Source organism: Enterobacter sp. A103, assembly GCF_034427535.1.
GTDB classification, from domain to species: domain Bacteria; phylum Pseudomonadota; class Gammaproteobacteria; order Enterobacterales; family Enterobacteriaceae; genus Enterobacter; species Enterobacter asburiae_B.
Genome location: NZ_JAXQPQ010000013.1, coordinates 1 through 81,757 on the forward strand (window position 1 = coordinate 1; position 81,757 = coordinate 81,757).

Annotated in this window: 74 protein-coding genes, 6 tRNA genes and 1 pseudogene; 60 read left to right on the forward strand and 21 right to left on the reverse strand. The window is 56.5% G+C overall.

Annotated elements, in window-relative coordinates; translation table 11 throughout:
* Positions 1-38 precede the first annotated feature (38 nt).
* A tRNA-Asp gene (locus SPH27_RS21005) sits at positions 39-115 on the forward strand.
* A gap of 53 nt (positions 116-168) precedes the next feature.
* Positions 169-244 (forward strand) — tRNA-Trp (locus SPH27_RS21010).
* A 97-nt stretch (positions 245-341) separates the two neighbouring features.
* Here the strand turns inward: SPH27_RS21010 and hdfR are convergent.
* Positions 342-1,163: an HTH-type transcriptional regulator HdfR gene (gene hdfR, locus SPH27_RS21015; protein WP_023309659.1), complete on the reverse strand. Its 822-nt coding sequence runs from the start codon at positions 1,161-1,163 to the stop codon at positions 342-344.
* A gap of 118 nt (positions 1,164-1,281) precedes the next feature.
* Between hdfR and SPH27_RS21020 the strand changes: the two genes are divergently transcribed.
* Positions 1,282-1,620: a DUF413 domain-containing protein gene (locus tag SPH27_RS21020; protein WP_023309658.1), complete on the forward strand. Its 339-nt coding sequence runs from the start codon at positions 1,282-1,284 to the stop codon at positions 1,618-1,620.
* Positions 1,621-1,650: 30 nt separating this feature from the next.
* Here the strand turns inward: SPH27_RS21020 and SPH27_RS21025 are convergent, their stop codons facing one another.
* Entirely contained in the window at positions 1,651-3,171 is a 1,521-nt protein-coding gene (locus SPH27_RS21025; protein WP_039264268.1) for a YifB family Mg chelatase-like AAA ATPase, read from the reverse strand.
* 341 nt (positions 3,172-3,512) lie between these two features.
* On the opposite strand from SPH27_RS21025, the gene ilvL reads away from it, so the two are divergent.
* From ilvL to ilvA, 7 genes are all read left to right on the forward strand, one after another.
* Positions 3,513-3,611, forward strand: coding sequence for an ilv operon leader peptide (ilvL, locus tag SPH27_RS21030; RefSeq protein ID WP_001311244.1), 99 nt, complete (start codon positions 3,513-3,515; stop codon positions 3,609-3,611).
* An 86-nt stretch (positions 3,612-3,697) separates the two neighbouring features.
* The gene (gene ilvX, locus SPH27_RS21035; RefSeq protein ID WP_166792073.1) at positions 3,698-3,748 is read left to right on the forward strand and encodes a peptide IlvX; all 51 of its coding nucleotides are present in this window, start codon (positions 3,698-3,700) and stop codon (positions 3,746-3,748) included.
* 2 nt (positions 3,749-3,750) lie between these two features.
* On the forward strand, positions 3,751-5,397 hold the full coding sequence (gene ilvG / locus SPH27_RS21040) for an acetolactate synthase 2 catalytic subunit (protein WP_182072633.1): 1,647 nt from the start codon (positions 3,751-3,753) through the stop codon (positions 5,395-5,397).
* The gene (gene ilvM, locus SPH27_RS21045) at positions 5,394-5,657 is read left to right on the forward strand and encodes an acetolactate synthase 2 small subunit (protein ID WP_024907956.1); all 264 of its coding nucleotides are present in this window, start codon (positions 5,394-5,396) and stop codon (positions 5,655-5,657) included. Before ilvG ends, ilvM begins: the two co-directional genes overlap by 4 nt.
* A gap of 18 nt (positions 5,658-5,675) precedes the next feature.
* Entirely contained in the window at positions 5,676-6,605 is a 930-nt protein-coding gene (gene ilvE, locus SPH27_RS21050; RefSeq protein WP_023326297.1) for a branched-chain-amino-acid transaminase, read from the forward strand.
* Positions 6,606-6,665: 60 nt separating this feature from the next.
* Positions 6,666-8,516: a dihydroxy-acid dehydratase gene (ilvD, locus tag SPH27_RS21055; RefSeq protein ID WP_033146918.1), complete on the forward strand. Its 1,851-nt coding sequence runs from the start codon at positions 6,666-6,668 to the stop codon at positions 8,514-8,516.
* Between the two features lie 2 nt (positions 8,517-8,518).
* Entirely contained in the window at positions 8,519-10,063 is a 1,545-nt protein-coding gene (ilvA, locus tag SPH27_RS21060) for a threonine ammonia-lyase, biosynthetic (protein ID WP_096150382.1), read from the forward strand.
* Between the two features lie 45 nt (positions 10,064-10,108).
* On the opposite strand, the gene ilvY is transcribed toward ilvA, so the two are convergent.
* A complete protein-coding gene (gene ilvY, locus SPH27_RS21065; RefSeq protein ID WP_182072631.1) occupies positions 10,109-10,999 on the reverse strand; it encodes an HTH-type transcriptional activator IlvY in 891 nt (296 codons plus the stop codon).
* A 152-nt stretch (positions 11,000-11,151) separates the two neighbouring features.
* On the opposite strand from ilvY, the gene ilvC reads away from it, so the two are divergent.
* Positions 11,152-12,627, forward strand: a complete 1,476-nt coding sequence (gene ilvC / locus SPH27_RS21070; RefSeq protein WP_023333828.1) for a ketol-acid reductoisomerase — start codon at positions 11,152-11,154, stop codon at positions 12,625-12,627.
* A gap of 93 nt (positions 12,628-12,720) precedes the next feature.
* On the opposite strand, the gene ppiC (SPH27_RS21075) is transcribed toward ilvC, so the two are convergent.
* Together ppiC (SPH27_RS21075) and ppiC (SPH27_RS21080) are read right to left on the reverse strand one after the other, a co-directional pair.
* The gene (gene ppiC, locus SPH27_RS21075; protein WP_023309650.1) at positions 12,721-13,002 is read right to left on the reverse strand and encodes a peptidylprolyl isomerase PpiC; all 282 of its coding nucleotides are present in this window, start codon (positions 13,000-13,002) and stop codon (positions 12,721-12,723) included.
* 50 nt (positions 13,003-13,052) lie between these two features.
* Entirely contained in the window at positions 13,053-13,334 is a 282-nt protein-coding gene (gene ppiC / locus SPH27_RS21080) for a peptidylprolyl isomerase PpiC (protein WP_004886860.1), read from the reverse strand.
* 112 nt (positions 13,335-13,446) lie between these two features.
* Between ppiC (SPH27_RS21080) and rep the strand changes: the two genes are divergently transcribed.
* A complete protein-coding gene (gene rep, locus SPH27_RS21085; RefSeq protein WP_023333826.1) occupies positions 13,447-15,471 on the forward strand; it encodes a DNA helicase Rep in 2,025 nt (674 codons plus the stop codon).
* Between the two features lie 58 nt (positions 15,472-15,529).
* Here the strand turns inward: rep and gppA are convergent, their stop codons facing one another.
* Positions 15,530-17,014 (reverse strand): guanosine-5'-triphosphate,3'-diphosphate diphosphatase, encoded by a 1,485-nt coding sequence (gene gppA, locus SPH27_RS21090; RefSeq protein ID WP_048975637.1) that lies wholly within the window; start codon positions 17,012-17,014, stop codon positions 15,530-15,532.
* 6 nt (positions 17,015-17,020) lie between these two features.
* Positions 17,021-18,289 carry an ATP-dependent RNA helicase RhlB gene (gene rhlB / locus SPH27_RS21095; RefSeq protein ID WP_023309646.1) on the reverse strand — a complete coding sequence of 423 codons (1,269 nt, stop codon included), beginning with the start codon at positions 18,287-18,289 and terminating at the stop codon, positions 17,021-17,023.
* Positions 18,290-18,433: 144 nt separating this feature from the next.
* Between rhlB and trxA the strand changes: the two genes are divergently transcribed.
* From trxA to SPH27_RS21180, 17 genes are all read left to right on the forward strand, one after another.
* Positions 18,434-18,763 (forward strand): thioredoxin TrxA, encoded by a 330-nt coding sequence (trxA, locus tag SPH27_RS21100; protein WP_006179218.1) that lies wholly within the window; start codon positions 18,434-18,436, stop codon positions 18,761-18,763.
* A gap of 345 nt (positions 18,764-19,108) precedes the next feature.
* Positions 19,109-20,368: a transcription termination factor Rho gene (gene rho / locus SPH27_RS21105; protein ID WP_008501566.1), complete on the forward strand. Its 1,260-nt coding sequence runs from the start codon at positions 19,109-19,111 to the stop codon at positions 20,366-20,368.
* Positions 20,369-20,610: 242 nt separating this feature from the next.
* Positions 20,611-21,714 carry a UDP-N-acetylglucosamine--undecaprenyl-phosphate N-acetylglucosaminephosphotransferase gene (gene wecA, locus SPH27_RS21110; RefSeq protein WP_182072629.1) on the forward strand — a complete coding sequence of 368 codons (1,104 nt, stop codon included), beginning with the start codon at positions 20,611-20,613 and terminating at the stop codon, positions 21,712-21,714.
* Positions 21,715-21,727: 13 nt separating this feature from the next.
* Positions 21,728-22,774 (forward strand): ECA polysaccharide chain length modulation protein, encoded by a 1,047-nt coding sequence (gene wzzE / locus SPH27_RS21115; RefSeq protein WP_182072627.1) that lies wholly within the window; start codon positions 21,728-21,730, stop codon positions 22,772-22,774.
* Positions 22,775-22,830: 56 nt separating this feature from the next.
* On the forward strand, positions 22,831-23,961 hold the full coding sequence (wecB, locus tag SPH27_RS21120) for a non-hydrolyzing UDP-N-acetylglucosamine 2-epimerase (RefSeq protein ID WP_065419804.1): 1,131 nt from the start codon (positions 22,831-22,833) through the stop codon (positions 23,959-23,961).
* Positions 23,958-25,220, forward strand: coding sequence for a UDP-N-acetyl-D-mannosamine dehydrogenase (gene wecC / locus SPH27_RS21125; RefSeq protein WP_033146912.1), 1,263 nt, complete (start codon positions 23,958-23,960; stop codon positions 25,218-25,220). Before wecB ends, wecC begins: the two co-directional genes overlap by 4 nt.
* Positions 25,217-25,894 (forward strand): dTDP-4-amino-4,6-dideoxy-D-galactose acyltransferase, encoded by a 678-nt coding sequence (rffC, locus tag SPH27_RS21130; RefSeq protein WP_207167886.1) that lies wholly within the window; start codon positions 25,217-25,219, stop codon positions 25,892-25,894. Before wecC ends, rffC begins: the two co-directional genes overlap by 4 nt.
* A 4-nt stretch (positions 25,895-25,898) precedes the next feature.
* Complete coding sequence (rffA, locus tag SPH27_RS21135; RefSeq protein WP_182072623.1) at positions 25,899-27,029, forward strand: dTDP-4-amino-4,6-dideoxygalactose transaminase; 1,131 nt, start codon at positions 25,899-25,901, stop codon at positions 27,027-27,029.
* Position 27,030: 1 nt separating this feature from the next.
* On the forward strand, positions 27,031-28,281 hold the full coding sequence (gene wzxE / locus SPH27_RS21140) for a lipid III flippase WzxE (RefSeq protein ID WP_045888450.1): 1,251 nt from the start codon (positions 27,031-27,033) through the stop codon (positions 28,279-28,281).
* On the forward strand, positions 28,278-29,357 hold the full coding sequence (locus tag SPH27_RS21145; RefSeq protein ID WP_182072621.1) for a TDP-N-acetylfucosamine:lipid II N-acetylfucosaminyltransferase: 1,080 nt from the start codon (positions 28,278-28,280) through the stop codon (positions 29,355-29,357). The genes wzxE and SPH27_RS21145 overlap by 4 nt, the downstream gene beginning before the upstream one ends.
* Entirely contained in the window at positions 29,354-30,706 is a 1,353-nt protein-coding gene (wzyE, locus tag SPH27_RS21150) for an ECA oligosaccharide polymerase (protein WP_182072619.1), read from the forward strand. Before SPH27_RS21145 ends, wzyE begins: the two co-directional genes overlap by 4 nt.
* A gap of 12 nt (positions 30,707-30,718) precedes the next feature.
* Entirely contained in the window at positions 30,719-31,459 is a 741-nt protein-coding gene (gene wecG, locus SPH27_RS21155) for a lipopolysaccharide N-acetylmannosaminouronosyltransferase (RefSeq protein WP_207167884.1), read from the forward strand.
* 197 nt (positions 31,460-31,656) lie between these two features.
* On the forward strand, positions 31,657-33,042 hold the full coding sequence (gene thrP, locus SPH27_RS21160) for a bifunctional threonine/serine APC transporter ThrP (RefSeq protein ID WP_023309635.1): 1,386 nt from the start codon (positions 31,657-31,659) through the stop codon (positions 33,040-33,042).
* A 102-nt stretch (positions 33,043-33,144) separates the two neighbouring features.
* Positions 33,145-33,221: transfer RNA gene (locus SPH27_RS21165), tRNA-Arg, on the forward strand.
* A gap of 67 nt (positions 33,222-33,288) precedes the next feature.
* Positions 33,289-33,364: transfer RNA gene (locus SPH27_RS21170), tRNA-His, on the forward strand.
* Positions 33,365-33,386: 22 nt separating this feature from the next.
* Positions 33,387-33,472, forward strand: a tRNA-Leu gene (locus tag SPH27_RS21175).
* A gap of 45 nt (positions 33,473-33,517) precedes the next feature.
* A tRNA-Pro gene (locus tag SPH27_RS21180) sits at positions 33,518-33,594 on the forward strand.
* 507 nt (positions 33,595-34,101) lie between these two features.
* Here SPH27_RS21180 and SPH27_RS21185 read toward each other — a convergent pair.
* From SPH27_RS21185 to hemC, 5 genes are all read right to left on the reverse strand, one after another.
* Complete coding sequence (locus SPH27_RS21185; protein ID WP_182072615.1) at positions 34,102-35,313, reverse strand: MFS transporter; 1,212 nt, start codon at positions 35,311-35,313, stop codon at positions 34,102-34,104.
* Positions 35,314-35,485: 172 nt separating this feature from the next.
* Complete coding sequence (gene hemY / locus SPH27_RS21190; protein WP_039264255.1) at positions 35,486-36,685, reverse strand: protoheme IX biogenesis protein HemY; 1,200 nt, start codon at positions 36,683-36,685, stop codon at positions 35,486-35,488.
* Between the two features lie 2 nt (positions 36,686-36,687).
* A complete protein-coding gene (gene hemX / locus SPH27_RS21195) occupies positions 36,688-37,890 on the reverse strand; it encodes a uroporphyrinogen-III C-methyltransferase (protein ID WP_182072613.1) in 1,203 nt (400 codons plus the stop codon).
* A 20-nt stretch (positions 37,891-37,910) separates the two neighbouring features.
* On the reverse strand, positions 37,911-38,651 hold the full coding sequence (hemD, locus tag SPH27_RS21200; protein WP_047059115.1) for a uroporphyrinogen-III synthase: 741 nt from the start codon (positions 38,649-38,651) through the stop codon (positions 37,911-37,913).
* Entirely contained in the window at positions 38,648-39,589 is a 942-nt protein-coding gene (gene hemC, locus SPH27_RS21205) for a hydroxymethylbilane synthase (protein WP_182072611.1), read from the reverse strand. The genes hemD and hemC overlap by 4 nt, the downstream gene beginning before the upstream one ends.
* 350 nt (positions 39,590-39,939) lie before the next feature.
* On the opposite strand from hemC, the gene cyaA reads away from it, so the two are divergent.
* On the forward strand, positions 39,940-42,483 hold the full coding sequence (gene cyaA / locus SPH27_RS21210; protein ID WP_023309629.1) for a class I adenylate cyclase: 2,544 nt from the start codon (positions 39,940-39,942) through the stop codon (positions 42,481-42,483).
* A gap of 95 nt (positions 42,484-42,578) precedes the next feature.
* Here the strand turns inward: cyaA and cyaY are convergent, their stop codons facing one another.
* A complete protein-coding gene (cyaY, locus tag SPH27_RS21215) occupies positions 42,579-42,899 on the reverse strand; it encodes an iron donor protein CyaY (protein ID WP_023333807.1) in 321 nt (106 codons plus the stop codon).
* A gap of 135 nt (positions 42,900-43,034) precedes the next feature.
* Here cyaY and lptM point away from each other — a divergent pair, with 135 nt between their 5' ends.
* The 8 genes from lptM to corA all read left to right on the forward strand — a co-directional run bounded on the left by lptM (position 43,035) and on the right by corA (position 49,995).
* Positions 43,035-43,238 carry an LPS translocon maturation chaperone LptM gene (gene lptM, locus SPH27_RS21220; RefSeq protein WP_014885650.1) on the forward strand — a complete coding sequence of 68 codons (204 nt, stop codon included), beginning with the start codon at positions 43,035-43,037 and terminating at the stop codon, positions 43,236-43,238.
* A 35-nt stretch (positions 43,239-43,273) separates the two neighbouring features.
* The gene (gene dapF, locus SPH27_RS21225) at positions 43,274-44,098 is read left to right on the forward strand and encodes a diaminopimelate epimerase (protein ID WP_008501545.1); all 825 of its coding nucleotides are present in this window, start codon (positions 43,274-43,276) and stop codon (positions 44,096-44,098) included.
* Complete coding sequence (locus SPH27_RS21230; protein WP_023309626.1) at positions 44,095-44,802, forward strand: DUF484 domain-containing protein; 708 nt, start codon at positions 44,095-44,097, stop codon at positions 44,800-44,802. The genes dapF and SPH27_RS21230 overlap by 4 nt, the downstream gene beginning before the upstream one ends.
* Complete coding sequence (xerC, locus tag SPH27_RS21235; RefSeq protein ID WP_182072609.1) at positions 44,799-45,701, forward strand: tyrosine recombinase XerC; 903 nt, start codon at positions 44,799-44,801, stop codon at positions 45,699-45,701. The genes SPH27_RS21230 and xerC overlap by 4 nt, the downstream gene beginning before the upstream one ends.
* Positions 45,701-46,417: a 5-amino-6-(5-phospho-D-ribitylamino)uracil phosphatase YigB gene (gene yigB / locus SPH27_RS21240; protein ID WP_033146900.1), complete on the forward strand. Its 717-nt coding sequence runs from the start codon at positions 45,701-45,703 to the stop codon at positions 46,415-46,417. The genes xerC and yigB overlap by 1 nt, the downstream gene beginning before the upstream one ends.
* Before the next feature lie 107 nt (positions 46,418-46,524).
* Positions 46,525-48,687, forward strand: a complete 2,163-nt coding sequence (gene uvrD / locus SPH27_RS21245; protein WP_033146899.1) for a DNA helicase II — start codon at positions 46,525-46,527, stop codon at positions 48,685-48,687.
* 149 nt (positions 48,688-48,836) lie between these two features.
* Positions 48,837-48,893 (forward strand): YsgD/CorL family protein, encoded by a 57-nt coding sequence (gene ysgD, locus SPH27_RS21250; protein WP_212743980.1) that lies wholly within the window; start codon positions 48,837-48,839, stop codon positions 48,891-48,893.
* 151 nt (positions 48,894-49,044) lie between these two features.
* On the forward strand, positions 49,045-49,995 hold the full coding sequence (gene corA / locus SPH27_RS21255; RefSeq protein WP_008501540.1) for a magnesium/cobalt transporter CorA: 951 nt from the start codon (positions 49,045-49,047) through the stop codon (positions 49,993-49,995).
* An 83-nt stretch (positions 49,996-50,078) separates the two neighbouring features.
* On the opposite strand, the gene rarD is transcribed toward corA, so the two are convergent.
* A complete protein-coding gene (rarD, locus tag SPH27_RS21260; protein WP_182072607.1) occupies positions 50,079-50,975 on the reverse strand; it encodes an EamA family transporter RarD in 897 nt (298 codons plus the stop codon).
* 51 nt (positions 50,976-51,026) lie between these two features.
* The gene (gene yigI, locus SPH27_RS21265) at positions 51,027-51,494 is read right to left on the reverse strand and encodes an acyl-CoA thioesterase YigI (protein ID WP_048980561.1); all 468 of its coding nucleotides are present in this window, start codon (positions 51,492-51,494) and stop codon (positions 51,027-51,029) included.
* Between the two features lie 163 nt (positions 51,495-51,657).
* On the opposite strand from yigI, the gene pldA reads away from it, so the two are divergent.
* The 3 genes from pldA (at position 51,658) to rhtC (ending at position 55,129) form a co-directional block, all read left to right on the forward strand.
* Positions 51,658-52,527, forward strand: coding sequence for a phospholipase A (gene pldA / locus SPH27_RS21270; RefSeq protein WP_087822933.1), 870 nt, complete (start codon positions 51,658-51,660; stop codon positions 52,525-52,527).
* 90 nt (positions 52,528-52,617) lie between these two features.
* Entirely contained in the window at positions 52,618-54,447 is a 1,830-nt protein-coding gene (gene recQ / locus SPH27_RS21275) for an ATP-dependent DNA helicase RecQ (protein WP_029741834.1), read from the forward strand.
* A 61-nt stretch (positions 54,448-54,508) separates the two neighbouring features.
* The gene (gene rhtC, locus SPH27_RS21280) at positions 54,509-55,129 is read left to right on the forward strand and encodes a threonine export protein RhtC (RefSeq protein WP_182072605.1); all 621 of its coding nucleotides are present in this window, start codon (positions 54,509-54,511) and stop codon (positions 55,127-55,129) included.
* On the opposite strand, the gene rhtB is transcribed toward rhtC, so the two are convergent.
* Positions 55,126-55,746 carry a homoserine/homoserine lactone efflux protein gene (gene rhtB, locus SPH27_RS21285; RefSeq protein WP_008501533.1) on the reverse strand — a complete coding sequence of 207 codons (621 nt, stop codon included), beginning with the start codon at positions 55,744-55,746 and terminating at the stop codon, positions 55,126-55,128. The genes rhtC and rhtB overlap by 4 nt on opposite strands.
* A gap of 110 nt (positions 55,747-55,856) precedes the next feature.
* On the opposite strand from rhtB, the gene pldB reads away from it, so the two are divergent.
* The 3 genes from pldB to SPH27_RS21300 all read left to right on the forward strand — a co-directional run bounded on the left by pldB (position 55,857) and on the right by SPH27_RS21300 (position 58,663).
* On the forward strand, positions 55,857-56,849 hold the full coding sequence (gene pldB / locus SPH27_RS21290) for a lysophospholipase L2 (protein ID WP_033146896.1): 993 nt from the start codon (positions 55,857-55,859) through the stop codon (positions 56,847-56,849).
* A 31-nt stretch (positions 56,850-56,880) separates the two neighbouring features.
* Positions 56,881-57,681, forward strand: a complete 801-nt coding sequence (yigL, locus tag SPH27_RS21295; protein ID WP_029741831.1) for a sugar/pyridoxal phosphate phosphatase YigL — start codon at positions 56,881-56,883, stop codon at positions 57,679-57,681.
* Positions 57,682-57,763: 82 nt separating this feature from the next.
* Positions 57,764-58,663 (forward strand): carboxylate/amino acid/amine transporter, encoded by a 900-nt coding sequence (locus SPH27_RS21300; protein WP_182072603.1) that lies wholly within the window; start codon positions 57,764-57,766, stop codon positions 58,661-58,663.
* Here the strand turns inward: SPH27_RS21300 and metR are convergent.
* Positions 58,551-59,504: an HTH-type transcriptional regulator MetR gene (metR, locus tag SPH27_RS21305; RefSeq protein ID WP_023309616.1), complete on the reverse strand. Its 954-nt coding sequence runs from the start codon at positions 59,502-59,504 to the stop codon at positions 58,551-58,553. The genes SPH27_RS21300 and metR overlap by 113 nt on opposite strands.
* A gap of 115 nt (positions 59,505-59,619) precedes the next feature.
* Between metR and metE the strand changes: the two genes are divergently transcribed.
* Positions 59,620-61,881 carry a 5-methyltetrahydropteroyltriglutamate--homocysteine S-methyltransferase gene (metE, locus tag SPH27_RS21310; protein ID WP_182072601.1) on the forward strand — a complete coding sequence of 754 codons (2,262 nt, stop codon included), beginning with the start codon at positions 59,620-59,622 and terminating at the stop codon, positions 61,879-61,881.
* A gap of 46 nt (positions 61,882-61,927) precedes the next feature.
* On the opposite strand, the gene SPH27_RS21315 is transcribed toward metE, so the two are convergent.
* Entirely contained in the window at positions 61,928-62,734 is an 807-nt protein-coding gene (locus SPH27_RS21315) for a dienelactone hydrolase family protein (protein WP_048976905.1), read from the reverse strand.
* A 255-nt stretch (positions 62,735-62,989) separates the two neighbouring features.
* On the opposite strand from SPH27_RS21315, the gene udp reads away from it, so the two are divergent.
* From udp to tatD, 9 genes are all read left to right on the forward strand, one after another.
* The gene (udp, locus tag SPH27_RS21320) at positions 62,990-63,751 is read left to right on the forward strand and encodes a uridine phosphorylase (RefSeq protein ID WP_003860792.1); all 762 of its coding nucleotides are present in this window, start codon (positions 62,990-62,992) and stop codon (positions 63,749-63,751) included.
* A 139-nt stretch (positions 63,752-63,890) separates the two neighbouring features.
* On the forward strand, positions 63,891-65,348 hold the full coding sequence (rmuC, locus tag SPH27_RS21325) for a DNA recombination protein RmuC (RefSeq protein ID WP_182072599.1): 1,458 nt from the start codon (positions 63,891-63,893) through the stop codon (positions 65,346-65,348).
* 66 nt (positions 65,349-65,414) lie between these two features.
* A complete protein-coding gene (gene ubiE, locus SPH27_RS21330; protein WP_023309612.1) occupies positions 65,415-66,170 on the forward strand; it encodes a bifunctional demethylmenaquinone methyltransferase/2-methoxy-6-polyprenyl-1,4-benzoquinol methylase UbiE in 756 nt (251 codons plus the stop codon).
* A gap of 13 nt (positions 66,171-66,183) precedes the next feature.
* Positions 66,184-66,789 (forward strand): ubiquinone biosynthesis protein UbiJ, encoded by a 606-nt coding sequence (gene ubiJ / locus SPH27_RS21335; protein ID WP_033146889.1) that lies wholly within the window; start codon positions 66,184-66,186, stop codon positions 66,787-66,789.
* A complete protein-coding gene (gene ubiB / locus SPH27_RS21340; protein ID WP_029741825.1) occupies positions 66,786-68,426 on the forward strand; it encodes a ubiquinone biosynthesis regulatory protein kinase UbiB in 1,641 nt (546 codons plus the stop codon). Before ubiJ ends, ubiB begins: the two co-directional genes overlap by 4 nt.
* 76 nt (positions 68,427-68,502) lie before the next feature.
* Positions 68,503-68,757, forward strand: coding sequence for a Sec-independent protein translocase subunit TatA (tatA, locus tag SPH27_RS21345; protein ID WP_024908000.1), 255 nt, complete (start codon positions 68,503-68,505; stop codon positions 68,755-68,757).
* A gap of 3 nt (positions 68,758-68,760) precedes the next feature.
* A complete protein-coding gene (tatB, locus tag SPH27_RS21350) occupies positions 68,761-69,303 on the forward strand; it encodes a Sec-independent protein translocase protein TatB (protein WP_182072597.1) in 543 nt (180 codons plus the stop codon).
* A gap of 2 nt (positions 69,304-69,305) precedes the next feature.
* Positions 69,306-70,076: a Sec-independent protein translocase subunit TatC gene (tatC, locus tag SPH27_RS21355; RefSeq protein ID WP_023309607.1), complete on the forward strand. Its 771-nt coding sequence runs from the start codon at positions 69,306-69,308 to the stop codon at positions 70,074-70,076.
* Positions 70,077-70,117: 41 nt separating this feature from the next.
* Positions 70,118-70,900, forward strand: a complete 783-nt coding sequence (gene tatD / locus SPH27_RS21360) for a 3'-5' ssDNA/RNA exonuclease TatD (RefSeq protein ID WP_182072595.1) — start codon at positions 70,118-70,120, stop codon at positions 70,898-70,900.
* Here the strand turns inward: tatD and rfaH are convergent.
* On the reverse strand, positions 70,897-71,388 hold the full coding sequence (gene rfaH, locus SPH27_RS21365) for a transcription/translation regulatory transformer protein RfaH (protein ID WP_182072593.1): 492 nt from the start codon (positions 71,386-71,388) through the stop codon (positions 70,897-70,899). The genes tatD and rfaH overlap by 4 nt on opposite strands.
* A 173-nt stretch (positions 71,389-71,561) precedes the next feature.
* Between rfaH and ubiD the strand changes: the two genes are divergently transcribed.
* Both ubiD and fre read left to right on the forward strand, forming a co-directional pair.
* Positions 71,562-73,052, forward strand: a complete 1,491-nt coding sequence (gene ubiD, locus SPH27_RS21370) for a 4-hydroxy-3-polyprenylbenzoate decarboxylase (protein WP_161496003.1) — start codon at positions 71,562-71,564, stop codon at positions 73,050-73,052.
* A 42-nt stretch (positions 73,053-73,094) separates the two neighbouring features.
* Positions 73,095-73,796 carry an NAD(P)H-flavin reductase gene (gene fre, locus SPH27_RS21375; protein ID WP_008501516.1) on the forward strand — a complete coding sequence of 234 codons (702 nt, stop codon included), beginning with the start codon at positions 73,095-73,097 and terminating at the stop codon, positions 73,794-73,796.
* 182 nt (positions 73,797-73,978) lie between these two features.
* Here the strand turns inward: fre and fadA are convergent, their stop codons facing one another.
* Positions 73,979-75,142: an acetyl-CoA C-acyltransferase FadA gene (fadA, locus tag SPH27_RS21380; RefSeq protein WP_008501515.1), complete on the reverse strand. Its 1,164-nt coding sequence runs from the start codon at positions 75,140-75,142 to the stop codon at positions 73,979-73,981.
* Positions 75,143-75,151: 9 nt separating this feature from the next.
* Positions 75,152-77,341 (reverse strand): fatty acid oxidation complex subunit alpha FadB, encoded by a 2,190-nt coding sequence (gene fadB, locus SPH27_RS21385; RefSeq protein WP_182072591.1) that lies wholly within the window; start codon positions 77,339-77,341, stop codon positions 75,152-75,154.
* Positions 77,342-77,531: 190 nt separating this feature from the next.
* Between fadB and pepQ the strand changes: the two are divergent.
* The 4 genes and pseudogenes from pepQ (at position 77,532) to hemG (ending at position 81,586) form a co-directional block, all read left to right on the forward strand.
* Positions 77,532-78,924: pseudogene (gene pepQ / locus SPH27_RS21390) on the forward strand (Xaa-Pro dipeptidase).
* A complete protein-coding gene (locus tag SPH27_RS21395; RefSeq protein WP_029739673.1) occupies positions 78,924-79,538 on the forward strand; it encodes an IMPACT family protein in 615 nt (204 codons plus the stop codon). Before pepQ ends, SPH27_RS21395 begins: the two are co-directional and overlap by 1 nt.
* A 40-nt stretch (positions 79,539-79,578) precedes the next feature.
* A complete protein-coding gene (gene trkH, locus SPH27_RS21400; RefSeq protein ID WP_023309600.1) occupies positions 79,579-81,030 on the forward strand; it encodes a Trk system potassium transporter TrkH in 1,452 nt (483 codons plus the stop codon).
* A gap of 10 nt (positions 81,031-81,040) precedes the next feature.
* Positions 81,041-81,586: a menaquinone-dependent protoporphyrinogen IX dehydrogenase gene (gene hemG / locus SPH27_RS21405; RefSeq protein ID WP_048980580.1), complete on the forward strand. Its 546-nt coding sequence runs from the start codon at positions 81,041-81,043 to the stop codon at positions 81,584-81,586.
* Positions 81,587-81,757 lie beyond the last annotated feature (171 nt).

An 81,757-nucleotide genomic window follows, 5' to 3' on the forward strand; every position in this document is an offset into this window, starting at 1 on the left:
GCCGGTGCATAAATCCGGTGGTTACAGCAGTCTTCGGTGGAGCGGTAGTTCAGTCGGTTAGAATACCTGCCTGTCACGCAGGGGGTCGCGGGTTCGAGTCCCGTCCGTTCCGCCACTTATTAAGACATTAAGCCTGCCTTGTTGGCAGGCTTAATGGCAAAAAACTTTAGGGGCGTAGCTCAGTTGGTAGAGCACCGGTCTCCAAAACCGGGTGTCGCGAGTTCGAGTCTCTCCGCCCCTGCCATATAGAATCCTTTGCTTCGGCAAAGGATTTTTTTTGCCTGAAACACGGCAGATAATTCTCTTCTCAATTTCAGCCAGCATCCCTGCTGGCTGATGCATCAATCCATTACATTGATTTTTAAAAGATCTTTTATCTGAGATTGCTTATCACTGTTTTGCAGCCAAATTGCATACAGCGGCCTGGTAAGCGTGGTGGAATCCATCACGGTGTGCAGCCCTGCTTTAGTGTCTGCCCAGCGAACAGGTAACCAGGTACAACCTTTTAGCAGAGGCAGCTGCTGACAGGCGATCTCTGCCGAGCTGGTCGTTAACTGCGGAACATCATCAGGTGCAATCAGTCCCGTCTCGTGCTGCTGAAAATCCGGTCCCCATTCCAGGCGTAAATAGGTCAGGTCTGCCTTCATCATCGAAGGTTCGGACGCATAAAGTGCCAGGCCAAACTGGCCCACAATCTGGCTGCTAAATTCGTCCATCTTGGGGGCTTCGGTTGTGATCAGAAGATCAAGCTGGCGTTCATGAAGTTGCTTAACCAGCGACTGCCGTTGCGCAATCCTGGCTTCAAATTGCAGGTGGCCGTGTGAATGATACAGCCTGGTAAGCCACTGACTTAGCATGCATTCCCACAGAGAAGCGCTTGCCCCTATCGAGAATTCATTATGCCTCGAAGTATGTGCCACCTCTTTACGTGCTGCCTGCCAGGTATTCATGAGCGTTTCTGCATACGGCAGCAGTTTCTCACCGGCAGGCGTTAAGCGAATATTGTTGCGATGGCGGGTAAAAAGATTCACACCCAGTTGATTTTCCAGCTGTCGAATACGAAAACTGACTGCTGACTGCGTCAGGTAAAGGGCTTCAGCTGCTCGCCCAAAGTGGCGTGTTCTGCTCACTTCAAGGAAAGTTTTAAGCAATTCCGTATCCACATCTTTCTCCGCAAAATTATTTGTCGTTATGATTTAAATGTTTTGTTTTACACTCTGTCAAGCGTAACTAATACTCCGCGCCATAAATAGCTCGGCCAAAGAATTAGGAGCGTGTAGGATGGCGGAAAGCTTTACGACGACTAATCGTTTTTTCGACAATAAACATTATCCGCGCGGGTTCTCTCGTCACGGCGATTTCACCATCAAAGAAGCTCAACTGCTTGAGCGCCATGGTTATGCCTTTAACGAGCTGGATCTGGGGAAGCGTGAACCTGCTACCGAAGACGAGAAACAGTTTGTTTCTGTTTGCCGTGGTGAGCGTGAGCCGGAGTCTGAAGCGGAACGCGTATGGATTAAGTACATGGCGCGCATTAAGCGTCCAAAGCGCTTCCATACGCTGTCTGGCGGCAAGCCGCAGATGGAAGGTGCAGAAGACTACACCGAGTCTGATGACTAAAATGAAGAGAAGGGGCTACGGCCCCTTTTTTTATGCCAGCAATTTCTGCAAATGCAGCAGCAAACGATCGATAGCGCGGTAGCTCAGCGCCTCCTGCAAATGTTTCCTCTCAATGTCATTGCACCCCTCTACGTCAGCAATAGTTCTGGCCACCTTCAGCAAACGCTGCCACGCACGTATGGACAGCCCGAACCGCGTTAACGTCTCCTCCAGCCATCCCGCATCCTCAACGTTAAGTGAACAAAACTGCCGGATCCCGGCATTATCCAGCCGCGCATTCAGCCTGTTCTGACGAGCGTACTGCCGCGTCTGAGCAGCAATCACCCGTTCGCGTACCTCCGCTGAGCTTTCACCCGTTATGCCCGTTTGCCTGAGCAGACCCGGCGGGGGAAGGGGAATTTCGAGGGATAAATCGAAACGGTCGAGGAACGGGCCGGATAACTTACCCAGATAGCGCAACGTTTGCTCTGGTGTACAGCGGTTATGGTTGCCCTGGTAGTGACCCGTCGGGCTGGGATTCATCGCCGCGACCAGCTGAAACTGTGCGGGATAGCTTATTTTGGCTCTCGTGCGTGAGATATGTATCTCACCGGATTCAATGGGCTCCCTCAGTGCATCCAGCACACGGCGCTCAAATTCAGGCAGTTCATCAAGAAACAGAATGCCATTGTGTGCCAGCGAGATCTCTCCCGGCCCCGGAATCGCCCCGCCGCCGACCATTGCCGTCAGTGAAGCGCTATGATGCGGGGAACGAAAAGGACGACGGCGCCACTGTTTTTGCAACGACGTCGAACTGATAAGGCTATATATGGCGGCGCTTTCCAGCGCTTCATGATTATTGAGCGGTGGAAGTAACCCACTCAACCTGCTTGCCAGCATGGTTTTACCCGTACCTGGCGGCCCAATTAACAGAAGATTGTGTCCACCTGCAGCCGTAATCTCCAGCGCCCGTTTCCCTTGCTCCTGTCCCATAATCTCGCTGAGATCCTCTGGAGCATCCGCTATAACATCATCACACTCCTCCGGCTCGGACAGTTCATGTCGTCCTTCCAGCCAGGCACAAACTTCCTGTAAATGCCCCGCGACGAGACACCCCTTCTCGGCGATAAGACTCACTTCTGATGCGTTTTCATTGGCGACAATGATTTGCCGCCCTGCTCGTATGGCTTCAAGGGCTCCCGATATCGCACCGGGAACGCCTCTTAACGCGCCTGTGAGCGCGAGTTCGCCAACGAACTCATACGAGCCTAGCCGTGTCGTATTAAGCTGCTCAGAAGCCGCGAGAAGGGCAATTGCGATAGGTAAATCGTATCGTCCCCCCTCTTTAGGCAGATCGGCGGGGGCAAGGTTGATAGTGATCTTCTTCGCGGGGAAGGTATAACCGCTATTTATTATTGCGCTGCGAACGCGATCCCTGGCCTCTTTAACCGTCGTTTCAGGTAACCCGACAAGCGTGAGTCCGGGTAGCCCATTGCTCAAATGAACCTCGACGGAAATAAGCGGTGCCTTTACCCCGAGAGCCGCACGCGTATAAACAACTGACAGTGACATTTGCACTACCTCCTGGTGTGACTATGCCAGCGCCTGTTTTGTCTGTTTAGCGTCATTTTGCGAATTTACGCCGCCTGTTCAGAGATTTTAAACACACAATGAAACCCTTGCATAACCGTGGAAGCCTTCTCGTAGAATGTAAAAAGCCCCGTTTTGACGCTAAGACCGACAGTAAAAAAATGAAAAATATTCATTTTCTAATTTCCGTATATAAAACAACGGTTTTAAGAAATATGATTCGCAGCCTAATCAAATCCGTCATAAATAAATCTTGTGTTTGATTTAAAAACTGTGATAACTCTTTAGGTATTCCTTCGAACAAGATGCAAAAAGAACTGAAAATGACAGCCCTTCTACGAGTGATTAGCCTGGTCGTGATTAGCGTGGTGGTGATTATTATCCCACCGTGCGGGGCTGCACTTGGACGAGGAAAGGCTTAGAAATCAAGCCTTAACGAACTAAGACCCCCGCACCGAAAGGTCCGGGGGTTTTTTTATGACTAAAAAACGTAAATGAGGAGCAGAGAATGACGACTAGCACAAAATTCTGTTTCTCCCGATTTATGACGGGGAACTAACTATGAATGGGGCACAGTGGGTAGTACATGCGTTGCGCGCGCAGGGAGTCGAAACCGTATTCGGTTATCCGGGTGGCGCAATTATGCCGATTTACGATGCACTGTATGACGGCGGCGTGGAACATCTCTTGTGCCGACACGAGCAGGGCGCAGCGATGGCAGCCATCGGTTATGCCCGCGCGACCGGTAAAACCGGCGTGTGTATGGCGACTTCAGGCCCGGGCGCAACGAACCTGATCACCGGCCTGGCTGACGCGCTGCTGGATTCCGTTCCCGTTGTCGCCATCACCGGGCAGGTGGCGTCGCCGTTCATCGGTACCGATGCTTTCCAGGAAGTTGACGTCCTCGGTTTATCGCTGGCCTGCACCAAACACAGCTTCCTCGTCCAGTCTCTGGAAGAGCTGCCGCGCGTAATGGCAGAAGCGTTCGACGTGGCAAACTCCGGTCGTCCCGGTCCGGTTCTGGTTGATATCCCGAAAGATATCCAGATGGCTCTCGGCGATCTGGAACCGCACTTCTCTACCGTTGAAAGCGACGATGCCTTTCCGGAAGCGGAAGTTGAAGAGGCCCGTCAGATGCTGGCCCAGGCGAAACAGCCGATGCTGTACGTCGGCGGTGGCGTAGGCATGGCGCAGGCCGTTCCTGCCCTGCGCGAATTTATCGCAACAACGCAGATGCCAGCGACCTGCACGCTGAAAGGTCTCGGTGCAGTCGACGCGGATTACCCCTACTATCTGGGCATGCTGGGGATGCACGGCACCAAAGCGGCAAATCTGGCGGTGCAGGAGTGCGATCTGCTCATCGCCGTAGGTGCCCGTTTTGACGACCGCGTCACCGGCAAGCTGAATACCTTTGCGCCGAACGCCAAAGTCATCCATATGGATATCGACCCGGCGGAGATGAACAAGCTGCGTCAGGCGCATGTCGCCTTGCAGGGCGATCTCAACGCGCTGTTACCGGCATTGCAGCAGCCGCTGGATATCAGCGCATGGCGTCAGCACACCGCTGATATGCGCGCCGAGCACGCCTGGCGTTACGACCACCCCGGCGAGGCCATCTACGCGCCGCTGCTGTTGAAGCAGTTGTCCGACCGTAAACCGGCTGACAGCGTCGTCACCACCGACGTAGGCCAGCACCAGATGTGGTCCGCGCAGCACATGACCTACACCCGTCCGGAAAACTTCATCACCTCCAGCGGGTTAGGGACGATGGGCTTCGGTCTGCCGGCAGCCGTTGGCGCGCAGGTTGCCCGCCCGAACGATACCGTTATCTGTATCTCCGGTGACGGCTCCTTCATGATGAACGTTCAGGAGCTCGGCACCGTTAAGCGCAAGCAGTTGCCGCTCAAGATCGTGTTGCTCGACAACCAGCGTTTAGGGATGGTTCGCCAGTGGCAACAGCTGTTCTTCCAGGAGCGCTACAGCGAAACGACTCTCACCGATAACCCCGATTTCCTCACCCTGGCCAGCGCCTTCGGCATCCCTGGTCAGCACATCACCCGTAAAGATCAGGTTGAAGCGGCGCTCGACACCATGCTGAACAGCGATGGGCCTTACCTGCTTCATGTCTCAATCGACGAACTCGAGAACGTCTGGCCGTTGGTACCGCCTGGTGCCAGTAACTCACAAATGATGGAGAAATTATCATGATGCAGCATCAGGTCGCCGTACAGGCTCGCTTCAACCCGGAAACCTTAGAACGCGTTTTGCGTGTGGTGCGTCATCGTGGTTTTCAGATTTGCTCTATGAATATGGAGACGGCCACTGACGCCCGGAATATCAGTATCGAATTAACCGTTGCCAGCCCGCGGTCGGTCGACTTACTGTTTAGTCAGTTATCAAAGCTGGTAGACGTTGCCCATGTTGCCATCTGCCAGAGCACAACCACATCACAACAAATCCGCGCTTAAGCGTGACAGGACGAAAAAATGACGACAAAAAAAGCTGATTACATTTGGTTCAACGGTGAGATGGTTCGCTGGGAGGACGCGAAGGTCCACGTGATGTCCCACGCGCTGCACTACGGTACCTCCGTATTTGAAGGCATCCGCTGCTACGATTCTCACAAAGGGCCAGTGGTGTTCCGCCATCGTGAACATATGCAGCGTCTGCATGACTCAGCCAAAATTTATCGTTTCCCGGTTTCACAAAGCGTTGACGAGCTGATGGAAGCCTGCCGCGACGTGATCCGTAAAAACAACCTGACCAGCGCCTATATTCGTCCACTGGTGTTTGTGGGCGACGTCGGTATGGGCGTGAACCCGCCAGCCGGTTATAACACCGATGTGATCATTGCCGCGTTCCCATGGGGTGCCTACCTGGGTGCAGAAGCCCTGGAGCAGGGGATCGACGCAATGGTCTCTTCCTGGAACCGCGTGGCGCCAAACACCATCCCGACCGCCGCGAAAGCGGGCGGTAACTATCTCTCCTCATTGCTGGTCGGTAGCGAAGCGCGCCGCCACGGCTATCAGGAAGGTATCGCCCTGGATGTGAATGGCTACATCTCTGAAGGTGCGGGTGAAAACCTGTTTGAAGTGAAAGACGGCATTTTGTTCACGCCGCCGTTCACCTCGTCCGCGCTGCCGGGCATCACCCGCGACGCCATCATCAAGCTGGCGAAAGATCTGGGTATCGAAGTGCGCGAGCAGGTGCTGTCCCGCGAATCCCTGTATCTGGCGGATGAAGTGTTTATGTCCGGTACTGCGGCTGAAATCACGCCGGTACGCAGCGTAGACGGTATCCAGGTGGGCGAAGGCCGCTGTGGCCCGGTCACCAAACGTATTCAGCAAGCGTTCTTCGGCCTCTTCACCGGCGAGACAGAAGATAAATACGGCTGGTTGGATCAGGTTAATCACTAAGCATAAATTTGGGACGGCACGCACCGTCCCATTAAATAGTCAGACGGGAGTCAATAAAGCATGCCTAAGTATCGTTCAGCCACCACCACCCACGGCCGTAATATGGCGGGAGCCCGCGCCCTGTGGCGCGCCACCGGAATGACCGACGCCGATTTCGGCAAGCCGATTATCGCCGTGGTGAACTCCTTCACCCAGTTTGTACCGGGCCACGTGCACCTGCGCGATCTCGGTAAGCTGGTTGCCGAGCAAATCGAAGCCTCCGGCGGCGTGGCGAAAGAGTTCAACACCATTGCGGTGGATGACGGTATCGCGATGGGGCACGGGGGCATGCTCTATTCACTGCCGTCGCGCGAGCTGATCGCCGACTCCGTAGAATATATGGTTAACGCCCACTGCGCCGATGCGATGGTCTGCATCTCCAACTGCGACAAAATCACCCCGGGGATGCTGATGGCCTCCCTGCGCCTGAACATTCCGGTGATCTTCGTCTCCGGCGGCCCGATGGAAGCGGGGAAAACCAAGCTCTCCGACAAAATCATCAAGCTCGACCTGGTTGATGCGATGATCCAGGGCGCGGACCCGAAAGTTTCTGACGAGCAGAGTGACCAGGTGGAACGCTCCGCGTGTCCGACCTGCGGCTCCTGTTCCGGTATGTTCACCGCCAACTCCATGAACTGCCTGACCGAAGCGCTGGGCCTTTCTCAGCCGGGCAACGGCTCGCTGCTGGCGACCCATGCCGACCGTAAGCAGCTGTTCCTCAACGCCGGTAAGCGCATCGTTGAGCTGACCAAACGCTACTACGAGCAGGACGACGCCAGCGCGCTGCCGCGCAACATTGCCAGTAAAGCCGCGTTCGAAAACGCCATGACGCTGGATATCGCCATGGGCGGCTCCACCAACACCGTTCTGCACCTGCTGGCTGCCGCGCAGGAAGCCGAAATCGACTTCACCATGAGCGACATCGACAAGCTGTCCCGCAAAGTCCCGCAGCTGTGTAAAGTCGCGCCGAGTACCCAGAAGTACCATATGGAAGACGTACACCGCGCGGGCGGCGTGCTGGGCATTTTGGGCGAGCTGGATCGCGCCGGGCTGCTGAACCGTGACGTGAAAAACGTGCTCGGCCTGACGCTGCCGGAGTCGCTGGACCAGTACGACGTGATGCTGACCAAAGACGACGCGGTGAAAAAGATGTTCCGCGCCGGTCCTGCCGGTATCCGTACCACCCAGGCGTTCTCGCAGGACTGTCGCTGGGATACCCTGGACGATGACCGCGCCGAAGGCTGCATCCGCTCGCTGGAACATGCCTATAGCAAAGACGGCGGTCTGGCCGTGCTGTACGGTAACTTCGCGGAAAACGGCTGCATCGTGAAAACCGCAGGCGTGGACGACAGCATCCTGAAATTCACCGGTCCGGCGAAGGTATACGAAAGCCAGGATGAAGCGGTAGACGCCATCCTCGGTGGCAAAGTGGTGGAAGGCGACGTGGTTGTCATTCGCTACGAAGGGCCGAAAGGCGGCCCGGGCATGCAGGAGATGCTCTACCCAACCACCTTCCTGAAATCCATGGGACTCGGTAAAGCGTGTGCGCTGATCACCGACGGGCGTTTCTCCGGCGGCACCTCCGGCCTCTCTATCGGCCACGTTTCGCCGGAAGCGGCAAGCGGCGGCAACATCGCCATCATCGAAGATGGCGACCTGATCGAAATCGACATTCCGAATCGCGGCATTCAGCTGAAGCTGAGCGACCAGGAAATTGCGGCCCGTCGTGAAGCGCAGGAAGCCCGCGGCGACAAAGCCTGGACGCCGAAAGACCGCCAGCGTGAAGTCTCCTTCGCCCTGCGCGCCTACGCGAGTCTTGCCACCAGTGCAGATAAAGGCGCGGTGCGCGATAAATCTAAACTTGGGGGCTAATGATGGCCGAGTCACAACCCTTATCCGCCGCCCCTGAGGGGGCGGAATACCTGAGAGCGGTGCTACGCGCGCCGGTCTATGAAGCCGTGCAGGTTACGCCCCTGCAGAAAATGGAAAAACTCTCTTCGCGCCTCGACAACGTCATTCTGGTCAAGCGCGAAGACCGTCAGCCGGTGCACAGCTTTAAGCTGCGCGGCGCCTACGCGATGATGGCCGGGCTGACCGACGAGCAGAAAGCGCGTGGCGTGATTACCGCGTCTGCGGGCAACCACGCCCAGGGCGTGGCGTTCTCGTCTGCTCGTCTGGGGCTGAAGGCGCTGATCGTGATGCCGGTCGCTACCGCAGATATCAAAGTCGACGCGGTGCGCGGTTTCGGCGGCGAAGTGCTGCTCCACGGCGCCAACTTTGACGAAGCCAAAGCCAAAGCGATTGAACTGGCGCAGCAGCAGGGCTTTACCTGGGTGCCGCCGTTCGATCATCCGATGGTGATTGCCGGGCAGGGCACGCTGGCGCTGGAACTGCTGCAGCAGGATGCCCATCTCGACCGCGTCTTCGTCCCGGTAGGCGGCGGTGGCCTGGCCGCAGGCGTGGCGGTGCTGATCAAACAGCTGATGCCGCAGATCAAAGTCATTGCCGTTGAAGCGGAAGACTCTGCCTGCCTGAAAGCGGCGCTGGATGCCGGGCATCCGGTGGACCTGCCGCGCGTCGGGCTGTTTGCCGAGGGCGTGGCGGTGAAGCGCATTGGGGACGAAACCTTCCGCCTGTGCCAGGAGTATCTCGACGATATCGTCACGGTTGATAGCGATGCTATCTGCGCGGCGATGAAAGATCTGTTCGAGGATGTGCGCGCGGTGGCGGAACCGTCAGGCGCGCTGGCGCTGGCGGGGATGAAAAAATACATCGCGCAGCACAACATTCGCGGCGAGAGGCTGGCGCACGTGCTGTCTGGAGCGAACGTGAACTTCCACGGTCTGCGCTACGTTTCCGAGCGCTGCGAGCTGGGGGAACAGCGGGAAGCGCTGCTGGCGGTGACGATTCCTGAAGAGAAGGGCAGCTTCCTGAAGTTCTGCCAGCTGCTGGGCGGCCGTTCGGTGACGGAATTTAACTACCGTTTTGCCGATGCCAAAGACGCCTGCATTTTTGTCGGCGTGCGTCTGAGCCGCGGCGTGGAGGAGCGCAAAGAGATCCTCAACCTGCTGCATGAGGGCGGCTACAGCGTGGTCGATCTCTCTGACGATGAGATGGCGAAGCTGCACGTGCGCTACATGGTCGGCGGGCGTCCATCGAAGCCGCTTAAGGAACGTCTGTTCAGCTTCGAGTTTCCGGAATCGCCGGGCGCGTTGCTCAAGTTCCTGCACACGCTGGGCACGCACTGGAACATCTCTCTGTTCCACTACCGTAGCCACGGCACCGACTACGGCCGCGTGCTGGCGGCGTTTGAACTGGGCGAGCACGAGCCGGATTTCGAAACGCGGCTGAACGAGCTGGGCTATGAGTGTCACGACGAAACCCATAACCCGGCGTTCCGCTTCTTCCTCGCAGGCTAAGGGTTGAGCTGCGTGTAGGCCGGGTAAGTGCAGCGCCACCCGGCTTTAGTGGTTCGGCAATATCGTCCAGAACGCATCAATAAGCGGCTCATGCAGCCGCTTTTTTTGTGCGCACACGCCAAGCTCAAACGGCGTCTTCTCGTCGCTGCGCTCCAGAATCATCACGCGATTGCGCACCGGTTCGGGGCTGTTTTCCAGCACCACTTCCGGCAGCAGCGCCACGCCGCAGCCCAGCGCCACCATCGACACCATCGCCTCATGGCCGCTGACCGTGGCGTAAATCGACGGGTTGCTGATTTTCTGACGGCGGAACCACAGCTCGATGCGGCGGCGCACCGGCCCCTGATCGGCCATGATAAACGGCACCGTCGACCAGTCCGGTTTTTCCACCGACACCTGGTTGCGCACCGGGCAGGGCAGCGCCGGGGCAATCAGCACCACCGCCAGATTCTCCAGCATTGAGAATGCCACCGCGCCCGGCAGGGTTTCGGGTTTCCCGGCAATGGCGAGATCCGCTTCGCCCGTCACCACTTTTTCCATTGCGTCGGAGGCGTCGCCGGTGGTGAGCTTAATTTCAACCGACGGATGCGCCGCGCGGAAGCGGTCAAGGATGGGCGGCAGATGGCTATAGGCGGCGGTCACGGAGCAGAAAATATGCAGCTCGCCGGAAAGCGACGGCCCCTGCTGGTCAATTGAGTGTCGCAGCTGCTGGTACTGTAGCAGCGTCTGCTGGGCAAAAATGCGCAGCTCTTCACCCGCTTCCGTGAGGGTGACGGCGCGGTTATCGCGCACGAACAGCGGCTGGCCGAGGTCCTCCTCAAGGCGCTGGATCTGGCGTGAAAGCGTGGAGGGGCTAACGTGCATCGCCCGGGCGCTGCGGCCAAAATGGCGGCTTTCCGCCAGGTGCAGGAACATTTTCAGATCGCGTAAATCCACCGATTCCACTCCCTCTTTTTACATTGCAAAAATTGCAATATGACGTTGTGAATATATCAATTTCCGCAATAAATTTCCTGTTGTAATGTGGGTACATTCTCGCTGAAACGCGAACCGAACAATAAGACACACAACATCACGAGGTATCACCCATGGCTAACTACTTTAATACACTGAACTTGCGCCAGCAGCTGGCGCAGCTGGGCAAATGCCGCTTCATGGCGCGCGACGAATTTGCCGATGGCGCGAGCTACCTTCAGGGTAAAAAAGTGGTCATCGTCGGCTGTGGCGCACAGGGTCTGAACCAGGGCCTGAACATGCGTGACTCCGGTCTGGATATCTCCTACGCCCTGCGTAAAGAAGCGATTGCTGAGAAGCGTGCTTCCTGGCGCAAAGCGACCGAAAACGGCTTCAAAGTGGGTACCTACGAAGAGCTGATCCCGCAGGCGGATCTGGTAGTTAACCTGACCCCGGACAAGCAGCACTCTGACGTAGTGCGTTCCGTACAGCCGCTGATGAAAGACGGCGCCGCGCTGGGTTACTCCCACGGCTTCAACATCGTTGAAGTGGGCGAGCAGATCCGTAAAGACATCACCGTGGTGATGGTGGCACCGAAATGTCCGGGTACGGAAGTACGCGAAGAGTACAAACGTGGCTTCGGCGTGCCGACGCTTATCGCAGTTCACCCGGAAAACGATCCGAAAGGCGAAGGCATGGCGATTGCCAAAGCGTGGGCAGCGGCGACCGGCGGCCACCGTGCGGGCGTGCTGGAATCTTCCTTCGTTGCCGAAGTGAAATCTGACCTGATGGGTGAGCAGACCATTCTGTGCGGTATGCTGCAGGCCGGTTCTCTGCTGTGCTTCGACAAGCTGGTGGAAGAAGGCACCGACCCGGCCTACGCGGAAAAACTGATTCAGTTCGGCTGGGAAACCATCACCGAAGCGCTGAAGCAGGGCGGTATTACGCTGATGATGGACCGTCTGTCCAACCCGGCAAAACTGCGTGCTTACGCGCTGTCTGAACAGCTGAAAACCATCATGGCACCGCTGTTCCAGAAACATATGGACGACATCATCTCCGGTGAATTCTCTTCCGGCATGATGGCGGACTGGGCAAACGACGATAAAAACCTGCTGACCTGGCGTGAAGAGACCGGTAAAACCGCGTTCGAAACCGCGCCACAGTATGAAGGTAAAATCGGCGAGCAGGAGTACTTCGATAAAGGCGTACTGATGATCGCGATGGTGAAAGCAGGCGTTGAGCTGGCGTTCGAAACCATGGTGGATTCCGGCATCATCGAAGAGTCCGCGTACTACGAATCTCTGCACGAGCTGCCGCTGATCGCGAATACCATCGCCCGTAAGCGTCTGTACGAAATGAACGTGGTTATTTCTGATACCGCAGAATACGGTAACTACCTGTTCTCTTACGCCTGCGTACCTCTGCTGAAAGAGTTTATGACCACTCTGCAGACGGGCGATCTGGGTAAAGCGATTGCGGAAGGCGCAGTGGATAACGCGCAGCTGCGTGATGTGAACGAAGCGATTCGCAGCCACCAGATCGAGAAAGTGGGTCACAAACTGCGTGGCTACATGACCGATATGAAGCGTATCGCGGTAGCGGGTTAACACCTGGTGCGGGCTGATGCCCTCACCCCGGCCCTCTCCCACGGGGAGAGGGGGCAAACATTAAAGGCCTTCTCTTAGAGAAGGCCTTGCTGTTTATTTCCGATACAGTACTTTAATAATGTGGTAGCCGAACTGCGTGTGCAGCGGGCCGGTTGGCTCCAGTACCGGGCAGGAGAACACCACTTTATCGAACGCCGGAACCATCTGGCCCTGGCGGAACTCACCCAGATCGCCGCCGCGTTTGCCTGACGGGCAGATGGAGTGCTTCTTCGCCAGCTTGCCGAAGTCGGCACCGTTTTTAATCTGCTCCAGAAGATCTAAAGCCAGTTTCTCTTCTTTAACGAGGATGTGCACTGCTGCTGCTGTTTTTGCCATGATCGTGCCTTGAATAGGTTGAAATAAATCGGGGCGCAATATACCACGCGTCAGCGGCGATAAAGCACCTTAATGATATGGTAGCCAAATTTGGTTTTTACCGGGCCGTAGGGCTTCAAAAGCGGGCAGCTAAAGACCGCCTGATCGAACGGGCCGACCATCGCACCTTGTTGAAACTCGCCGAGATCCCCGCCATTGCGCCCGGAAGGGCATTTAGAGTAACGCTTCGCCAGATGATCAAAGCTGATGCCGCGCTCCAGCTTGGCCAGGATCTCCTGAGCCAGTTTCTCTTCTTTTACCAGAATATGCAGGGCTGCTGCGGTCTTTTTCATGGTTATGCTCTACGGGTTAAACGCGATTTCTCCACTTTATCATTAGCCGGTAAATCTGCGCCCGGCTTTCTGCTACAATCCACACCCCGTTCGAAGATTGAGCAACACTCCCATGCGTTTAAACCCTGGACAACAACAAGCGGTCGAATTCGTTACTGGACCATGCCTGGTGCTGGCAGGGGCCGGTTCGGGTAAAACCCGCGTGATCACCAACAAAATTGCCCATTTGATCCACAACTGCGGATATCAGGCGCGACACATTGCGGCGGTCACCTTTACCAATAAAGCGGCGCGCGAGATGAAAGAGCGCGTCGCTCAGACGCTGGGCCGTAAAGAAGCGCGCGGCCTGATGATCTCCACCTTCCACACGCTGGGGCTGGATATCATCAAACGCGAGTATGCGGCGCTGGGAATGAAGTCCAACTTCTCGCTTTTTGACGATACCGATCAGGTGGCGCTGCTCAAAGAGCTCACCGAGGGGCTGATCGAAGATGACAAGGTGCTGTTGCAGCAGCTGATCTCGACGATCTCGAACTGGAAAAACGATCTGATGACGCCGGCCCAGGCTGCGGCGATCGCCAAAGGCGAACGGGATCGGATTTTCGCCCACTGCTACGGTCTGTACGATGCGCATATGAAAGCGTGCAACGTGCTGGACTTTGACGATCTGATCCTGCTGCCCACGCTGCTGCTACAGCGCAATGAAGAGGTGCGCGAGCGCTGGCAGAATAAAATCCGCTACCTGCTGGTGGATGAATATCAGGACACCAACACCAGCCAGTACGAGCTGGTGAAGCTGCTGGTGGGGCAGCGCGCGCGTTTCACCGTGGTAGGCGACGACGACCAGTCGATTTACTCCTGGCGCGGCGCGCGCCCGCAAAACCTGGTGCTGCTGAGCAAAGATTTCCCGGCCCTGCAGGTGATTAAGCTGGAGCAGAACTACCGCTCCTCCGGGCGTATCCTGAAGGCGGCAAACATCCTGATTGCCAATAACCCGCACGTATTTGAGAAGCGTCTCTTCTCCGAACTGGGCTACGGCACGGAGCTGAAAGTGCTCAGCGCCAACAATGAGGACCATGAAGCGGAGCGTGTGACGGGCGAACTCATCGCTCACCACTTCGTCAACAAAACCGAATATAAGGATTACGCGATCCTCTATCGCGGCAATCACCAGTCGCGCGTCTTTGAAAAGATGCTGATGCAGAACCGCATTCCGTACAAAATCTCGGGCGGCACGTCGTTCTTCTCGCGACCAGAAATCAAAGATCTGCTGGCCTATCTGCGGGTGCTAACTAACCCGGATGACGACAGCGCGTTTCTGCGCATAGTGAATACGCCTAAACGCGAGATTGGCCCGGCGACGCTGCAAAAGCTCGGCGAGTGGGCGATGACCCGCAATAAAAGTATGTTTACCGCCAGCTTCGACATGGGGCTGAGCCAGACGTTAACCGGGCGCGGGTATGACTCGTTAACCCGCTTCACCCACTGGCTTGGCGAAGTGCAGCGTCTCGCGGAGCGGGAGCCGGTGGCGGCAGTGCGCGATCTCATTCACGGCATCGACTATGAGTCCTGGCTATATGAAACCTCGGCCAGCCCGAAGGCGGCTGAGATGCGCATGAAAAACGTTAACCAGCTCTTCAGCTGGATGACCGAAATGCTGGAGGGCTCTGAAATCGACGAGCCAATGACCCTGACGCAGGTGGTCACTCGCTTTACCCTGCGCGACATGATGGAGCGCGGCGAGAGCGAAGAAGAGGCCGATCAGGTTCAGCTGATGACGCTGCATGCGTCAAAAGGGCTGGAGTTTCCGTATGTGTATCTGGTCGGCATGGAAGAGGGATTGTTGCCGCACCAGAGCAGCATAGATGAAGACAACGTCGACGAGGAGCGCCGTCTGGCCTACGTGGGGATCACCCGCGCGCAGAAAGAGCTGACGTTTACGCTGTGTAAAGAGCGCCGCCAGTATGGTGAACTGGTACGCCCGGAGCCGAGTCGTTTCCTGCTGGAACTGCCGCAGGATGACCTGATCTGGGAACAGGAGCGCAAAGTGATTACCGCAGAAGAGCGGATGCACAAGGGACAGGCTAACGTGGCGAACATCCGCGCCATGCTGGCAAAAGCCAAAGAGAAAGGATGAGCTCGAAGGGGTTGTAGGCCGGGTAAGGCGAAGCCGCCACCCGGCAATGTTCGGCGTATTACTTTACCTCAAGCACCCAGTGCACGTAGCTCTGCCACTGGCACTCCTGCTCGATCATCTCTGCCCCTAATGGGTGACGATCAATCCAGTTCTCCGGCAGCGTCAGCGAAAGCTTCTCGTCATCGGCCACCAGATTAATGGCAGGCAGCAAATCATCGCGGCGGCGGCTGGCAAACAGGATCGCCAGACGCAGCAGGCGGCACAGATGCTCGGCCACGCGCGGCGGTACGGCGTTTTGCTGATGCAAAGAGGAGAGATCGACGGCGTTGGTCTGGTTCAGCAGCAGCGTGGCCAGCAATTTTTTCTGCGCAGGCGTATAGCCCGGTAAATCCAGGTTTCGTACCAGATACGCTGCATGAGCCGGTGCCTGCTTAAAATCAATGCTCAGTCCGACTTCATGGAGCGCGCAGGCGCTCAGCAGTAAATCCCGGCTCAGATGATCAAGATCCCAGACGTTAGCGACCTGATCGGCGAAGCGTGACGCCAGCTGCGATACGCGTCCTGCCTGATCGATATCAACCAGAAAACGACGCTGAACGTTGCGCAGGGTACGGCTGCGGATATCCTGATCGACCGACAGATGTAACATCCCGTAGACCAGACCTTCGCGCAGCGCGCCGCCGGCCAGGGTCATACACTGGATGTTCAGCTCGGTGAAAATGGCGATAAGAATAGCCAGCCCGCTCGGGAAGACCAGCGCGCGCTCCAGCGTCAGGCCTTCAATTTCCAGCTCTTCCAGTCGTCCGCACTGAATGGCGCGCTGTTTCAGCTGCTGAAGTTTGGCAAGCGTAATCCGCTCGTCCATTCCCTGCGCCATCATGATTTCCTGCAGAGCCTGCACGGTACCCGAGGCACCCACGCAGACTTTCCAGCCGTGATAGCGCAGCTCGTCCATCACCGGGCGTAATACCTCGCGCGCGGCGTTTTCTGCCTCGTCGAAGTTCTCTTTCGCCAGGTTCCGATCGGTAAAGTAGCGCTCAAGCCAGGTCACGCAGCCCATCGACAGGCTGAACAGCGACGTTGCCTGTGCGCCGGTGCCGGTCACAAGCTCGGTACTGGCACCGCCGATATCCACCACCAGACGGCGATCGTCACCTCCCGTGGTGTGCGCAACGCCCTGGTAAATCAGGCGAGCTTCTTCTTCACCGCTGATAACCTGTACCGGACAACCCAGAATTTCCTGCGCTCTGGCAATGAAATCCACGGCGTTAACCGCCAGACGGAGTGTCGCAGTGGCGACCACGGTGATTTGGGCGTGCGGGATATCCTGCAGACGTTCGGCAAAGAGTCGCAGACACTGCCAGCCACGTTCCATGGCTTCAGGGGAGAGGTGATTATCGCTGCTCAGGCCCGCCGCGAGGCGGACCTTGCGCTTGATGCGCGTCAGCGTTTGTATGCTTCCCGCCACCTCGCGCACAACCAGCATATGAAAACTATTCGAACCGAGATCAATTGCCGCATAAAGCGAGGTGGAGCTGAGCATATTTTCTTAACCTGAACGACGACGATTACGCGGCGCGCCACCTGAACGACGCGGACCATTGCCGGAGCGTGGGCGGGTTAGACGCTTAGGCGGCGGCAGTTCGCTTAACAGCGCTTCCGGATTGTATTTGCTCTGCGGAATAGAGTGACCGATATACGTCTCAATGGCCGGGAGATTCAGCGCATACTCTTCACACGCCAGGCTAATCGAGTGACCGCTTGCGCCCGCACGACCGGTACGACCGATACGGTGTACGTAGTCTTCGCAGTCGTCTGGCAGATCGTAGTTAAAGACGTGCGTCACGGCCGGAATGTGCAGACCACGAGCAGCAACGTCGGTTGCGACCAGAATATCGAGATCGCCACGGGTAAACTCTTCAAGAATACGCAGGCGTTTTTTCTGCGCCACGTCGCCGGTCAGCAGACCAACACGGTGACCGTCTGCAGCCAGATGGCCCCAGATGTCTTCACAACGGTGTTTGGTGTTCGCGAAGATAATGGCGCGATCTGGCCACTCTTCTTCGATCAGCGTTTGCAGCAGACGCATTTTCTCTTCATTTGAAGGGTAGAAGAGCTCTTCTTTAATGCGGTGACCCGTTTTCTGCTCCGGTTCCACTTCGACATATTCGGCGTTGTTCATCTGTTCGAACGCCAGCTCGCGTACGCGATAAGAAAGGGTAGCGGAGAACAGCATGTTCAGACGCTGATTGGCCGGCGGCATGCGGCGGAACAGCCAGCGAATGTCTTTAATGAAGCCCAGATCGTACATGCGGTCAGCTTCATCGAGCACCACAACCTGGATTGCGCCGAGGTTAATGTGGTTCTGTTTGGCGTAATCGATAAGACGGCCGGTGGTACCGATCAGGATATCCACACCGCTTTCCAGCACTTTCAGCTGTTTATCGTAGCCGTCGCCGCCATAGGCCAGGCCAAGCTTCAGTCCGGTAGACTGCGCCAGGGGTTCAGCGTCTGCGTGGATCTGTACCGCCAGTTCTCGCGTCGGTGCCATAATTAGCGCGCGCGGCTGGTTAACTTTGCGGTCTGCAATCGCTGGGTGAGAAAGTAAATAATGAAACGTTGACGTTAAAAACGCCATCGTTTTGCCGGTACCGGTTTGCGCCTGCCCGGCAACATCGCGACCGGCCAGCGTCAGCGGCAGCGCGAGGGCCTGAATGGGCGTGCAGTTATGAAACCCTTTATTTTCAAGGGCTTCAATCACCTTCGGGTGCAGCGCGAAGTCGGAAAACTTCTGTTCTGTTAAATGTGTTTTGCTCATAGTGTGGTAGAATATCAGCTTACTATTGCTTTACGAAAGCGTATCCGGTGAAATAAAGTCAACCTTTAGTTGGTTAATGCGACATCAACACGTCGTTGGTGGAGACAAAACCAACGTACCAGGCTTATTCCTGTGGAGTTATATATGAGCGATAAAATTATTCACCTGACTGACGACAGTTTTGACACGGACGTACTTAAGGCTGACGGGCTGATCCTCGTCGATTTCTGGGCTGAATGGTGTGGTCCTTGCAAAATGATCGCCCCGATTCTGGATGAGATCGCTGACGAATATCAGGGCAAACTGACCGTTGCCAAGCTGAACATCGACCAGAACCCGGGCACCGCACCAAAATACGGTATCCGTGGCATCCCAACCCTTCTGCTGTTCAAAAACGGCGAAGTGGCAGCGACCAAAGTGGGCGCACTGTCCAAAGGTCAACTGAAAGAGTTCCTGGACGCTAACCTGGCGTAAGGTTTCTCCGCTGTGCGTTCAGGGCTCCCGGCTAAATGATGTGGAACTCTGGACGCCCGGCTGAAGTCGTGCTAAGTTAGCTATGACTTCGTTTTAAACATATCTTGTTGTTTGAATCTTGTTTTACCCGATACTTCCCGTTGTTAGCATGAACAGTGCGTGAAGTGGCTAAATTCCGGGCTTGTCACTCAATCCGTCTTGTCGTTTCAGTTCTGCGTTCTTTCCCTGTGACCAGACAGCGAACAGACATGAGTTGATGGCCGCTAAACAGGCATGGATGACCCTGCCATACCATTCACAACATTAAGTTCGAGAATCACCCCGAGTTTAAGAACCCACACCATTATGAATCTTACCGAATTAAAGAATACGCCGGTTTCTGAGCTGATCACTCTCGGCGAAAATATGGGACTGGAAAACCAGGCCCGTATGCGCAAGCAGGACATCATTTTCGCCATCCTGAAGCAGCACGCTAAGAGTGGCGAAGATATCTTTGGCGACGGTGTGCTGGAGATATTGCAAGACGGATTTGGTTTCCTCCGCTCTGCAGACAGCTCCTACCTCGCCGGCCCTGACGACATCTATGTATCCCCCAGCCAAATCCGCCGTTTCAACCTCCGCACTGGTGACACCATTTCAGGTAAGATTCGTCCTCCTAAAGAGGGTGAACGCTACTTTGCGCTGTTGAAAGTCAATGAAGTTAACTTCGACAAACCGGAAAACTCGCGTAATAAGATCCTCTTTGAGAACTTAACGCCGCTGCACGCGAACTCTCGCCTGCGCATGGAGCGTGGTAACGGTTCAACTGAAGACTTAACCGCGCGTGTTCTGGATCTGGCATCACCAATTGGTCGCGGCCAGCGTGGTCTGATTGTGGCACCGCCGAAGGCGGGTAAAACCATGCTGCTGCAGAACATCGCGCAGAGCATCGCTTATAACCACCCAGACTGCGTGCTGATGGTGCTGCTGATCGACGAACGTCCGGAAGAAGTGACCGAGATGCAGCGTCTGGTTAAAGGTGAAGTGGTTGCTTCTACCTTCGACGAACCGGCATCTCGGCACGTTCAGGTTGCGGAAATGGTTATCGAGAAGGCGAAACGCCTGGTTGAGCACAAGAAAGACGTGATCATCCTGCTTGACTCCATCACCCGTCTGGCGCGTGCCTACAACACCGTCGTTCCTGCGTCAGGTAAAGTGCTGACCGGTGGTGTGGATGCTAACGCCCTGCATCGCCCGAAACGCTTCTTCGGTGCCGCACGTAACGTGGAAGAGGGCGGCAGCCTGACCATCATCGCGACGGCGCTGATCGATACCGGTTCTAAAATGGACGAAGTAATTTACGAAGAATTTAAAGGTACAGGTAACATGGAACTGCACCTTTCTCGTAAAATCGCTGAGAAACGCGTCTTCCCGGCTATCGACTACAACCGTTCCGGTACCCGTAAAGAAGAGCTGCTCACCACGCAGGAAGAGCTGCAGAAAATGTGGATCCTGCGCAAAATCATCCATCCAATGGGTGAAATTGACGCGATGGAGTTCCTCATTAACAAACTGGCGATGACCAAAACCAACGACGATTTCTTCGACATGATGAAACGCTCGTAACGCAAATAAAGCCAGCGAACGCCACGTTTTTACGTGGCGTTTTCCTTTTATGGACTATACGCTAGTACCATCTACTCCCAATTTTGACCGGTCGGTGCGACAATAGGGTCGTTTGTGCAGCTAAAGAAATAATTGATTGAAAAATATACAAAGGGAGTAGTCAGAAGCCATCTTTATTACTTCTGAGGCTGTGGCTTCATGGTTATACTTCCGGGACTAACATTTGTTGAGAGCAATCCATTGTGAATCTATTCACCGCCGTTACTGAACTGATCAGTATTTTTTTATTCACAACCTGTTTTTTGTTCATTGCGCGCAAGGTGGCAAAACGAATAGGGTTGGTGGATAAGCCAAATTTTCGTAAACGCCATCAGGGACTTATTCCTTTAGTCGGCGGGATTTCTGTTTACGCAGGGATTTGCTTCACGTTTGGTATTGCCGATTATTATATCCCGCATGCTGCCCTCTACATTGCCTGCGCCGGTGTTCTGGTGTTAGTCGGGGCCCTTGATGACCGGTTCGATATTGCGGTGAAAATACGCGCCACCGTTCAGGCGGCCATTGGCGTGGTGATGATGTTAGTGGGCGGACTGTATCTGCGAAGCCTTGGCTATGTATTTGGCCCCTGGGAGTTAGTCCTGGGTCCATTTGGCTTCTTCCTGACACTCTTTGCCGTCTGGGCGGCAATTAATGCTTTCAACATGGTGGATGGCATTGACGGCCTGCTCGGTGGGTTGTCATCCGTCTCGTTCGCCGCTATCGGCATTATTTTATGGTTTGATGGTCAGTACAGTCTGGCAATGTGGTGTTTTGCCATGATTGCCGCCATTCTGCCTTATATTCTCTTAAATCTCGGTGTGCTGGGCCGTCGCTATAAAGTCTTTATGGGGGACGCGGGCAGTACGTTGATTGGTTTTACGGTTATCTGGATCCTGCTTGAAACCACACAGGGTCAAACCCATCCGATAAGCCCCGTAACCGCGCTGTGGATTATTGCCATTCCATTAATGGATATGGTGGCGATTATGTATCGCCGCCTGCGCAAGGGGATGAGTCCTTTCTCTCCTGACCGCCAACATATTCATCATCTCATCATGCGTGCGGGTTTTACTTCTCGTCAGGCGTTTGTGCTGATTACGCTGGCCGCCGCTATTTTGGCCGCGATTGGTGTAGCTGCAGAATATTCTCATATTATTCCTGAGTGGGTTATGTTGGCATTATTCTTGCTGGCATTTTTCCTGTACGGCTACTGCATTAAACGCGCATGGAAAGTGGCGCGATTTATTAAACGTCTTAAACGCAGGATGCGTCGTAACAGTGGCAAAAATACAACATTAACTAAGTAAAACCGGGACTATGATGACTCAACCGTTGGCGGGAGCGAAATCAGTGGTAACTGAGAATGAACTGGATATTCGGGGTTTGTTTCGCGTGTTATGGGCAGGCAAACTTTGGATTGCGGGGTTCGCGCTGGGTTTTGCACTGTTAGCGCTGGCCTATACGTTCTTTGCAAAACAAGAGTGGAGCGCCACGGCAATTACAGACAAGCCAACGGTTAACATGCTCGGGGGATACTATTCCCAGCAGCAATTCCTGCGTAACCTGGACATCAAAGCCAGTCTTGCTACGCCAGACCAGGCTTCCGTTATGGATGAAGCCTATAAAGAGTTTGTGATGCAGCTGGCTTCGTGGGATACCCGACGCGATTTCTGGTCCCAGACGGATTACTACAAGCAGCGTCGGGTTGATAATACAAAAGCCGACGCCGCCCTGCTGGACGATCTGATTAACAATATTCAGTTTATGCCGGGCGACGTGCTGCGTAACGTGAATGACAGCGTCAAGCTGATTGCAGAAACCGCGCCGGATGCCAACAACCTGTTGCGTCAGTACGTCGCGTTTGCCAGCCAGCGTGCCGCAAGCCATCTTAACGAAGAGCTTAAAGGTGCCTGGGCGGCTCGTACCATCCAGATGAAAGCCCAGGTGAAACGTCAGGAAGAGGTGGCGAATACCATTTTCGGTCGCCGTGTGCATAACATTGAGCAGGCGCTGAAAATTGCGGAACAGCGCAATATTTCCCGTACTGAGACTGACGTGCCGGCCGATGAGCTGCCTGATTCAGAGATGTTCCTCCTTGGTCGCCCTATGTTGCAGGCGCGTCTGGAAAACCTCCAGGCCGTCGGTCCTGATTTTGACCTCGATTACGATCAAAATCGCGCGATGCTCAATACGCTTAATGTAGGTCCATCTCTGGACCCGCGTTTTCAGACCTATCGTTATTTGCGAACGCCTGAAGAACCTGTAAAACGCGATAGTCCGCGTCGTGCATTCCTGATGATTATGTGGGGGATTGTAGGCGCACTGACGGGCGCTGGCGTGGCGTTAACGCGTCGTCGCAAAAACTAAGAACGCCGTCTACGATGAAGGCTGCGGCCTTCATCGCCTAATCGAAGAGAATCGATGTGAAAGTACTAACCGTATTTGGCACCAGGCCGGAGGCCATTAAGATGGCACCTCTGGTTCATGCGCTGGCCTGCGATCCTGATATTGAAGCGAAAGTGTGCGTCACTGCCCAACACCGTGAGATGCTCGATCAGGTTTTAACGCTCTTCTCCATCGTCCCGGATTACGACCTTAATATTATGAAACCGGGGCAAGGATTAACGGAAATAACCTGTCGCATTCTGCAAGAGCTAAAGCCGATCCTGGAGTCATTCAAGCCTGACGTGGTGCTGGTTCACGGTGACACCACCACAACCGTGGCGACAAGCCTGGCCGCGTTTTACCAGCGAATTCCCGTGGGGCATGTTGAGGCGGGTCTGCGTACCGGCAATCTTTATTCGCCGTGGCCGGAGGAGGCCAACCGCACGTTAACGGGTCATCTGGCGATGTACCACTTTGCGCCAACGGAAAACTCCCGTCAGAACCTGCTGCGTGAAAATATCGCCGATAACAAAATCTTTGTGACCGGCAATACGGTCATTGACGCGTTAATTTGGGTACGTGACCGCGTCCTGGCAAATAGCGAGCTTCAGAAAGAGCTCGCTGCCCGCTATCCGTTCCTTCACAACGGTAAAAAAACCATTCTGGTTACTGGCCACCGTCGCGAAAGCTTTGGCCGGGGTTTCGAGCAAATCTGTCACGCGCTGGCTGAAATCGCCGCGCAGAACGATGATGTGCAAATTGTCTATCCAGTACACCTTAACCCTAACGTCAGCGAGCCGGTTAACCGGATCCTGGGCCATGTCGACAATGTCCTTCTGATTGAACCTCAGGACTACATGCCGTTTGTCTGGCTGATGAATCACGCCTGGCTGATCCTCACCGATTCCGGCGGCATTCAGGAAGAAGCGCCATCCCTCGGCAAACCGGTGCTGGTGATGCGTGAAACGACCGAACGTCCGGAAGCCGTCAAAGCCGGTACGGTGAGGCTGGTCGGCACCAACGCGCAGCTCATCGTCGAAGAGGTCACGCGCCTGCTGCATGACGATGAAGCGTATCAGGCGATGAGCCGGGCCCATAATCCGTACGGAGACGGGCAGGCTTGTGGCCGTATTTTGCAAGCACTTAAACACAATCGGGTATCGCTATGAGTTTTACTACCATCTCGGTCATTGGTCTTGGCTACATTGGCTTGCCTACTGCGGCCGCGTTTGCCTCTCGTCAGAAACAGGTTGTCGGTGTGGATATCAACGCACGGGCGGTAGAAACCATTAACCGTGGCGAGATTCATATTGTGGAGCCCGATCTTGACCGCGTGGTGAAAGAGGCGGTGGAGGGGGGCTTCCTGCGTGCCAGCACGACGCCAGTTGAAGCGGATGCCTACCTGATTGCCGTCCCCACTCCATTTAAAGGCGACCACGAGCCCGACATGGCGTTCGTCGAGGCGGCGGCAAAATCCATCGCGCCTGTGCTGAAGAAAGGGGCGCTGGTGATCCTGGAATCAACATCTCCGGTCGGCGCTACCGAGCAGATGGCACAGTGGCTGGCCGACGCGCGCCCTGATTTAAGCTTCCCGCAGCAGGCGGGTGAACAGGCGGATATCAACATCGCTTACTGTCCGGAGCGCGTGTTACCGGGTCAGGTGATGGTCGAACTGATTAAAAACGACCGCGTCATTGGCGGTATGACGCCCGTCTGTTCCGAACGTGCCAGCGCGCTGTACAAGATTTTCCTGGAAGGTGAATGCGTGGTGACCAACTCCCGCACCGCTGAGATGTGCAAGCTGACGGAAAACAGCTTCCGCGACGTCAATATCGCCTTTGCGAACGAACTGTCGCTGATCTGTGCCGATCAGGGGATTAACGTCTGGGAACTGATTAGTCTGGCGAATCGCCATCCGCGTGTGAACATTCTCCAGCCAGGTCCGGGCGTGGGCGGACACTGTATCGCCGTCGACCCGTGGTTTATCGTGGCGCAAAATCCGGCGCAGGCGCGTCTGATTCGCACCGCGCGTGAAGTGAACGACAGCAAGCCTCACTGGGTGCTCAATCAGGTTAAAGCGACGGTAGCGGATTGTCTGGCAGAGAGCGGCAAGCGCGCCAGCGAGCTGAAAATTGCCTGCTTTGGTCTGGCATTCAAACCCAATATTGACGATCTGCGTGAAAGCCCGGCGATGGAAATTGCCGAGATGATTGCCGAATGGCACAAGGGTGAAACGCTGGTGGTTGAGCCGAATATCCATGAATTACCGGCAAAACTGGCGGGGCACTGCACGCTGACGGCGCTGGACGACGCGCTGGCGACGGCGGACGTGCTGGTGCTGCTGGTAGATCATAAAGAGTTTAAAGCGACGTCCGGCGATGCCGTTCGTCAGCAGTATATTGTGGATACCAAAGGTGTCTGGCGTTGAACAGCCTGAATGGGGTGCTCGAGTCCCTGCAGTGGGAGAGTGCCTTTTTCGGCCTGCCGTCGGCCATCGTGCGTCTGCGCGATGACGCGCCGATGCTGGCTGAACCGGATTTTATCGCCTGGCAACGGGTGCAGGCTAAGATCCCGACGGAGCGTGCCGATCTGCTTGATGCGCTGCAGCAACACGGCTTTCAGCTGGTTGAAGGTGAGGTAGACCTTTCCATTACCCTTACCCGGCACGATGCGTCCGGCGCGGAAATTGCAACAGAGCAGGACATCCCCGCGCTGCGTCAGATGGCGGCCCAGGCATTTGCTCAGAGCCGCTTTCGTGCGCCCTGGTATGCACCTGACGATAGCGGACGTTTCTATGCCCAGTGGATAGAAAATGCGGTCAAAGGCACCTTTGACCACGTCTGCCTGGTTTTTCGTGCAGGGGACGGTCAAATCCAGGGGTTCGTCTCGCTGCGTAAGCTCAACGAGCGCGAGGCGCGTATCGGCTTATTAGCCGGGCGCGGCATGGGTGAGAAACTCATGCAGGCGGCGCTGCACTGGGCGCAGCAGCAACAGCTTGTGACGCTGCGGGTCGCGACCCAACTGGGCAACACCGCCGCGCTTAAACGTTATATTGCGAGTGGTGCCAACATCGACGCCACCGCCTACTGGTTATACAGGTGACAAGATGATTCCATTTAACGCACCACCCGTTGTCGGAACTGAACTCGACTATATGCAGTCTGCCATGGGCAGCGGCAAACTCTGTGGTGACGGCGGTTTTACCCGTCGCTGTCAGCAGTGGATGGAACAGCGTTTTCGCAGCGCCAAAGTGCTGCTGACCCCATCCTGTACGGCATCGCTGGAAATGGCGGCACTGTTGCTGGATATCCAGCCCGGTGATGAAGTGATTATGCCGAGCTATACCTTCGTTTCCACCGCGAACGCCTTTGTCCTACGCGGAGCGAAAATCGTCTTTGTGGATATCCGTCCGGATACCATGAACATTAATGAGACGCTGATTGAAGCGGCGATCACTGACAAAACGCGCGCGATCGTGCCGGTTCACTACGCGGGCGTGGCCTGTGAAATGGACACCATCATGGCCATCGCCAAAAAACATAATCTGTTCGTGGTGGAAGATGCCGCGCAGGGCGTGATGTCCACCTACAAGGGACGCGCGCTGGGCACTATCGGCCACATTGGCTGCTTCAGCTTCCACGAAACCAAAAACTACACGGCGGGTGGAGAAGGTGGCGCGACGCTGATTAACGACCGGGCTCTCGTGGAGCGTGCGGAAGTGATCCGCGAAAAAGGCACCAACCGCAGCCAGTTCTTCCGGGGACAGGTAGATAAATACACCTGGCGCGATATCGGCTCCAGCTATCTGATGGCGGATCTGCAGGCGGCGTATCTGTGGGCGCAGCTGGAAGCGGCGGAACGTATCAACCTTCAGCGTCTTTCCCTGTGGCAAACGTATTACGATGCGCTTGAGCCTCTGGCCAAAGCCGGGCGTATTGAGCTGCCGACCATCCCGGCGGATTGCGTCCACAACGCGCATATGTTCTACATAAAGCTGCGCGATAACGACGACCGCAGCGAGCTCATCGCCTGGCTGAAAGAGGCCGAAATTATGGCGGTGTTCCACTACATCCCGCTGCACTCCAGCCCGGCCGGCGAAGCGTTTGGCACGTTCGCGGGTGAAGATCGTTACACCACCAAAGAAAGTGAGCGTTTGCTTCGCCTGCCACTGTTCTACAACCTCGCGCCTGTTAACCAGCGTACGGTAATTAATACCCTTCTGAGTTATTTCGGCTGATATGTCTCTGGCAAAAGCATCGGTGTGGACCGCCGCGTCCACGCTTGTAAAAATTGGCGCCGGGCTGCTGGTCGTCAAGCTGTTGGCCGTCTCATTTGGCCCCTCTGGTGTGGGGCTGGCGGGTAATTTCCGCCAGCTTGTCACCGTCCTTGGCGTGCTGGCCGGTGCCGGTATCTTCAACGGCGTCACCAAATACGTTGCGCAGTATCACGATGATGCGGCTCAGCTGCGCAGAGTGGTGGGTACCTCTTCGGCGATGGTCACGGGTTTTTCGACCCTGATGGCGATTGTCTTTCTGCTGGCGGCGGCGCCCATCAGCCAGGGATTGTTCGGTCATACCCATTATCAGGGGCTGGTGCGTCTGGTCGCGTTGGTTCAGATGGGTATTGCCTGGGCTAACCTGCTGCTGGCGCTGATGAAAGGTTTTCGTGATGCCGCCGGGAACGCGCTTGCCTTAATCCTGGGCAGCGTCATCGGCGTGATTGCCTATTACTTTTGCTATCGCCTGGGCGGCTATGAAGGCGCACTGCTGGGGCTGGCGCTGGTCCCGGCACTGGTTGTTGTACCTGCGGCATTTATGCTGATGCGTCGGGGCGTCATCCCTCTGAGCTACCTGAAACCGCAATGGGACACGATGCTTGCCAGCCAGCTGGGTAAATTTACCCTGATGGCGCTCATCACCTCCGTCACGCTGCCGGTAGCCTACGTGATGATGCGAAATTTGCTGGCGGCGCATTATAGCTGGGATGAAGTGGGGATCTGGCAGGGCGTAAGCAGTATTTCCGACGCCTATCTCCAGTTTATTACGGCTTCCTTTAGCGTTTACCTGCTGCCAACCTTATCGCGTCTGACGTCCAGACAGGATATTACCCGTGAGATTTTCCGATCGCTGCGCTTTGTGCTGCCAGCCGTCGCGGCGGCCAGCTTTACCGTCTGGTTACTGCGCGATGTCGCCATCTGGCTGCTGTTCTCGGCGAAGTTCACCGCCATGCGCGATCTCTTTGCCTGGCAGCTGGTGGGTGATGTACTGAAAGTGGGTGCTTACGTTTTTGGCTATCTGGTGATTGCAAAAGCGTCCCTGCGGATGTATATCCTGGCGGAAATTAGCCAGTTTGCGTTACTGACAGCATTTTCACACTGGCTGATACCCGCGCACGGTGCGCTGGGGGCGGCTCAGGCCTACATGGCAACCTATATCGTTTATTTCGCCGCCTGTTGCGGCGTATTTTTATTGTGGCGTAAACGCGCATGACTGCACTGATTCACATCCTGGGATCGGATATCCCACACCATAACCAGACCGTTTTGCGGTTCTTCAACGACGAGCTCGCATCGGGTAATCCTGATGCGCGTGAGTTTATGGTTGCAGGTCAGGATAAGGGCCTGAGCGAGGCGTTTCCGGCGCTGACGATTCGCTTCTGGCCGGATAAGGCCGCGCTGGCGAAGGCGGTCGTTGCCAGAGCCAAGGCGGATCGTAAGCAACGTTTCTTTTTCCACGGGCAGTTCAATACCGGCCTGTGGCTGGCGCTGCTTAACGGGGGGATTAAACCCTCCCAGTTCAGCTGGCATATCTGGGGAGCCGATCTCTACGAAGTCTCCCGCGGCTGGAAATTCCGTCTTTTCTATCCGCTGCGCCGCATGGCGCAGGGGCGCGTGGGCTGTGTGTTTGCCACCCGTGGCGATCTCAACTATTTTGCTAAACAGCACCCGAACGTGCGCGGAGAACTGCTCTATTTCCCAACCCGCATGGATCCGGCGCTGAACGCCATGGCGAATGACGCGGTGCGTGAAGGCAAGCTAACGATCCTGGTGGGGAATTCCGGCGATCGCAGTAACGAACACGTCGCAGCGCTCAGGGCGGTGCATCAGCAGTTTGGCGACACGGTGAACGTGGTGGTGCCGATGGGCTATCCCGCCAACAACGACGCCTATATTGCTGAGGTTCGCCAGCAGGGACTTGCGCTGTTTAGCGCAGAAAATTTGCACATCCTCAGCGATAGGCTGGAATTTGATGAGTATCTTGCGCTGCTGAGAAAATGCGATCTTGGCTATTTCATCTTCGCCCGACAGCAGGGAATCGGCACGCTGTGTCTGCTGATTCAGGCGGGTGTACCGTGCGTGCTCAATCGCGACAACCCGTTCTGGCAGGACATGGCCGAGCAGCATATTCCGGTGCTGTTTACCTCTGACACGCTGAATGTCGAGGTGGTACGGGAAGCCCAACGCCAGCTCACGCTGGTGGATAAAAATAGCATCGATTTTTTCAGCCCGAATTACCTCACGCCGTGGCACCGCGCGCTGCGTATCGCTTCAGGAGACAAAGCATGAGTCAGTTGCAATTCAGCGGCTTACTGGTTGTCTGGCTTCTGAGCGCCCTGTTTATCGCCACGCTTACCTGGTTTGAATTCCGCCGGGTGCGGTTCAACTTTAACGTTTTCTTCTCGTTACTGTTTCTGCTGACCTTCTTTTTCGGCTTCCCGCTGACCAGCATTCTGGTCTTCCGTTTTGACGTGAGCGTCGCGCCGCCGGAAATCCTGCTCCAGGCGCTTCTGGCGGCGACCTGCTTCTATGCCGTCTACTACGTCACCTATAAAACGCGTCTGCGTTCAGCGCAGGCTGCTGTCCCGCGTCGGCCGCTTTTTACCATGAATCGGGTTGAGACCCACCTGACGTGGGTGATGCTGATGACCATCGCCCTGGTCAGCGTCGGTATCTTCTTCATGCATAACGGCTTTCTGCTGTTTAAGCTCCACTCCTACAGCCAGATTTTTTCGGCCGAAGTCTCGGGCGTGGCGCTTAAGCGTTTCTTCTATTTCTTCATCCCGGCGATGCTGGTGGTCTTTTTCCTGCGCCAGGACAGCAAAGCGTGGCTGTTCTTTCTGGTCAGCACCGTCGCGTTTGGCATTCTGACCTACATGATTGTGGGCGGCACGCGCGCGAACATTATCATCGCCTTCGCCATCTTCCTGTTTATCGGCATCATCCGCGGCTGGATCTCGCTGTGGATGCTGGTTGCGGCAGGCGTGTTTGGCATTGTGGGGATGTTCTGGCTGGCGCTGAAGCGCTACGGGATGAACGTGGCGGGCGATGAGGCGTTTTACACGTTCCTCTACCTGACGCGCGATACCTTCTCGCCGTGGGAAAACCTGGCATTGCTGCTGCAAAACTACGACAAGATTGATTTCCAGGGGCTGGCGCCGATTGTTCGAGACTTCTACGTCTTTATCCCTTCCTGGCTATGGCCGGACCGGCCCGGCGTGGTGCTTAACACGGCGAATTACTTTACCTGGGAAGTGCTGAACAACCATTCCGGTCTGGCAATCTCGCCAACGCTGATTGGTTCCCTGGTGGTGATGGGGGGGGCGTGGTTCATTCTGCCCGGGGCGGTTGCCGTGGGGCTGATTATCAAGTGGTTCGACTGGCTTTACCTGCGCGGCAACGAAGAGACCAACCGCTATAAAGCCGCCGTTTTGCACAGTTTCTGCTTTGGTGCCATTTTCAATATGATCGTTCTGGCGCGCGAAGGGCTGGACTCGTTCGTTTCGCGCGTGGTGTTCTTCATGGTCGTTTTCGGCCTCTGCCTGTTGCTGGCCAAACTGTTGTACTGGCTGTTTGACAGCGCAGGTCTTGTGCACAAGCGCGAACGGCAGGGCAGCACAACGCTGTCGCAAGTCTGAGTAAGGATAGTAATGACTGATAAAATTTCTGCACCGCGCTACGCGCTACGTGGCCTGCAGCTTATTGGCTGGCGCGACATGCAGCACGCGCTGGACTTTCTGTTCGCCGACGGCCAGATGAAATCCGGTATGCTGGTGGCCATCAACGCGGAAAAAATGCTGGCGGTTGAGGATAATGCGGAAGTCAAAAGCCTGATTGAAGCGGCTGAATTTAAATACGCGGACGGGATCAGCGTGGTCCGCTCTATCCGTAAAAAGTATCCTGACGCTAATGTATCCCGCGTGGCGGGGGCCGATCTCTGGGAGCAGCTTATGGCCCGGGCAGGTGCGCAGGGTACGCCCGTGTTCCTGATTGGCGGAAAGCCGGAGATACTGGCCCAGACGGAGGAGAAACTGCGTCGTCAATGGAGTGTTAATATTGTCGGCAGCCAGGATGGTTACTTCAAACCGGAAGATCGACAGGCTCTGTTTGAGCGCGTTCGTGACAGCGGGGCGAAAATTGTCACCGTGGCGATGGGCTCCCCGCGCCAGGAGATCCTGATGCGCGACTGCCGTCTGGTCTGTCCGGATGCCCTCTACATGGGCGTCGGCGGCACGTACGACGTCTTTACCGGCCACGTTAAGCGTGCGCCAAAGGTCTGGCAAAATCTGGGGCTGGAGTGGCTGTACCGCCTGCTATCGCAACCGACGCGCATTAAACGACAGATCCGTCTGCTTCGCTACCTCGCCTGGCATTACACCGGGAAAATGTAATCAAAATGTAGCGCGATATGCTATTCGCGCTGCAACTCGCCTGCAAAACTGCTGATAATCTGTGCAATGCATTCATTTTTTTAATGCATCGTTTGCCATTTGGCAGATTTTAGGAAACCATTCGCTCCGTATTTTAGTACCCCTAAAAAACAATACCCGGTATTAAGCCGGGAAACAGCAAACACAATCGAGGATCTATGGCAGAGAAACAACCGGAGCTACAGCGTGGGCTGGAAGCTCGTCATATTGAACTGATAGCGCTGGGCGGCACTATCGGCGTGGGCCTGTTTATGGGCTCCGCAAGCACGCTCAAATGGGCAGGCCCTTCCGTATTACTGGCGTATATTATCGCCGGGCTGTTTGTTTTCTTCATTATGCGTTCCATGGGCGAAATGCTCTTCCTGGAGCCGGTAACCGGCTCTTTCGCCGTTTACGCGCATCGCTATATGAGCCCCTTCTTCGGCTACCTGACGGCCTGGTCATACTGGTTTATGTGGATGGCGGTGGGCATCTCAGAGATCACCGCGATAGGGGTCTACGTCCAGTTCTGGTTCCCGGACATGGTCCAGTGGATACCCGCGCTCATTGCCGTGGGGCTGGTGGCGCTGGCAAACCTGGCCGCCGTGCGCCTTTACGGTGAAATTGAGTTCTGGTTCGCAATGATCAAAGTCACCACGATTATCGTGATGATTGTCGTCGGCCTGGGCGTGATTTTCTTCGGCTTTGGCAACGGTGGGCACGCTATCGGCTTTGGCAACCTGACCGAAAACGGCGGCTTCTTCGCCGGCGGCTGGAAGGGCTTCCTGACGGCGCTGTGTATCGTTGTGGCCTCGTATCAGGGCGTGGAGCTGATCGGTATTACCGCCGGTGAAGCGAAAAACCCGCAGGTCACGCTGCGTAGCGCGGTGGGCAAAGTGCTGTGGCGTATCCTGATTTTCTATGTGGGCGCGATCTTCGTCATCGTGACCATCTTCCCGTGGAACGAAATTGGCACGACGGGTAGCCCGTTTGTATTAACCTTCGCCAAAATTGGTATCACGGCGGCGGCGGGTATCATCAACTTTGTGGTCCTGACGGCAGCGCTGTCAGGCTGTAACAGCGGGATGTACAGCTGCGGGCGTATGCTCTATGCGCTTTCGAAGAATAACCAGCTGCCTGCGGCGATGAGTAAAGTCTCACGTGCCGGCGTACCGGTGGCGGGTGTGGCGGTCTCCATTGTAATCCTGCTGATTGGCTCTTGCCTGAATTACATCATTCCTAACCCGCAGCGCGTGTTCGTTTACGTCTACAGCGCCAGCGTACTGCCGGGCATGGTGCCGTGGTTTGTTATCCTCATCAGCCAGCTGCGTTTCCGTCATGCGCATAAAAAAGCGATTGAAAGCCATCCGTTCCGCTCAATTCTGTTCCCCTATGCGAACTATTTGACGATGGCGTTCCTGATTTGCGTATTAATCGGCATGTACTTTAATGAAGATACCCGCATGTCGCTGTTTGTCGGGATGATCTTCCTGGCGGCTGTAACGGCTGCATATAAGCTTTTTGGCCTGGGTCGCCGCGGCACCACGCAGAAAGTGGAGGAATAAGCGGCAAAATGTGCAAACCATAACCAAACGCGCATTTTTTTCAAAAAAGCACTAGACAGCGGGGACGGAGGTACGTAATATCCAGCCCCGCAACGGCGCTAAGCGCCCGTAGCTCAGCTGGATAGAGCGCTGCCCTCCGGAGGCAGAGGTCTCAGGTTCGAATCCTGTCGGGCGCGCCATTTTAGTCCCGGCGCTAGAGCTGCGGTGGTCTGAGAAGTAGTCAGTACCGCGTGAAAGAATACAGTGGTGGCTATAGCTCAGTTGGTAGAGCCCTGGATTGTGATTCCAGTTGTCGTGGGTTCGAATCCCATTAGCCACCCCATTATTTGAAAGAGTTGTGAATTGCGAAGGTGGCGGAATTGGTAGACGCGCTAGCTTCAGGTGTTAGTGTCCTTTGGATGTGGGGGTTCGAGTCCCCCCCCTCGCACCACGACTTTTTAAATGAATTGAACTAAAAATTCAAAAAGCAGTACATCGGCGAGTAGCGCAGCTTGGTAGCGCAACTGGTTTGGGACCAGTGGGTCGGAGGTTCGAATCCTCTCTCGCCGACCAATTTTGAACCCCGCTTCGGCGGGGTTTTTTGTTTTCTGCGAGCTCTCATTCCTGTAGTCATGCCCCGACAGCGCCCTTTTTCTTTGTCGCAATCCAGCGACATGCAACTCATTGAAAATTAAATAAATAACTATTTATGGGTTTTGCTGTCTCCTCCTGGCGACATATTCCCGCCTTTTCCCGATACGTTGTAGAGCCTAAGACGGCGCCAGGCAGCATAATTTCCTTTTATCTTAAAATGTTGCGTCGTGTAAAAGTTCTGGGTGTCATGTTGGCACGTTACGTGCAATAATATGCGTGTAGATGCTCATTCCATCTCTTATGTTCGCCTTAGTGCCTCATAAACTCAGGAATGACGCAGAGCCATTTACGGTGCTTATCGTCCACTGACAGATGTCGCTTCGGCCTCATCAGACACCATGGACACAACGTTGAGTGAAGCACCAAATATGTTGTCTTACAGACCTGTTTTAACGCCTGCTTTTATAGCAGGCGTTTTTTTATGCCTTATTCCCGATACAGGCGCATGATCAGGGCAACCATCAGCAGGGCCGATACAGAGACAGCATAGAGCGCCTGTACGGAGCCAAACCCTGAAGCTACCGCCGCTGCAATGCCGGTGAAAAGAGAGGCGCTGAGCGTTTGCCAGCGCCAGGCTTTACCGCTGGCCGAAGCGGTTTGCGTGAGAGGAAAACTACTGAGTACCCCAAACGTGCCCGCTGCGAAGAGAACATTCGAGGCCAGATGCGCGATAAAGATCATCCCCAGCGCGCATACCGTCCACCCGGACAAAAAAGGCAGCATGCCATAAGCGGCCAGAAAGATGCTGAGGCAAACGATTATTCGCGGCGTGTGGGCCGCAAAGCGCGTCAGGCTCTCTTTTTTTAGCAGCAGGGGGCCACAAAGCTGCCCCAGACTCCTCGCGAAAAGCAGAGGCAAAGCAAGGCCCGCCGCATCCTGAGGACGGAGCTGCTGGGCCAGTGCCGGAAGCAGCGCCATCGCCGGTGAGCCGACGGCGGCCAGCGCCGGCAGGATGAGCAGGCTGCGTTTCTGCCGAACGGTCAACGCCTGCCAGCGTAATGTTGCAGAAACTCCCCTTTCCATAGCGGTGGGATGTGGTGCCGGAGAAAACCGGCGCCCAGCCAGCCATAGCAGTACCACTGACCCGAGAAAGCTGGCGGCATCAATGGCCAGCAGGGTAAACACGGACGTCTTCTGAAACAGCACCACGCCCAGGCCGGTCCCTAACAACACCTGAGAAGCAAAAATCACATTTTCCAGACAGGTTGCAGCGGGCAGCTCCGCTTCGCTAAGTCCGCGCTTAAAGAGCAAAGTCAGCGCGGGCCAGCTCATCCCGCTGAGCAGGGCTTCGGTGGATTGCACGGCGAGCAATGCGGCAACGCTGTGGTAACCCACACCAAGCAGGGGAAAGAGCAGGGCGAGCAGGCCCAGCCCCTCGGTCAGTATCAGCAGGGATATCGGCGAAAAGCGCGAGCACAGCTTTTCGCCGAAGATACTGCCGATGAACCCTGGTACCGTAGCGAAAAGAAAAGCGAGAGTAAGCAGAGCGGGCGGGGCTGACCACGCCAGCAGCAAACCGAAGACCACGACCTGGGTTAAGCCATTCCCCAGTGAAGAAAAGATAAAAGCACAGGCAAGCAGGCGCAGCCAGCGGTGGCAGCGCAGCGCCTGGATAAGCGCATACAAAAGCGAGTTCATTGAGATTTCCTTTCAAAAACGATTTAGTCCACGCTGCAAAATGTGCGCGTGTGTGAAAAAAGGTTAATGAAAAGACATCGTTACATTGGCGGATTCGTTTGCGGATGTGGGTGCAAAGAATGTAGCAGGAGAAAGGCGATAAAAAAAGGAGACCCTCTGGCCTCCTTTTTATTTACTGCTGCGCACCGTTATTTTGCAGCGTTAACAGCAATCCGTCACGCCGCATGGCGGCTGCCTCTTCTGGCTTGTGCTGCTTGTCCAGCGTATCGGCAAGCCACGCGTAATCAAACGCGTCCGGACGCTGCTTCAGCGCCGCGCGGAAGGCGAGGCTCGCCTCCTGCCATTCTCCGTGCTTCATCAGCGACTGACCGAGCGTGCTCCACAGCAGCGGGCGGTCACCGACGGTTTTAATCTGCTGACGCAGCACTTTTTCGATTTGCTCAGGATTATTGGTTTTCAGACGCGGGATCACCATCACCAGACGATCGTCATACTGGCGCTTCAGGCCATCGAGGAGGATCTCCTGAGCCGTGTCATGATCGTCACATTCAATAAGATGTTCCGCCATGGCGACCTGCAGAGGAACCTGCTGGCGCGTCTTACGGCTCTGATTCTTCCACCACGTTTTCAGACCGTCGCTGCCCAGGTCGGCGCGCGCCTGATCCATCAGGCCAATCCATGCCAGACGCTGAAGCTCATCACGATGTTCATCGTCGCCCACCTCGGCCTTCGCCATCGACGGAATGATGTCCAGCAGCGAGCCCCAGGCGCCGGTACGAATATACGCCTGCTCGGCAAGACGCAGCACTTCCGGATGACGTGGCGCAACTTCCAGCAGGCGATCGATACCGTGACGCGCCGCGTGATTTTCATTGCGCGCCAGCTGCAGGCGAACGCGCGTGATTTCTACAGGAATCGGGTCGCCGTGAGCCAGCTCTGCCGCCCGCTCCAGATGCTGATTGGCGCGGGCTTCGTCACCGCGCTGCTGCGCCGCTTCGGCAGCGAGCAGATAATTCACTACCGGCTGTTCGGCATGGTCGGCGTTTTTCGACATCAGCTTTTCAACCTGCTGATAGTCACCCTCGGCAAGCTTAAGCAGCGCCTGTTCGGTCTGCTTGCGGGCGCGGCGGCGTTTACGACCAACGAACCAGCCGCGCGTGTGGGCACCGGTGCGGAAAATACGGCGCAGGATCCACTCGATCGCAAACAGCACCACCACGCCGAGGATCAGAATGATCGTCAGGCCGGTTACGCTGGTTTCAATGTTGTAGTTATCCGTCTGGATCAGGACGTAACCCTGATGACCCGCAAGCATAGGTCCCAGCACGATCCCGGCGATCAGCAGGATGAAGAGTAAGAGAACTTTTAGCATCATTACTCTCCTTGTGGTGCGCTTTCAGGCGCCGGAGCCGGAGCCGGAGCAGGTGCCGCTCCGTCCGTCGGCTCTGCCGGTACGCCCGGCTGCGCCAGCAGGTTACGTACGCGCGTCTGCATCAGTTTCTCCAGAATCGGCTGGCTGGCCAGCTTATCCGGCACGTTCATGGTGATGTTCTGCTGGCTCAGCTTATCAATGTCTTCGAGGAAGGCGGTGGTCGTCGCATCATCGGTGTTGTAGTAGGCGCGTACCCACGTCGAGACGTTATCCAGCGCCTGTTTGTATGTCTCTTCCTGATGACGCGGCACGGCCTGAGCCGCCACCAGCAGGCGGGAACGAATGTTCTCGCGCAGATAGATATCCTGGTTCGGCGCCAGCAGCGGCACGGCGGTTTCGTCGCGACGGCGGATAGTGATGAAGCTGTCCATAAAGTTCTGCCAGCTTTTCTGCAGGTTTATGCGCCATTCGCTCAGGGAGCTGGAAAGCTCGGTACCGTCGGAATCCATCGGGGAATCGTCGTCGTTGTTATCCGCCAGCTGCAGGTTATCAATCTGATTCGACAGCTGGTTCACCTTGAGGATAATGCCGTCGTAATCCACCTGCGAGACGGCGGAGAGGCTGGCGATGTCCTCGGTGATCGCGCGGCGGGCCGCGATAAGGCTCGGGTCGTTCATGTCTGCCAGGCTCGCGTCGGCGCTTTTCAGCAGCGCGGCGGCAGTGGTGACGTCCTGATCGCTCCAGAGCTTACGTCCGGCGAGCTTCACCAGGAAGTCAGCTTGCGAGAGCAGCCAGGTTTTGGCATCGGTACCGGAAATCGTGGCGACTTTCTGCTGCACGTCGCCCAGCTGTTTAGCCAGCTCTTCCTGTTTGCTGTTCGCCTCGGCAAGCGCGGCGGCCTGCTGCTTAATCACCGTTTCGAGCTCGGTTTTCTGCGTCTCCTGCGCTTTTTGCAGGGCAGTGAGCTGATTCACCAGCGCATCGCTGGTGGACGTCTGGTTAGCACCCTGTTGCTTCACCAGGCCGTACAGGCCAACCCCTGCTGCCAGCGCAATGGCAATGGCAATCGCGCTCAGCGCGAGGCTCGTTTTGTTGCTGCCGTTTTTCTTCTCAGCGGTTTTCTCAGTCGTCTCTGGCTGTGGCGTCTTCTCCACAGTCTCCCTGGTCTCTTCAACCACGGCGGAGGATTTGTCGTGTTCCGTCATTATGGCTTCCCATTTGAGAGTTATTGTAATGCGCGCAGCAGCGCATCGTTGTCGGCGTTATCAGCGATCCGAATATCCTGCCAGCCCAGTTCCCGAGCCTGGTTCGCCAGACGCTCACTGACGACCAGAAGCCGACAGCGGAGTAACCAGTTTTCGCGATACCAAAGCGGTATCAGCGACCAAAGCTGTTGTAACATTTCACCGCTGGTGACCACCAGCGTATTAATGCCGCGCGCGTGCCAGCGCATCGCCTCTTCCGCGCCATCGTAGTGTTTTGCACAGCGCTGATAGCACTCAATGAACGTCACGTCTGCACCACGTTCACGCAGCGTTTCGCCCAGCAGTTCGCGGCCACCGTTGCCGCGCAAAATGAGCGCACGCTTTCCGGCAATAGTTTGTAATTCAGGTAATTGTAGCAAGACTTCGCTGATTTCCCGATCTAACGGGTAACGAACGTCCGCGCTGCTTACGGTATGCAGCGCCAGTGCCGTTGTGCGGCCAATCGCGAAATAGCGGGGGGCAAGTGGCCAGGCTAAACCCTGCTGTTGCAGCTGCGCGTGGGCAAATTCCACGGCATGTTGCGACAGCGCAAACAGCAGGTCGCCTTCCTGAAGGGTATTCATCTGGTCGGCGAGCGCGGAGAGCTCCCGACCGGGGGAGAATTCAATGAGCGGAAAACTCCAGGCCACCTGCCCAAGTGTGCGCAGACGGCTCACTAACTGCTCTCCTGCGGGAGAAGGGCGGGTGACAAGAATACTCATGCAGGGGGCTCTCCATTATAAACGTCAGCCAGAATCTCGCGGGCGCCGTTATCCAGCAGTTCTTCCGCCAGCGACACGCCAAGCTGCTCGGCATCTTGCGCTTTACCGCGACGTTCGCCGCGTACCATATGGGAACCGTCCGGAGCGCCCACCAGCGCGCGCAGCCACAGCTCACCTTCTGTTAATTCAGCATAGCTGCCAATCGGTACCTGACATCCTCCTTCGAGGCGGGTATTCATCGCACGCTCGGCTTTTACGCGGATAGCGGTCTCGTCATGGTTCAGCGGTGCGAGCAGTTCGCGGGTACGCGCATCGTCCAGACGGCACTCGATGCCGACGGCACCCTGGCCCACGGCCGGGAGCGACAGCTCTGGCGGCAACGCCACGCGAATGCGCGACTCCAGCCCCAGACGCTTGAGGCCGGCAACGGCGAGGATAATGGCATCGTAATCGCCGTTATCCAGCTTGCCCAGACGCGTGCCGACATTACCGCGCAGCGAGCGAATGATCAGGTCAGGACGGCGCTCTGCCAGCTGACACTGACGGCGTAAACTGGACGTGCCAACCACGCTACCCTCCGGCAGCGCGTCGAGCGAGTCAAAGTGGTTAGAGACAAACGCATCGCGCGGATCTTCGCGCTCGCAGATGGTCACCAGCCCCAGCCCTTCCGGGAACTCGACGGGCACGTCTTTCATTGAATGGACGGCGATATCGGCGCGGTTCTCAAGCAATGCCAGTTCCAGTTCTTTGACAAACAGGCCTTTGCCGCCCACTTTCGCCAAGGGCGTATCGAGGATCACGTCACCGCGCGTGACCATCGGCACCAGCTCGACGCGCAATCCACTGTGGCAGGCTTCAAGGCGCTGCTTCACATAATGTGCCTGCCAGAGCGCGAGGGGGCTTTGGCGTGTGGCAATTCTCAAAACATTGTCTAACATGCTTGTTACCGTCATTATCAATCGCTAACCATCCTAACATTGTTGACTCTGGGATGGCAGTTTTACGGTTGATGAAGCGTGAGAGGGACAAGGCGGCGTATTCGTCAGCCATAGCCGTATTCAGGAATTTACACGTACAGAACGGTGCTACACTTGTATGTAGCGCATCTTTCTTTACGGTCAACCGGCAAGGTGTTAAATTGATCACGTTTTAGACCATTTTTTCGTCGCTACCACCAAAAATGATAAGGGCGAAAAAGGGTAACGGTTATCTTTTTGAAATACTGCGGGTCCGCTGTTATTCGTGTTTTGAATAGCTTGCGACACCCGGAAACATCAGGCGATACGTCTTGTACCTCTATATTGAGACTCTGAAACAGAGACTGGATGCCATTAATCAACTGCGTGTGGATCGCGCGCTTGCTGCCATGGGCCCTGCTTTCCAGCAGGTATACAGTCTGCTGCCGACATTATTGCACTATCACCATCCGCTGATGCCTGGCTACCTTGACGGTAACGTTCCCCAAGGCATTTGCCTTTTCACGCCTGATGAAACCCAACAGCATTACCTGAACGAGCTGGAACTCTACCGCGGCATGCCGCCACAGGAGTCTCCAAAAGGTGAACTGCCGATTACCGGCGTTTACTCTATGGGGAGCACCTCATCGGTAGGGCAAAGCTGTTCTTCGGACCTGGACATCTGGGTCTGCCATCAGTCCTGGCTCGATAACGACGAGCGTCAGCTGCTGCAACGCAAGTGCAGCCTGCTGGAGAGCTGGGCGGCCTCGCTTGGCGTGGAAGTAAGCTTCTTCCTGATTGATGAAAACCGTTTCCGCCATAATGAAAGCGGCAGTCTGGGTGGTGAGGACTGCGGCTCGACCCAGCACATCTTACTGCTGGATGAATTTTACCGTACTGCTGTGCGTCTGGCCGGAAAGCGTATTCTGTGGAATATGGTCCCTTGCGAAGAAGAAGAGCATTACGATGACTACGTCATGTCGCTTTACGCGCAGGGTGTACTGACGCCAAACGAATGGCTGGACCTCGGCGGCCTCAGCTCTCTGTCAGCCGAAGAGTACTTTGGCGCAAGCCTCTGGCAGCTCTATAAAAGTATCGACTCACCGTACAAAGCGGTGCTGAAAACGCTGCTGCTGGAAGCCTATTCCTGGGAATACCCTACGCCGCGCCTGCTGGCGAAAGATATCAAGCAGCGTCTGCACGACGGGGAGATCGTCTCCTTCGGGCTGGACGCTTACTGCATGATGCTGGAGCGCGTGACCGAATACCTGAAAGCTATTGATGACACCACGCGTCTTGACCTGGTGCGTCGATGTTTCTATCTCAAAGTCTGTGAGAAATTGAGCCGCGAGCGCGCCTGCGTGGGCTGGCGTCGTGAAGTGGTCAGTCAGTTAGTGAAAGAGTGGGGATGGGACGAAGCACGTCTGTCCATGCTCGACAACCGGGCCAACTGGAAAATCGATCAGGTGCGTGAAGCGCACAACGAACTGCTCGATGCGATGATGCAAAGCTACCGTAACCTGATCCGCTTTGCGCGCCGTAACAACCTCAGCGTTTCCGCCAGCCCGCAGGACATCGGGGTATTGACCCGTAAGCTGTACGCCGCGTTTGAAGCGCTGCCGGGCAAAGTCACCCTGGTTAACCCGCAGATTTCGCCAGACCTGTCAGAACCGAACCTGACCTTTATCTACGTGCCGCCGGGCCGCGCAAACCGCACCGGATGGTATCTGTATAACCGTGCGCCAAGCATGGACTCAATCATCAGCCATCAGCCGCTGGAGTATAACCGCTACCTGAACAAGCTGGTGGCCTGGGCCTGGTTTAACGGCCTGCTGACCTCGCGCACGCGCCTGTTTATCAAAGGTAACGAGGTGGTAGATCTCGCTAAGCTGCAGGAGATGGTCGCGGATGTGTCGCACCACTTCCCGCTGCGTCTGCCTGCCCCAACGCCGAAAGCGCTCTACAGCCCGTGCGAAATTCGCCATCTGGCGATTATCGTCAACCTGGAATACGACCCGACGGCGGCCTTCCGCAATCAGGTGGTTCATTTTGACTTCCGCAAGCTGGACGTCTTCAGCTTTGGCGAGCAGCAAAACTGCCTGGTCGGCAGCGTCGATCTGCTGTACCGCAACTCGTGGAACGAAGTGCGTACCCTGCATTTCAACGGCGAGCAGGCGATGATCGAAGCGCTGAAAACGATTCTCGGCAAGATGCACCAGGATGCCGCACCGCCGGACAGCGTTGAGGTGTTCTGCTACAGCCAGCACCTGCGCGGTTTAATTCGTACCCGCGTGCAGCAGCTGGTTTCCGAGTGTATCGAACTGCGTCTCTCCAGCACCCGCCAGGAAACCGGACGCTTTAAAGCGCTGCGCGTCTCCGGTCAGACCTGGGGCCTGTTCTTCGAACGTCTGAACGTGTCGGTACAGAAGCTGGAAAACGCCATCGAGTTCTACGGCGCGATTTCACACAACAAGCTGCATGGCCTGTCGGTGCAGGTGGAAACCAACCACGTTAAGCTCCCGCAGGTAGTGGACGGATTCGCCAGCGAAGGGATTATTCAGTTCTTCTTTGAAGAGTCGGGCGACGATGCCGGGTTCAACATCTACATTCTGGATGAAACCAACCGCGCCGAGGTGTATCACCACTGTGAAGGCAGTAAAGAGGAGCTGGTGCGCGACGTCAGCCGCTTCTACTCCTCTTCGCATGACCGTTTCACCTACGGCTCAAGCTTTATCAACTTTAACCTGCCGCAGTTCTACCAGATTGTGAACGTCGACGGACGTACGCAGGTGATCCCGTTCCGTACCCAGGCCGTAACGCCTGCCGCGCCTGCCAATCAGGACACCGCGCCGCTGTTGCAGCAGTATTTCTCCTGAGCCTTTTCGCTCGCCCGGTGGCGGCTACGCCTTACCGGGCCTACAACAGCTCGAACCCGTAGGCCGGGTAAGCGCAGCGCCACCCGGCAACAAAACTACCTGAAACTCACAGCCTCACCCGCCTGCGCGGTCGCCGCCTGTTCCAGCAGATCCCAGAACGGTACGCCGCTACGGTCGCAAACCCATTCCCCGTCCTTCAGATCGAAATGATAGCCGCCCTGTTTCGCGGCCAGCCACACCTGGTGAAGCGGCTCCTGGCGGTTAATAATAATTTTGCTGCCATTTTCGAAGCTCAGGGTCAGAATGCCGCCGTTGATTTCACAATCGATATCGCTGTCGCCATCCCAGTCGTCAAGACGCTCTTCGATGGTCATCCACAGGTTGTCGGCAAGGCGATGGAATTCACTGTCGTTCATGGTTTTGTTCCTGTTTTTCGTGATGCCGGCAGTATAACCCTAAATAATTCCCGTTGCAGGAAAGCGGCAAACTCTTGCTTTTGTGTCTTCTCCTGCGATGATAGAAACAGATTTGAACTTACGGGCAACTTTATAATGAAAAACGCTTTCCGAACGCTTGCCGTTCTCATCACGCTGTTTAGCCTGACTGGCTGCGGACTGAAGGGACCACTGTACTTCCCACCTGCGGATAAAACCGCGCCGCCGCCGACGAAACCCGTGCAAAGCGGCATTGAGTCTACCACGCCAAATACTAACGATCGTGGCGACAACGGTGGCCCGACTCAGGTTAATCTCTGACGACAACGTTCTGTACCCGCGCAATGGAGCAAATGATGCAGTTCTCTAAAATGCATGGCCTTGGCAACGATTTTATGGTCGTCGACGCGGTAACGCAGAATGTGTTTTTCTCCCCGGAACTGATCCGTCGCCTGGCGGATCGGCATCTGGGCGTGGGGTTCGATCAGCTGCTGGTGGTCGAGCCACCGTACGATCCCGACCTCGATTTCCACTACCGTATTTTTAACGCGGACGGCAGCGAAGTTAACCAGTGCGGCAACGGCGCGCGCTGTTTTGCCCGCTTTGTCCGCCTGAAAGGGCTGACCAACAAGCGTGATATTCGCGTCAGCACGGCCAATGGCCGCATGGTGCTCAGCGTCACCGATGATGAGCTGGTGCGCGTGAATATGGGCGAGCCTAACTTCGAGCCCTCCGTCGTGCCGTTTCGCGCAAACAAAGCGGAAAAGACCTATATTATGCGTGCGGCCGAGCAGACAGTATTGTGCGGCGTCGTCTCAATGGGTAACCCACACTGCGTGATTCAGGTTGATGATGTGGAAACCGCCGCGGTCGAAACGCTCGGCCCGGTACTGGAAAGCCACGAACGTTTCCCGGAGCGCGCGAACATCGGCTTTATGCAGGTGGTGAAGCGCGAGCACATTCGCCTGCGGGTTTACGAGCGCGGCGCGGGCGAGACGCAGGCCTGCGGAAGCGGCGCCTGTGCTGCGGTGGCCGTGGGCATCTCTCAGGGGTTACTGGCAGAAGAGGTTCGCGTGGAATTACCGGGCGGTAGGCTTGATATCGCCTGGAAAGGACCGGGTCATCCACTGTATATGACTGGCCCGGCGGCACATGTCTATGACGGGTTTATCCATCTATGAAACAACCAGGGGAAGAACTGCAGGAAACAGTGACGGAACTGGACGACAGAGCTGTTGTTGATTATCTGCTGCGCAATCCTGAGTTTTTTATTCGCAATGCACGCGTCGTCGAAGAGATGCGCGTGCCGCATCCGGTTCGCGGGACCGTGTCGCTGGTCGAATGGCACATGGCGCGCTCGCGCAACCACATCAATCAGCTAGAAGAGAACATGACGCTGCTGATGGAGCAGGCCAGCACCAACGAAAGCCTGTTCTATCGTCTGCTGCATCTGCAGGCGCGTCTGGCGTCGGCGCACAGCCTTGACGAGTTCCTCAGCCGCTTCCACCGCTGGGCTCGCGAGCTGGGGCTGGCGGGCGCAACGATTCGTCTTTTCCCTGACCGCTGGCGCATTGGCGCGCCGTCGGGGTTCACCCATCTGGCGCTCAGCCGTCAGGCGTTTGAACCGCTGCGCATTCAGCGTCTGGGCCATGAGCACCACTATCTGGGGCCGCTGAACGGGCCTGAGCTGCTGGTGGTGTTACCGGAAGCCAAAGCGATTGGCTCGGTGGCGATGTCGCTGATGGGGCGCGATGGCGATCTGGGTGTCATGTTATTTACCAGCCGCGATGCGCATCACTATGAGCAGGGGCAAGCCACGCACCTGCTGCAGGAGATCGCCCTGATGCTGCCCGAGCTGCTGGAGCGCTGGATTGAGCGCGTATGACGGACGGACTGCTCGCCACTGACGTCTCGCGCTTTCTGCGCTATCTGGGCGTGGAGCGTCAGCTTAGCCCCATCACGCTGCTCAACTATCAGCGTCAGCTTGATGCCATCATGCAGATCGCCGACGACATCGGCCTGAAAAGCTGGCAACAATGTGACGCTGCGACGGTACGCGGGTTCGTCGTGCGTAGCCGTAAAAAAAATCTCAGCCCGGCAAGCCTGGCGCTCAGGCTCTCAGCGCTGCGCAGTTTCTTCGACTGGCTGGTCAGTCAGGGGGGCTTAAAAGCCAACCCGGCAAAGGGGATCGCCACGCCGAAAGCGCCGCGCCATCTGCCTAAAAATATCGACGTCGACGACGTAAACCGCCTGCTGGATATCGACCTTAACGATCCGCTCGCCGTGCGCGACCGCGCGATGCTGGAGGTGATGTACGGTGCCGGGCTGCGTCTGTCCGAGCTGGTTAATCTTGATATCAAACACCTCGATCTGGAGTCCGGTGAAGTGTGGGTGATGGGCAAGGGCAGCAAAGAGCGCCGCCTGCCGATTGGCCGCAATGCGGTTTCCTGGATTGAGCACTGGCTTGACCTGCGCGGGCTGTTTGGCAGCGAAGAGGATGCGCTGTTCCTGTCGAAGCTCGGCAAACGGATCTCGGCGCGTAACGTCCAGAAGCGCTTTGCGGAGTGGGGCATTAAGCAGGGGCTGAACAGCCACGTTCACCCGCACAAGCTGCGCCACTCCTTTGCGACACACATGCTTGAGTCGAGCGGCGATCTGCGCGGCGTGCAGGAACTGCTTGGCCACGCGAATCTGTCGACCACACAAATTTATACCCACTTAGACTTCCAACACCTTGCCTCGGTGTATGACGCGGCGCATCCACGCGCCAAACGGGGGAAATAATGCGTTTTTACCGCCCACTTGGTCAGATCTCAGCCCTGACGTTTGACCTTGATGACACCCTTTACGACAACCGCGAGGTGATCCTGCGTACCGAGCAGGAGTCGCTGGCGTTTGTGCAGAACTACCATCCCGCGCTGAAAGCGATACAGAACAAGGACTTTCAGAAGCTTCGTCAGTCCCTGCGGGAAACCGAGCCGGACATTTACCACGACGTGACCGAATGGCGTCGTCGTGCGGTCGAGCAGGCGATGCTCAATGCTGGCCTGAGCGCGCAGGACGCGGCCATCGGGGCCGAAGCGGCCATGGAAAACTTTGCCAAATGGCGCAGCCGTATCGACGTGCCGCAGGAGACCCACGACACGCTGGCGAAGCTTGCCGAAAAGTGGCCGCTGGTGGCCATCACCAACGGCAATGCCCAGCCCGAGCTGTTTGGCCTCAGCGATTACTTTGAATTTGTGCTGCGCGCGGGCCCGCACGGGCGCGCGAAGCCGTTTAATGATATGTACCATCTGGCGGCGGATAAGCTTAACCTGCCGCTGGGTAACATTCTGCACGTGGGGGATGACCTGACCACGGACGTGGCCGGTGCTATTCGCTGCGGGATGCAGGCCTGCTGGATCAAGCCGGAAAATGCGGAGCTGATGACCGCAACCGACAGCCGTCTTCTACCGCACGTGGAAATTTCACGGTTGGCATCCCTCACGACGCTGATATAATCACCAGTAATATTGTATAAATTACCAGGGGTTTGCAGTTGTAGGCCCGGTAAGCGAAGCGCCACCGGGCGCTTCGCTGTGTTCCTGAATACTATGTGACGGTGCCAATGGACGTTTCTTACCTGCTCGACAGCCTTAATGACAAACAGCGTGATGCGGTTGCCGCCTCACGCACCAACATGCTGGTGCTGGCTGGGGCGGGCAGTGGTAAGACGCGCGTGCTGGTTCACCGTATCGCCTGGCTGCAGAGCGTGGAGAACTGCTCCCCGTACTCCATCATGGCGGTGACGTTCACCAACAAGGCGGCAGCAGAGATGCGCCACCGTATCGCCCAACTGATGGGCACCAGCCAGGGCGGCATGTGGGTTGGCACCTTCCACGGCCTGGCGCACCGCCTGCTGCGCGCGCACCATATGGACGCCAACCTGCCGCAGGATTTCCAGATCCTCGACAGCGAAGACCAGCTCCGCTTGCTGAAGCGCCTGATCAAGGCGATGAACCTCGACGAGAAGCAGTGGCCGCCGCGTCAGGCGATGTGGTACATCAACGGCCAGAAGGACGAAGGGCTGCGCCCACACCACATTCAGAGCTTCGGCAACCCGGTCGAGCAGACCTGGCAGAACGTTTACAAGGCCTACCAGGAAGCGTGCGATCGCGCTGGCCTGGTGGATTTTGCCGAGCTGCTGCTGCGCGCTCACGAGCTGTGGCTGAACAAACCGCACATCCTGCAGCACTACCGTGAACGCTTCACCAATATCCTGGTGGACGAGTTCCAGGATACCAACAACATCCAGTACGCGTGGATCCGCCTGCTGGCCGGTGATACCGGCAAGGTGATGATCGTGGGCGATGATGACCAGTCGATCTACGGCTGGCGCGGGGCGCAGGTAGAAAATATCCAGCGCTTCCTCAACGATTTCCCCGGCGCGGAAACCATTCGTCTGGAGCAGAACTACCGTTCAACCAGCAACATCCTGAGCGCGGCCAACGCCCTGATTGAAAACAACAACGGGCGTCTGGGTAAAAAGCTGTGGACCGACGGCGTCGACGGCGAACCGATTTCGATTTACTGCGCCTTCAACGAGCTCGACGAAGCCCGCTTCGTGGTGAACCGCATCAAAACCTGGCAGGACAACGGCGGCGCGCTGGAGCAGTGCGCCATTCTCTACCGCAGCAACGCCCAGTCGCGCGTGCTGGAAGAGGCGCTGCTGCAGGTGAGCATGCCGTACCGCATTTATGGCGGTATGCGCTTCTTCGAACGTCAGGAAATCAAAGATGCGCTGTCGTATCTGCGCCTCATTGCGAACCGTAACGACGACGCGGCGTTTGAACGCGTGGTCAATACGCCGACCCGCGGGATTGGCGACCGCACGCTGGACGTGGTGCGTCAGGCCTCGCGCGATCGCCAGCTGACGCTGTGGCAGGCGTGCCGCGAGCTGCTGCAGGAAAAAGCGCTCGCCGGACGTGCCGCCAGCGCATTACAGCGCTTCCTTGAGCTGATTGACGCTCTGGCGCAGGAAACCGCCGACATGCCGCTGCACGTGCAGACCGACCGGGTGATTAAAGACTCCGGCCTGAGAACCATGTACGAGCAGGAGAAAGGCGAGAAGGGCCAGACCCGTATTGAGAACTTAGAGGAACTGGTCACGGCAACGCGCCAGTTCAGCTACAACGAAGAAGACGAAGATCTGATGCCGCTGCAGGCGTTCCTCTCCCACGCCGCGCTGGAAGCGGGTGAAGGGCAGGCGGACACCTGGCAGGATGCGGTTCAGCTGATGACCCTGCACTCCGCCAAAGGCCTGGAGTTCCCGCAGGTGTTTATTGTCGGGATGGAAGAGGGGATGTTCCCGAGCCAGATGTCGCTGGATGAAGGCGGACGTCTGGAAGAGGAGCGTCGTCTGGCCTACGTGGGCGTGACGCGCGCGATGCAAAAGCTGACGCTAACCTACGCCGAAACCCGCCGTCTGTACGGCAAAGAGGTTTATCACCGTCCATCGCGCTTTATCGGCGAACTGCCGGAAGAGTGCGTGGAAGAGGTGCGTCTGCGGGCGAGCATCAGCCGTCCGGTCAGCCATCAGCGCATGGGCTCGCCGATTGCGGAAACCGACACCGGCTACAAGCTGGGCCAGCGCGTGCGCCATTCGAAGTTTGGCGAAGGCACTATTGTGAATCTGGAAGGCAGCGGCGAGCACAGCCGCCTGCAGGTGGCGTTCCAGGGGCAGGGGATCAAATGGCTGGTGGCGGCCTATGCGAAGCTGGAAACAGTCTAACATTCAGAAAAATATCATTATTTTGTAATAATCTGCTAGCCTTATACAGCGAAGGTCAATTAATGCCCTTCAGCGTTCCGTTGCGTGTTGACGCCATAGTTATAGCTGGCGTAACATGCGCGCACGATTACGCTAAGAGGACATTCGCCTTGGACACACCCAGTAGATACTGGCTCAATTCCCTGTCATCCAGGAACAACTCCTAAGGCTATCTCCTCTTGCTGATGGCCTTAGTGGTTGTCAGCGACCTGCATTATTCCCGTCGCGCTGAGTCAGGCTGTTTAATGGTCTGAAACCCAATTTGTTTCTGTGTGCCCACCGAACTGTCCGATATTTTTTGCATTGGGAGTCCCGGTCATGTTGAGCGCATTTCAACTCGAAAATAACCGACTGACTCGGCTTGAAGCCGAAGAGTCACAGCCCCTCATTGATGCCGTATGGGTGGATCTGGTCGAGCCGGACGACGATGAACGCCTTCGCGTACAATCTGAACTGGGGCAAAGCCTGGCAACCCGCCCGGAACTGGAAGACATCGAAGCATCCGCGCGTTTTTTTGAAGACGAAGACGGTCTGCATATTCACTCCTTCTTCTTCTTTGAAGATGCGGAAGACCACGCGGGTAACTCCACCGTGGCGTTTACCATTCGCGACGGCCGTCTGTTTACCCTGCGTGAGCGCGAGTTGCCGGCATTCCGTCTCTACCGCATGCGCGCCCGCAGCCAGGCAATGGTGGACGGTAACGCTTACGAGCTGCTGCTCGATCTGTTCGAGACCAAAATTGAACAGCTGGCGGACGAAATTGAAAACATCTACAGCGATCTGGAAAAGCTGAGCCGCGTGATCATGGAAGGCCATCAGGGCGATGAGTACGACGAAGCGCTCTCCACGCTGGCGGAGCTGGAGGATATCGGCTGGAAGGTGCGCTTGTGTCTGATGGATACCCAGCGCGCGCTGAACTTCCTGGTGCGCAAGGCGCGTCTGCCGGGCGGTCAGCTGGAGCAGGCGCGTGAGATCTTACGCGATATCGAATCCCTGCTGCCGCACAACGAATCTCTGTTCCAGAAGGTGAACTTCCTGATGCAGGCGGCGATGGGCTTTATCAACATCGAGCAGAACCGCATCATCAAGATCTTCTCGGTAGTGTCCGTGGTGTTCCTGCCGCCGACGCTGGTGGCGTCCAGCTACGGGATGAACTTTGAGTTTATGCCGGAGCTGAAGTGGAGCTTTGGCTACCCGGGGGCGATTATCTTCATGATCCTCGCGGGGCTGGCGCCGTATCTGTACTTTAAGCGCCGGAACTGGCTGTAAAAATCTGGCGGGTGGCGCTTCGCTAACCCGCCCTACGATCGAATTCCCTCTCCCAGTGGGAGAGGGTTAGGGTGAGGGCAACATCACAACCCTTTGCGCACCCTGCGCTGGGTATAAATCGCATCCGCAACAAAGATTGCCAGCGCCACCCAGATAAAGGCGAACGTCACCATCTTATCCGCCCCCGGCACCTCACCGTAGAACACCACCGCCAACAGGAACATCAGCGTCGGGCCAATGTACTGGAAGAAGCCCAGCGTGGAGAGACGCAGACGCGTCGCGGCACCGGTGAAGCACAGCAGTGGAATGGTGGTCACCACGCCCGCTGCCATCAGCATCAGGTTCAGCGACCACGGGTTGCTGCCCATATGACTGGTGGCGCTGTCGGCGATGCCGAAGAGATAAATCGCCGCCAAGGGCAGCAGCCACAGGGTTTCAAACAGCATCCCCGTCTGCGCTTCCACCGCAATCTTCTTACGCACCAGGCCGTAGAATGCAAAGCTGAACGCCAGACCGAGGGCAATAATCGGCAGCGAGCCGAAGGTCCAGAGCTGCACCAGTACGCCGCAGAAGGCCAGAATCACCGCCACCCACTGCATCCGGCGGAAGCGCTCACCGAGGAAAATCATCCCCAGCACGATATTCACCAGCGGGTTAATGAAGTACCCCAGGCTCGCTTCGAGCATGTGATGGTTATTCACCGCCCAGATAAACAGCAGCCAGTTGCCGCCAATCAGCACCGCGGAGAGCGCCAGCAGGAAAATCTTTTTCGGGGTTTGCAGCAGCGTTTTGACGCCCGACCACTGACGGCTGAGGCTCATCAGTGCAATCATAAAGAAGAATGACCAGATAACACGGTGAGTCAGGATCTCATCGGCCGGAACGTAGGCGATAAGCTTGAAATACGCCGGGGCGATACCCCAAATAAAATAAGCGGCAAGGGCGAGTAAAACGCCCTGCCGCGTCTGTTTAGCATCCATCGGGAAAATCCGTTACAAAAAAGTGAATTAATTTTACCCGATTTTGCCGCCTCAACCCACCATATAAGTGGCGGTTGCGCTGGCGATATATACCTGCTCTTCGTTGTGTAATTCAACGCGCGCCACGGCAACTTTATTTCCCGCGCGCAGCAGGCTGCTGGTACAGGTAAAGCGATTTCCGCGCCCCGGGCGAAGATAGTCGACGCGCAAATCAATGGTGCCCATGCGCGCCAGACGCTGGCGGAGTTCGTCTTCGTTGATGGTGTCATGGCGGGTCAGCGTGCTGCCCACGCAGACCAGACCTGCCGCCACGTCCAGCGCGGCGGCAATCACGCCGCCGTGCAAAATACTTTGCGCCCAGTTACCCACCATCATCGGCTGGTTGTTGAAGCTCAGCTGGGCAAAATCTTTCTCGTAACGCTCCAGCTCCAGTCCCAGCGCGCGGTTAAACGGCATATGGTAAACAAAAATCTCGCCCACGAGTTTTAACACTTCTTCGGCGGTAAGCATGGCTGACATGAGGCATCACATCCTTATTGTTAACGAAATGTTGATTTTATGCCTCGGCAACAAGGAATTCCACTTTCAGAAACGAGGATGCAGCAGTTGTCGCAGAAGTCTGTAGAATGTTCGCCACATAACTATTCAGCTAATTTTACTCTTTTGCAGGAGAACACCACCGATGCGGACGTATCTGGCCTGGTTACTGGCGGCGGTTGCGCTGCCCCTCACAGCATATGCGCAGGAAGCGACGATCAAAGAGGTGCATGATAAACCTGCCGTTCACGGTAGTATTATCGCGAACCTTCTTCAGGAGCATGACAATCCGTTCACGCTCTATCCGTATGACACTAACTATGTGATATACACCCAGACCAGCGATCTCAACAAAGAGGCGATAAGCTCCTATAACTGGTCTGATAATGCGCGTAAAGATGAGGTGAAGTTCCAGCTCAGCCTCGCGTTCCCGTTCTGGCGCGGTATTCTGGGGCCAAACTCGGTGCTCGGGGCGTCTTACACGCAGAAATCCTGGTGGCAGCTGTCTAACAGCGGAGAGTCCTCGCCGTTCCGTGAAACCAACTATGAGCCGCAGCTGTTCCTCGGTTTTGCAACGGATTATGAGTTTGCGGGCTGGACGCTGCGTGACGTCGAAGTGGGCTTTAACCACGATTCCAACGGTCGCTCTGACCCGACATCCCGCAGCTGGAACCGTGCCTATACGCGTCTGATGGCGCAGAACGGTAACTGGATGGTGGAAGTGAAGCCGTGGTATGTGGTGGGCGAAACCGATGACAACCCGGATATCACCAAATATATGGGCTACTACCAGCTCAAAGTCGGCTATCAGTTGGGTGATGCCGTGCTCAGCGCCAAAGGCCAGTACAACTGGAACACCGGCTACGGCGGTGCGGAAGTGGGCTTAAGCTATCCAATGACGAAGCATGTCCGTATCTACACTCAGGTGTACAGCGGTTACGGCGAGTCGCTTATCGATTACAACTTCAACCAGACCCGCATCGGCGTGGGCGTGATGCTGAACGATATTCTCTAGGCTGTTCGAATGTTTTTGCGTTAAACGTTGAAGTTTCTCTCTCAGGCGCTGAAAATAGCGCCTGTTTCATTTCTGGCATATGGGGTTAACGTGGCGCAGGCGGAAGTATTGAATCAGGAGTCGCTGGCTAAACAGGTTTTGCATGAAACCTTTGGCTACCAGCAGTTCCGCCCCGGCCAGGAAACCATCATTGAAACGGTGCTGGAAGGTCGTGATTGCCTGGTGGTGATGCCGACCGGTGGCGGCAAGTCCCTTTGTTATCAGGTGCCCGCGCTGGTGCTTAACGGCCTGACGGTCGTGGTATCCCCCCTTATTTCTCTGATGAAAGACCAGGTTGACCAGCTGCTCGCCAACGGCGTGGCGGCGGCCTGTCTCAACTCGACCCAAACCCGGGAGCAGCAGCAAGAGGTGATGGCCGGTTGTCGTACCGGGCAGATCCGCCTGCTGTATATCGCGCCGGAACGCCTGATGCTGGATAACTTCCTCGACCACCTGGCGCACTGGAATCCGGTCCTGCTGGCGGTGGATGAAGCGCACTGTATTTCCCAGTGGGGACACGATTTCCGCCCGGAATACGCTGCCCTTGGCCAGCTGCGTCAGCGCTTCCCCGAGCTGCCGTTTATGGCGCTTACCGCCACGGCGGATGACACCACCCGTCTGGACATCGTTCGTCTGCTCGGGCTGAACGACCCCTATATTCAGGTCAGCAGCTTCGATCGCCCCAACATCCGCTATATGCTGATGGAAAAGTTCAAGCCGCTGGATCAGCTCCTGCGCTACGTCCAGGAGCAGCGCGGCAAGTCCGGCATCATCTACTGTAACAGCCGTGCGAAGGTGGAAGACACCGCCGCGCGTCTGCAAAACCGCGGCTTTAGCGCCGCCGCGTATCATGCCGGGTTAGAGAACCACATCCGCGCCGACGTGCAGGAGAAATTCCAGCGCGATGACCTGCAGATCGTGGTCGCAACGGTGGCGTTTGGGATGGGCATCAACAAGCCAAACGTGCGCTTTGTGGTGCACTTCGACATCCCGCGCAACATCGAATCCTACTATCAGGAAACCGGCCGCGCCGGGCGTGACGGTCTGCCTGCGGAAGCGATGCTGTTTTACGATCCGGCCGATATGGCGTGGCTGCGCCGCTGTCTGGAAGAGAAGCCGCAGGGACAGCTGCAGGATATCGAGCGCCACAAGCTCAACGCGATGGGCGCGTTTGCCGAAGCGCAAACCTGCCGTCGTCTGGTTCTGCTCAACTACTTTGGTGAAGGGCGCCAGGAGCCGTGCGGCAACTGCGATATCTGCCTCGATCCGCCGAAACAGTACGATGGCCTGATGGACGCGCGTAAAGCGCTCTCGACCATTTACCGTGTGAATCAACGCTTCGGGATGGGCTACGTGGTGGAGGTGCTGCGCGGCGCCAATAACCAGCGTATCCGCGATATGGGCCACGACAAGCTGCCCGTCTACGGTATTGGCAAGGAGCAGAGCCACGAACACTGGGTGAGTATCATTCGTCAGCTGATCCACCTCGGCTTCGCCACGCAGAACATTGCCCAGCACTCCGCCCTGCAGCTGACTGAGGCGGCGCGTCCGGTCCTGCGCGGTGACGTTGAACTCAAGCTCGCCGTGCCGCGCGTCATCGCCCTGAAGCCACGCGTAATGCAGAAATCCTACGGCGGCAACTACGACCGCAAGCTGTTTGCCAAACTGCGCAAGCTGCGTAAGGCCATCGCCGACGAAGAAAACATCCCGCCTTACGTGGTGTTCAACGACGCGACGCTGATCGAGATGGCCGAGCAGATGCCGCTCAGCGCCAGCGAGATGCTCAGCGTCAACGGCGTGGGAACGCGCAAGCTGGAGCGCTTCGGTAAAGAGTTTATGGCGCTCATCCGCTCTCACGCCGACGGTGATGATGAGGAGTAGTCAGCCGGGCGAAAAAGTGCCAGGATGATGACTCACTAAATTATTTCCCCGCGAGCTAATTATGTTAATGCTATTTCTCACCGTGGCGTTAGTGCACATCGTTGCGCTGATGAGCCCCGGCCCGGACTTTTTCTTCGTATCACAAACGGCCGTTAGCCGCTCCAGCAAAGAGGCGATGATGGGCGTGCTCGGTATCACCATGGGCGTTATGGTCTGGGCGGCCGTTGCGCTGCTCGGTCTGAATCTTATCCTGGCGAAGATGGCCTGGCTGCATAACATCATTATGGTCGGTGGCGGGCTGTACCTGTGCTGGATGGGCTACCAGATGCTGCGCGGGGCGCTGAAGAAAGAAGAGAAAAAACCGCAAGAGCCGAAGGTGGAGCTGGCAACGGGCGGTCGCAGCTTTGTAAAAGGGCTGCTGACCAATCTGGCGAACCCAAAAGCGATTATCTATTTCGGCTCGGTGTTCTCGCTGTTTGTCGGCGATAGCGTCGGCGCGGGCGCACGCTGGGGCATCTTCCTGCTGATCGTCGTTGAAACCTTTGCCTGGTTTACCATCGTAGCCAGCCTGTTCGCCTTACCGGCAATGCGCCGCGGCTACCAGCGTATCGCGAAGTGGATTGACGGCTTCGCCGGCGCGCTGTTCGCCGGCTTCGGCATTCATCTCATCATTTCTCGCTAAGCATGACGCGCTGACGCAAGCAGCGCGCCAACCAGCATAAACAGCGAACCAAAGACTTTATTCAGGGCCTTCATCTGCTTAGGCCCTTTAATCCATGCCGCAATTCGCTGCGCCAGCGTCGCGTAACCAATCATCACGATGATGTCGACGATAATGGTGGTCGCGCCGAGCACCACGTACTGCATCACCTGCGGCTGATGCGGAACGATAAACTGCGGGAACAGCGCGGCGAGGAAAACGATGCTCTTCGGGTTGGTCAGGTTGACGAACACCGCACGCTTAAACAGATGGCCGCGGTTTTGCGTCTGAGCCAGCGTATTCAGGTTGATGGAGCCTGCCGCGCGCCACTGCTGGATGCCGAGCCAAATCAGATACGCTGCCCCGGCCCATTTCAGCACCTCAAAGGCCAGCACGGAGCGGGAGAACAGGGTCCCCAGACCGATCCCGACCAGCACAATATGAATGCCCAGCCCGGTCTGCAAACCGGCAATCGACGCCGCTGCACCGCGGTAGCCGTGGTTGATGGAGGTGGTCATGGTGTTAATAGCACCCGAACCCGGAGAAAGGCTGAGGATAATGGATGTCAGCAGGTAGGCGAACCACCATTCGAAGGTCATTTGAAACTCCCGAACCGTCTATTTTTATGCCACAATACGCTATTATTGAGTCATTTTGTGACCGGTGACGAAAAAAACGATATTCCCTGGATTACGTGAGTGGAAACCCAATGTTTCAGCAGAAAAAGGACTGGGAAACACGAGAAAACGCTTTTGCTGCTTTCTCTATGGGGCCGCTGACCGATTTCTGGCGGCAGCGTGAGGAAGATGAGTTTACGGGCATCGGGGGCGTCCCGGTGCGTTTCGTTCGTTTCCGAAATGAAAAAAATGACCGGGTGATAGTGGTCTGCCCTGGGCGTATTGAAAGCTACGTTAAATATGCCGAGCTGGCCTATGACCTGGTCCATATGGGGTTCGATGTCCTGATCATCGACCATCGTGGACAGGGGCTGTCCGGACGTATGCTGCCGGACACGCACCGTGGGCACGTCGATCGCTTCAGCGATTACGTCGATGATTTTGCCGCGTTCTGGCAGCAGGACGTTCAGCCTGGCCCCTGGCGCAAGCGGTATATTCTTGCGCACTCCATGGGCGGCGCCATTTCGACGCTGTTTTTGCAGCGTTACGCGCACCAGTGCGACGCCATTGCGCTCACCGCGCCGATGTACGGTATCGTCATCCGTTTTCCTGACTGGATGGTGCGCCATCTTCTTGACTGGGCTGAGGGCCATCAGCGCATTCGTGAAGGTTATGCCATTGGCACAGGACGCTGGCGCGCGCTGCCGTTCGCCATCAACGTCTTAACCCACAGCCGGCAGCGTTATCGCCGCAACCTGCGCTTTTATGCCGATGAACCGCGCTTGCGCGTCGGCGGCCCGACCTGGCACTGGGTGCGGGAGGGTATTCTGGCCGGTGAGCAGGTGCTGGCGGGCGTAGGCGATGATGACACGCCGACGCTTCTGATCCAGGCGGAAGAAGAGCGTGTGGTGGATAACCGCATGCATGACCGCTATTGTGAACTGCGCGCTGCAGCCGGTCACCCTTGTGAAGGGGGTAAACCGCTGGTCATTAACGGCGCGTTCCATGAGATCCTTTTTGAAAAGGACGCTATGCGCTCAGTCGCGCTTAACGCCATTGTTGAATTTTTCAACAGGCATAATTGATTCTTGTTTTCCACCAGAGGTTGAAATCCCTATGTACCAGGTTGTTGCATCTGATTTAGATGGCACGCTGCTTTCCCCCGACCACACCCTGTCGCCTTACGCGAAAGAGACCTTAAAACTCCTGACTGCACGTGGCGTGAACTTTGTGTTCGCCACCGGCCGCCACCACGTGGACGTGGGGCAGATCCGCGATAATCTTGAGATCAAATCGTACATGATCACCTCCAACGGTGCGCGCGTGCATGATACCGACGGCAACCTGATCTTTACCCACAACCTGGATCGCGATATCGCCGCCGATCTGTTCGGCGTGGTGCATAACAACCCGGCTATCGTCACTAACGTTTACCGCGACGACGACTGGTTTATGAACCGCCATCGCCCGGATGAAATGCGTTTCTTCAAGGAAGCGGTATTCAACTACTCCCTCTACGAACCGGGCCTGCTGGAGCCGGAAGGGATCAGCAAGGTGTTCTTCACCTGTGACAGCCACGAAGAGCTGCTCCCGCTGGAACAGGCGATCAACGCCCGCTGGGGCGATCGCGTCAACGTGAGCTTCTCAACCCTGACCTGTCTGGAAGTGATGGCGGGAGGCGTCTCTAAAGGTCACGCGCTGGAAGCCGTTGCGAAACGTCTTGGCTTCGGGCTGAAAGACTGTATCGCCTTCGGTGACGGCATGAACGACGCCGAGATGCTTTCGATGGCGGGCAAGGGCTGCATCATGCAGAACGCGCACCAGCGTCTGAAGGATCTGCACCCTGAGCTGGAAGTGATTGGTTCTAACGCTGACAACGCGGTACCGAAGTATCTGCGCAAACTGTTCCTTGAATAATCTTCATTCGGTTGTTTATTGCTCAGTTGTCAACTAAAGAGTTCGCTACAATGCCTCTCCTTCTTTCTGAGAGACAAGCATTGTGGCGCTACTCATTATCACCACTATCCTGTGGGCCTTCTCCTTTAGCCTGATTGGCGAATACCTTGCCGGTTCGGTCGACAGCTACTTCTCGGTGCTGATGCGCGTGGGGCTGGCGGCGCTGGTTTTCCTGCCGTTTCTGCGCAAGCGCGGGCAATCGCTGAAAACGATTGTGCTGTATATGCTGGTGGGGGCGATGCAGCTAGGCATCATGTATTTGTTCAGCTTCCGGGCCTACGTCTACCTGTCCGTCTCTGAATTCCTGCTCTTTACCGTGCTGACGCCGCTCTATATCACGCTGATTTACGACCTGCTCAGCAGACGCCGTCTGCGCTGGGGATACCTGCTGAGCGCCGCGCTGGCGGTGATCGGCGCGGCGATTATTCGCTATGACAAAGTCAGCGATCACTTCTGGACCGGACTGATTTTCGTCCAGCTCGCCAACATCAGCTTCGCCATCGGCATGGTGGGCTACAAACGCCTGATGGAAACCCGTCCGATGCCGCAGCATAACGCGTTTGCCTGGTTCTATATGGGCGCCGCGATTGTCGCGGTGGCGGCGTGGTTTATGCTCGGCAACCCGCAAAAACTGCCGACCACCGCCGTGCAGTGGGGCGTTCTGGTCTGGCTGGGCGTAGTGGCGTCAGGGCTGGGGTACTTCATGTGGAACTACGGCGCTACGCAGGTAGACGCCGGTACGCTGGGGATCATGAACAACGTGCATGTTCCGGCAGGGCTGCTGGTCAACCTCGCCATCTGGCAGCAACAGCCGCACTGGCCGAGCTTTATTATTGGGGGAGCGGTGATCCTGGCTTCGCTGTGGGTCCATCGCCGATGGGTCGCTCCGCGCTCCGCACAAACGGAAGATGGTCGCACGCGTGGTTCCGCGCTGAGCGAATAAACGCCTCCGTAATCGGCTGACGCTGCTCGCCATCGCGCACGGCGGCGTACAGTCGGCTCCACAATCCTTCACCCAGGGTTTTGGTCTGCACCAGACCCTGGCGTTCAAAACTCTCCACCACCCAGTGCGGCAGCGCCGCGATACCCATTCTGGCCGCCACCATCTGAATCAGCAGCAGGGTGTTATCCACGCTTTTCAGCTGCGGGCTAATGCCTGCCGGCTGCAGGAAGTGGCGCCAGATATCCAGGCGGCTGCGCTGGACCGGGTAAATCAGCAGCGTTTCTGTCGCCAGGTCTTCCGGCGTGATGCGCGTTTTGGCGGCCAGCGGGTGGTCCGGCGCCAGCACCAGGCGCACTTCATAATCAAACATCGGCGAATAGTGCAGGCCGCTGCGCGGCAGGATGTCAGAGGTCATGACCAGATCCAGCTCGCCCTGCTGCAGCGACGGCTGCGGGTCAAAGGTCACGCCGGATTTGAAGTCCATCTCCACCTGCGGCCACTTCTGGCGGAAGTTCTCAAGCGCGGGGGTCAGCCACTGAATACAGCTGTGGCACTCAATGGCGATGCGCAGTTTGGTCTGCTGCGGTTCGTTACACGCCTGCAGCGCGCTCGCGATTTGAGGCAGTACCTGATTCGCCAGCTGAAGAAGAATTTCACCCTGCGGCGTAAAGCGTAGCGGCTGGCTCTTACGCACAAAAAGACGGAAGCCGAGGCGTTGTTCCAGATCGCTGAACTGGTGAGAAAGGGCGGACTGGGTCTGGTGCAGCGTGGCCGCAGCCGCCGCGAGCGAACCGCAGTTCCGCAACGCTTGTAGCGTTTTCAGGTGTTTAATCTCGATCATGAAAGTCCTTCACTTCGCCATGAACATATTGCGCTTGAGGAATATACAGTACCTGCCAATTATAGAAGTGTAAACATCTGGACGTCTAAATAACGAATTTCACAAGGGGCACACCATGACAATCCGCAATCACACTCTCGGTTTCCCTCGCGTCGGCCTGCGTCGCGAGCTGAAAAAAGCGCAAGAAAGCTACTGGGCGGGTAATGCCACCCGCGAAGAACTGCTGGCGGCAGGACGCGAGCTGCGCGCCCGCCACTGGGATCAGCAAAAACAGGCGGGCATTGACCTGCTGCCGGTGGGCGATTTCGCCTGGTACGACCATGTTCTGACGACCAGCCTGCTGCTTGGCAACGTGCCGGCTCGTCATCAGAACAAAGATGGATCGGTAGATATCGATACCCTGTTCCGCATCGGCCGTGGCCGCGCGCCGACGGGTGAGCCAGCGGCAGCGGCGGAAATGACCAAGTGGTTTAACACCAACTATCACTATATGGTGCCGGAGTTCGTCAAAGGCCAGCAGTTCAGGCTGACCTGGACGCAGCTTCTGGACGAAGTGGATGAAGCGCTGGCGCTGGGCCACCAGGTGAAGCCGGTGCTGCTCGGGCCGGTAACGTACCTGTGGCTGGGAAAAGTAAAGGGCGAGCCGTTTGACCGACTCAGCCTGCTGAAGGATATTCTGCCGGTCTACAAACAGGTGCTGAGTGAGCTGGGCAAACGCGGCATTCAGTGGGTGCAAATCGACGAACCGGCGCTGGTGCTTGAGCTGCCGCAGGATTGGCTCGATGCCTTAAAACCGGCGTATGACGCGCTCACCGGTCAGGTAAAACTCCTGCTGACGACCTATTTTGAAGGCGTGACGCCGAACCTGAAGACCATTACCGCGCTGCCGGTCCAGGGCCTGCACGTTGACCTCGTACACGGTAAAGATGATATGGCGGAGCTGCACAAGCGTTTGCCAGCGGACTGGCTGCTCTCTGCCGGGCTGATCAACGGCCGTAACGTCTGGCGCGCCGATCTCACCGAGAAATACGCGCAAATCAAAGACATCGTCGGCAAACGTGAGCTGTGGGTGGCCTCGTCCTGTTCGCTGCTGCACAGCCCGATCGATCTGAGCGTGGAAACGCGTCTGGATGCCGAGGTGAAAAGCTGGTTTGCCTTCGCCCTGCAAAAATGTGAAGAGCTGACGCTGCTGCGCGACGCGCTGAACAGCGGCGACACGGCGGCGATTACCGAATGGAGCGCCCCGATCCAGGCGCGTCGTCACTCGGCGCGCGTGCACAACCCGGCGGTGGAAAAACGCCTGGCGGTCATCACCGCTCAGGACAGCCAGCGGCAGAGCCCTTACGAGGTGCGCGCCGAAGCGCAGCGCGCCCGCTTTAATCTGCCTGCGTGGCCGACCACCACAATTGGCTCTTTCCCGCAAACTACGGAGATACGCGGCCTGCGTCTGGACTTCAAGAAGGGCAATCTGGATGCGAATCACTATCGCACCGGCATCGCCGAACACATCAAGCAGGCGATTATCGAGCAGGAACGCCTGGGGCTGGACGTGCTGGTGCACGGCGAGGCCGAACGTAATGACATGGTGGAATACTTTGGCGAGCACCTGGACGGCTTTGTCTTTACCCAGAACGGCTGGGTGCAGAGCTACGGCTCCCGCTGCGTGAAGCCGCCGGTGGTTATCGGTGACGTCAGCCGCCCGGAAGCGATCACCGTGGAGTGGGCGAAGTATGCCCAGTCCCTGACCGACAAGCCGGTAAAAGGGATGCTCACCGGTCCGGTGACCATTCTCTGCTGGTCGTTCCCGCGTGAAGACGTGACTCGTGAAACCATCGCCAAACAGATCGCCCTGGCGCTGCGTGATGAGGTGGCGGATCTGGAATCGGCAGGCATTGGCATTATTCAGATTGACGAACCGGCCCTGCGCGAAGGCTTGCCGCTGCGCCGCAGCGACTGGGATGCCTACCTGCAGTGGGGCGTGGAGGCGTTCCGCATCAACGCCGCGGTGGCGAAGGACGACACCCAGATCCACACCCACATGTGTTACTGCGAATTCAACGACATCATGGATTCGATTGCCGCGCTGGATGCCGATGTGATCACCATCGAGACCTCGCGTTCAGACATGGAGCTGCTGGAGTCGTTTGAAGAGTTCGACTACCCGAATGAAATCGGGCCGGGCGTGTACGACATTCACTCCCCGAACGTGCCGAGCGTGGAGTGGATTGAAGCCCTGCTGAAAAAAGCGGCCCAGCGCATTCCGGCAGAGCGCCTGTGGGTGAACCCGGACTGCGGACTGAAAACCCGCGGCTGGCCGGAGACGCGCGCGGCGCTGGCGAACATGGTGAAGGCGGCGCAGAACCTGCGTCAGGCTTGATGATGCGTAGGCCCGGTAAGGCATAGCCGCCACCGGGCTTTTTTTATTACGCTTTCTTACCGCCGTACTGGCTAAACCACGCCAGCATTCTCTGCCAGCCATCTTTGGCTGATTCTGCGTGATAGCTCGGACGATAATCGGCGTTAAACGCGTGCCCGGCATCCGGATACACCACGATCTCCGCCTTCGCATTGGCCGCACGGAGCGCATGGCGCATGGTCTCTACCGAATCCAGCGAAATACCGGTGTCCTGACCGCCGTAAAGCCCTAACACGGGGGCGTTTAGCTCCGTGGCGATATCGACGGGATGTTTCGGTGAATTCAGCGTTTTCTCACCCACCAGTTTGCCGTACCAGGCGACAGCGGCTTTGAGCTGCGGGTTATGCGCGGCATACAGCCAGCTAATGCGTCCGCCCCAGCAGAAACCGGTGACCAGAAGACGATGCGGATCGCCGCCGTTGCGCGCCGCCCAGCTGGCGACGTGATCGAGATCGGCCAGCACCTGCGCGTCCGGGACTTTACTGACCAGGTTGCTGAGCAATGTTGGAATATCGCTGTAGTCGTTCGGATCGCCCTGACGGAAGTAGAGCTCTGGCGCAACGGCCAGATACCCTTCCAGCGCCAGCCGGCGGCAGAGGTCGCGAATGTGTTCGTGAACACCAAATATCTCCTGAATCACAATCACGATGGGCAGCGGACCGTCTGCCGATTTTGGCCGTGCGTGATAAGCAGGCATATTCTCCCCCTGCGAGGGAATGGAGGTCTCGCCCGCGGTAATTGCCGCTTCTGGCGTCGACACGATGGTTGAAGCATGTGGGGCCGCAGCAGGTGCAAAACCGATTTTTTCAGTCATGGCATTCTCCGTACCAATGAGTTAGCGCAAAGGTAAATATAGACACCAGGTTAACAACTCACAGTGCCTTAAACGGTCTATCTTTTGTGCAGCACCTGGCGATATAACTTGTTAATGTGATGTGAATCACTTTTTTATGGAAATTCAATGTAATCATTTTCATTCATGGTGAGGTGTGTCACGAAAATATGCTTACTGCTTCTGTAAAGTACCGTTTTACTTCTTCTGACTAACCGACCCACAGAGGAGTCACCTATGTCTAAGTCTGATGTTTTTCATCTCGGCCTCACCAAAAACGATTTACAAGGGGCTACGCTCGCTATCGTCCCTGGCGATCCTGAGCGTGTGGAAAAGATCGCCGCGCTGATGGATAAGCCGGTCAAGCTGGCTGCCCATCGTGAGTTCACCACCTGGCGCGCAGAGCTGGATGGCAAAGCGGTGATCGTGTGCTCTACCGGTATCGGTGGTCCGTCTACGTCTATTGCTGTTGAAGAACTGGCACAGCTGGGCATTCGTACTTTCCTGCGTATCGGCACCACCGGCGCTATCCAGCCGCACATCAATGTCGGCGACGTGCTGGTCACGACCGCGTCCGTTCGTCTGGACGGCGCAAGCCTGCACTTTGCACCGATGGAATTCCCGGCAGTGGCTGATTTCGAATGCACCACCGCGCTGGTTGAAGCCGCGAAATCCGTGGGCGCAACCACCCACGTGGGCGTAACCGCCTCTTCCGACACCTTCTACCCGGGCCAGGAGCGTTACGACACCTTCTCAGGCCGCGTGGTAAGCCGTTTCAAAGGTTCAATGGAAGAGTGGCAGTCCATGGGCGTGATGAACTACGAAATGGAATCCGCAACGCTGCTGACCATGTGCGCAAGCCAGGGTCTGCGTGCCGGTATGGTGGCGGGCGTTATCGTCAACCGTACCCAGCAGGAGATCCCGAACGCCGAAACCATGAAGCAGACCGAAAGTCATGCGGTGAAAATCGTGGTGGAAGCCGCGCGTCGCCTGATCTAATCCTCTCTTCTGAAATCAAAGGCCGACGCGTTCGGCCTTTATTTTTTGCGTAGCGCCTCGCAGGAAAACCCTTTCAAACTGGACGTTTATACAGCACAATTCTATTTTGTGCGGGTAATACGTTGATGCAGGGGGCATTGTGGATATCTCGATCCTGATTTACGCGGTGATTGCGCTGGTGGGCTTAGGGATTGGCTGGCTCATTTCCAGCTACCAGCATGCGCAGCAGAAGGCCGACCAGCTGGCCGAGCGAGAAGAGATGGTCGCCGATTTAAGCGCGGCAAAACAGCAGCTTGCTCTGAGCGAACACTGGCGCGACGAGTGCGAACTGCTTAACAACGAGCTGCGTAACCTGCGAGACATTAACACCTCGCTGGAGGCCGATCTCCGCGAAGTGACCACCCGCCTTGAATCCACCCAGCTGCATGCGGAAGACAAAATCCGCCAGATGATCAACAGCGAGCAGCGCCTCAGCGAACAGTTTGAGAACCTCGCCAACCGAATTTTTGAGCACAGCAACCGCCGCGTTGACGAACAGAACCGCCAGAGCCTCAACAGCCTGCTGACGCCGCTGCGCGAACAGCTGGACGGTTTCCGCCGTCAGGTGCAGGACAGCTTTGGGCAGGAGGCCCGCGAGCGGCACACGCTGGCGCATGAGATTCGCAATCTCCAGCAGCTGAATGCACAAATGGCGCAGGAAGCGGTCAACCTGACCCGCGCGCTGAAAGGGGATAACAAAACCCAGGGCAACTGGGGAGAAGTGGTGCTGACCCGCGTGCTGGAGGCCTCTGGTCTGCGGGAGGGGTATGAATACGAAACGCAGGTGAGTATTGAAAACGATGCCCGCTCTCGCATGCAGCCGGATGTGATTGTTCGGCTGCCGCAGGGTAAAGATGTGGTGATTGACGCCAAAATGACGCTGGTGGCGTATGAACGTTACTTTAATGCGGACGATGACTACACCCGCGAGTCTGCGCTGCTGGAGCACATTGCCTCCGTGCGTAATCATATTCGCCTGCTTGGCAGAAAAGACTACCAGCAGCTGCCGGGGCTGCGCTCGCTGGACTATGTCCTGATGTTCATCCCGGTAGAACCCGCGTTTCTGCTGGCACTCGACAGACAGCCCGAGCTTATCACCGAAGCGCTCAAAAATAACATTATGCTGGTCAGCCCCACCACGCTGCTGGTGGCGTTACGCACCATTGCGAACCTGTGGCGCTACGAGCACCAGAGCCGCAACGCGCAGCAGATTGCCGATCGTGCCAGCAAGCTGTATGACAAAATGCGCCTCTTCGTGGACGACATGTCCTCAGTCGGGCAGAGCCTGGATCGTGCGCAGGATAACTATCGCCAGGCGATGAAAAAACTCGCCTCCGGACGCGGCAATTTGCTGGCACAGGCCGAATCATTCCGCAGCCTGGGGGTTGAGGTTAAACGCGAGATTAATCCGGAATTGGTCGAACAGGCCACCGCCCAGGACGACGAGTTTCGACTGCGAGAAGGTGCGGACGAACAAAATACAAACAGTGAAGACAATACGTTAGCGGCGGATTTATCACCAGACGAGACTCCAGCGCGTTTCTTTCGCGGTGGTTGAAACGTAGGGCAAACGCGCCCAATCTGTTACACTTCACGAACATTTTACTGATAAGCAGGCTCTGAGATGGCTGACGATTCACAAGACACAACGCACTTTGGCTTTCAGACTGTCGCCAAAGCGCAGAAAGCTGACATGGTGGCCCACGTATTTCATTCCGTGGCGGCGAAGTACGATGTGATGAATGACCTGATGTCGTTCGGCATTCATCGCTTGTGGAAGCGCTTCACCATTGACTGCAGCGGCGTACGTCGTGGACAAACGGTGCTGGATTTAGCCGGTGGTACGGGCGATTTAACCGCGAAATTCTCCCGCCTGGTGGGCGAAACCGGTCGCGTAGTTCTCGCCGATATTAATGACTCCATGCTGAAAATGGGACGCGAAAAGCTGCGTAACATCGGCGTGGTGGGGAATGTGGAGTATGTACAGGCAAATGCTGAAGCGCTGCCATTCCCGGACAATACCTTTGACTGCATCACGATCTCTTTCGGTCTGCGTAACGTGACCGATAAAGAAAAAGCGCTGCGCTCCATGTACCGCGTGCTGAAGCCGGGTGGACGTCTGCTGGTGCTCGAGTTCTCTAAACCGATCATTGAGCCGCTGAGCAAAGCCTACGACGCCTATTCCTTCCACGTGCTGCCGCGTATTGGTGAGCTGGTGGCTAACGACGCTGAAAGCTACCGCTATCTGGCGGAATCTATCCGTATGCACCCGGATCAGGACACATTAAAAGCCATGATGCAGGACGCGGAATTTGAGAACGTTGAATATTTCAACCTGACGGCGGGTGTCGTCGCGCTGCATCGCGGTTACAAATTCTGAGTGGAGGTGTCCCGTGCCCTTTAAACCCTTAGTCTCCGCAGGCATCGAGAATGTACTGAACGCTTTTCTGTATCGCGCCCCTGCGCTGAAAGCTGCACGTCAGCGGCTTAACGGAAAGGTATTACGTATTGTTTTAAAAGAGTTCTCGACGCCGCTTGTGCTGGTATTCAGCGAACGCCAGCTTGACGTTCTGGGGGCGTGGGAAGGTGAAGCCGACTGCTCGGTCATCACGCACATGAGCGTGCTGCCAAAACTGCGCGATCGCCAGCAATTAACGGCGCTTATCCGCAGCGGTGAGCTGGAAGTGGAAGGCGACATTCAGGTCGTGCAGAACTTCGTTGCGCTCACCGATCTGGCGGAGTTCGACCCGGCAGAGCTGCTCGCGCCTTTTATCGGCGACATTGCCGCCGAAGGCATCGGGAAAATCCTTCATGGTGGCGCCTCCTTTGCGCGTAAAAACCTTCAGCGCCAGCAACGCTATGCGGCGGAAGTGCTGACTGAGGAGTGGCGAATGGCGCCTGGGCCACTGGAAGTTGCATGGTTTGCGGAAGAGACCGCTGCTGTTGAACGTGCGGTTGATGCGTTAACCAAACGGCTGGAAAAACTGGAGGGCAAATGACGCCTGGTGAAATTCGGCGCCTCTATTTTATTATTCGCACCTTTTTGAGCTACGGGCTCGACGAGCTTATCCCCAAAATGCGTATCACGCTGCCGCTTCGTATCTGGCGGCGGATGCTCTTCTGGATGCCCAATCGCCATAAAGGTCAACCGCTGGGTGAGCGTCTGCGCCTGGCGCTGCAGGAGCTCGGCCCGGTTTGGATTAAATTCGGACAGATGCTGTCGACCCGCCGCGATCTCTTCCCGCCTCTGATTGCCGATGAGCTTGCGATGCTGCAGGATCGCGTCGCACCGTTTGACGGCGCGCGCGCGAAAAAGCAAATTGAAGAGGCGATGGGAAATGTCCCCGTCGAGACCTGGTTTGACGATTTCGACATTAAGCCACTGGCATCGGCCTCTATCGCGCAGGTGCACACCGCGCGTCTGAAAGAAAACGGCAAAGAAGTCGTTATTAAAGTCATTCGTCCGGACATCCTGCCAGTCATCAAAGCGGACATGAAGCTGATTTATCGGCTGGCGCGCTGGGTGCCACGCTTGCTGCCGGACGGGCGTCGCCTTCGTCCACTGGAAGTGGTGCGGGAATATGAAAAAACGCTGATTGATGAGCTTAACCTGCTGCGCGAATCGGCAAACGCCATTCAGCTGCGTCGCAACTTTGAAAACAGCCCGATGCTCTATGTACCTGAAGTCTATTCTGACTACTGCAGCCAGAACATGATGGTGATGGAACGTATCTACGGTATTCCGGTTTCGGATGTGGTCGCCCTGGAGAAACAGGGAACGAACATGAAGCTCCTGGCTGAACGAGGCGTACAGGTCTTCTTTACCCAGGTGTTCCGCGACAGCTTTTTCCATGCGGACATGCATCCGGGCAATATCTTCGTGAGCTACGAACATCCTGAGGATCCGAAGTATATCGGTATCGACTGCGGGATTGTGGGGTCGCTGAACAAAGAAGATAAACGGTATCTGGCTGAGAACTTCATCGCGTTTTTCAACCGCGACTACCGTAAGGTGGCCGAGCTGCACGTCGATTCCGGCTGGGTGCCGCCGGACACCAACGTCGAAGAGTTCGAGTTCGCGATCCGGACCGTTTGTGAACCGATTTTTGAAAAACCGCTGGCGGAAATTTCCTTCGGGCATGTGCTGTTAAACCTGTTCAACACGGCTCGCCGCTTTAATATGGAAGTTCAGCCACAGCTAGTTTTACTCCAGAAAACATTACTTTACGTTGAGGGTGTAGGCCGACAGCTCTATCCTCAGTTAGACTTGTGGAAGACCGCGAAACCTTTCCTTGAATCCTGGATTAAGGATCAGGTTGGCATTCCGGCGCTGGTGCGCTCGCTGAAAGAGAAAGGCCCGTTCTGGATAGAAAAAATGCCTGAAATTCCTGAACTGGTTTATGACAGTTTGCGTCAGAGCAAGAACCTTCAGCACAGCATGGATAAAATCGCCCGCGAACTTCAGTCCAGCCGTGTTCGCCAGGGGCAGTCACGCTATCTCTTTGGGATTGGCGCAACGCTGCTGCTGAGCGGTACGCTGCTGCTGATCAACCGTCCGGACTGGCAGATGATGCCCGCCTGGCTGATGGCTGGCGGAGTGGTAGTCTGGCTAGCAGGCTGGCGAAAAACGCGCTGAGCGTGCGTCGCTATCGACGGGTCGCATACGTATAATGCGGCCTGACTCATTAATCATCTATCCCTGAGGAACATGTATGGGTGGTATCAGTATCTGGCAATTGTTGATCATTGCCGTCATCGTCGTGCTGCTGTTTGGCACCAAAAAGCTCGGTTCTATTGGTTCCGATCTGGGCGCGTCTATCAAAGGCTTCAAGAAAGCGATGAGCGATGATGAGAGCAAGCAGGATAAAACCAGCCAGGACGCTGACTTTACTGCTAAATCCATCGCCGACAAGCAAGAAGAAGCCAAAAAGGAAGACGCTAAACGCCACGATAAAGAGCAGGTGTAAGTCGTGTTCGACATTGGTTTTAGTGAGCTCCTGCTGGTCTTTGTGATTGGCCTGATTGTGCTGGGGCCGCAGCGTCTGCCGGTGGCAGTGAAAACCGTTGCGGGCTGGGTTCGTGCGCTGAGATCGCTGGCATCGACCGTTCAGAATGAACTGGCGCAGGAGCTTAAGCTGCAGGAATTTCAGGAAAGCCTGAAAAAGGTCGAGAAGGCGAGCATGGATAACCTGACGCCGGAACTGAAAGCGTCAATGGATGAGCTGCGCGAAGCGGCAGAATCGATGAAGCGCTCCTATAGCGTTAACGATCCTGAAAAAGCGAGCGATGAAGCGAACACCATCCATAACCCGGTGGTGAAGGGCAGCGAGGAGCAGCGCGAGGGCGTAACGCCTGCCAGCGCTGAACATCAGGCTGCCGCGCCAGAACAGACGCCTCAGGAAACCGAAGTGAAAAAACAGGCGCAGCCGGAAGAGCCGGTAGTAAAAACGGCGGAAGTGAAGCCCGCTGCGTCTGTTTCCGAATCATCCCCCTCGTCGAGTGATAAAGCGTAAACATGGCAGTAGATGATACTCAACCGCTGATTACGCACCTCATTGAGCTGCGTAAGCGCCTGTTAAACTGCATTATTGCGGTTTTACTCATATTCCTGTGCCTGGTCTATTTTGCCAACGATATCTATCAGGTGGTCTCTGCGCCGCTGATCAAGCAGATGCCGCTGGGCGCAACGATGATTGCAACAGACGTTGCTTCGCCGTTCTTTACCCCCATCAAGCTGACCTTCTGGGTGTCGTTGATTGCCTCTGCGCCGGTCATTCTTTACCAGGTGTGGGCGTTTGTGGCGCCCGCGCTGTATAAGCATGAACGCAAGCTGGTGATCCCGCTGCTGGTGTCCAGCTCGCTGCTGTTCTATATCGGCATGGCGTTTGCCTATTTCGTTGTCTTCCCGCTGGCCTTCGGCTTCCTGACGCATACCGCGCCGGAAGGGGTCCAGGTGTCGACGGATATCGCCAGCTACCTCAGCTTTGTGATGGCGCTGTTTATGGCGTTTGGCGTGGCATTCGAAGTGCCGGTGGCTATTGTGCTGCTCTGCTGGGTAGGAGTAACGACCCCGGATGACCTGCGTAAGAAGCGTCCGTATATCCTTGTGGGCGCTTTTGTTGTCGGCATGCTTCTGACACCGCCGGATGTGTTCTCGCAGACGCTGCTGGCCATACCGATGTACTGTCTGTTTGAGGTCGGCGTTTTCTTCTCGCGTTTCTACGTGGGTAAAGGACGTCGAGCGGATGACGAAGACGATACGTCCGACAAGACCACTGAAGAGTAAAACCAGCCGCCCGTCAGGGCGGTTGTTATATGGGGATTTGCATGTTTGATATCGGACTCAACCTGACCAGCTCGCAGTTTGCGAAAGACCGTGATGAGGTGGTTGCGCGCGCGTTTGCCGCCGGGGTGAAAGGACTGCTGCTGACGGGCACCAACCTGCATGAGAGCGAGCAGGCGCAGCAGCTGGCGCAACGATACGATCGCTGTTGGTCTACTGCTGGCGTGCATCCTCACGACAGCAGCCAGTGGACCGTAGAAAGTGGCGACACCCTGTACAGGCTGGCAAAGACGCCAGACGTTGTGGCGATCGGCGAATGCGGTCTCGATTTCAACCGTAACTTTTCCACGCCTGAAGAGCAGGAAAAGGCGTTTACTGCCCAGCTTGCGCTGGCGGCAGAGCTTGGAATGCCCGTATTTATGCACTGCCGCGACGCGCATGAGCGTTTCCTGGCACTTCTGGATCCGTGGCTGGAGAAACTGCCCGGCGCGGTATTGCACTGTTTCACCGGTTCACGGCAGGAAGCGCTGGATTGCCTGGCGCGAGGGCTTTATCTGGGTATTACCGGCTGGGTGTGCGATGAGCGTCGCGGGCTTGAACTTCGTGAGCTGTTGCCGGTAATCCCGGCTGACCGGCTGCTCCTTGAAACCGATGCGCCTTATCTGCTACCGCGCGATATGAAACCCAAACCGGCATCGCGGCGAAATGAGCCCGCGTATCTGGGGCACATTGTTGAGAGCGTCGCGAAGTGGCGCGGAGAGGATCCGCACTGGCTTTCGGCGCAGACGGATGACAACGTGCGTAATCTGTTCGGGATAAACGTTTAAAGCTTGCGGAAGTCGGTGTTTTTAACGCTCTGCAGCACCTGCTTGTTCAGCAGATTGAGCAACAGCATAGAGCGCGCTTCCCCGTCCGGCTCGGCAAAAATCGCCTGCAGGCCTTCGAAAGCGCCTTCGGTAATCACGACGCTATCGCCCGTGTAAGGGGTGTCGGGGTCGGTGATCCCTTCAGGCTGTTGATAAATCGACAGCTGATGAATGACCGTCGACGGAACCGTTGCCGGATGTGCGCCAAAACGAACAAAGTGGCTGACGCCGCGCGTTGCGCTGATGGTGGTAGTGTGGATGACTTCCGGGTCGAACTCCACAAACAGGTAGTTCGGGAACAACGGCTCACTAACGGTCGTGCGCTTCCCGCGCTGCATTTTTTCAAGCGTGATCACGGGTGTCAGGCAATTTACAGACTGACGTTCAAGATGTTCCTGCGCGCGCTGAAGTTGCCCGCGTTTGCAATACAGTAAATACCAGGCCTGCATAATCACTCTTTCCCTTAGTTCGGGGCGCAAGCATATCAAAACCCTGGCGGGATCGCTAAGTTGATTATAATGGGGGAAAATGGAACAGAACGCATAACTTCACGCTTATTTAACAAAATTACAGCATCAAGCAGGCTTACGCCGTATAATGAAGCGCTTACAGAGAGGCCATGATTAACTGCATGAAATACCACGATCTCCGCGACTTCCTGACGCTGCTGGAAAAGCAGGGTGAACTCAAACGTATTACACTTCCTGTCGATCCTTATCTGGAGATGACAGAAATTGCTGACCGCACCCTGCGTGCCGGTGGCCCCGCATTACTGTTTGAAAATCCGAAAGGTTACTCTATGCCGGTGCTGTGCAACCTGTTTGGTACACCGCGTCGTGTTGCACTGGGAATGGGGCAGGAAGACGTCTCTGCGCTGCGTGAAGTCGGTAAACTGCTGGCGTTTCTGAAAGAGCCGGAGCCACCGAAAGGCTTCCGCGATCTGTTCGACAAGCTGCCGCAGTTTAAGCAGGTGCTGAACATGCCCACCAAACGCCTGCGCGGCGCGCCGTGCCAGCAGAAAGTGCTGGAAGGCGATGCGGTAGATCTGACTAAAATCCCCATCATGCAGTGCTGGCCTGAAGATGCCGCTCCGCTGATCACCTGGGGGCTGACCGTTACGCGCGGCCCGCACAAAGAGCGGCAAAACCTCGGTATTTACCGCCAGCAGTTGATTGGCAAGAATAAACTGATCATGCGCTGGCTGTCGCATCGCGGCGGCGCGCTGGATTTCCAGGAGTGGTGCGCTGCGCATCCGGGGGAGCGTTTCCCGGTGTCTGTCGCCTTAGGCGCCGATCCGGCCACCATTCTGGGAGCCGTCACGCCGGTGCCGGATACGCTCTCTGAATATGCATTTGCAGGCCTGCTGCGCGGAACGAAAACCGAAGTCGTGAAGTGTATCTCTAACGATCTCGAAGTTCCGGCCAGTGCGGAAATTGTGCTGGAAGGTTACCTCGAGCAGGGTGAAATGGCGCCAGAAGGCCCTTACGGCGACCACACCGGCTATTACAACGAAGTGGATAACTTCCCGGTGTTTACCGTGACGCACATTACGCAGCGTGAAGATGCGATTTATCACTCCACGTATACCGGACGTCCACCGGATGAACCGGCGGTGCTGGGCGTGGCGCTGAATGAAGTGTTTGTGCCGATCCTGCAAAAGCAGTTCCCGGAAATTGTTGATTTTTATCTGCCGCCTGAAGGATGCTCGTATCGCATGGCGGTGGTCACGATGAAGAAGCAGTATCCTGGTCATGCTAAACGCGTGATGATGGGCGTATGGTCTTTCCTGCGCCAGTTTATGTATACCAAATTTGTTATTGTCTGCGATGATGACGTTAACGCCCGCGACTGGAATGACGTAATCTGGGCCATTACCACGCGAATGGACCCGGCGCGCGATACGGTGTTAGTCGAAAATACGCCGATAGATTACCTGGATTTTGCCTCGCCGGTTTCCGGCCTTGGCTCAAAGATGGGACTGGATGCCACAAATAAATGGCCTGGCGAAACCGACCGTGAATGGGGTCGCCCGATCAAAAAAGATCCTGCAGTGACCGCGCGAATTGACGCGATCTGGGACGAGCTGGCCATAATGAATAACGGTAAACCCTGAGCTGACCGTTAAGCCCTATAGACTTCCCGACAGAGAGAGCGAATGACAACCTTAAGCTGTAAAGTGACCTCGGTAGATGCCATCACCGACACCGTATATCGCGTCCGTTTAGTGCCAGAAGCGCCATTCTCTTTCCGCGCGGGTCAGTACCTGATGGTTGTGATGGATGAGCGTGATAAGCGTCCTTTCTCTATGGCCTCAACGCCAGCGGAGCAGGAATTTATTGAGCTTCATATTGGTGCGTCAGAGCTTAACCTGTATGCGATGGCGGTGATGGATCGGATCCTGAAGGAACGTGAAATCGTGGTGGATATTCCGCACGGCGATGCGTGGCTGCGCGATGACGAAGACCGTCCGCTGATCCTGATCGCTGGCGGTACGGGCTTCTCTTATGTGCGCTCTATTCTGTTGACCGCCCTGGCGCGTAATCCAGACCGTGACATCACCATTTACTGGGGTGGCCGCGAAGAGAAACATCTGTACGACCTGTCTGAGCTGGAAGCGCTGAGCGTAACCCATCCTAACCTGCGCATTGAGCCGGTGGTCGAGCAGCCGGAAGAGGGCTGGCGTGGTCGCAGCGGGACGGTGCTGACGGCGGTGCTGCAGGATCACGGCACGCTGGCAGGGCACGATATCTACATTGCTGGCCGTTTTGAGATGGCGAAAATTGCCCGCGACCTGTTCTGCAACGAACGTGACGCTCGTGAAGACCGCCTGTTTGGCGATGCGTTTGCCTTCATTTAAATAAAAAACCCGCCCCTGACAGGCGGGAAGAACGGCAACTAAACTCTTTCTCTTCGCCAATGACGCCATAACTGCGTTGGCTGCGCTCGTTCACCCGAATCACTTACTTGAGTAAGCTCATCGGGATTCGCTCGCTTGCCGCCTTGTTCTGACGCCATTGGCTTTGAGATACTTTTCCTGATTTACACTCTCTCAAACACCGTCGCGATACCCTGACCCAGCCCGATACACATCGTTGCCAGACCAAACTGGGCATCTTTGCGTTCCATCAGGTTAATCAGCGTCGTGCTGATACGCGCCCCGGAGCAGCCCAGGGGGTGGCCGAGGGCGATCGCGCCGCCGTTGAGGTTAATCTTCTCGTCGATCTGCTCCATCAGCCCCAGATCTTTAATGCACGGGAGGATCTGCGCGGCGAACGCTTCGTTCATTTCAAACAGGTCGATGTCGCTGGCGGTTAATCCCGCTTTTTTCAGCGCCAGCTTCGAGGCCGGAACCGGGCCGTAACCCATGATTGAAGGATCGCAGCCCACGACCGCCATCGAACGTACCCGTGCGCGAGGCGTTAAGCCCAGCTCGCGGGCGCGACTTTCGCTCATCACCAGCATCGCGGCGGCACCGTCTGACAGCGCCGACGAAGTACCTGCCGTTACCGTACCGGTGACCGGATCAAACGCAGGGCGCAGGGTAGAAAGCGCTTCTACGGTGGTTTCCGGGCGGATGACTTCGTCGTAGCTGAACTGCTTCAGTACGCCGTCTGCGTCGTGGCCGCCGGTCGGGATGATCTCATTCTTAAAGGCACCGGACTGCGTCGCCGCCCATGCGCGAGCATGAGAGCGCGCGGCAAAGGCATCCTGCATTTCACGGCTAATGCCGTGCAGACGAGAGAGCATCTCGGCAGTCAGGCCCATCATCCCCGCGGCTTTCGCCACGTTACGGCTCATGCCAGGATGAAAATCGACCCCGTGGCTCATCGGCACGTGCCCCATGTGCTCGACGCCGCCCACCAGGCAGGCCTGCGCATCACCGGTCATGATCATCCGCGCCGCGTCGTGCAGCGCCTGCATTGATGAACCGCACAGGCGGTTCACGGTGACAGCCGGAACCGAATGCGGGATCTCCGCCAGCAGCGACGCGTTACGGGCGATGTTGAAACCTTGCTCCAGGGTCTGCTGCACGCAGCCCCAGTAGATATCGTCCAGCGCAGCAGGATCCAGCGCCGGGTTACGCGCCAGCAGGCTACGCATCAGATGCGCGGAGAGGTCTTCCGCACGCACGTTACGGAATGCACCGCCTTTTGAACGGCCCATCGGGGTGCGAATCGCATCAACAATGACAACCTTTTCCATTGTGACTCCTTAAGCCGTTTTCAGCTCGCCAACCGGACGGGCTGGCTCAACTGCTGGATAGTAGGGTTCGTTATGGCGCGCTTTGTTACGCAGCCCTTCCGGCACCTCATAAAGCGGGCCGAGGTGCTGATACTGCTGAGCCATATCGAGATAGCGGGCGCTGCCGAGCGTGTCCAGCCAGCGGAACGCGCCACCGTGGAACGGAGGGAAGCCCAGGCCGTACACCAGCGCCATATCGGCTTCTGCCGGGCTGGCGATGATGCCTTCTTCAAGGCAACGCACCACTTCGTTGATCATCGGGATCATCATGCGGGCGATGATCTCATCGTCGGTGAAGTCGCGTTTCGGCTGGCTTACATCGGCCAGCAGGCCGTCCACCACGGCATCTTCTTCTTTCTTCGGTTTGCCTTTGCTGTCTTCTTTATAGCGCCAGAAGCCCAGGCCGTTTTTCTGGCCGAAGCGGTTAGCGTCGAACAGAGCGTCAATGGCGTCGCGATAATCTTTCTGCATACGCTGCGGGAAGCCTGCCGCCATCACCGCCTGAGCGTGGTGAGCGGTATCAATGCCGACCACGTCCAGCAGATACGCCGGGCCCATCGGCCAGCCGAACTGTTTTTCCATCACTTTGTCGATTTTGCGGAAGTCCGCACCGTCGCGCAGCAGCTGGCTGAAGCCGGCGAAGTAAGGGAACAGCACGCGGTTGACGAAGAAGCCCGGGCAGTCGTTAACAACGATCGGCGTTTTGCCCATCTTGCTGGCCCATGCCACCACTTTAGCGATGGTTTCGTCAGAGGTTTTTTCCCCGCGGATCACTTCGACCAGCGGCATACGGTGTACCGGGTTGAAGAAGTGCATCCCGCAGAAGTTTTCCGGACGCTTCAACACGCTCGCCAGTTCGCTGATTGGAATGGTGGAGGTGTTAGAGGCCAGCACGGTCTCAGGACGAACCTTGTCTTCCGTTTCTGCCAGCACCGCTTTTTTGACTTTCGGGTTCTCGACGACGGCTTCGACCACCACGTCCACACGGTCGAAACCGCTGTATTCCAGCACAGGCTGAATGGTGGAGATCACGCCTGCAAGCTTCAGCCCGTCAATTTTTCCGCGTTCCAGCTGTTTATTCAGCAGCTTGGCCGCTTCGGTCATGCCCAGCGTCAGAGATTTCTCGCTGATGTCTTTCATCACTACCGGCACGCCTTTCCAGGCCGACTGGTAAGCGATGCCGCCACCCATAATGCCCGCACCAAGTACCGCCGCATGTTTTGGCGTCTCAACGTTTTTAGTCAGCTGTTTGGCTTTACCCTTCACGAACTGATCGTTGAGGAAGATACCGACCAGCGCGCGGGCTTCATTGGTGTGCGCCAGCGGGACAAAGCTCTGATTTTCGAGCTTCAGCGCCTCGTCGCGACCGAGACGGGCCGCGGCTTCAATGGTTTTCACCGCCGTGATCGGCGCAGGATAGTGTTTACCCGCCGTCTGCATCACCATGCCTTTGGCGATGGTAAAGCTCATGGTGGCTTCAATCTTGCTGAGTTTTAACGGCTCCAGCTTCGGCTGGCGTTTGGCTTTCCAGTCGAGATCGCCGTTAATGGCCTGACGCAGAATGGCGAGTGCGCCTTCAACCAGTTTCTCTGGCTTCACGACGCCGTCGACCAGGCCGATTTTCTGCGCCTGTTCTGCGCCGGCATCTTTACCTGCGGCAATGATCTCCAGCGCGCTGTCGGCACCCAGCATGCGCGGCATACGCACGGAGCCGCCAAAGCCCGGCATGATGCCCAGCCTGGTTTCCGGCAGGCCGATGCGCAGGTCCGGCGTCGCCAGACGGTAGTCGGTCGCCAGTACGCACTCGCAGCCGCCGCCCAGCGCATAGCCGTTAACGGCGGAAATGGTCGGGACAGGCAGATCTTCCAGACGATTAAAGACGCTGTTGGCAAAGTGCAGCCACTGGCTCAGCTGTTCTTCCGGGACCAGGAACAGCGAAAGAAACTCGGTGATATCGGCACCGACAATAAAGGCCGCTTTGTTCGAACGCAGCAGCAGCCCTTTTAATTCAGGTTGTTTTTCAAGAACATCCAGCGCCTGGCCAAGACTGGCCACCGTCGCGGTATCAAGCTTGTTCACTGAGCCGGGAGCATCGAACACCAGTTCGGCAATGCCATCTTCCAGCCAGTTGAGGTACAGGGTGTCGCCTTTGTAGAGCATGTCAGTCTCCTGAATCCAGCAATTGGATCTGGTCATACCAGATGAATCGGAGTGTGGGATTTATGTTAATAAAATGCAAATTACTCATTAAGAAAATGCTGCATTGATCACGGTCGGTGGAAATCACGCAGCCGGAGTGAGGTGTGCTAAGATGCGATGACTTGAGGTCAAAAAAACGAAAGGAAGAATGATGGACTCACTGGCTTCGCTTTATAAAAATCATATCGTTACCCTACAGGAACGTACCCGCGATGTACTGGCCCGCTTTAAGCTGGATGCGCTGCTGATCCACTCCGGCGAGCTGATGAATACCTTTCTGGATGACCACGCTTATCCGTTTAAGGTAAACCCGCAGTTTAAAGCCTGGGTGCCGGTGACTCAGGTTCCAAATTGCTGGCTGCTGGTGGATGGCGTGAACAAGCCGAAACTGTGGTTCTACCTGCCGGTCGATTACTGGCACAACGTAGAACCGCTGCCGACCTCTTTCTGGACGGAAGAGATTGATGTGATTGCACTGCCGAAAGCGGACGGCATTGGCAGCCAGCTGCCTGCCGCGCGGGGCAACATCGCCTATATTGGCCCTGTTCCGGAGCGCGCGCTGGGTCTGGATATTCCGGCAGACAAACTCAATCCGAAAGGGGTGCTGGATTACCTGCACTATTACCGCGCGTATAAAACCGACTACGAACTTTACTGCATGCGTGAAGCGCAAAAAACGGCGGTGAATGGCCACCGTGCCGCGCACGAAGCGTTCCAGTCGGGGATGAGCGAGTTCGACATCAATCAGGCCTATCTGACCGCGACAGGCCACCGTGATACCGACGTGCCGTACAGCAATATCGTCGCGCTGAATGAGCACGCGTCCGTGCTTCACTACACCAAACTGGATCACCACGCACCGTCGGAGATGCGCAGCTTCCTGCTTGACGCAGGCGCCGAGTACAACGGTTACGCGGCCGACCTGACCCGTACCTGGGCGGCGAATGCGGATACCGATTTCGCGCAGCTGATTAAAGACGTGAACGATGAACAGCTGGCGCTGATTGGCACCATGAAGGCGGGAACCAGCTATGTGGATTACCACATCCAGTTCCATCAGCGCATCGCAAAACTGCTGCGTAAACATCAGATTGTGAAAGACATGAGCGAAGAGGCGATGGTCGAGAACGATCTGACCGGGCCATTCATGCCGCACGGTATCGGTCACCCGCTGGGCCTGCAGGTTCACGACGTTGCGGGCTTTATGCAGGATGACACCGGGACGCACCTGGCGGCACCGTCTAAATATCCTTACCTGCGCTGCACCCGTATTCTGGAGCCGCGTATGGTGTTGACGATTGAACCGGGGATCTACTTTATCGAATCCCTGCTGGCGCCGTGGCGTGAAGGCCAGTTCAGCAAACACTTCAACTGGGAAAAAATTGACGCGCTGAAGCCGTTTGGCGGTATNCCAGTTCAGCAAACACTTCAACTGGGAAAAAATTGACGCGCTGAAGCCGTTTGGCGGTATTCGCATCGAAGATAACGTTGTGGTTCACGAAAACGGTATCGAGAATATGACGCGAGACCTGAAGCTGGCCTGATGGAAAGCTGGCTGATACCGGCTGAACCGGTCACCTTTGTTGAGGAAATCAAGAAAAGCCGCTTTATTACGCTGCTGGCGCATACCGACGGCGTAGAGGCGGCAAAGGCGTTTGTCGAGTCCGTTCGGGCTGAGCATCCTGACGCGCGTCACCACTGCGTGGCGTGGGTGGCAGGGCCGCCTGATGATTCGCAACAGCTGGGGTTTTCCGATGACGGTGAACCGGCAGGCACGGCCGGTAAACCCATGCTTTCGCAGCTGATGGGCAGCGGCGTGGGTGAAATTACCGCCGTGGTGGTGCGCTACTACGGCGGCATCCTGTTGGGCACGGGTGGGCTGGTAAAAGCGTATGGCGGCGGAGTTCAGCAGGCACTGAATATGCTCACAACTATCCGCAAAACGCCGCTCACTGAATATACTTTGTTGTGCGATTACGCTCAGCTATCGGGCATTGAAACGCTGCTCAAACAGTTTAACGGCGTGATTGCGCACAGTGATTACCAGGCAATGGTGCAATTACGCGTGGCGCTTCCTCAGGCGGAGCTGGCTGCTTTTTCAGCAAAACTGGCTGATTTTAGTCGTGGTTCGTTGCAATTGCTGCCGATTGAAGAATAATCCCACCTCACTTTTTTGAATACCAAAGGAAGCGGCAGAGATGCATTTTCGTGCCATAACCCGAATCGTTGGACTGCTGGTCATACTCTTTTCCGGGACGATGATTCTCCCAGGACTGGTGGCGCTTATCTACCGGGACGGCGCGGGGCGGGCATTTACCCAGACCTTCTTTGTCGCGCTGGCGATCGGCTCGCTGCTGTGGTGGCCAAACCGTCGTCAGAAAGGTGAGCTGAAATCTCGCGAAGGATTTCTGATTGTGGTCCTGTTCTGGACGGTGCTGGGGAGCGTCGGTTCGCTGCCCTTCATCTTCTCTGAACAGCCTAACCTGAGCATCACGGATGCCTTTTTTGAATCGTTCTCCGGTTTAACAACCACCGGGGCGACGACGCTGGTGGGGCTGGATTCACTCCCGCACGCCATTCTCTTTTATCGCCAGATGCTGCAGTGGTTCGGGGGGATGGGGATCATCGTCCTGGCAGTGGCTATTCTTCCTATTCTGGGCGTTGGCGGCATGCAGCTTTATCGCGCCGAAATGCCCGGGCCGCTGAAAGATAACAAAATGCGTCCGCGTATTGCCGAGACGGCGAAAACCCTCTGGCTTATCTATGTATTACTGACGGTAGCCTGTGCGCTGGCGCTATGGTTTGCCGGGATGCCGGCTTTCGACGCCATCGGACACAGCTTTGCGACGATCGCTATCGGCGGGTTCTCCACCCATGATGCCAGCGTCGGCTACTTCGACAGTCCAACGATTAACACCATTATTGCCATTTTCCTGCTGATTTCAGGCTGTAACTATGGCCTGCACTTCTCTTTACTGAGCGGGCGCAGCCTGAAAGTGTACTGGCGTGACCCTGAGTTCCGCATGTTCATTGGCGTCCAGCTTACGCTGGTGATCATCTGTACCCTGGTGCTGTGGTTCCATGATGTCTACAACTCCGCGCTGACCACGCTAAATCAGGCGTTCTTCCAGGTGGTATCAATGGCGACGACCGCCGGGTTTACCACGGACAGCATCGCGCGCTGGCCGCTGTTCCTGCCGGTGCTGCTTTTATGCTCGGCATTTATCGGGGGCTGTGCGGGTTCTACGGGCGGCGGCCTGAAGGTAATTCGTATTCTGCTGCTGTTTAAGCAGGGGAACCGTGAGCTGAAGCGCCTAGTCCACCCGAACGCGGTTTACAGCATCAAACTCGGGAACCGCGCGCTGCCGGAACGTATCCTCGAAGCGGTGTGGGGATTCTTCTCGGCGTATGCGCTGGTCTTTATCGTCAGTATGCTGGCGATTATCGCGACGGGGGTGGATGATTTCTCCGCCTTTGCGTCCGTCGTAGCGACATTGAATAACCTCGGGCCCGGCCTGGGCGTTGTGGCGGATAACTTTGCCAGCATGAACCCGGTCGCGAAATGGATCCTCATCGCCAATATGCTGTTTGGTCGTCTTGAGGTCTTTACGCTGTTGGTGCTGTTCACCCCTACATTCTGGCGCGAGTAAGGAGCCGTTGATGAAAACATTGATTCTTTTCTCTACGCGAGACGGACAAACGCGTGAGATTGCCGCCTGTCTGGCGTCGGAATTAAAAGAGCTGGGTATTTACTCTGATGTGGTGAACCTGAACCGTGCGGAGCAGATTGCCTGGCAGGAGTACGATCGCGTGGTAATTGGCGCGTCAATTCGTTACGGGCATTTCCATCCGGCGCTGGATCGCTTTGTGAAAAAGCACACGGCGGTGCTCAACAAATTGCCTGGTGCGTTTTACTCGGTCAACCTGGTCGCACGTAAAGCCGAGAAGCGTACGCCGCAGACCAACAGCTACACGCGCAAGTTTTTACTCAGCTCGCCGTGGCAGCCAGACCTGTGCGCCGTCTTTGCCGGCGCGCTGCGTTACCCTCGCTACCGCTGGTATGACCGCTTTATGATCCGCCTCATTATGAAGATGACGGGGGGTGAAACCGATACGCGTAAAGAAGTGGTTTATACCGACTGGTCGCAGGTGGCCAGTTTTGCGCGGGAAATCGCACATTTAACGGGCGATTCGCGACATAAATAAGCGTTAAGTTTGAAAAGTGAGCGAACGAAAAGTTTTTTGTATTTTATGCTTGTCACGTCGGAATAACTCCCTATAATGCGCCTCCACTGACACGGAACAACGGCACACACGCCGCCGGGTCAGCAGAGAAAAGCGAAATTAATCACTTGACTCTGAAGCGGGAAAGCGTAA

Excerpts from the sequence above, each read along its gene's own strand:
- udp (WP_003860792.1), top strand. The coding sequence starts at position 62,990 with ATGTCTAAGTCTGATGTTTTTCATCTCGGCCTCACCAAAAACGATTTA.
- yigB (WP_033146900.1), top strand. The coding sequence starts at position 45,701 with ATGCGTTTTTACCGCCCACTTGGTCAGATCTCAGCCCTGACGTTTGAC.
- rffA (WP_182072623.1), top strand. The coding sequence starts at position 25,899 with ATGATTCCATTTAACGCACCACCCGTTGTCGGAACTGAACTCGACTAT.
- tatD (WP_182072595.1), top strand. The coding sequence starts at position 70,118 with ATGTTTGATATCGGACTCAACCTGACCAGCTCGCAGTTTGCGAAAGAC.
- pldA (WP_087822933.1), top strand. The coding sequence starts at position 51,658 with ATGCGGACGTATCTGGCCTGGTTACTGGCGGCGGTTGCGCTGCCCCTC.
- ubiE (WP_023309612.1), top strand. The coding sequence starts at position 65,415 with ATGGCTGACGATTCACAAGACACAACGCACTTTGGCTTTCAGACTGTC.
- rep (WP_023333826.1), top strand. The coding sequence starts at position 13,447 with ATGCGTTTAAACCCTGGACAACAACAAGCGGTCGAATTCGTTACTGGA.
- hemG (WP_048980580.1), top strand. The coding sequence starts at position 81,041 with ATGAAAACATTGATTCTTTTCTCTACGCGAGACGGACAAACGCGTGAG.
- hemC (WP_182072611.1), bottom strand. The coding sequence starts at position 39,589 with ATGTTAGACAATGTTTTGAGAATTGCCACACGCCAAAGCCCCCTCGCG.
- ppiC (WP_023309650.1), bottom strand. The coding sequence starts at position 13,002 with ATGGCAAAAACAGCAGCAGCAGTGCACATCCTCGTTAAAGAAGAGAAA.
- rhtB (WP_008501533.1), bottom strand. The coding sequence starts at position 55,746 with ATGACCTTCGAATGGTGGTTCGCCTACCTGCTGACATCCATTATCCTC.
- uvrD (WP_033146899.1), top strand. The coding sequence starts at position 46,525 with ATGGACGTTTCTTACCTGCTCGACAGCCTTAATGACAAACAGCGTGAT.
- pldB (WP_033146896.1), top strand. The coding sequence starts at position 55,857 with ATGTTTCAGCAGAAAAAGGACTGGGAAACACGAGAAAACGCTTTTGCT.
- hemD (WP_047059115.1), bottom strand. The coding sequence starts at position 38,651 with ATGAGTATTCTTGTCACCCGCCCTTCTCCCGCAGGAGAGCAGTTAGTG.
- wecC (WP_033146912.1), top strand. The coding sequence starts at position 23,958 with ATGAGTTTTACTACCATCTCGGTCATTGGTCTTGGCTACATTGGCTTG.
- SPH27_RS21395 (WP_029739673.1), top strand. The coding sequence starts at position 78,924 with ATGGAAAGCTGGCTGATACCGGCTGAACCGGTCACCTTTGTTGAGGAA.
- wzyE (WP_182072619.1), top strand. The coding sequence starts at position 29,354 with ATGAGTCAGTTGCAATTCAGCGGCTTACTGGTTGTCTGGCTTCTGAGC.
- ilvE (WP_023326297.1), top strand. The coding sequence starts at position 5,676 with ATGACGACAAAAAAAGCTGATTACATTTGGTTCAACGGTGAGATGGTT.
- ilvA (WP_096150382.1), top strand. The coding sequence starts at position 8,519 with ATGGCCGAGTCACAACCCTTATCCGCCGCCCCTGAGGGGGCGGAATAC.
- corA (WP_008501540.1), top strand. The coding sequence starts at position 49,045 with ATGTTGAGCGCATTTCAACTCGAAAATAACCGACTGACTCGGCTTGAA.
- ppiC (WP_004886860.1), bottom strand. The coding sequence starts at position 13,334 with ATGAAAAAGACCGCAGCAGCCCTGCATATTCTGGTAAAAGAAGAGAAA.
- wecG (WP_207167884.1), top strand. The coding sequence starts at position 30,719 with ATGACTGATAAAATTTCTGCACCGCGCTACGCGCTACGTGGCCTGCAG.
- lptM (WP_014885650.1), top strand. The coding sequence starts at position 43,035 with ATGAAAAACGCTTTCCGAACGCTTGCCGTTCTCATCACGCTGTTTAGC.
- rhlB (WP_023309646.1), bottom strand. The coding sequence starts at position 18,289 with ATGAGCAAAACACATTTAACAGAACAGAAGTTTTCCGACTTCGCGCTG.
- ilvD (WP_033146918.1), top strand. The coding sequence starts at position 6,666 with ATGCCTAAGTATCGTTCAGCCACCACCACCCACGGCCGTAATATGGCG.
- rarD (WP_182072607.1), bottom strand. The coding sequence starts at position 50,975 with ATGGATGCTAAACAGACGCGGCAGGGCGTTTTACTCGCCCTTGCCGCT.
- SPH27_RS21315 (WP_048976905.1), bottom strand. The coding sequence starts at position 62,734 with ATGACTGAAAAAATCGGTTTTGCACCTGCTGCGGCCCCACATGCTTCA.
- tatC (WP_023309607.1), top strand. The coding sequence starts at position 69,306 with ATGGCAGTAGATGATACTCAACCGCTGATTACGCACCTCATTGAGCTG.
- wzxE (WP_045888450.1), top strand. The coding sequence starts at position 27,031 with ATGTCTCTGGCAAAAGCATCGGTGTGGACCGCCGCGTCCACGCTTGTA.
- ilvG (WP_182072633.1), top strand. The coding sequence starts at position 3,751 with ATGAATGGGGCACAGTGGGTAGTACATGCGTTGCGCGCGCAGGGAGTC.
- yigL (WP_029741831.1), top strand. The coding sequence starts at position 56,881 with ATGTACCAGGTTGTTGCATCTGATTTAGATGGCACGCTGCTTTCCCCC.
- xerC (WP_182072609.1), top strand. The coding sequence starts at position 44,799 with ATGACGGACGGACTGCTCGCCACTGACGTCTCGCGCTTTCTGCGCTAT.
- yigI (WP_048980561.1), bottom strand. The coding sequence starts at position 51,494 with ATGTCAGCCATGCTTACCGCCGAAGAAGTGTTAAAACTCGTGGGCGAG.
- ilvC (WP_023333828.1), top strand. The coding sequence starts at position 11,152 with ATGGCTAACTACTTTAATACACTGAACTTGCGCCAGCAGCTGGCGCAG.
- tatA (WP_024908000.1), top strand. The coding sequence starts at position 68,503 with ATGGGTGGTATCAGTATCTGGCAATTGTTGATCATTGCCGTCATCGTC.
- ilvL (WP_001311244.1), top strand. The coding sequence starts at position 3,513 with ATGACAGCCCTTCTACGAGTGATTAGCCTGGTCGTGATTAGCGTGGTG.
- ilvM (WP_024907956.1), top strand. The coding sequence starts at position 5,394 with ATGATGCAGCATCAGGTCGCCGTACAGGCTCGCTTCAACCCGGAAACC.
- wzzE (WP_182072627.1), top strand. The coding sequence starts at position 21,728 with ATGACTCAACCGTTGGCGGGAGCGAAATCAGTGGTAACTGAGAATGAA.
- trxA (WP_006179218.1), top strand. The coding sequence starts at position 18,434 with ATGAGCGATAAAATTATTCACCTGACTGACGACAGTTTTGACACGGAC.
- SPH27_RS21230 (WP_023309626.1), top strand. The coding sequence starts at position 44,095 with ATGAAACAACCAGGGGAAGAACTGCAGGAAACAGTGACGGAACTGGAC.
- SPH27_RS21145 (WP_182072621.1), top strand. The coding sequence starts at position 28,278 with ATGACTGCACTGATTCACATCCTGGGATCGGATATCCCACACCATAAC.
- SPH27_RS21025 (WP_039264268.1), bottom strand. The coding sequence starts at position 3,171 with ATGTCACTGTCAGTTGTTTATACGCGTGCGGCTCTCGGGGTAAAGGCA.
- rfaH (WP_182072593.1), bottom strand. The coding sequence starts at position 71,388 with ATGCAGGCCTGGTATTTACTGTATTGCAAACGCGGGCAACTTCAGCGC.
- cyaY (WP_023333807.1), bottom strand. The coding sequence starts at position 42,899 with ATGAACGACAGTGAATTCCATCGCCTTGCCGACAACCTGTGGATGACC.
- hemY (WP_039264255.1), bottom strand. The coding sequence starts at position 36,685 with ATGCTAAAAGTTCTCTTACTCTTCATCCTGCTGATCGCCGGGATCGTG.
- hemX (WP_182072613.1), bottom strand. The coding sequence starts at position 37,890 with ATGACGGAACACGACAAATCCTCCGCCGTGGTTGAAGAGACCAGGGAG.
- fadA (WP_008501515.1), bottom strand. The coding sequence starts at position 75,142 with ATGGAAAAGGTTGTCATTGTTGATGCGATTCGCACCCCGATGGGCCGT.
- fadB (WP_182072591.1), bottom strand. The coding sequence starts at position 77,341 with ATGCTCTACAAAGGCGACACCCTGTACCTCAACTGGCTGGAAGATGGC.
- dapF (WP_008501545.1), top strand. The coding sequence starts at position 43,274 with ATGCAGTTCTCTAAAATGCATGGCCTTGGCAACGATTTTATGGTCGTC.
- metE (WP_182072601.1), top strand. The coding sequence starts at position 59,620 with ATGACAATCCGCAATCACACTCTCGGTTTCCCTCGCGTCGGCCTGCGT.
- trkH (WP_023309600.1), top strand. The coding sequence starts at position 79,579 with ATGCATTTTCGTGCCATAACCCGAATCGTTGGACTGCTGGTCATACTC.
- rhtC (WP_182072605.1), top strand. The coding sequence starts at position 54,509 with ATGTTAATGCTATTTCTCACCGTGGCGTTAGTGCACATCGTTGCGCTG.
- SPH27_RS21020 (WP_023309658.1), top strand. The coding sequence starts at position 1,282 with ATGGCGGAAAGCTTTACGACGACTAATCGTTTTTTCGACAATAAACAT.
- rho (WP_008501566.1), top strand. The coding sequence starts at position 19,109 with ATGAATCTTACCGAATTAAAGAATACGCCGGTTTCTGAGCTGATCACT.
- fre (WP_008501516.1), top strand. The coding sequence starts at position 73,095 with ATGACAACCTTAAGCTGTAAAGTGACCTCGGTAGATGCCATCACCGAC.
- thrP (WP_023309635.1), top strand. The coding sequence starts at position 31,657 with ATGGCAGAGAAACAACCGGAGCTACAGCGTGGGCTGGAAGCTCGTCAT.
- gppA (WP_048975637.1), bottom strand. The coding sequence starts at position 17,014 with ATGCTCAGCTCCACCTCGCTTTATGCGGCAATTGATCTCGGTTCGAAT.
- metR (WP_023309616.1), bottom strand. The coding sequence starts at position 59,504 with ATGATCGAGATTAAACACCTGAAAACGCTACAAGCGTTGCGGAACTGC.
- SPH27_RS21185 (WP_182072615.1), bottom strand. The coding sequence starts at position 35,313 with ATGAACTCGCTTTTGTATGCGCTTATCCAGGCGCTGCGCTGCCACCGC.
- ubiB (WP_029741825.1), top strand. The coding sequence starts at position 66,786 with ATGACGCCTGGTGAAATTCGGCGCCTCTATTTTATTATTCGCACCTTT.